The organism is Actinacidiphila sp. bgisy144 (genome assembly GCF_057708105.1).
Genome location: NZ_JBYIRM010000010.1, coordinates 1 through 114,736 on the forward strand (window position 1 = coordinate 1; position 114,736 = coordinate 114,736).

Genomic DNA, 114,736 nt, shown 5'->3' on the forward strand with positions numbered 1-114,736 from the left:
GTGCGTTGGGTGGGGACCCCCCCCCCCCCCGGGACGAGACCTGGCCGGCGCCGCCGCGGACGCGGACTTCCCGGCCGGTCATCAAGCCGCCGCGGCCGCAGGCGTGCACCGCGTCTACGACGCCGGTCTCCGCGTCGCCGTAGCGGCGGTGCACGCCCCTGTCCGCGGAGGGGTGCCGGCTACAGGCGCTCGCCGCCGGTGGCGTCGATGATCTGGCCCGTGATCCACCGGGCGTCGTGGGAGGCGAGAAGGACGACGACATCGCCGACGTCGGTGGGATCGCCCATGCGGCGGAGGGCGCGGGCCGCGACGCGGCCGGCGATGGCCTCGGAGTTCCCGCGCAACCAGTGGGCGTTCATGTCGGTGTCGGTGGTGCCGGGGCGGATGGCGTTGACGGTGATGCCGCGCGGGCCGAGGTGCTGGGCGAGCGGGCCCGTGAGAGCTTCGAGGGCTCCCTTGGACATGGTGTATCCGACGATGCCGGGCATGGGGAGGCGGGCGGCGCCTGAGGAGACGTTCACCACGCGTCCGCCGTCGGCCAGGCGCGGCAGTGCTTCCTTGATGATCAGAAATGGCGCGGTGGCGTTGATCTGCAGCAGGCGGTTGACGTCCTCGGCGGAGGTCTCCTCGATGACGCCGTCGACGACGATCCCGGCGTTGTTCACCAGTATCCGCACGGGCGCGTCGCGCAACTCGCCCGCGGCCGCGTCGTAGGCGGCCCAGAAGGCGGTGCCGGAGTCGGGTTCGGCCAGGTCGGCGGCGAAGGAGAACGCCGCGCCACCGGCCGCGACGATCTTCCCCACGACGTCGGCCGCGGCGGCCTCGTCCTGGCGGTAGTGGACTGCGACGGTGTACCCCTCGGCGCCGAGACGGCCGGCGATGGCGGCTCCGATGCCGCGGCTGCCGCCGGTGACGACAGCGATGCCGTCGGGCTTACGGGCGTCGAGCGCTTCGATGTCGCGCAGGTCGGTGTCAGACATGGTGCCTCTCTGTCGCCCGCGATCGGGCGGGACTGGGTGCTGATGACGTGGACGCTCCCCCGCTCTGCTCGCTCGCGGCGGCGTCCACGGAGGGGGAACCTCGACCCCCCGACTTCTATTCCGACCGGAATAGAAGTCGGGGGGCCGGCGATGCGGGTGTGCCGCACGCGACCGCGGGCGACCCGCGACGGCGCCTTCCGCGAAGCCCGTGACGACCGCCGTCGCGGGTGGGAACCGAGGGCATGCAAGGGCATACGTCTTCTAGTCCGATCGGTATACATTTCAGCCCAGATCGCCGCTCGTAGTGGAGTAGCCTGCACACATGGCTGGTTCGCGGAACGTCGTCATGGGTCGGCCTCGGGAATTCGACATCGACGAGGCGCTTGAGCGCGCCATGCAGTTGTTCTGGGAGCGGGGATACGAAGGGGTCAGCCTCACCGATCTGACCAAGGCCATGGGCATCACGAAGCCGAGCCTGTACGCGGCCTTCGGCGACAAGAAGGAACTGTTCCGCAAAGCCCTGGAGCGCTACAGCGAGGGCCCGGCCGACTACGGCACGCGCGCCCTCGAGGAGCCGACCGCACGAGGCGTGGCCGAGGCGATCCTCCATGGAGCGGTCCGGACCACGACACGCCCGGGCTGCCCTGCGGGATGCCTGGGCGTGCAGGGCGCGTTGGCGTCGAGCGAAGCGGGGCGTCCCGCGCACGACATGCTGGTCGAGTGGCGGAACACCGGCGCTCTGCGCCTTGAGGAGCGTTTCCGGCGGGCCGTCGACGAGAGCGATCTGCCGCGCGACGCCGACCCCCGACGGCTCGCCCGACACGTGATGACGGTGGCGTTCGGCATCGCCGTCCAGGCCGCCAGCGGCCTCAGCCGCGACGAACTCCAGGACGTCGCGGACATGGCACTGGAGTGCTGGCTGCCATAGGGGGCGTGCGGCGGACAGGCGCGGGACGTTTCCGGCCAGTGCTGACCGGTCTGGAAGCGCGGCGACAGCGGCCCTCGCCTACCCGCCCGCCCGAGATCATCGGTCTTCCGGTCGCGGCCGGGTCGCCGCTTCCAGGTTGCGGACAAGCTCCGCGCCCGGGGCATCGACACCCTCGTCCTCAGCGGCGTCACCACCAGCGGCGTCGTCCTGTCCACCCTGCTCGACGCCGCCGACCGCGACTACGTGCTGTCCGACGGTGTCGCCGACTACGACCCCGAGGCGCACTCCACCCTGATCACCAAGGTCTTCCCCTCCCGCGCCCACCTCATCACCACGGACGAGCTGCGGACCCTCGTACGCAAGGGGTGAACCGTACGCTCCGCAGCGGGCGTTCCTGACGCGGAGCGGCGCCTTCGCCCTGAGGGGGCGGGGCGCCGCTCCGCGCCGCGGATGCCCGCCAGTGGTGCCGGCGGCATCCCTGGTGGCGCGTTCGTCAGGACGCGGCCGCGGCCTCGATCGTCATGGGGTGCGTGGCAAGGAGCGTGATGTCGATGTCGGCGTACGGGCGTACGGGCAGGCTCTCCAGCGCCTCTTCCAGGGCGTCGGCGTCAGGGGCGGTCCAGATGCCGACGTTGGCGCGCTGACCGGGCAGGCGCCAGAAGTGGCGCAGCACGCCCTGGCTCATGAGCTCGCGTCCGCGGGCGCGCTCCCGCTTGATGAGGTCCTCGCGTTCACCGGGGGGCAGTTCGGATGCGCGAGAGGTGTTGATGCGTACGAGGAAGTCCATCGCCTCGTGTTCCCTTCCTTCGGGTGGCAGGTCCGCATCCGGCGGACGTGGGTCCGCGACAGAGCCCGCGACAGCGTCCGCGGCGGATGCGGATCGACCATACATCGATATTCGTCGAACATCGATGTATGTAGGCTGTCCCTATGCCACGTCAGCTGCGTCACCCCGATCCGCAGGGGATTCCGCTCGCCCAGGTCCTGTCCGCCCTCGGCGACCCGGCTCGGCTGCGGATCATGACGGTGCTGTCCGATCACCGGGAGCACGTGCGGGAGGACTTCCAGCTGGGAGTAGGGCCCTCGACCGTCAGCCATCACATGAGGACGCTCCGGGAAGCGGGCCTTACCTGGCACCGCATGGAGGGGACGCGGTGTTTCGTGTCCCTGCGCGACGAGGCGCTCCAGCGGTTTCCGGATGTCGTGGAGAACGTACTGCGCGTGCACGCGGCGCACGAGGCGGAGGCCGAGGGAGCGGCGAGGTAGGGCGCCGCTCCCCGAAGCAAGACGGTGGTCGCGATGCCGGTCAGTCGGACGCCCGCGGTGCGGCCGCCGCCGCGGTGCGGTGCGGGCCGGAGGGGAGGGGCACCGCGCCGTCTGCGTACACTTCCACGTTCTCGCGGGTGAGCCAGCCGGTGCGGGCGCAGGTCGCCAGGCCGTACCAGCGCACGGCGCGCAGGACCGTGAGGCTCCACAGGGTCATCAGGGGGGCGCAGGCGAAGACGAGCAGTCGGGTGCGGAATCGTTCGTTGTCGGGGCGGATGGCCAGGTAGCGCAGGCTGTGGAGGTAGCCGAGCGCGATGGGCATGAGGAGAAGGATCGCCAGCGGGGCTGTCCTGCTGATCGGTTGCAGGATGATGAACCAGGTGAAGACCGCGGCGGTGGCCAGGGTGATGAACCAGTTGAGTGCCTGGTTCCAGAAGGCGTAGCCCTTGAGCGGGAGGTACCTCACGCGCCAGAAGGACCGGATCGCGGAGCCGCGCATCCAGCGGATCTGCTGGCGGAGGTGGTGGCTGAGGTTCTGCGGCATGGTGGCGCGGGCGAACGCGGTCGGCTGCTGGACCGTCTTGCCGCGGAGCTTGGCCAGGAGCGTCAGCAGGGAGTCGTCGGAGAAGGTGACGGGCCGCCCCATGAACGTCTCGTTGAGGTAGGCGTCGGCGTTGTCCCGCAGCACCTGCGCCCGGTAGGAGGCGCAGCACCCGGTGTTGACCACGACGGAGCCCAGGACCGACTGCGCGGAGCGCTCGTTGAGCTGCCAGCTGACCGCGTACAGGTCGAACAGGCGGGTCAGCCAGTTGGTGTGGGCGTTGGTCGACAGGACCACGGCGGCCACCGACTGCACCTCGGCGTCCGTGAAGGGCTGGTGCAGTTCGTCGAGCGCGAGCCGGTCGAGTTCGGCGTCGGAGTCGATGGTCACGAAGTAGTCCGCGTCCGGGCTCGCTCCGGCGGCGGTGAGCTGGGCGTGCCGCTTGCCGCGGTTGTCGGTGCGCTGCCAGACGACCCGGACGCCCGCATCGGCCGCGGCCGGTTCGAACCACTCCCGCACGGCCTCGTAGCCGACGCTGCTTCCGTCGTCGGTGACGTTCACCGAGTCCGGAAGCCGCGTCTGGTCCAGCAGGGACTGCAACGAGCGCCGCAGCAGCAGCGGGTCCTCGTTGTAGACGGGGACCAGGACGCAGACGTGGGCGGCGTCCAGGACGGCCTGCTGCTCCGGGGACGCCCGGTACGGGCGTTCGGCGTAGGCCAGCAGCGTCTGCCACAGCAGCCACAGGCAGGTCAGGGAGTACAGGAGGACGAAGGGAGGCCGGCCCCCGCCGCCGAGGGAGGTGAAGGCGTCCACCCGGCGCAGGACGAGATAGCCGAGCGCCGGCGCGGTGACGGTGGCCGCGGCCAGCAGGCGGCGGCCGCGCGCGGAGACGGGTCTGACGCGGTTCGTGCCGAACTGCCTGGGGACGCGTCGCCGGCCGGTGCCGCTGCCGCGCCGTTCGTTCCCGCTCATGATCCGGCGGGGCGGTTGCGCCGCCATGTCAGCCGCAGCATCACGACGCCGGTCACGACGATCGCGGCGGCCACGGCGAGCAGCCACATCTCACCGACGGCGAACCCCAGTACGGTGACGGTGCCCAGCCCTGCGCCGGTTTTCGCCAACTGCCCCTCAGACATGCGTCTTCCCCTTCGTCGCGGGAGGCGCGCGGTATGGACGGCTCGGGCGATACCGATCGAGCCCAGTCGGCCGCGCCTTGCTCCGGAGGAGTTCCCCGGCGGGTCGCCCCGGGTGCCGTGCGGGTCGATCGTTCGTTCCCATGGCCTAGAACTTCGGGGGCGTCGTGTGGGTCGCGGTGTTCCGTACGAGGCGCGGGTCGTGCCTGGAGGTCGCCTAGACTGCGAGCCGGCAGAACGGCGGCGACGGGTCGCCGCGCCGTCACCGAACGCCCGCAGGAGGCAGGCTCCGTGCTCCAGTTCCGCCTGATCGTCCCCGCGGACCGTACCGGCGCGGCCACCGAGCTGATCACCGCGACCGTGGGCGCGACCCACCTGACCGTGCTCAAGGGCGCCGCCCTGGACCCGCCCGGTGACGTGGTGACCTGTGACGTCGCCCGCGAGGCGGCGGACCCGCTGCTCACCGGGCTGCGCCGGCTCGGTCTGGAGGAGGACGGGCTGATCGCGGTGGACTCCGTCGACATGACGCTGTCCCGCAGATCGGACGCGGCGGAACGGGCCGCCCCCGGAGAGGGCGCGGACGCGGTGCTGTGGGACTCGATGGCGCACCTGACCGAGGAGGAGTCCACCCTCACCGTCACGTATCTCGCGTTCCTCTCCGTGGCGACGATGCTCGCCGCCTACGGGGTCATGCTGGACAGTTCCATCCTGATCGTGGGTGCGATGGTGGTGGGTCCGGAGTTCGGTCCGCTGGCCGGGATCTGCACCGGGCTGATACTCCGCAGGGCCAGGCTCGTCCGGCAGTCGGCCAAGGCCCTGGTCATCGGGTTCCTGACGGCGATGCTGGTCACCGGCGCGTTCGGCGCGCTCCTCGACCTGCTCGGGCTGTTCAGCCGCTCGCAGTTCGACCGGCCGCACCCCGCCACCCAGTTCATCTGGCAGCCGACCGCCGACTCCTTCGTGGTGGCCCTGCTGGCCGGCATCGCCGGGATGCTCTCCCTGACCTCGGCGAAGTCCGGCGCGCTGGTCGGCGTCGCGATCTCCGTGACGACGGTCCCGGCCGCCGCGAACGCCGCGCTCGCCCTGTCCTACACCTCCTGGCACGAAGTGCTCGGCTCCGCATGGCAGTTGGCCCTCAACCTCGCGGGCATCATCGTGGCCGGCCTGCTCACGATGCTGATCCAGAAACAGGTCTGGCACCAGCAGCGCAAGCGCACCGCGGCAGCCGCCAAACGCTGACAGCCCCCGGGACACCCGGGCCCGCGGCATCCGGCCGGGCCGCCCGGACAGGGGCGGCCCGGCCGGGGGCCGTCACCTCATCGCGGCGAGCGCGGTGTCGACGCCGGCCAGCGGAGATCCGAGGCCGGTCACGGTGTCGTACCCGGGGCCCGCGGTGCACTCGGCGCCGCACAGGCCGTTGGAACCCGAGGTGACGTCATCGAGCCGGGAGCCCAGGGCGTACACATCGGTGTGGGCGGTGTCCCCCTGCGGTCCGGCCGCTGCCAGCGGCGCCTTGCCCGCCTGGGCCCGGAGTTGGTCGGCCGCGCTGATCACGGCGGCCCAGGACGGCGCGGACAGGCTGGTGCCGCCGACCTCCATCCACACCGGGCTTCCGCCGGCACTCGTGTAGACGGCCACGCCGGTGTTCGGGTCCGCGACGAAGCTGACGTCCGGGGTGGCGCGGTACTGCGCGCCCTGCACGCCCTTCTGGTAGGCCGGGCGCTTCTCGAAGTAGCTGAGGCCGCCGCCGGTCGAGGACCAGGCGGTCTCACCGAGGGTGGTGCCGTCGGCGTCCAACTGGAGGCTGGTGCCGCCGATGGCCAGGGCGTAGGGGTTGGTGCTGGAGTAGCCGGCCGGGTAGCCGGCGTCCCCGGTGGACTGGGTGCACACGGAGTCGCTGAGCGCGCAGTGGCCGTCGTAGAAGGACTCCTCGGAGAACTCCGGCATGCCCCAGCTGTCGCTGACGGCGGCCGGGTGCAGCGAGGCGGCCTTGTCGACGGCCTGGTAGAGCCCCGCGGCGGAGGCGTCGGCCGCTTCCACCAGGACGATCTCGGCGTGCGGCGCCACGGAGTGCGCCCACTCGATGTCGAGGGCCTCCTCTTCCTCCCAGTTGGCGTCGGCGGCCGGCCGGGTGCCGTCGGCGTACACCTGCTGGAAGTCGAAGCAGTCGGTGCCGGCCGGGACGCTGTCGCAGGTCTGCGGCAGGCCGAAGTGGCCGGCGAAGTGGTTCAGGTCGTCCTTCGCGGTCGGGTAGTCGTAGGCGTCGACGATGGCGATCTTCTGTCCGGTGCCGTTGCCGGTCAGTCCCAGCCGGGCCTGGATCTGCTGCGGGGTGTAGCCCCTGGTGGGTTCGTCGGTGTCGTCCGCCCGGGCCGCGACGGTCGACTTGACCTCCAGCGACGGGGTGGCGGTACCCGTGGTGGGCAGGGTCGCGCCTGCGAACGGGGTGGCGGCCGTCGCGCTGTCGCCCTGGCCGCCCTTCTGCTTGGCGGCCAGGTCCCTGGGTGCCTTGCCGCTTCGCGGCTGGACGGAGCGGGTGGCGGCGCCGGCCGGCTGCGGGGTGTCGGTGACCTGCTGGACCGTCACGCCGTGCGGGTAGTTGTCCACCGCGATCATGTCGGCGCCGAACCCGCCGGTGCTCAGGGTGAGGTCGTAGGCGGCGTTGTCCAGCGGGAGGCCGACGATGTCGGTGGCCTGGCCGCCGGTCAGGTCCACGGCGGTGGCGGTGCCCGCGTAGAGCGAGAAGTCCTCGCTGGTGCTGGAGAGGTAGTCGTCGGACTTCGGGAACGGCTGGTCGTACTGCTCAAGGCCGCCGACGGCCCCGACGAACGTCTCCTTCCCGCCCGTGGTGGTGGCGAAGAGGCCCTGCTGGTTGTTCGGGAGCGTCCCGACGTCGTAGGGCGTGCTTCCGTCGGCGGGGTAGACCGTCATCTGGAAGGAGTGCAGTTCGACCAGGCCGTACTTCGCCGAGGCGGCGAAGCCCTGGAAGGTGTTGGCTCCGGTGGAGTCGTGCTCGGAGACGACCTTGCCGGTGGCCGCGTCCACGATCTGCACCCGGTGCTTGCCGGTGGCGGGCTTGTCACCGCCGAAGGCGAACGCCACCCCCGCGCCGCCGGTGCCGGGGATCGCCGTGCCGGCGAAGGCCCCGGCCTGCTGCTGTATCCAGGTGGCCGAGGCGGTATCGGTGTTTGCGGGCTGCTCGCTCCACAGTTGCGTGCCGGTGCCCGCGTCCAGGGCCACGGCGGTCGGCGCGGGGTCGCTCGGGCCGGTGCCGAAGGCCGACCGGGCGCCCCCGTACTCCAGGAAGAGCCGTCCCCGGCCGTCGGTGGCGGGGGTGGAGTAGACGACCTGCTTGCTGCCGACGCCGGCCGGGCGGTACTGCCACGTCCGGGAGCCGTCGGCGGTGTAGGCGGCGACGCTGCTCGCACCGGTCGCGACGATCTCGCCCCTGGTGACGGCCAGGCCGTACTGGAAGGAGCCCGTGGTGATGTCGGCGCCGACCTTGCCGGTGGCCGGGTCGAGCACCGCGAAGCCGTGGGACGTGGCGGCCACGACGTGCGGCGCGGTCCTGCCGTGCCGGTCGGCGACGTTCGCCACCTGGATCTGGTGGACGGCCGCGCTGACGGCGGTGTGCCACAGGACGGTCGGCGTGGCGTTCTTCAGGGAGCGGCCGTCCAGGGCGAAGACACCGTGGCTCTGGCCGCCGACTATCAGGTCCTTGACGCCGTCGCCGTTGGCGTCGACGGACGCCGCGCCGTAGTTCTCGCTGAACAGCGGCAGGTCGACCGCCTTGCCGTCGGCCTTGTCCAGCGTCCAGGCGTTGAGGTCCAGCCCGACGCTGAGCAGACCGCCCCGGTACGCGGTCACCTGGTCGCCGGTCACGTCGCCGTCACGGCGCCACTCGAGGGAGCCGTTCCGGGCGTCCACGGCGAGCAGTTGGGTGTGGTAGACGCCCTCCGGCTCCGACGCGCTGTCCGCGACGTTGTCGGCTACGGCGGCGTAGACCTGGCCGTGGCCTGACGCGTCGTAGGCCAGCGACAGGGTGGGCGCGTCGGGGTTGCCGACGGTGCTGGCGGTCTGCCGGGTCCACACGGTGTCGCCGCCTGCGTCCCAACCGGAGATCGTGCTCTGCCCGTCGCTCAGGTCGGCGTTGATGCCGAGTTCCGCGACGGCGTAGCGGGCCTGCTTGCCGTGGGCCTGGCCGTTGACGACGAAGTCCTCGGGGATGGTGTTGTCACGCGAGGCCAGTACGGTCCGCGCGCCGGTGCGCGCGTCCACCGCCGTCAGGTCCCACCGCACCGCGTCGTAGGGGTCGTTCTGCTCGGCGACCAGCACCCGGTCCGAGCCGGGGTCCTGCTGGAGGATGCGCGGGTAGCCCGGGGTCCTGGTGTCGACCAGGGCCTTGCCGCCGGCCGTGCTCACGACCAGGACGTGGCCGGCCGCCGGCCTCGGGTTGCCCAGGCCGAAGGGCGTGTCCGTCCAACCGACCGTGATCCGGCCGTCGTTCAGGGGCTCGATGTCCGTCCAGTCGGCCCAGGGCGCGCCGGTGCTGTACGTCCAGGCCTTCTCGGCGGCGAGGTCGCCGCTCTTGCGCGCGGTGAAGGAGTAGGCGAGCAGGGAGCTGCGGCTGTCCCCCTGGGTGGCCACCGGGTCGTCGCCCCAGTCCGGTCCTGTGGTGTCGGCGACGATCAGCTTGCCGTCCTGTGCCAGGAGCGAGCCGACGTATCCCGGCAGGAGCTGGTGCCACAGCATGCGGCCGGTGCGGCCGTCGAGCACGTTGACGAACGTGCCCGACGGCAGGTCGGAGCCGGGCGAGGTGAAGGGCCGGGCCGGGTACTGGCCCACCGAGTAGGCGACCGCGACGTCCGCGACGCCGTCAGCGTTGAAGTCGGCCTGGGCGAAGGGGTGCCGGCCGGACGACGACGGCTCGTAGGGGTTGTAGCCCTCGGACATCACCGGGGTGAACGCCTGGGGCTGGTAGGAGTTGGCCGGCGCCACCTTCCAGTCGTCGTAGAGCGAGCCGCTGGTGCGCTGCCACACCGGGTCGCCGTGGGCGTCGTAGCGGGTGACGGAGCCGCCGGCGGACAGGGCCACCCAGTCCCCGGTGCCCTTCAGGGCCAGGGTGGAGACGGAGCCGCGCGCGCTCTCCCAGGTCGTGGACTGGTCGATGGCGGTCGTCGCCGGGGCCGCCGACGTGCCGGACACGGCGGTCGACGAGGGGGCGGCCGTCGAGGAGGCGGCCGTCGACGACGTGGACGCGGCGTCTCCCGACGCCGCCGCGGCGACGAACCCGGAGGTGCCGTCGGCGCTGCGGGTGTACTTCGCGCTCAGTTCCGCCAACTTGGCAGCGTTCAGACGCACGGGTCCGTGCGCGGCCGGGGCGGCGTGCGCCGCCGGTGCGGACAGCAGCGCCGTCGCTACCGCCAGGGCAGCGGCCAGTGCGCCGCCGCGTAGGGCTTGGCCTGCGGATCTCATCCGAACCGTCACTCCTTTGTCACCGCGAGAGGGGGTGGCTGTACCTTTCCAGCCAGCCGCCGGTGATGGGGACGAACCCGGTGGCCTGTTCCGGCCGTTGTCCGCAGCAGGCCACCTGTCCGGCGGTCATTTCCGGGCAATGGGACGCAAGGAGCCGCGATGCTGGAGCCGGTCGGACTCGACGAGGTGGCCGAGCGGGCCTACGGGGTGATGCTCCGTGAGGAGCAGCTGACCGTGGGCCATCTGGCCGGCCTGCTCGATCTGGCGCCCGCGCGCGCCCGCCAGGCCCTGGACGGCCTCGTGACGGCAGGGCTCGCACAGTGCCACCCGGGGCGGCCCGCACGCTACGAACCCGTCGATCCCCGCACCGGGCTGACCGGGTTGATCCGTGCACGCCAGCGCGAACTGGAGCGGGTCGCCGCTTCGGTGGAGACGTACGCGGCCGACTACCACGAGCGCAAACTGCGGGCCGATCCCCGTCTGCTCGTGGAGGTCATCGAGGGGCCCAACGAGATAACCCGGCGGGTCGGGTCGCTCGTCAACAGCGCGGAGGACGAGATCCTCGCCTTCGACGCGCCGCCCTACGTCTCGCCGGGCGACACCACGTCCCCGTCCGAACGGGCCGCCCTGGCACGCGGCGTGAGCGTGCGCGCCGCGTACGCCACCGAGGTGCTGGCGCTGCCGGAACGGGCCCGGGTCCTGCGCGAGATGATCGCTCTGGGCGAGCAGGCCCGGGTGCTCCCGCGTGTGCCGACCAAGCTGATCGTCGTGGACCGGCGCGAGGCGATCCTCCCCCTCACCGGCTCCGACGCGGGGCAGCGCACCACCGCCGCGTACGTCCGGCGCTCCGGGCTCAGTGACGCCCTGGTGGAACTCTTCGAAGCGCACTGGGCCGTGGCCACGCCCGTCTTCGCCGCCGCCGACGCGGCCGAACCGGTCGATCCCGAGATCTCCCCCGAGGACCGTGCGCTGCTCCAACTCCTGAACGCCGGGATGAAGGACGAGGCCATCGCCCGCCAGCTCGATCTCAGCCAGCGCACCTTCCGCCGCCGTATCGCGCACCTGCTGAACCGGCTCGGCGCGACCAGCCGCTTCCAGGCCGGCACCCAGGCGATGCGCCGCGGCTGGCTGTGAACGGGGGGCGCGCCAGGGCGTGACGGCGGCGAGGCCGGGGCGGGGGCGGGGCGCGCTGCGCCCGCAGGCCGGGCCCGGCGCGGCACGCGTGGGGGTTTGCGTTTGAGCGCGCTCACACCCCTACGGTCCGGGGTATGGAACACGACGAAGCACTGCGGCAGGCCCTGCGCCTGGCGGTGGACCCGCCCGGCGGGGTCTCCGCGGAGGCGCTGCGCGAGCTCGCACGGGACGACGACGCGGCCGAGTGGGACATCGCCACCACCGCGGAGCACCTCGGGGTCAACCCCCACACGTTGCGGTACTACGAACGGATCGGGCTGGTCCGCGTGCCGCGGGACTCGGCCGGGCACCGGCGCTACGACGCGGCGGCGGTCCGCCGGCTGGTGTTCCTGACCCGGATGCGCACCTCGGGCATGCCCATCAGCGACCTGCGCCACTACGTGGAGCTGGTCGACCTCGGCCAGGACACCGTCCCCGAGCGCATGGACATGCTGCTGGAGCACCGCGACACGCTGCGCTCCCAGATCGCCCAGCTGCAACTCGCCCTCGCCGCCACCGAGTACAAGATCGCCACCTACCAGGAAGGCCCCCGGCCATGACCGCCGCCACCGCCCAGTCCACCGCCCAGGCCGCCGCCGAGCCCACCGCCCAGCACGACATCGACAGCCCCGAGAGCCTCGCCCGGCGCCGCCACGGGCAGTCCGTGCTCTCCCGCATCGACGGGCACGCGGGCGAGGCGGTCATCGACTCCCTCGCCGACATCAGCCCGGCCCTCGGCCACCACGTCGCCGCCTTCGCCTTCGGCGACATCTACGACCGGCCCGGCCTCGACCCGCGCAGCCGCCAACTCGTCACCCTCGGGGCGCTCACCGCCCTCGGCGGCTGCGAGCCCCAGCTCAAGGTGCACATCGGCGCCGCCCTCAACGTCGGCATCAGCCGCGAGGAGATCACCGAAGCGCTCCTCCACGCCGCCGTCTACTGCGGTTTCCCCCGTGCCCTGAACGCGACTACCGCCGCCCGCGAGGTCTTCGCCGACCGCGACCGCGACGACGACAGCAACGACAGCGACGACACCCGCTGACCCCCCGGCGGGACCAGGCGGCGCTGGAGACCAGGGCGGTCTGGTCGCGCAGCTCGTCGAGGGACGTCACCAGCAGGGGGTTGCCGCACTCGGCGTACAGGGCGCGGTGGAAGGCGCGGTTGGCGAGCGAGCGGTCGGCGGCGTCCTCGGCACGGTCGGCGGCGTCCAGCGCGGCGGCGGCCTCCTCCAGCGCGTGCCGGGAGTGGGTAGCGCGGCCAGCGGCCACCGGGGCGCAGTTGACGGTGCATCACCCATCCAGCCGGCGACGGTACGACGGAATACAGGCGTCCGCTCCCCGCCGCTGACCGCGCCGTTTCATATACGAGACAGTGCCGTTCGGGGTCGGCGGAAGGGACGTCGGAGACGGCTGCGTTTCCCTCACGTTCACTCTTTCGCCATCTGCAAGCCTCCTCGAATCCACCCGGTTTTCTCATCTGCTCCTCATGCACCACTGGTTGCGTGTGCACGGCCGGTCGGTCCGTCACGTACGAGCAGGGAGTCGCATGGTGGTGCGTTCGAGAGCAGTCGGTGCCCAGCCGGCGGGCAGTGCCGAACCGGCGGGCGGCCAGGAGCCGTTGCACGTCGCCAGCCGGCTGCACGCGTTCAACCGGTTCGAGCTGAAGTACCTGGTGCCGGTCGAGCAGGCCGCCGAGATCCGCGACGAGCTGGCCGAGCGGATGGACCAGGACCCGCACAGCCCCGTCGGCGGGTACGGCGTGTGGAGCCTGTACTACGACACGCCCCGGCTGCGGTTCTACTGGGAGAAGATCGACGGCCTGAAGTTCCGCCGCAAGCTGCGCATCCGGCACTACGGCGACCTCGCCGCCGTCACCGACGACACCCCGGTCTGCGTGGAGATCAAGCAGCGCGTCAACCGGGTCACGCAGAAGCGCCGCATCACCCTGCCCTACGGCACGGCGCGACGGCTGTGCGACGGGCGGGAACTGGTCGAGCACTCCGCGCAGGAGAGCGCCTTCGTGCAGGAGGTGCTCGACCTGGGCGTCCGGCTGGACCTGCGGCCCACCGTGCTCACCGGCTACCAGCGCGAGGCCCTGGTCGGGCGGCACTCCGACACCGGCCTGCGGGTGACCTTCGACCGCCGGGTCCGCGGCCGGGACCGGGACTTCCACTTCGGCACACCCACGCCGGAGAACCGCTTCACGATGCCACCGCACCTGAGCGTCATGGAGATCAAGGTCAACGAGCGCACCCCGCACTGGATCACCGACCTGGCCGCCCGCCGCAACCTCAACCTCATCCGGGTCTCGAAGTACGTCCAGGCCGTCGAGGCGTTCGGCCTGGCCCCGCGGTCGGCCTTCCACGTCCACGAGGCGGACTACCCGCCGCCCACCCCCACCGAAGAACAGCCGCCCGAGCAGCGGCCGGCGCACCCCGACGCGCCGTCGAAAGCAGGAGCACAGTGAACTTCGATCTCCAGGAACTCAGCGGCACGTTCAGCGTGGCCGACGTCGCGGCGGCCATGGTGCTGTCGTTCGTGCTGTCCACGATGATCGGCTACGTGTACCGGTACACGCACCGCAACGTCTCCTACAGCCAGTCCTACGTGCAGACGCTGGTCATCGTCGGCATGATCGTCGCCCTGATCATGCTGGTGGTCGGCTCCAACCTGGCCCGCGCGTTCTCGCTGGTCGGCGCGTTGTCCGTGGTGCGGTTCCGCAACGCGGTCAAGGAGACCAGGGACGTCGGCTTCATCTTCCTGGCCATGTCGATCGGCATGGCGTGCGGTGCCCGGTTCTACACGCTGGCCGCGGTCGGCGCCGTGGTGATCTGCGTCGTGGTCGTCGTGATGTTCCAGTTCAACTGGTTCGCGCTCAACGTGCAGCGGCAGGTCGTCAAGGTCCAGGTGCCGGCCGGTGACGACTACACCCCGCAGATCCGCGACGTGCTGATCAAGTACACCACCGAGTTCGAGCTGGTGAGCACCGAGACGATCCGCGGCGGCGCGCTCAGCGAGGTGTTCTACACGGTGCGGCTGAAGCAGGGGGCCGAACCGGGCGACCTGGTCAGCGCGTTGCAGGCCAGGACGTCCGGCCAGCGGGTGACCGTGCTGACCGGTTACGACACCACGGACCTGTGATGGGCGGTCCTGGGGCCGGCGGGCCCGGACCGGACACGCCCGCGACCGTACGGCGCCGGCGGCGGCTACGGGACCGGCTGCCGGTCCGGCTGCGCCACCACTGGAAGCCGGCCGCGGCGCTGGGCGTCGGGCTCGCGGCGATGGTCGCCCTGCTCGGCAACACCCGGGTCACCCCGTACGTCACCTCCTCCTCGCGCGCCGAGGCCGACCCGATCACCGACAACGTCCGCGGCAGCACACCGCTGTACAGCGCCTCGGTGCCGCACTCGATCGAACTCACCTACCAGCAGACCGACTTCGACAAGATGATGAAGGGGTTCACGAAGGACGGGACCAAGGACTACATCGAGGCCGACCTCACCATCGACGGGGTGTACCTCAACGACGTCGGAATACGTCTGAAGGGGAACTCCACCTTGTCGTCCCTGCGCGGCACGAGCGGCGGCCTGCCCGGCGGCATGCCCGGCGGCCGGGCGGTGCCCCAGGGCGCGCAGGGCGCCTCCGCCGGTGCTCCCGGGGACACCGGCGGAGGAGGGGGCCAAGGCGGCCCCCAGGCCGCCCAGGGCGGGGGCCAAGGCGCCCAGGGCGGGGGCGGGTTCGGCGGGATGGTGCAGTACGACCTGTCCGCGCAGAAGCCCGAGGAGCTGCCCTGGCTCGTCAAGATCGACGAGTACGTCAAGGGCCGCGCCTACCAGGGCGAGCGGGAGATCTCGCTGCGCCCGGGCAGCAACAGCCAGGTGCCGCTCAACGAGGCGCTCGCGCTGTCCCTGACCACGGACGGCGGCCAGAAGGCCGAGCGGTACGCCTTCACCGAGCTGAAGGTCAACGACCGGCCCGTCGCCACCCGCCTGATGGTCGAGTCGCCCGACACCGACTACGCGGAGAGCGTCGCCGACGGCAACGGCGTGCTGTACAAGGCAAGGGCGGGCGGCAGCTTCGACTACCGCGGGGACGACCCGAGCGCGTACGAGTCCTCGTTCAAGCAGCTCAACATGACCGGCAGCCAGGACCTGGCGCCGGTGATGAAACTCATCAAGTGGGCCAACAAGGCGTCGGACAAGGAGTTCGCCCGGGATCTGCACCGCTACGTCGACGTCGACTCGCTGGCCGCCTACGTCGCGTCGCAGAACCTGCTGCTGAACTCCGACGACATGTCCGGCCCCGGCAAGAACTACCTGCTCTGGTACGACCTGGACACCAAGAAGTTCTCCGTCCTGGGCTGGGACTACAACCTGACCTTCGGCAGCAACGCGACCGCCGGGCCGAAGGACTCTATCGGCATCGGCGGTGGCCTGCCCGCCGCGGGCGGGAACACCGGAGCCGGGGCGGACACGGGAGCCGGTACGGGCACGGCCGGAGCCGGTCCGGGTGCGGCCGGAGCAGGGGCGAGTACGGCCGGGGCAGCGCCTTCCGCGCTGCCCTCGGCACTGCCCTCGGGCCTGCCGGACGGCGGCGGATTCGGCGGAGGCGGCGGCCAGGGCGGCGACGCCGGCAAGGGCGGCCAGGGCGGCCAGGGCGGGTTCTCCATGGCCCAGCAGATCCTGAAGACCCGGTTCCTGGCCTCCGACGCCTTCGACGGCGTCTACATGAAGGCGTACCGCAGCCTCTACCGGACCTTCTACGGCTCCGGCACGGCCCTGAAGGACCTGAAGTCCATCGCGGCACAAGCCAGTTCCGCCGAGGCGGACCCCAAGTCGCTGGACACCGCGGTGTCCGCGCTGCGGAAGACCGTCACCGAGCGGGCCACCGCACTCGCCAAGGACAAGGAGGTCACCGGCTGACGTACCGGCAGGCGCGGGCCCGCCGACCGCACCGCCCGACCTACCGACCGCAGGAAGAGAAGGGGAGCCGCACACGGCGGCTCCCCTCCACCCGTGTCCCACCCGCAGTCCCGCCCGTACCCGACCGCACCTCGAGGTATCCGCACGTGACCGATCCGAACGCCCTCGCGCGCCCACCCGCCGCCCGGCACACCGTCCTGGTCGTGGAGGACGACGCCAGCATCCGTACGCTGCTCGCCTCCGCGCTGACCGCGGCGGGCTACGCCGTGGTGCGCGCGGGCGGCGGCCAGGAGGCGATGTTCGCGGTCGGCAGCCGCCGGCCGGACCTGATCGTGCTCGACATCATGCTGCCCGACACCGACGGCTTCCAGTTCACCCGCGACCTGCGCGCACAGGGCGTGTACACGCCGGTGCTGTTCCTCACCGCCCGCACCGGCGTCGAGGACCGCATCATCGGCCTCAGCTCCGGCGGCGACGACTACGTCACCAAGCCGTTCCACGTCCAGGAGGTGCTGCTGCGGGTCCGGGCGATCCTGCGGCGCAGCGGCGCGACCGCGGGTACGGCCGGGGCCCGCCCGCCGCTGCGCTATGCCGACCTCACGCTCGACGAGAGCAGCCACGAAGTGATGCGCGCCGGGCGGCCGGTGAAGCTGTCGCCGACCGAGTTCCGGCTGCTGGCCTGCTTGCTGGCCCACCCGGAGCGGGTGCTGAAGAAGCCGGAGATCCTCCAGCAGGTGTGGCGGTACGACTTCTCCGGCGACACGCGGATCGTCGACACGTACGTCAAGAACCTGCGCCGCAAGCTCGACCGGGACGCGCCACCCCTGATCCACACCGTGCGCGGGGTCGGCTACTGCCTGCGGCTGCCGCCCGACGCGACGGACCCGGCGCCCCGGTGAGGCGCCCGCCCCGCCCGCGGCTGCCCCGCATGCCGCGACTGCCCCGGCCGCGTTCGCTGCGCGGCCGCCTCATCCTGATCGCCGGCCTGCTCGCCACCAGCGCCGTGCTGCTCTGCCAGCTCGCCGGTCTGGCGGTGCTGCGCGGCTGGCTCACCGACCAGGTCGACGACCGCCTCACCCACTTCCGCCCGCCCGAGGGCGTCTACCAGGACCTGGCCGCCGGGCGGATTCCGCGCACGCCCAGCCCCGACAGCGCGCTGCCCTCGGACTACCGCGTCTTCTTCTACGACGGCGGCGGCCGCCTGCTGCACACCTCCATGGGCGACGGCGACGGCCCCGGGCCCCGGCTCCCGCAGCGGGCGGCGGACCTGCACCTGGCCGCCGGGCGGCCGAGCACCGTCCCGGCCGAGGGCGGCAGCGGCGGGGCCGGATGGCGGGTGGTCAGCTACGCCGGGCCGGACGCCATGCGGACTGTCGTGGCGCTGCCGCTGGACACCGTGGCCGGCGCCACCGCCAAGCTGCTGTGGCTCAGCCTCGGCCTGGGCGCCGCCGTGGCCGCGGGGGTCGTCGTCCTCGGCAACGGCGCGGTGCGGCTCGGCCTGCGCCCGCTCACCCGCGTCGAGCGCACCGCGCAGCTCATCACGGCCGGGGCGCTGGAACTCAACGTCCCGGTGGCCGACCCCGACACCGAGGTCGGCCGGCTCGGCCTGGCCCTGAACACCATGCTCGACCGGCTGCGGACGGCGCTGCGCCGTACGGAGACCTCCGAGCAGCGGCTGCGCCGATTCCTCGCCGACGCCGGCCACGAACTGCGCACCCCGCTCACCGCGGTGCAGGGCTTCGCCGAACTCCTCCTCGACGAGCCCGGCATGGCCGACCGCAGGCGCCGCGAGGCGCACGCGCTGATCGCGCACAACGCCGACCGGATGAGCCGGCTCGTCGACGACCTGTTCCTCCTCGCCAAGCTGGGCGACACCCCGGCCGCGCACCGCGAGCAGGTCGACCTCCTCTCGCTGGCGGCCGACACCATCGCGACCACCGCGATCCGCCACCCCCAGCACGCCATCTCGCTGGGGCCGCTGGCGGCGCACCCCGCCGGGCCCGAGCGCGACCTCGACATCGTCGAGGCGCCCGGCGACCCGCACCAACTCGCCCAGGTGCTGGGCAACCTGCTGTCCAACGCGTGTACCCACACCCCCGCCGGGACCCGTGTCCAGGTGCGGATCGGTGCCGCGCGCGCCGGGGTGCGCGGCGCCTTGGGCACCGGGGCCGCCCTGCCGCCGGGCACGCCGGTATGCGCGGTGGAGGTCGCCGACGACGGGCCCGGCATCGACCCGGCCGAGGCGCCCCATGTGTTCGAGCGCTTCCACCGGGCGGTGCCGTCCGCCAACGGTGCCGGGTCGGGCGCCGAGCCCGGGTCCGGCCTCGGGCTCGCCATCGCGGGCGCGATCGCGGCGGCGCACGGCGGCCGGATCGAGCTGGACAACCGCCCCGGTGCGGGCTGTGCCTTCCGCCTGCTGCTGCCCGGGGCGGGCACCGCGACGGAGGGTGCCGGCGGCACCGTGTAGTGTGATCATTCACCTGCACGACGGCCGCAGTTCATGAGTTGGCCGCTCGGTGTTCATCGTCTACATTCGCGTAGACATACCTGCCGCCACGGCGACGACCGGCCGGGAACGGGCCGTTTGAGCCGGCTTCGAAAGACGATGCTGATGATCACAGGCGCCGCGACGCTGGCCTTCGACGGGTCGCACATCGACGGACCGCTGTTCACCGCCGTCACGGACCTGGCCCGCGACACCCGCTGGCTCAACGGCTTCGTCGCATGGTGGACCAACGCCCAACTCGGAGTCTTCGCGGTCCTCATGGTCGTGGGCTGGTGGCGGGCCCGACGGCGGGACGGCGCCGCGATGGCGCTGGCGCTCGCCGTGCCGGTCAGCGTCGGGGTGGCCTTCGCCTGCGCCGAGGTGGTCAAGAAGATCGTCGCCGAGCAGCGGCCGTGCCGCTCCATGCCGCACGCCTTCATCGTCGAGACCTGCCCGGTGCCGAGCGACTACGCCTTCCCCAGCGGCCACACCACGGCGGCGGCCGCGTCCGTGGCCGCGCTCTTCCTGCTCGACCGCCGGCTCAGCGCGATCGCCGCGCTCTTCGCGGTGCTCGAAGCCTTCACGCGGGTCTACGTCGGCGCGCACTACCCGCACGACGTCGTCGGCTCCGCGCTGCTCGCCCTGCCGGTCGCCTACGCCAGCAGCCTGCTGATCGGCCGCCTCGCGGCCCCGACGATCACGCGGCTGCGGGTCCGCCGTCCGAACCCGTTCCTGGCCGACACCCGCTACGCCCCGCCCGCGCCCCGCGGCGCCGCGGACTCCGCCCCGAACAGCCGGAGTCAGGGCCAGGGCCAGAGCCACGGCCAGGGCCGCCACGCCCGACGCTGAGCGGCGCCGCCCCTCACCGCGGGTCGGGCCCCCACCGGGCGGGCCCGAGACCGCTCACGGGCGGCGGGCGAGGAAGACGAACTCCAGCCCCGGGCGGTCGGGGGCGTCCCGCACGCCGGCCACCTCGAAGCCGGCGGCGGCGAGGTCGGCCTCGACCTCCGCGCGGGTCCGGAAGCGCAGCGTCGAGTCCGAGGTCAGCGTCACGCCGTCGGCGGCGAAGACGTAGGTCGCCCGGAAGGTGACCAACGGCAGCGCCACGCTGGTCAGTTCGTGCCAGCTCTCGATCACGCCTGCGCCCGGGACCTCGGCCACCTGGTGGGAATTGGCACGCGTCCACCCCTCCCAGGCGCGCCGGTCCGGGTCCCGGGTCTCGAACACCAGGTGCCCGCCGGGCCGCAGGGCGTCGTACGCGCCGCGCAGCGTCGCCCGCCACACGTCCTGGTCGGTGACGGCCTGGGCGGCGTTCCCCGTCATCGTGGCAAGGTCGACCCGCAGCGGGGGCAGGGCGGTGGCGTCGCCGTGCAGCCAGCGCACGCGGTCGGCGCCCGGTTTGGCGCGGGCCACCTCGACGGACGCGAGCGCCGGGTCGACGCCCACGACGTCCAGGCCGCGGTCGGCCAGGAGCAGGGCGAGGACGCCCGTGCCGCAGCCGATGTCCAGGACGCTGCGCGCCCCCACCTCGTCGGCGAGCGCGAGATACGCCGCCAGGTCCCCGCGGTCCGGGTCGAGCGGGTCGTACAGCGCGGCCAGCCGCGCATGCCCGTAGCACTCGTCAGCCATGGGGCGACGGTACGGGGGCGGGGGCGCCCCGGCCACCGGTTTTCGCTGCGCCGCGCTCCATGCCGCTCACCTGCGGTGAGGGGCCGGCCGCTCATTCGTCACCGCCTTGACAGGTGACGCACCCGATGCCAGAGTGAAGCCGTGCCCGAGCCGGGAGCGACACGGCGAGGCGGCACCGACCGAGTGGAGGTTGGCCATGGAGAGCATCAAGATCACGGACAGCGCGGCCGCGGCGGCACGACGGGCACGGTTCGGCAGACTCCCGGAGCGGGTCCGCTTCGAGGACATGGTCGAGGTGGCTCCGGTGGAGGGGAAGGACCTCACGGACACCTACGCCGCGGACAAGTCCTTCATCTCCTACTCCTGCCTCGCCCTCGATCTGGGGCTCTGAGCCCCGGCCCCGCCGAAGGGGCGGCCGGCTGCGGGGCGGCGGGTTGGGGGGCGGTCAGATCGTCGGGCCGGCCGCGAGATCCGCGTCCTCGGCGGCGGGATCGGCGCCGGCGTCCGCGTCGGCGTCGCTGAGTCCGAGGCGCAGGTGCTCGGTGTGGTAGACGGCCTGGTCGAGGAGTTCGGCGACGTGGTTGTCGTACAGCGCGTAGACCACCGAGCGGCCCTGCCGGGTGCCGACGACCAGGCCGAGGTTGCGCAGCAGCCGTAGCTGGTGGGAGCAGGCGGACTGCTCCAGGCCGGCGGCGTGGGCCAGTTCGGTGGCCGCGCAGGGCCCTTCGCGCAGGCGGGCGAGGATCAGCAGCCGGGACGGGGTGGCCAGGGCCTGAAGCGTGGTCGCCACCCGCGCGGCGTTGTCCGCGTCCAGGCGCACGCGCGGGACGGCGTTCTTCGCGGGAGCGGCTCCATGACCCATGCGTCAATACTACAGACGACGCATGAAGGACTGTTCATTTGATCCTGTATCGTGGGCCGGGTCGTCCCTCCTGCCGATGGCCTGCCCGAAGGGTCCTGCCTGCCATGTCCTCCACCCTGACCGAGCGCCCCGCCCCCGGGCTGGCCGCTGCGTCCGCCGGAGACGCGCCGCGGCGGCGCACGTGGATCTTCGCGCTGCCCGAGGCCCGGTGGGCGCTCGCCGCGACGCTGCTGTTCCTGGTCGCGCTGCCCCTGCAACTGGCCGGCGCACCGGCGTGGGCATGGGGCCCGCCGTATGCGGTCGCCTACGCCGCCGGCGGCTGGGAACCGGCCTGGGCGGGGCTCCAGGCGCTCAGGGAGAAGACGCTCGACGTCGACCTGCTGATGATCGTCGCCGCGCTGGGTGCCGCCGCGGTGGGCCAGGTGATGGATGGCGCCCTGCTGATCGTCATCTTCGCCACCTCCGGCGCGCTGGAGGCCCTCGCCACCGCCCGCACCGCCGACTCCGTACGCGGCCTGCTCGACCTCGCCCCGGCCACCGCGACCCGGCTGCTGGACGACGGCACCGAGGAGACCGTCCCGACCGATCGGCTGGCCGTCGGCGACACCGTCCTGGTGCGCCCCGGCGAGCGGATCGGCGCCGACGCCAGGGTCCTGGACGGCGCGAGCGAGGTCGACCAGGCCACCATCACCGGCGAACCGCTGCCGGCCGTCAAGCACCCGGGCGACGAGGTGTTCGCCGGCACCCTCAACGGCACCGGCGCGCTGCGCGTCGCCGTCGAGCGGGACGCCTCCGACTCGGTGATCGCCCGGATCGTGCAGATGGTCGAGGAAGCCTCCGAGACCAAGGCCCCCACCCAGTTGTTCATCGAGAAGGTCGAGCAGCGGTACTCGATCGGCATGGTCGCCGCCACCCTGGCGGTGTTCGCGGTCCCGCTGGCGTTCGGCGCGGTGTTCACCGGCGCGCTGCTGCGGGCGATGACCTTCATGATCGTCGCCTCGCCGTGCGCGGTGGTACTGGCGACCATGCCGCCGCTGCTGTCCGCGATCGCCAACGCCGGCCGCCACGGCGTGCTGGTGAAGTCCGCCGTGGTGATGGAGCGGCTCGGCCGGGTGGACGCCGTCGCCCTGGACAAGACCGGCACCCTCACCGAAGGCACGCCCCGCGTCACCGACATCCGCCCGCTGCCCGGCTCCGGGCTGACCGAGGAGGAGTTGCTCGCGCTGGCCGCCGCGGCCGAGCACCCCAGCGAGCACCCGCTCGCCCGCGCGATCGTGGCCGCCGCCCGCGGCCGGGGCCTCGTGCCGGCCCCGGCCGAGGACTTCAGCTCCGTTCCCGGCGTCGGGGTGAGCGCCCACGTCGCCGGCCGCGCGGTCGCGGTCGGCGCCCCGGCCCGGCGCCTGCACGACCGCGCGGATGACGGCTCGGCCCACGCCGCCGCGGTCGCCGGCGCGCTGGAGGACGACGGCCGCACCGCCGTGCTGGTCGAGGCCGACGGCATCCCGGTCGGGGTGCTCGGGATCGCCGACCGGCTGCGCCCGGACGCCGCCGCCACCGTCGCCGCCTGCACGTCCCTGACCGGCACGGCGCCGATCCTGCTCACCGGCGACAACCCGCGCGCGGCCGCCCGCCTGGCCGCCGAGGCCGGCATCACCGACGTCCGCGCGGGGCTGCTGCCGCAGGACAAGGTCGCCGCGGTCAGGGAACGGGAGCAGGCCGGGCACAAGGTCATGGTGGTCGGCGACGGCGTCAACGACGCCCCCGCCCTGGCCGCCGCCCACACCGGCGTCGCGATGGGCCGGGCCGGCTCCGACCTCGCCCTGGAGACCGCGGACGCCGTCATCGTGCGCGACGAACTCGCCACGGTGCCCGCCGTGGTGGCGCTCTCCCGGCAGGCCCGCCGGCTCGTGGTGCAGAACCTGGTCGTCGCCTCGGTGTTCATCACCGGCCTGGTGGTCTGGGACCTGGCCGCCACCCTGCCGCTGCCGCTCGGCGTCCTCGGCCACGAGGGCTCCACGGTCATCGTCGGGCTCAACGGCCTGCGCCTGCTGCGCGAGTCGGCCTGGACCCGGGCCCGCGCCGAAGTCCTCCGGTGAGCCCTCGCCACCCCGACGGGCCCGCGGGCCGCGCCCGGCCCGCCCCCCTCGGCCGGCACGACCTCGGCGCCCGCCACCCGGACGTGCCCGCCGCCCGACGGCGCGAACGCGCCCGCGTCCGCGGCGAGGAGGACGTGCGGGCAGGCGCGGATGGCCGCAGCGGTGGACGTCCGGGCAGACGCCGGCCCTGCCACCGGTAACCGGTGGGGCTCGCCGGCCACCGCCGGCACCGTGGCGGCATGAAGCCGGCCGAATCGCGCCGGCGGCGACCGGTGAACGGTCGGTTGCCGCGACCCGGCGGACCGGCCCGGCCGGAGCACTACCGGAGCACTAGGGGTGCTGGAGGTAGTGGTCGGTGAGGTGGGCGGCGATGGCCAGGCAGGAGGTCGCGGCGGGGGAAGGGGCGTTGCGCAGGGCGATGACGGGGCCGAGGGCGGTGAGGGTGAAGTCGTCGACGAGGGCGCCGTGGGAGTCGAGGGCCTGGGCGCGGACGCCGGCGGGGGCGGGCAGGAGGTCGGCTGCGGTGAGGGCGGGGACGTAGCGGGCGGCCTGGGCGGCGAAGGCCCGCTTGGACAGGGAGCCGTGGAGTTCGTGCAGGCCGGCCCGCCAGTGGCGGCGGACGAGGCGGCGGGTGCCGGGCCAGGCGAGCGCGCGGCCGAGGTCGCGCAGGTCGACGTCGCGCCGCCGGTAGCCCTCGCGGGCGAGCGCGAGCACCGCGTTGGGGCCGATGTCCACGTGGCCGTCGACGCGGGGGGTGAGGTGGACCCCGAGGAAGGGGTAGGCCGGGTCGGGCACGGGGTAGACCAGCCCGCGCACCAGCCCGGCCCGCTCCGGGCGGAGCCGGTAGTACTCGCCGCGGAAGGCGAGGATCGCCGGGGAGGGCGCGTCGCCGGCCAGCCGCGCCACCGTGTCGGAGTACAGGCCCGCGCAGATCACCGCGCGGCGCAGCTCGTACGGCCGCCCGCCGCTGGTGACGGTGACGCCGTGCGGGCCGGGCCGGATCGCGGTCACCTCGGCGCCGAGCACCAGCCGCCCGCCGGCCGCGGTGACCTCCCCGGCCAGCGCCCGCGCCACCGCGCGGAAGTCGACGATGGCGGTGGTCGGCGAGTGCAGCGCGGCCAGTCCCCTGACCTCGGGCTCGACTTCGCGCAGCGCGGCCGGGTCGAGCCGCCGCACCCGGGGTACGCCGTTGGCGCGGGCCCGCTCCTGGAGGACGTCCAGCCGCGCCACCTCCTCGGGCGAGTGCGCGACGACGACCTTGCCGATCTCCCGGTAGGGCAGCGCGTGTTCGGCGCAGAACTCCTTGAGCAGCCCGACCCCGCGGCGGCACAGCACGGCCTTGAGCGAGCCGGGCGGGTAGTACAGGCCGGAGTGGACGACGCCGGAGTTGTGCCCGGACTGGTGGACGGCGACCTCCGGCTCCTTGTCGAAGACCACCACCTCGGCGCCGCGCTGGGCGAGCCGGCGGGCGACGGCCAGGCCGACCAGGCCGGCGCCCACCACGCCGACCGGCCGGCCCGAACCGCCGCCGCCGAACCCGGGTACTGCGTCCGCTGCCGGCATCGCGGCCCCGCCTTCTTCCGCTCGTCCCTGCCTGACGGCCTGACGGCCTGGCGCCGTGGCGTCATGGCGGGCCATGGCGGGCCATGGCGGGCCATGACGTCATGCCGTGCCCCCGAGCATAGAAGCAGCTTCAGCCGGGCAGCCCGGCCAGCCACGTCGTGAGGTGCGCGTTCACCTCGGCGGCGCGCTCCTGCTGGAGGAAGTGCCCGGCGCCCTCCAGGACATGGCAGCCGGCCAGCCCCGGCAGCGTTGCCGGATAGGCCGCGATGGCGTCCGCGAGCCAGGTCGTGGAGGCGTCCAGCGACCCGCCGAGGAAGAGGGAGGGCTGCCGGACCGGGGCGCCGTCGTAGGCGGCCAGGTCCTCCCAGTCGCGGTCCATGTTGCGGTAGCGGTTCAGCGCGCCGGTCAGTCCGGTACGTTCGAACTCCCCTGCGTAGAAGTCGAGTTCGGCCGAGCTGAGCCATGCGGGCAGCCCGGCGGCGGAGCCCTCGCCGCCGCCCGCGGCCCGGCCGCCGCCCGCCGCGGCCGGGAAGCGGTCCCTCAACTGCCCGCCGCGGGTGACGAAGTGGGGGTCCGGCGCCCCGGGCGGCGGCATGGTGCCCGCGGACAGCGCCGCGTAGAAACCGGCAAGCCAGCCCCGCACGTCCGGCTCGATCTCGGCCTCGGCGCGGCCGGGCTGCTGGAAGTAGGAGACGTAGAACTCCTCGTCGCCGCCCATCGCGGCGAAGACCTCGCTGGGCCGCGGGCCGCCGCGCGGCGTGTACGGCACGCTCAGCAGGCCCACCGCGCGGAAGACGTCCGGCCGGACCAGCGCGCTGTTCGCCGCGATCGCCGCACCCCAGTCGTGGCCGACCACCACCGCCGTCCGCTCGCCGAGCGCCTCCACCACCGCGGCGGTGTCCGCCACCAGCTCCAGCATGCGGTACGCCGCCGGGTCCGCGGGCTTGGACGAGCGGCCGTAGCCGCGTACGTCGAGGGCGACCGCGCGGTAGCCGGCGGCGGCCAGCGCGGGCAGTTGGCGGCGCCAGGAGTACCAGGACTCGGGGAAGCCGTGCACGAGCAGCACCAGCGGCCCGCTGCCCGACTCCACCACATGGGTGCGCCCCGCGGGTGTCGCGAGCAGTCGGTGGGTGCCGGCTGCGTCGCCGGTGTGCTGGGTCATCTGGGCCTCCCTGGTCCGTACGGCCTGGTCAACGGGGCGCGGCGTCCTGCCGCCGGGCCCTGACCCGATCATCCGGGCGGCGGCCGCCCGTGGCCGACCCGCCTTGCCGGTCCGGCAAAAGGACCGCCCGTTCCGACGCAACCGGGGCCGCCACGGCATCCCCTCAGCGCACCCGCGGGCCGCCCATGGCAAGCCCTCGACCCGCCCCCGGCGCGCCCTCAGCTCCGCCAGCGCACCGCCAGCGTCGGCGGCTTGCGGAAGACCAGGCCGCGCGGCGCGCTCGGCCGCTGCGGGTCGAGCCGCAGCTCCGGCAGCCGTTCGAGGCAGGCGCGCAGCGCGACCTTCGCCTCCAGCCGGGCCAGGTGGGCGCCGACGCAGTAGTGCGGGCCGTGGGCGAAGGCCAGTTGGAGCCGGGTGTTGGGGCGGCGCACGTCGAAGCGGTCGGGGTCGGCGAAGACCTCCGGGTCGCGGTTGGCGCCGGCCAGCGAGACGGTGACGAGATCGCCGGCGCGGACCCGTACGCCGGCGAGGTCCGCGTCGCCGGTGGCGTAGCGGTCGACCACCGCGGCACCGGGCTCCAGCCGCAGTGACTCCTCGACGGCGTTGTCCAACAGGGCGTCGTCGGCGAGGAGTTCGGGTACCACGGCGGGCTCGGTGAGGATGTGCAGCAGCGCGTTGGCGATCATCGCCTCGGTGGTCTCGATGCCGCCGAAGAGCAACACGGCCGCGTTGGAGGCCAGTTCGGCCGGGCCGAGCCGGCCGTCGGCGGCCGCCCGCACCAGCAGGGAGTCCGCGGCGCCGGCGTCCAGGGTGCCGGCGACCGCCGTGCGCAGCGCCGTGTAGGCGGCCGGGCCCTCCGCTCCGGCGTCCTCGCCGTGGGTGAGCCGGTCCACCGCCCGCACGATCGCGTCGTACCACGCCAGGATCGCGGGTACGGGCACGCCGGTCAGCCCCAGCACCTCGGCCATCACCACCGCGGCGAGCGGACCGGCGAAGTCGCGGCGCAACTCGGCGGCGCCCTGCGGCGCGAGGGCGTCGAGCAGCCGGCCGGCCTCGCGCGCCACGGCCGGTGCGAAGGCGGCGTGCACCGCCCGCGGCCGGAAGGGGGCCACGAACGGGTCGCGGTGGCGGGCGTGTTCGGGTCCGTCCAGCGAGAGCATGCTCGGGCCGACGACCTGCGCGGTGGTGAAGCGCGGGTCGTCCACGGTGTAGGTGGCGGCGTCCCGCATGACCTCCACGGCCAGGGCCCGCCCGGTCACCATCCACCCGCCGAGCGCGGGCAGCCACACCACGGGGGCGCTCGCGCGCAGCTCGGCCAGGTGCGGGTGGGGATCTTCGGCGAGCTCGGCGAGGGTGACCACGCGACGAACCCTAACCCGGCCTCCCGGGCCCCTCCGGCCCGCCCCCGCCGCAGCCCCGGCCCGGGCGGCGGGCGGACGCGGCGCGGGGCCCGCGGGCGGGTCAGTAGCCGCGGCGGAGGGTGGCGGCGTGGGCGTCGTCGAGGCGGCTGGCGCGGCGCCGGCGCTCGGCGGAGAGTTCGGCGACGGCGTCGGCTAGGGCGGCGAGGATCGCCTCGACGGCGGGGTCGTCGATGCGGGCGGGCAGGTCGGGTGGGCCGGCGGGGGCGGGCGCGGGCAGGCCGAGCGCGGGGTCGGGCGGCGGGGGCGGCGGGGCGCCGACGGTCGCGGCCAGCGCGAGCAGCACCGGTTCGTCGGCCGCCCAGCGGTGCGCGGCGCGGCGCCGGTCCGCGGTGTCCAGCAGCACCGTGCGGCTGCCGCCGAAGGCCAGCCAGCGCCGCTTGCGCTGCCGGGCGACGGTGCCCTCGTCGGTGAGGACGGCCAGGTACGCGGCAGCCAGCCCGCGGCCGCGGCGCCACAGCCACTCGTCCACCGTCTCGAAGGGCAGCGTGCGGGACAGCGCGGCGGCGGCCTCGCCCAGCAGCCGGTCGTCGTGCGGCAGCCGCTCGCCCGGTACGACCCGGCCGCCGGTGAGCGTGGCCGCGCCGGACCGCAGCAGGTCCACCAGTTCCGCCGCGGCCAGCCCCAGCGAGAGGTCGCCGGGCGCCACCTCGCGGCCGGACGGCAGGTCCAACGTGGTGATCAGGAAATCACGCGCTGTGGTCATGGCTGCTTCCCGTTCCGGATGACGGCGGCGGTGGCGACGGCGGCCGTCGTACGGTCGCGCCGCCCTCGGCCCACGCCTCGATTATCCCTCCCCGCGATCTCCGTGCCGGAGCCGCCCCGCCTCCGCGGCCACGGCCCGTGCTCCCGGGTCCGCGCCAGGACCCGCGCCGGCTCCCGCGTCAGGACCCGCCCCGGGGCCCGCGTCAAGACACCGTCAAGGCCGCAGGTGAGCGCGTCAGGAAGGCGCTAACGGACGGCTCCGGGCGGCCCCGGACGGGCTTCAGTGGGAGCGCCCGCCGACCGGTCCACGGCCCGCGGGCGGTCCCGTCCCCTTCCGAACCACTGCACCGGGGTGCTCACGCATGCCAGACCTGTTGTTCCTTCTCCTCACCGTCGTGGTGTTCGCCGTCATCGGCCTGGTCGCCAAGGGGGTGGAACGGCTGTGAGCGCCGAGAACATCGTCGGCCTCGTCGTCGCCGTGGCCCTGGTCGGCTACCTGGTGGTGGCCCTGATCCGCCCGGAGAAGTTCTCGTGAACGACACCCTCGCCGGCTGGTTGCAGATCCTCGCGCTGCTGGCCGTGCTCGCCCTGTCCTACCGGCCGCTGGGCGACTACCTGGCCCATGTGCTGACCTCCCCCCGCCACCTGCGGGTGGAGCGGCTGCTCTACCGCGTCGGCGGCGTCGACGGCGACGCCGACCAGCGCTGGCCGGTCTACCTGCGCAGCGTGCTGGCGTTCTCCGCGGTCTCCGTGCTGTTCCTGTACGGGCTGCAACGGCTCCAGAACCACCTGCTGCTGGCCATCGGCATGAAGGCGGTGGCGCCGGGCGTGGCCTTCAACACCGCGGCGTCGTTCGTCACCAACACCAACTGGCAGTCGTACTCGGGTGAGACCACCATGGGCCACCTGGTGCAGATGGCCGGGCTGGCGGTGCAGAACTTCGTGTCGGCCGCGGTCGGCATCGCGGTGGTCGCCGCCCTGATCCGCGGCTTCACCCGCAAGCGCACCGACCGGGTCGGCAACTTCTGGGTGGACCTGACCCGGATCGTGCTGCGGGTGCTGCTGCCGATCGCCTTCGTCTTCGCGATCGTGCTGGTCGCGGGCGGCGCGGTGCAGAACTTCCACGGCGTGCAGTCGCTCACCACCATCGCCGGCGACCACCAGAGCCTGACCGGCGGACCGGTCGCCTCGCAGGAGGTCATCAAGGAGCTGGGCACCAACGGCGGCGGCTTCTACAACGCCAACTCCGCCCACCCCTTCGAGAACCCCAACGCCTTCACCAACCTGGTGGAGATCTACCTGCTGCTGGTCATCGCGGTCAGCCTGCCGCGCACCTTCGGGAAGATGGTCGGCGACCGGCGCCAGGGCTACGCGATCCTCGCGGTGATGGCGCTGATCTGGGCCGCTTCGGTGGCGGTGATCACCGTCAACGAGCTGCACAGCGTGCACAGCGCGGCCGGGCACGCGGCCGGCGGCATGCTGGAGGGCAAGGAGCAGCGGATCGGCGTGTGGGGCTCGGCGCTGTTCGCCACGTCCACCACGCTCACCTCGACCGGCGCGGTCGACTCCTTCCACGACTCGTACTCGCCGCTCGGCGGCGGCATGACGATCTTCAACATGATGCTGGGCGAGATCGCGCCCGGCGGCACCGGCTCGGGCCTGTACGGGATGCTGATCCTCGCGGTGATCGCGGTGTTCGTGGCCGGGCTGATGGTCGGGCGCACCCCGGAGTACCTGGGCAAGAAGCTCGGCGGCCGGGAGATCAAGTTCGCCTCGCTGTACATCCTCACCACCCCCGCGATCGTGCTGGTCGGCGCGGGCCTGGCGATGGCGCTGCCCGGCGAGCGGGCCGGGATGCTCAACTCCGGCGCGCACGGCTTCTCCGAGGTGCTGTACGCCTTCACGTCGGCGGCGAACAACAACGGCTCGGCGTTCGCGGGGCTGTCGGTCAACACCAACTGGTACAACACCGCGCTCGGCCTGGCGATGCTCGCCGGCCGGTTCCTGCCGATGGTGTTCGTGCTCGCGCTGGCCGGCTCGCTCGGCCGCCAGCAGCCGGTGCCCGCGACCGCGGGCACCCTGCCCACCCACCGGCCGCAGTTCGTCGGCCTGCTCACCGCGGTGATCGTCATCGTGGTCGGGCTCACCTACTTCCCGGCGCTCGCGCTGGGACCGCTCGCGGAAGGTCTGCACTGATGTCGTCTCTGACCACTTCGAAACCCCCCGCGGCGCCGGGTGCGGCGCCGCAGCCCGCCGCGGGCGGCCGGGTCGGCGGCGGCATGCTCGACCCGAAACAGCTGCTGGCGTCGCTGCCGGACGCGTGCCGCAAGCTCGACCCCCGGGTGATGGTGCGGAACCCGGTGATGTTCGTGGTCGAGGTCGGCTCGGTGCTCACCACGCTGGAGGCAGTGAAGGACCCGAGCGTCTTCGCCTGGGTGATCACCGTGTGGCTGTGGCTGACCGTGGTCTTCGCCAACCTCTCCGAGGCGGTGGCCGAGGGGCGCGGCAAGGCGCAGGCCGAGTCGCTGCGCCGGACCCGGACCGCCACCACCGCGCGGCGGCTGGCCGGCTGGCAGCCGGGCGGCTCCTCCTCGGAACCGGCCGGCACCGAGGAGGAGGTGCCGGCGTCCTCGCTGTGCGTGGGCGACCACGTCGTGGTGGCGGCCGGGCAGACCATCCCCGGCGACGGCGATGTCGTCGAAGGCGTCGCGTCCGTCGACGAGTCGGCGATCACCGGCGAGTCCGCGCCGGTGATCCGCGAGTCCGGCGGCGACCGCTGCGCGGTGACCGGCGGCACCTCGGTGCTGTCGGACCGGATCGTCGTGAGGATCACCTCCAAGCCCGGGGAGACCTTCATCGACCGGATGATCGCGCTGGTGGAGGGCGCGGCGCGGCAGCGCACGCCGAACGAGATCGCGCTGAACATCCTGCTGGCGTCGCTGACCATCGTCTTCCTGCTGGCCGTGGTCACCCTCCAGCCGTTCGCGGTCTACGCGGGCGCCGAGCAGTCCCTGGTGATCCTGGTGTCGCTGGTGGTGGCGCTCATCCCGACCACGATCGGGGCGCTGCTGTCGGCGATCGGCATCGCGGGCATGGACCGGCTGGTGCAGCGCAACGTACTGGCGATGTCCGGGCGGGCGGTCGAGGCGGCGGGCGACGTGACCACGCTGCTGCTGGACAAGACCGGCACCATCACGCTGGGCAACCGGCAGGCCGCCGACTTCCTGCCCGCGCCGGGGGTCAGCGCGCAGCAGCTGGCGGACGCCGCGCAGTTGGCGTCGCTGGCCGACGAGACACCCGAGGGCCGCTCGGTGGTGGTGCTCGCCAAGGAGCGGTACGGGCTGCGCGGCCGCGGCGAGGGCGAGTTGGCGGGGGCGGAGTTCGTGCCGTTCACCGCGCAGACCCGGATGAGCGGGGTGGACCTCGGCGAGGAGGGCGCCGAACGCGCGCTGCGCAAGGGCGCGGCGGCCGCGGTGACGCAGTGGATACGCGACAACGGCGGCTCTCCCGCCGAGGAGGTCGGCCCGATGGTCGACGCGATCGCCGGCAGCGGCGGCACCCCGCTGGTCGTCGGCGAGGTGGTGCGGCGGCGCGACGGCGCGGCCACCGCCTCGGTCCTCGGGGTCATCCACCTCAAGGACGTGGTCAAGGAGGGCATGCGGGAGCGGTTCGACGAGCTGCGCCGGATGGGCATCCGCACGGTGATGATCACCGGCGACAACCCGCTGACGGCCAAGGCCATCGCCGACGAGGCGGGGGTCGACGACTTCCTCGCCGAGGCCACGCCCGAGGACAAGCTCGCGCTGATCAAACGGGAGCAGGCCGGCGGCAAGCTCGTCGCCATGACCGGCGACGGCACCAACGACGCCCCCGCCCTCGCCCAGGCCGACGTCGGCGTCGCCATGAACACCGGCACCTCCGCCGCCAAGGAGGCGGGGAACATGGTGGACCTGGACTCCAATCCGACCAAGCTCATCGAGATCGTCGAGATCGGCAAGCAGCTCCTGATCACCCGCGGCGCGCTGACCACCTTCTCCATCGCCAACGACGTCGCCAAGTACTTCGCGATCATCCCCGCGATGTTCGCCGGGGTCTACCCGGGGCTGCGCCACCTGAACGTGATGGGCCTGCACAGCCCGAGCTCCGCGATCACCTCGGCGATCGTCTTCAACGCGCTGATCATCGTGGCCCTGATCCCGCTGGCCCTGCGCGGGGTGCGCTACAAGCCGTCCTCGGCCGCGGCGCTGCTCAGCCGCAACATCTGGGTCTACGGCCTGGGCGGCCTGGTGCTGCCCTTCGCCGGGATCAAACTCATCGACCTCGTCGTGCAGTTCATCCCCGGGCTGCGCTGAGCGCGCCCGGCTGCGAAGAGTAAGGAAGCCCCCATGCGTATCGTGCGCAACCACCTGGCGGCCCTGCGGATGCTGCTGGTCTTCACCGTGCTGTGCGGGTTGGCGTATCCGCTGCTGGTCACCGGCGTCGCCCAGGCGGCGTTCCCGGCGAAGGCCAACGGCTCGCGGGTGGAGCTGGACGGCAAGGCCGTCGGCTCCAGCCTGATCGGGCAGAACTTCGACCTGCCCAAGAAGAACCCGAACGACCCCGACGAGGTGGCCAAGCCCGACCCGAAGTACTTCCAGCCGCGCCCCTCGGCCGGGTCGTACGACCCGCTGGCGTCCGGCGCGTCCAACCTCGGCCCGAACGACCCGGACCTGGTGAAGACGATCAAGGAGCGCCGCGCCGCGGTCGCCGCGTTCGACGGGGTGGACCCGGCGGACGTGCCGGCCGACGCGGTCACCGCGTCGGGCTCCGGGCTGGACGCCGACATCTCCCCGGCGTACGCGGCCGAGCAGGTCGACCGGGTCGCGAAGGCCCGCCACCTGAGCACCGCCGTGGTGCGGCAGCTGGTGGCGGAGCACACCCACGGCCGGCCGCTGGGCTTCCTGGGCGCGCCGTACGTCGACGTGGTCACCCTCGACCTGGCGCTCGCGAAGCTGGGTTGAGCGTGACGCGCATCCTCGTCGTGGACGACGAGCCGCAGATCGTCCGGGCCCTGGTGATCAACCTGCGGGCGCGCCGCTACGAGGTGGACGCCGCCCACGACGGCGCGACCGCGCTGCGGATGGCCGCGGACCGGCACCCGGACGTGGTGCTGCTCGACCTCGGGCTGCCCGACATGGACGGCACCGACGTCATCGCCGGGATCAGGGGCTGGAGCCGGGTGCCGATCATCGTGCTGTCGGCCCGGCACAGCTCCGACGAGAAGGTGGAGGCGCTGGACGCGGGCGCGGACGACTACGTCACCAAGCCGTTCGCGATGGACGAGCTGCTCGCCCGGCTGCGGGCGGCCGAGCGGCGCCGCTCCGGCCGGGAGCCGGAGCCGGCCGCCGCCCGGCTGGAGACCGCCGCCTTCACCGTGGACCTCGCGGCGAAGAAGGCGACCCGGCACGGTGCGGACGTCCGGCTGACCCCCACCGAGTGGCACCTGCTGGAGGCGCTGGTCCGCACCCCGGGCCGGCTGGTCAGCCAGCAGCAGCTGCTGCGCGACGTGTGGGGGCCGTCGTACCGGACGGAGACGAACTACCTGCGGGTGTACATGGCGCAGTTGCGGCGGAAGCTGGAGGACGATCCGACCCGGCCGCGGCACTTCGTCACCGAGCCGGGGATGGGGTACCGGTTCGAGCCGTGAGCGCCGGTCGAGCCGCGGGCCGATGCCGATCCGAGCCGGGGGCCGGTTGCCGTTGGCCGTTACGGCCGCCTGTCTCCGGCGGCGCCCGGTGCGGTGGTCGTCTGATCGCACAAGCGAGGGCAGGTCCGGTGATCGTTTGGATTATGCGATGCTACGGCGGACTTTCCCCTGGCAGCTGCGGAACTATCATCGTGCCCATGACCGCGACCGGCGGCTCGGCGGAGAGGGAGAGTTTCCTGTGACCACCCCACGTATGCGGTTCGCCCGGACCACCCGTCGCGCGCGCTCGCGCGGCCTGTGCGCGGCGGCCGGCGGCGCCGCGCTGCTGCTGGCCCTGGGCGCCTGCTCGTCGTCCTCCTCGAAGTCCTCGGACTCCTCGAAGCCGTCGGGCTCGTCGTCCGCGTCGGCGTCCGGGCCGCAGCAGGTCTCGGGCACCGTGGTGGTCTTCGCGGCCGCGTCGCTGAAGGAGTCCTTCACCGCGCTCGGCAAGGACTTCCAGCAGGCGTACCCCGGCACGAAGGTGGTCTTCAGCTTCGGCGGCAGCGACCAGCTCGCCGCGAGCATCACCGGCGGCGCCCCCGCCGACGTCTTCGCCGCGGCCAGCCCGGCCACCATGAAGACCGTCACCGACAAGGGCGACGCGTCCGCCACCCCCACCGACTTCGTGCGCAACCAGCTGGAGATCGCCACCCTCCCGGGCAACCCGAAGAAGATCGCCAGCCTCAAGGACCTGACCGGGTCGGGCCTTTCGGTGGTGCTGTGCGCCAAGACGGTGCCGTGCGGCGCCGCCGCGCAGAAGGCGCTGACCGCCAGCGGCCTCAAGCTCACCCCCAAGTCGTACGAGCAGGACGTGAAGTCCGCGCTGACGAAGGTGGAGCTGAAGGAGGCGGACGCGGCGGTGGTCTACCAGACCGACGTCAAGAGCGCGGGCGGCAAGGTGCAGGGGGTGACCTTCCCCGAGTCGGCCAAGGCGATCAACGAGTACCCGATCGCGCCGCTGAAGGCCGCGCCGAACCCGAGCGGCGCGGCGGCGTTCATCGCCCTGGTGAAGTCCGCCGAGGGCCGCAAGGTGCTGGGCGAGGCGGGCTTCCTCAACCCGTGAGGCCCGCACCGAAGAACGCCGGGGCGGGGGCGGCGCAGCCGCCGGTACGGCCGCGGCGGCAGCGGGGCGGGGGCGCCGTCCCGCTGCCGCTGCTGCTGCCCGCCGTGGTCGGCCTGGCGTTCCTGCTGGTGCCGCTGCTGGCCCTGCTGGTGCGGGCGCCCTGGCGCAACATGCCCGGCCTGCTGACCGGTTCCGCGGTGTGGCAGGCGCTGCGGCTGTCGCTGGAGACGGCGACGTCGGCGACCGCGGTGGCCATGGCGCTCGGGGTGCCGCTGGCCTGGCTGCTGGCCCGCACCCGCTTCCCCGGCCGCCGGCTCGTACGGGCCCTGGTGACGCTGCCCCTGGTGCTGCCGCCGGTGGTCGGCGGGGTGGCGCTGCTGCTGGCGCTGGGCCGCAACGGCATCGTCGGGAAGTGGCTGGACACGTGGTTCGGCGTCACCCTGCCCTTCACCACGGCCGGGGTGGTGGTCGCCGAGGCGTTCGTGGCGATGCCGTTCCTCGTGATCAGCGTGGAGGGCACCCTGCGGGCCGCCGACAGCCGGTACGAGGAGGCCGCCGCGACGCTGGGCGCCTCCCGCTTCACCGCCTTCCGCCGGGTGACGCTGCCGATGATCGCGCCCGGGGTGGCGGCCGGCGCGGTGCTCGCCTGGGCGCGTGCGCTCGGCGAGTTCGGGGCCACGATCACCTTCGCGGGCAGCTTCCCCGGCCGCACCCAGACGATGCCGCTGTCGGTGTACCTCGCGCTCCAGGACGACCCGGACGCGGCCGTCGCGCTGAGCCTGGTGCTGCTCGCGGTGTCCGTCGCGGTGCTGGCCGGGCTGCGCGACCGCTGGACGGGGGCGGGCACCGGATGAGCGCCCGCGGGCTCGACGCCCATCTGGTGGTGGACCGCGGCGATTTCCGGCTCGACGTGCGCCTGGCCGCGGAACCCGGCGAGGTGGTGGCGCTGCTCGGGCCGAACGGCGCGGGCAAGACCACCTCGCTGCGCGCGCTGGCCGGGCTGACCGCGCTGACCGGCGGCCATCTGCGGCTGGACGGGCGGGAGTTGGAGCGCCCGGTGGAGCGGGTGCGGATCGCGCCGGAGCACCGCCCGGTCGGCGTGGTCTTCCAGGACTACCTGCTCTTCCCGCACCTGAGCGCCCTGGACAACGTGGCGTTCGGGCCGCGCTGCCACGGCGCCTCCCGCGCCGAGGCCCGGGGGCTGGCCGCCGGCCTGCTGGACCGGATGGGCCTGGCCGGGCACGCGCACGCCAAGCCGCGCCGGCTGTCCGGCGGCCAGGCGCAGCGGGTCGCGCTCGCCCGGGCGCTGGCCACCGCGCCCCGGCTGCTGCTGCTCGACGAGCCGCTGGCGGCCCTCGACGCCGGTGCCCGGCTGGACGTACGCGCCGAACTGCGCCGCCATCTGGCCGCGTTCGAGGCGGTGGCAGTGCTGGTCACGCACGACCCGCTGGACGCGATGGTGCTCGCCGACCGGCTGGCGGTGGTCGAGCACGGCGGCATCGTGCAGGAGGGCGCCCCCGCGGAGATCGCCCGCCACCCGCGCACCGACTACATCGCCCGCCTGGTCGGGCTCAACCTCTTCCGGGGCGAGGCCGACGGCGCCCGCGTCCGGATCAGCCCGCACCTGGCGCTCACCGGCACCGCCGCACTGACCGGCCCGGCGTTCGCGGCGTTCCCGCCCGGCGCCGTCACCCTCCACCGCGAACGCCCCGACCCGGCCACCCCCAACGCCTGGCCCGTCCGCGTCACCGGCATGGAGTCCCACGGCGCCCGGTTCCGCATCACCCTTACCACCACCCCGGACGACCTCCCCCTCACCGCCGACCTCCCCCCACCCGCGGTCGCCGACCTCTCCCCCGGCGAGGGCACCGCCCTGTGGGCCACCATCCCCCCGCCCGACACCCACACCTACCCCTCCTGACCCCGCACGCCACCGCGCCGTCCCCCGCACAGGGCGGCCCCGCCCGCCAGGTAGATGTGTCCGACCCGGTGGGCGATGCCCTCGGAAGGAGGCAATTCGGGTGCGGGTTCAGGTCATTGACCTTTGTTCAGCCCCTTGACTGGGGCGGTGGAGGGCGCGATCCTCGCGTACCACGGAAAGGAAAGTTTCCTTACACTGCCCGGCCGCACCTCACCTCCCGCCCCACCGCGGAGCAAGGAGCCCCCACCATGCGCAGATTCCCCCACCGCACCCACGACGCCCGGAGCACCCGGAGCACCGGCAGCCCCCGGCGGAAACGCTTCCGCCGGGCCACCGGGCTGGCCGCCGCGGCCGCCGCCCTCGGCACCGCGCTCACCGCACTGCCCGGGACCGCCACCGCCACTGCCGCCCCGGCCCCACACGCCGCCCCCGCCGTGGCCGCCGCGCCCACCACCTTCACGCACCCGGGCGTCCTGGTCAGCCTGCCCCAACTCGCCTACGTCAAGGAGCAGGTGCAGGCGAACGCGGAGCCGTGGAAGGACGCGTACAACCAGATGATCGGCAGTTCGTACGCCTCCCTGTCCCGCACCCCCAAACCGCGCGCCGACGTGGAGTGCGGGTCGTACTCCAACCCCGACAACGGCTGCACGGACGAGCGGCAGGACGCGATCGCCGCGTACACCGACGCGCTGGCCTGGTACATCACCGGCAACAGCGCCTACGCGCAGAAGTCGATCGAGCTGATGAACGCCTGGTCGTCGACGATCACCGAGCACACCAACAGCAACGCGCCCCTCCAGACCGGCTGGGCCGGCTCGGTGTGGCCGCGCGCCGCGGAGATCATCCGCTACACGTACGACGGCTGGTCGCCGGCGGACATCACGCGGTTCTCGGACATGCTGCGCGACGTCTACCTGCCCGAGGTGATCAACGGCTCCAACAGCAACGGCAACTGGGAGCTGGTGATGATGGAGGCCGCGGTCGGCATTTCCGTCTTCCTCGACGACTCCGCGGACTACGACAAGGCGATCACCCGCTACCTCAACCGCGTCGCCGCCTACGTCTACCTGTCCACAGACGGCTCGCTGCCCAAGACGGTGCCCGGCAGCGGGCTGGACACCTCCGCGAAGATCATCAGCTACTGGCAGGGGCAGTCCACGTTCGTCACCGGGCTGACCCAGGAGACCTGCCGCGACTTCACCCACACCGGGTACGGCATCGCGTCGATCTCCGACGTCGCCGAGACCGCCGCGATCCAGGGTCAGGACCTCTACCCGCAGGTCGGTGAGCGGCTGCGGCAGGCGCTCGGCTTCCAGTCGAAGTACGAGCTGGGGACGGCCCCGCCGTCCTGGCTGTGCGGCGGGCAGCTCAACCTCGGGCTCGGGCCGGTGACGGAGGTCGGGTTCAACGCGCTGCACAACCGGATGGGCATCGCGATGACCAACACCCAGGCGCTGACGGAGTCGCAGCGCCCGGCGGGCACCAACGCGCTGTTCGTGGCATGGGAGACGCTCACCAACGCGGACAACCCGGATGTGATCCCCACGAGCTGACGGCCTCCCCGCCGTCACATGACGCCCGGCCCGCCCCGCCACCCGCGGGGCGGGCCGCGGCGCGCCCTAACCGTGCGAGCGGTCGTCCGGGAAGTGCGGGGCGCGCGGGGGCAGGGGCGGCATCGGGGGCGGCATCCGCGGCGGCGGGGGCATCGGGGGCGCCTGGCCCGGGTAGTCCGGCAGGTCGGGCGCCGGGGGGCGGCGGCGCGGGGAGCTGCCCGGGCGGGCGGACCGCAGCCGCGCCCTGATGTCGAGGTGCGGGTGGAAGTCGGCCCAGCGCTCCGGGTACTCCGCCGGCGGCAACTGCGCCTCCCGCTCCTCCTCTTCCCCGGTGCTGGGCGCCGCGTGCCGGGCCCGGCGGGCGGCGACCGCGCGGGCCACCACCGCGGCCGCGGCCGCCTCCCGCAGCCGGTCGTTCTCCTCGCGGGCCAGGGACGTGGCGACCGACGGCCACACCCGGTCCACGGCGGCGTTGACGGCCGCGCCCACCAGCACGGCGAACGCGGACACCCCTATCCACAGCAGCACCGCGACCGGCGCGGCCAGCGACCCGTAGATCGTGTGCCCCTCGACGGCGTGGGTGAGGTAGATCCGCAGCACGAAGCTGCCGACCACCCACATCAGCAGCGCCACCAGCGCCCCGGGCACGTCCTCGTACCAGGGCGAGCGGACCGGCACCGAGACGTGGTACAGCGTGGTGAGGAAGGCGATCACGGCGAACAGCGCGGCCGGCCAGTACAGGATGTGCTCGGTGGCGCTGCCGCCGGGCAGGTAGCGGGTGAGCGTGCCGGGGCCGACCACCACCAGCGGCAGCACCGCGGCGCCGACCAGCAGCGCGGCCACGTACAGCAGCAGCGACATCAGGCGGGTGCGGACGATGCCGCGGCGGCCCTCCAGGCCGTACATGATGGTGATGGTGTCGACGAAGACGTTGACCGCGCGGGAGCCGGACCACAGGGCGATCAGGAAGCCGATGGAGATCAGGTCCGGGCGGCGGCCGTGGAAGACGTCGTCCACCAGCGGCTTGACCAGTTGGTTGACGCCCTTGTCGGACAGCACCGTGGCGGACGCCTTGAGGATGTTGTGCCGGATGTGGTCGATGGTGTCCAGGCCGACCACGGTGTCCACGTAACCGAGCGCGCCGACCAGCCCGAGCAGCAGCGGCGGCAGCGACAGCAGCACGAAGAAGGCCGCCTCGGCGGCCAGCCCGGTGACGCGGTACTCCATGCAGGAGTCCACCGTGTCCTTGAGCAGCAGCCAGGCCATCCGGCGTTTGGAGACATTCCGGTACAGCGCGCGGGCCCTGCGCCACCGGCCCGGTCTCCGGTGGCTTCTTTCGTCTGCTGCTTGCACGCCCTTACGTTAGCTGGCATGACTGCCCCCACTCACACGGTCACGAACCAGGCGCCGCCCCTGGTCGGCCATGACGTGTACAGAACGGACCGCGCGCTCGCCGAAGGCGTGGCGCGGCACGCGGCCCCGGAGCGGCTGGCGGAGATCGACGGCGAGCTCAGCGACCTCGGCCGGGCCGCGGGCTCGGCGCAGGCGCAGCGCTGGGGCGAGGAGGCGAACACCTACTCCCCCGTGCTGCGCACCCACGACCGGTACGGCAACCGGATCGACGAGGTCGACTTCCACCCGTCCTGGCACCGGCTGCTGGGCCACGCGGTCACCTCGGGCCTGACCGACGCCTGGTCGCGGCCGGACGGGCACCTGCGGCGCGCGGCGGGCTTCATGGTGTGGACGCAGGCCGAGGCCGGGCACGGCTGCCCGGTGTCGATGACCCATGCCGCGGTGCCCGCGCTGCGCGCCGACCCGCGGCTGGCCGCCGAGTGGGAGCCGCGGCTGGGCGCGCACGTCTACGACCCGCGGCTGGTCGCGCCGGGGCAGAAGCCGGGCGCGCTGTTCGGGATGGGCATGACCGAGAAGCAGGGCGGCTCGGACGTCCGCGCGAACACCACCATCGCGCGGCCGCTGGCGGAGGACGGCACCTATGCGCTCACCGGCCACAAGTGGTTCTGCTCGGCGCCGATGTCGGACGGCTTCCTGGTGCTGGCGCAGGTGCCGGCCGACGGCGGGCAGCGGCTGACCTGCTTCCTGGTGCCGCGGGTGCTCGCCGACGGCAGCCGCAATGCCTTCGCGATCCAGCGGCTGAAGGACAAGCTCGGCAACCGCTCCAACGCCTCCTCGGAGGTGGAGTTCGCCGGCACCTGGGCGCGCCGGGTCGGCGAGGAGGGCCGCGGGGTCGCCACGATCATCGAGATGGTGGCCGCCACCCGGCTGGACTGCGCGCTGGGTTCGGCCGCGCTGATGCGGCAGGCGGTCGCGCAGGCCGTGCACCACGCCGCGTACCGCAGCGCGTTCGGCGGGCCGCTGATCGACAAGCCGCTGATGCGCAACGTCCTGGCCGACCTGGCGCTGGAGTCGGAGGCTGCGACCACCGCGGTGCTGCGGCTGGCGGCGGCCTACGACGCGGACACCCCGCGCGAGCGCGCCCTGCGGCGGCTGGCGGTCGCGGTGACGAAGTTCTGGGTGACCAAGCGGTGCCCGGCGGTGGCGGTGGAGGCGCTGGAGTGCCTGGGCGGGAACGGCTACGTGGAGGAGTCCGGCATGCCGCGGATCTTCCGGGAGTCGCCGCTGAACTCGGTGTGGGAGGGCTCCGGCAACGTGCAGGCGCTCGACGTGCTGCGGGTGCTGGGCCGCGAACCGCAGGCGGTGGACGCCTTCCTCGCCGAGGTCGGCCTCGCGCACGGCGCGGACCCCCGGCTGGACGCGGCGGTGAAGGACCTGCTCACCGACCTCGCGGACCTGGAGGGCGTCGAGACGCGCGCGCGGCGGGTGGTGGAGCGGATGGCGCTGGTCTTCCAGGGCTCGCTGCTGGTGCGGTTCGCGCCCGCGCCGGTCGCCGACGCGTTCTGCGCGTCGCGGCTGGGCCGGGACTGGGGCGCCACCTTCGGCACGCTGTCCGCTTCGGCGGACCTGGCCGCGCTGGTGGAGCGGGCCCGGCCGGTCGCGGTCTGAGCCGGCCGCCGTACAAGGGGGGGCGGAGGTGGCGCCGCGCCGACTCGGCACCACCTCCGGTAACGCGACCCGTACGCGACGGGCCGCCACCGACCGCGAGTTGCAGATGTGCGAGGTCGGTGACGTGCCGTCACTGTCCGTCAAAGTCGCGTACGCTCGCAAGGGTTGCAGCACGTTGCACGTGGTCCGGCCGGTCCGGCGGGCGCGAGGGCGTGGGCACACCGACCACCGATACTGGGCAACGGGGCTGAGCGGAGGCGAGATGGCACACCTTCGGATCGGTCCGGTGCGGCCGGTGGGCACCGGCGGCCGGCCTGCGGCACACCTGCCGGCGCCGGTCCGGGACGCCCCCTGGTCCGGCCGGGCGCCGCGTCCGGCCACCGGGCCGCGTACGGTGATCAGCGAGTCGTGGACGCGCGCGCAGCAGTTGGGCGTCGATCCGGACATGGGCGCGGCGCACCGCATCCTGAGCACCGACGAGGTCGAGCAGCGCCGGCACGCCACCCCGCTCGCGGAGATCATGCCGAGCCTGCGGGACGGCCTGGTCGCGGTCGCGGACGCGACCTGGCACATCATGGTCGTCACCGACGCCGAGGGCCGGGTGCTGTGGCGCGACGGCAGCCACGCGATCCGCCGCCGGGCGGACCGGGTGGGCTTCGCCGAGGGCGCCTCCTGGGCCGAGAACGCCGTGGGCACCAATGCGATCGGCACCGCGCTGGTGACCCGTACCCCGCTCCAGGTGCACTCGGCCGAGCACTTCGTCCGCACCCTGCACAGCTGGACGTGCGCCGCCGCGCCGCTGCACGACCCGCGGGACGGCCGGCTGCTGGGCGTGGTCGACGTCAGCGGCCCCGCGACCAGCCTGAACCCGGCGACGCTGGCGCTGGTGTCGGCGGTGGCCCGGGTCGCGGAGGGCGAGCTGCGGGCCCGGCACTGGGAGGCGGTGGGGCGGCTGCGGTCGGTGGCGGCGCCGCTGCTGACCCGGCTGTCCGGGCAGGCGCTGGTGGTCGACCGCAACGGCTGGGTCGCCGCGGTGACCGGGATGGCCTGCGCCGACCGGGTCGCGCTGCCCGCGCGGGTACGGGCCGGGCAGGTGTGGCTGCCGACGCTGGGCCTGTGCGAACTGGACCCGCTGCCGGGCGGCTGGCTGGTGCGGGTCGGCGAGCGGGAGCGGCCGGCGGCGGCGCACCGCGTGGTGCTGGACCTGAGCGGGGCGCAGGGTGCCGAGGTGACGGTGCACGGCCCGGCCGGGCCGTGGTCGCAGCGGCTGAGCCCGCGCCACGCGGAGCTGCTGTTCGTGCTGGCGCTGTACCCGGGCGGGCGCAGCGCGACGCAGCTGGCGGCGGACCTGTTCGGCGACCCGAGCCGGGCGGTGACCGTACGGGCGGAGATGTCGCGGCTGCGGCGGACCCTGGCGGGGGTGCTGGCGCACCGGCCGTATCGTTTCGCCGACGGGGTCGGCGTGGAGGTGCTGCGGCCCGGGCGGCCGGCCGACCTGCTCCCGCATTCGCTCGCGCCGGCGGTTCTGGCGGAGCGGGGGTGACGGGACCCCCCGGGGCGGATGGTGCTGTCGGTTCCGGGACCACCTGCCCGGTCGTGGCTGATCGCGCAGTTCCCCGCGCCCCCTTGGGCACCCCGCTTCCGTCGGCGCGACCATTATTCGAGATGAAGTGGTCCACATGGTGGATAATGGTGGACTGTCCGAACATCTGCGTGCCACGCTTTCGACATGTCACGCACTGGAATCACCTTGGTAGGTCGGCCGCACGTCGACTTCTGCCGTGTGTCCAGCGCCATCTGTCCGGCGGGCTGAGCACCTGACGGCGCGCTGAGCGCCGACCCCCGCCGTCCCCGCCGTCGTGGATGCGTGAGAGCCGCCTGCCGTCTTCGGCGAGCCGTGATGCCCTGCGCCCGCGCAGGCACCCCCGGGTCGCTCCCGGCCGCATGCAGCCGCCTCGCGCCGTACCGACCCGTATACGCCTGCCCGAAGGACGCATCGCCATGGCCTCCAGCCCTGAGTCCCCCCAGCCCCCGGCCGGGAGCCCCGCTCCGAAGGCCGCGGCCGCCCGCCGCAGGACCGGGCGGCACCGCGGCGAAGGCCAGTGGGCGCTGGGCCACTTCACTCCGCTGAACGCCAACGAGCAGTCCAAGAAGGACGACGACGGCCTCAACGTGCGCACCCGGATCGAGACGATCTACGCGCACCGCGGCTTCGACTCGATCGACGGCGCCGACCTGCGCGGCCGGATGCGCTGGTGGGGGCTGTACACCCAGCGGCGGCCCGGGATCGACGGCGGCCGCACCGGCGCGCTGGAACCGGAGGAGCTGGAGGACAGCTACTTCATGATGCGGGTGCGGATCGACGGCGGCCGTCTGACCGTGGCCCAGCTGCGGGTGATCGGCGAGATCTCCCAGGAGTTCGCCCGCGGCACCGCCGACCTCACCGACCGGCAGAACATCCAGTACCACTGGATCAGGATCGAGGACGTGCCGGAGATCTGGCGGCGGCTGGAGGAGGTGGGCCTGTCCACCACCGAGGCGTGCGGCGACGTGCCCCGGGTGATCCTCGGCTCCCCCGTCGCGGGCATCGCCGAGGACGAGATCGTCGACGGCACCCCGGCGATCGAGGAGATCCACGCCCGCTACATCGGCAGCAAGGAGTTCTCCAACCTGCCGCGCAAGTTCAAGACCGCGATCTCCGGCTCCCCGCTGCTGGACGTGGTGCACGAGATCAACGACATCGCGTTCGTCGGGGTCGACCACCCCGAGCACGGCCCCGGCTTCGACCTGTGGGTCGGCGGCGGCCTGTCCACCAACCCCAAGCTGGGCGTGCGGCTGGGCGCGTGGGTGCCGCTGGGCGAGGTGCCCGAGGTGTGGGCCGGCGTGGTCGGCATCTTCCGCGACTACGGCTACCGGCGGCTGCGCTCGCGCGCCCGGCTGAAGTTCCTGCTCGCCGACTGGGGCGCGGAGAAGTTCCGCCAGGTGCTCCAGGACGAGTACCTGCGGCGCCCGCTGCTCGACGGGCCCGCGCCCGAGCAGCCGGCGCAGGTGTGGCGCGACCACATCGGCGTGCACCGGCAGAAGGACGGCCGCTACTACATCGGCTTCGCGCCGCGGGTCGGCCGGGTCGACGGCGCCGTCCTGACGAAGGTCGCCGAACTCGCCGCCGCGCACGGCTCGGACCGGCTGCGCACCACCGCCGACCAGAAGCTGATCGTGCTGGACGTCGAGGAGGACCGGGTCGCGTCGCTGTCCGCCGGGCTGGAGGCGCTCGACCTCCAGGTGCGGCCCTCGCCCTTCCGGCGCGGCACCATGGCCTGCACCGGCATCGAGTTCTGCAAGCTGGCGATCGTGGAGACCAAGGCCCGCGGCGCCTCGCTCATCGACGAACTGGAGCGGCGGCTGCCGGAGTTCGACGAGCCGATCGCCATCAACATCAACGGCTGCCCCAACTCCTGCGCCCGCATCCAGACCGCGGACATCGGCCTGAAGGGCCAGCTGATCACCGACTCCGACGGCAACCAGGTCGAGGGCTACCAGGTGCACCTGGGCGGCGGCCTCGGCCTCGACCCGGGCTTCGGCCGCAAGGTCCGCGGCCTGAAGGTCTCCGCCGACGACCTGCCCGACTACGTCGAGCGGGTGCTCGGCCGCTTCCAGGCCGGACGCGGCGACGGCGAGCGCTTCGCCCAGTGGGCGGCCAGAGCCACCGAGGAGGAACTGTCGTGACGGAGCGCGCCGCGCCCTTCTACTGCCCCTACTGCGGCGACGAGGACCTGCGTCCCTCGGAGCAGGGGCACGGCGCCTGGGAATGCCGCGCCTGCAACCGCGCATTCCAGCTGAAGTTCCTCGGCCTGCTCGCCGAGGGGTTCAAGGCTCCCTCACCGCACGGCTCTTCCGACGGAGGCGCACCGTGACCACCGCTCCGCACCGTACCGCGCAGGACCTCCAGCGGCTGGCCGAACAGGCCGGCCGCGACCTGGAGGAGGCGCCCGCACTCGACGTGCTGCGCTGGGCCGCCGACACGTTCGGCAGCCGCTTCTGCGTCACCTCCTCGATGGAGGACGCCGTCGTCGCGCACCTGGCCTCGCGGGCCATGCCCGGCGTGGACGTCGTCTTCCTCGACACCGGCTACCACTTCCCGGAGACCATCGGCACCCGGGACGCGGTGGACGCCGTGATGGACGTGAACGTGATCACGCTCACCCCGGCGCAGACCGTCGCCGAGCAGGACGCGCAGTACGGCGCGAAGCTGCACGACCGCGACCCTGACCTGTGCTGCGCGCTGCGCAAGGTCGCCCCGCTGGAGGCCGGGCTGCGCGACTACGACGCCTGGGCCACCGGGCTGCGCCGCGACGAGTCCCCGACCCGGGCCGGCACGCCCGTCGTCGGCTTCGACGCCAGGCGCGGCAAGGTGAAGATCGCTCCCATCGCCCGGTGGACACAGGAAGACGTGGAAACATACGTCGCCGAGCACGGGGTTCTCACGAATCCGCTGCTGATGGACGGCTATGCCTCGGTCGGCTGCGCCCCCTGCACCCGCCGGGTGCTCGAGGGCGAGGACGCCAGGTCGGGCCGGTGGGCCGGCCTCGGCAAGACCGAGTGCGGGATTCACCTGTGAGTCCGGCCGTCGAACCTGTGAATACACCCCGGAGTGCGGCTGCCCGCAGCGGCACGCAACCGACGACGAACCGACCGGCGGCGCACCCGCCGGGGAACCAGGAGGACCGGATGAGCGGCGGAGCCACCGTATGGCTCACCGGCCTGCCCAGCGCCGGCAAGACCACCATCGCCACCGCGCTGGCCGGCCGGCTGCGCGCGGAGGGCCGGCGGGTCGAGGTGCTGGACGGCGACGAGATCCGCGAGTTCCTCTCGGCCGGCCTCGGCTTCACCCGTGAGGACCGGCACACCAACGTGCAGCGGATCGGCTTCGTCGCCGAACTGCTGGCCGCGCACGGGGTGCTGGTGCTGGTCCCGGTGATCGCGCCGTACGCCGACAGCCGCGAGGCGGTCCGCAAGCGCCACGAGGCGCGCGGCACCGCCTACGTCGAGGTCCATGTCGCGACCCCGGTGGACGTCTGCTCGGTCCGGGACGTCAAGGGGCTGTACGCCAAGCAGGCCGCGGGGCAGCTGACCGGCCTGACCGGGGTGGACGACCCGTACGAGGTGCCGCTCCGCCCGGACCTGCGGATCGAGACCGAGGGCAGCACCGTCGAGCAGTCGGCGGCGGCGGTGTACGCGTACCTCGGGGACAGTGGCCGCATCGCGAGCGAGAAGAGGTAGGGGCATGACGACGACCGTCGCGCAGAGCGGGGCCAGTGCCAGTCCGTACGCGCTCACGCACCTGGACGCGCTGGAGTCCGAGGCGGTGCACATCTTCCGCGAGGTCGCGGGCGAGTTCGAGCGGCCGGTGATCCTCTTCTCCGGCGGCAAGGACTCGATCGTGATGCTGCACCTGGCGCTCAAGGCGTTCGCGCCCGCCGCGGTGCCGTTCTCCCTGCTGCACGTCGACACCGGCCACAACTTCCCCGAGGTGCTCGCCCTGCGGGACCGCACGGTGGCCGAGCACTCGCTGCGGCTGCACGTGGCGAAGGTGCAGGACTACATCGACGACGGGCGGCTGCGGGAGCGCCCGGACCGCCTGCGCAACCCGCTCCAGACGGTGCCGCTGACCGACGCCATCCGCGAGCAGCGCTTCGACGCGGTCTTCGGCGGCGGGCGGCGCGACGAGGAGAAGGCCCGCGCGAAGGAGCGGGTCTTCTCGCTGCGCGACGAGTTCTCCCAGTGGGACCCGCGCCGCCAGCGCCCCGAGCTGTGGTCGCTGTACAACGGCCGGCACGCCCCGGGCGAGCACGTGCGGGTCTTCCCGCTGTCGAACTGGACCGAGCTGGACGTGTGGCAGTACATCGCCCGGGAGCACATCGCGCTGCCGGAGATCTACTTCGCGCACCGCCGGGAGGTCTTCCAGCGCTCGGGGATGTGGCTGACCGCCGGCGAGTGGGGCGGCTCGAAGGACGACGAGCCGGTGCAGACCCGGCTGGTGCGCTACCGCACCGTCGGCGACATGTCCTGCACCGGCGCGGTCGACTCCGACGCCACCACGCTCGAAGCGGTGATCACCGAGATCGCCGCCTCCCGGCTCACCGAGCGGGGCGCCACCCGGGCCGACGACAAGATGTCCGAGGCCGCGATGGAAGACCGCAAGCGCGAGGGGTACTTCTAGCCATGACCGGCACCACGAGCCCGATCACCGCCGAGCAGCTGTCGGCCACCACCCTGCTGCGCTTCGCCACCGCCGGCTCCGTCGACGACGGCAAGTCCACCCTGGTCGGCCGCCTGCTCCACGACTCCAAGTCGGTCCTCACCGACCAACTCGAAGCCGTCGAGCGCGTCTCCCAGGACCGCGGCCAGCAGGCCCCCGACCTCGCCCTGCTCACCGACGGCCTGCGCGCCGAACGCGAACAGGGCATCACCATCGACGTCGCCTACCGCTACTTCGCCACCGCCCGCCGCCGCTTCATCCTCGCCGACACCCCCGGCCACGTGCAGTACACCCGCAACATGGTCACCGGCGCCTCCACCGCAGAACTCGCCGTCGTCCTGGTCGACGCCCGCAACGGCGTCGTCGAACAGACCCGCCGCCACGCCGCCGTCGCCGCACTGCTGCGCGTGCCGCACGTCGTCCTCGCCGTCAACAAGATGGACCTCGTCGACCACGCCGAACCCGTGTTCGCCGCCATCGCCGAGGAGTTCACCGCCTACGCCGACTCCCTCGGCATCCCGGACGTCACCGCCATCCCGATCTCCGCCCTCGCCGGGGACAACGTGGTCGAGCCGTCGGCGAACATGGACTGGTACGGCGGCCCGACCGTCCTGGAGCACCTGGAGACGGTGAAGGTCGGCCACGACCTGACGTCCTGCCCGCCGCGCTTCCCGGTGCAGTACGTGATCCGGCCGCAGACCGCCGAGCACCCCGACTACCGCGGCTACGCCGGGCAGATCGCCTCCGGGCTGCTGCGGGTGGGCGACCCGGTGACGGTGCTGCCCTCCGGCCGCACCACCACGATCGCCGGCATCGACGCGCTCGGCTCGGCCGTGGACACCGCGTGGGCGCCCCAGTCGGTGACGCTGCTGCTCACCGACGACGTGGACGTCTCCCGCGGCGACCTGATCGCGCCGACCGCCCACGCCCCGGCCACCACCCAGGACATCACCGCCACCGCCTGCCACCTGCACGAGCGGCCGCTGCGGGTCGGCGAGCGGGTGCTGCTCAAGCACGCCACCCGCACCGTCAAGGCGATCGTGAAGGCGCTGCCGTACCGGATCGACCTGTCGGACGGCCTCGCCCACGAGGAGCACCCGGCGGCGCTGGAGGTCAACGACATCGGCGCGGTGGTGCTGCGCACCGCCGAGCCGCTGCCGGTCGACGCCTACGCCGAGTCGCGGCTGACCGGATCGTTCCTGCTGATCGACCCCGCCGACGGCGCCACCCTCACCGCGGGCATGGCCGGCGAGCCGTTCGCCGCCCGCCCGCAGGCACCGGCCGCCGACGACGACGGATGGGACTTCTGACGGTGCAGCCCACCAAGGAAGCCTTCTCGGGCTTCGCGAAGGAAGGCGGGCGGGTCGGCAGCGGCACGCTCGGCGCCGGAACGGGCGGGGTCCCGCGATGTGCGGGCTGACCTGCCCGGCCGCGGCCCGCACCACCGCCGCGACCACCGTGTGCCGCGCACCGCGCACCCCCGGCGTCCCGCCGGGCTGCCCGGCCACCCGGCCCAGACCGCCCCACCGGGCCCGGCGCACCGCGCCGCGGCCCCGCTTTCGAAGACCTGACGCCACTCCGGCCGCGCCCTAGCCTCCACCGGGCGCGACACGCCGGGCCTTACGAAGGGACACACCCGTGTCTGCCCTGCCCCGCACCTCGGCGCCGCACCGCTCGTCGCGCCGCCGCAGACTCCTCGCCGCGGCCGCCGCGCTGCCGATCCTCTTCGGCGCGCTGACCGCCTGCGGCTACGGCTCCGACAAGTCCGACGACTCCGCGACCACCGCGCCGGCCGCCAGCGGCAGCGCGAGCACCAAGAAGCTCTCCACCGACGAGGTGAAGATCGGGTACTTCCCGAACCTCACCCACGCCACCGCGCTGGTCGGGCTGAAGGAAGGCTTCTTCCAGCAGGAGCTGGGCAGCACCAAGATCAAGCAGGCCACCTTCAACGCGGGCCCGGCGGAGATCGAGGCGCTCAACGCCGGTTCGATCGACATCGGCTGGATCGGCCCCTCGCCGTCCATCAACGGCTACACCCAGTCCAACGGCTCCGACCTGAAGATCATCTCGGGTTCGGCCTCGGGCGGCGTGAAGCTGGTGGTCAACCCGAAGAAGATCAAGACGGTCGCGGACCTCAAGGGCAAGAAGATCGCCACCCCGCAGCTGGGCAACACCCAGGACGTGGCGCTGCTGAACTTCATCAAGTCCAAGGGCTGGAAGGTCGACGCGCAGAGCGGCAAGGGCGACGTGTCGGTGGTGCGCACCGAGAACTCGCTGACCCCGCAGGCGTACGCCAACGGCTCCATCGACGGCGCGTGGGTGCCGGAGCCCACCGCGTCGAAGCTGGTGGACGAGGGCGCGAAGGTACTGGTCGACGAGAGCACGCTGTGGCCGAACAAGCAGTTCGTGATCACCAACGTGATCGTGTCGCAGAAGTTCCTCACCGCGCACCCGGACGTCGTGGAGGCGGTGCTGCGCGGCTCGGTGAAGACCAACGCGTGGATCAACGCCAACTCCGACAAGGCGAAGGCCGACGCCAACGCCCAGCTCAAGGCGCTGACCCAGAAGGCGCTGCCGGCCAGCCAGCTCGACCCGGCGTGGAAGTCCATCAGCGTGGTCGACGACCCGCTGGCGAGCACCGCGAAGGCCGAGGCGGAGCACGCGGTGGCGGCGGGCCTGCTCAAGTCGCCGAAGCTGGACGGGATCTACGACCTGACGCTGCTCAACAAGGTCCTCAAGGAGCAGGGCAAGCCGACGGTCAGTGCCGCCGGGCTCGGCACCCAGTAATCCCCGCTCCCATCCACCGCATCCCATGTGCAACCGAGGACCCCAGGAGGTGACCACCATGGCCGACACCCTCACCGGCCCCGCGGCACCGTCGGCGGGACCCGCCGGGTACGCCGCGCGCATCGACCATGTTTCGAAGGCGTTCGGCCGGCCCGGCGCCGGGCAGCTCGTGCTGGACGACATCACGCTGGACGTGGCACCGGGCGAGTTCGTCTGCCTCCTGGGGGCTTCGGGGTGCGGCAAGTCCACCCTGCTGAACCTGGTGGCCGGGCTGGACAAGCCGTCGGCCGGCGCCATCGAGACGCCCGGCGGGCGGCCGGCGCTGATGTTCCAGGAGCACGCGCTGTTCCCATGGCTGACCGCCGGCAAGAACATCGAACTGGCGCTGCGGCTGCGCGGGGTGCCGCGCGAGGAGCGCCGGACCGAGGCCGAGCGGCTGCTGTCGCTGGTGCGGCTCGGCGGCGCCTACGGCAAGCGGGTGCACGAGCTGTCCGGCGGCATGCGGCAGCGCGTCGCGCTGGCCCGGGCGCTCGCCCAGGACAGCCAACTGCTGCTGATGGACGAGCCGTTCGCGGCGCTCGACGCGATCACCCGGGACGTGCTGCACGACGAGCTGACCCGGGTGTGGTCCGAGACGGACCTGTCGGTGCTGTTCGTGACGCACAACGTGCGCGAGGCGGTCCGGCTCGCGCAGCGGGTCGTGCTGCTGTCCTCGCGGCCCGGCCGGATCAACCGGGAGTGGGCCATCGACATCCCGCAGCCGCGCCGCATCGAGGACGCGGGCGTGGCCGACCTGTCCGTCGAGATCACCGAAGAACTCCGTGGGGAGATCCGCCGCCATGGCCAGCACTGAGACCGGAGCGAAGGGCACCGAGCCGCTCGGCGGCGACCAGCGGGCGCGGCAGGAGCAGGACGCCCGGCAGGAGCAGGACCTGTCCGGCCTGGAGGCCGGCCTGGACGCGCTGGAGACCGTCGCGGCCGGCCGCACCCCGGTCGGCCAGGTGCTGCTGAAGAAGGTGCTGCCGCCGCTGAGCGCGGCCGTGCTGGTGCTGGTGGTCTGGCAGCTGTGCGCGTGGGGCAAGGTCGCCGACCCGACGAAGCTGCCCAGCCCGCACGCGGTGTGGCAGGAGCTGGTGGACCGGTGGAACGCCGGCGACCTGTTCTCGATCATCTGGACCAGCGTGGAGCGCGGCCTGCTCGGCTTCCTGGCCGCGCTGGTGATCGGCACCCCGCTGGGCCTGCTGGTCGCCCGGGTGCCGTTCGTGCGGGCGGCGATCGGGCCGATCCTGTCCGGGCTCCAGTCGCTGCCGTCGGTGGCGTGGGTGCCGGCCGCGGTGATCTGGCTGGGGCTGAGCGACTCGGCGATGTACGCGGTGATCCTGCTCGGCGCGGTCCCGTCGATCGCCAACGGCCTGGTGGCCGGCATCGACCAGGTGCCGCCGCTGTACCTGCGGGCCGGCCGCACCATCGGCGCGACCGGGCTGCGCGGCGCCTGGTTCATCCTGCTGCCCGCCGCCCTGCCCGGCTACGTCGCGGGGCTGAAGCAGGGCTGGGCGTTCTCCTGGCGCTCCCTGATGGCCGCCGAGCTGATCGCGTCCTCCCCGGACCTCGGGGTGGGGCTGGGCCGCTACCTGGAGAACATGCGGGAGGCGTCCGACATGGCCGGGGTCTTCCTCGGCATCCTGCTGATCCTCGTGGTGGGCATCGCGATCGACCTGATCGTCTTCAGCCCGCTGGAGCGGTGGGTGCTGCGCAGCCGCGGCCTGACCGCGCGGGCCCAGTAGCCGTGCGCCGCGCCCGTACGGACCCGCCCGCGCTGCTGGTGATCGCGCACGGCTCGCGCGACCCGCGGCACGCCGCGACCGTACGGGCGCTCACCGCGCGGGCGGCGGCGGCCCGCCCGGGGCTGCGGGTGGACACCGCGTTCCTCGACTTCTGCACCCCGTCGGTGCCCGACGCGCTGCGGGAGCTGGCCGGCGGCGGGGTGCGCGAGGTGGTGGCGCTGCCGCTGCTGCTGACCCGGGCCTTCCACGCCAAGGCCGACATCCCGGCGGTGCTGGCGGACGCCGCCGCGCGCCTGCCGGGGCTGCGGCTGCGGACCGCGGGTGTGCTCGGCCCCTCGCCGCTGCTGGTCGCCGCTCTGGAGCGGCGGCTGCGGGCGGCCGGGGTACGGCGCCGCGACCGGGCCGGCACCGGCGTCGTCCTGGCGTCGGCCGGCTCCACCGACCCGGAGGCGGGCGCGGTGCTCGCTGATATCGCGCGGGAGTGGCGGCGTACCGGTTGGTGCGCCGTGCGGCCCGCGTTCGCCTCCGCCTGCCTGCCCCGCACCGAGGACGCGGTGCGCGCGCTGCGCGCGGAGGGCGTACGGCGGATCGCCGTGGCGCCGTATGTGCTCGCGCCCGGCTTCCTGCCGGACCGGATCGCGCGGGGCGCGCGGGAGGCGGGCGCGGACGTGCTCGCCGACGTGCTGGGCCCGGCGCCCGAGGTGGCCGAACTGCTGCTGCGCCGCTACGACGAGGCGCTGCCCGGCCCGGTCCTGCGGCCCGCGCTGGCCGGCGCCGGGTCCGGCGCGACCGCCGCCTGAACCGGCCCGCGCCGCCCGCCGCCCGCTGCGTGTAGGGGGCAGCCGCCGCCGCGGTCAGGGCCCGCCCCCGACGCCGGGGTGGGGACAGCCCCACCCTCAGGAGGGAGAACACCTCACCGGAAGTCACCTGTTGGCCGGATGGGTGCGCGTCCCCCGGGCCCATAGCGTCATGGGTGACAGAGCGGCAGGTCGACAAGCCGCCACCCACGACGATCCTTCAAGGGGGACACCGTGAGTCGCGCTCGCGCACACGGCAGCAGAACGGGCATCGCGGCGGCCATGGGAGGCTGGAGCGCCCGGCACCGCTGGGCGGCGGTCGGCGGCTGGCTGCTCTTCGTCATCGCCGTCATGGTGATCGGCCAGTCGGTCGGCCGCACCGACCTGGACCAGTCCCGTTCCATGGCCGGCGAGGTCAACCAGGCGGCGACGATCATCGACGACGCCGGGCTTCAGGACAAGGCCGGCGAGATGGTGCTGGTGCAGACCCCGCACGGCACCGTCACCGACCCGGCGGTCCGCACCGCGGTCGCCGACGTGGTGGGCGCGGTGCGCGCCACCGGCCTGACGACCGCGATCACCTCGCCGTACGACACCCAGGCCATATCCGAGGACCACCGCTCGGCGCTGGTCCGGTTCGACATGCGCGGGTCGGCCGACGACGCCCCCGACCATGTGCAGCCGGTGCTCGACGCGGTGGCGAAGACCCAGCGGGCCCACCCGGACCTGCGGATCGAGGAGTTCGGCGACGCCAGCGGCAACCACGCGGTCAACAACGCCTTCGGCAGCGACTTCAAGACCGCCGAGTACTCCGCGGTGCCGGTCGCGCTGGCCATCCTGCTGATCGCGTTCGGCGCGCTGGTCGCCGCGCTGCTGCCGGTGGCACTGGCGATCACCGCGTTCCTCGGCGCCGGCGGGGTGGTGGCGCTGGTCAGCCACGCCATCCCGATGAGCGACACCGCGAACTCCGTGATGCTGCTGGTGGGTCTGGCCGTCGGCGTCGACTACTGCCTGTTCTACCTGCGCCGGGAGCGCGAGGAGCGCGCCGCCGGCCACGACGCGGCCACCGCGCTGCGGATCGCCGCGGCCACCTCCGGCCGGGCGGTGCTGATCTCCGGGTTCACCGTGATCGTGGCGATGGCCGGGATGCTCTTCACCGGCATCGGCGACTTCAAGGCGATGGGCATGGCCACGATGATCGTGGTGGCGATCGCGATGTTCGGCTCCGTGACGGTGCTGCCCGCGCTGCTGTCGATCCTCGGCGAGCGCGTCGAGAAGGGCCGGGTGCCGCTGATCGGCCGCAGGTCCCGCGGCGCCGGGGCCCGCGCCCAGGCCGCGCACGGCGGCAGCCGCTTCTGGCGGACCGTGCTGCGGCCGGTGCTGCGCCACCCCAAGGTCTCCACGCTGGTCGCCGGCGGCGCCCTGATCGCACTCGCGGTGCCCGCCTTCTCGATGCACACCGCGAACCTGACCACCCAGCAGGAGCTGGGCGACGGCCTGCCGATCATCAAGACCTACGAGCACATCAACGCCGCCTTCCCCGGCGGTCCCGACCCGGCGCGCGTGGTGGTCAAGGCCGACGCGATCAACGCGCCGCAGGTGAAGAAGGCCATCGCCGACTTCCGCGCGGAGGCGGTCCGTTCGGGCGCCAGCACCGGCCCGGTCACCGTCACCGTGCACAGCGAGCAGAACGTCGCCCAGATCGACGTCCCCCTGGCCGGCGGCAGCGACCGCGCCAAGGCCGAGGCCGACGTGCGCCTGCTGCGCGACCAGGTACGGCCCGACACGCTCGGGAAGGTCGGCGGGGTGCGGGCGCCGGTCACCGGTGAGACCGCGTCCTCGATGGACTTCACCCACAAGATCACCAGCAGCGTGCCGCCGGTGTTCGCGTTCGTGATCGTCTTCGCCTTCCTGCTGATGCTGCTGTCCTTCCGGTCGCTGACCGTCGCACTGACCTCGATCGCGCTGAACCTGCTGTCGGTGGGCGCCGCCTACGGGGTGCTGACCCTGGTCTTCCAGCACGGCGTGGGCGCCTCGCTGGTCGGCGCGCACAGCAGCGGCGCGGTGGTGGCCTGGCTGCCGCTGTTCCTGTTCGTGATCCTCTTCGGGCTGAGCATGGACTACCACGTGTTCGTGGTCTCCCGTATCCGCGAGGCCCGCAGCCGCGGCCTGACCACCAAGGGCGCCATCGAGCACGGCATCACCACCACCGCGGGCGTGGTCACCAGCGCCGCCGTCATCATGGTCGCGGTCTTCGCGATCTTCGGGACGCTGTCGATGCAGAGCATGAAGCAGATGGGGGTCGGCCTGGCCTGCGCGGTGCTGGTGGACGCCACCGTGATCCGCGGGGTGCTGCTGCCGGCGGTGATGACGCTGCTCGGCGAGCGCAACTGGTACCTGCCGCGGTGGCTGCGCTGGCTGCCGGACATGACGCACGACGAGTCGGCCGCCTCGGAGCCGCCGGCCGCCGGCGACCGGCCGCGCCACGCGGTCCCCGACCGGGTCTGATCCCCCGCGACCTGCACGGATCAACGACAGTGCCCCCGCGCCGCCTCGGTTCGGGGGCACTGTCGGTGCCCGCCGGTACGGTGGCCGTCATGAGCGTAGGGCAGAGCACGCGGGCCGCGGTGGCGGCCGGACCGGCCGGACCCGGCGGCGGGATCGAGGAGCGGCTGGAGGCGCACCGGGCGGAGTTGACCGGGTACTGCTACCGCATGCTCGGCTCCGCCTTCGAGGCCGAGGACGCGGTGCAGGAGACGATGGTGCGCGCCTGGCGCGGCGCCGGCGGCTTCGAGGGCCGGGCGAGCCTGCGCTCGTGGCTGTACCGCATCGCGACGAACGTCTGCCTGGACAGCCTGAAGGCCGGCCGGCGGCGGGCCCGGCCGATGGACCTGTCCCCGGCCGGCCGGGCCGACGCGATGCTGCCCGACCGCACCCCGGCTGCGGAGTGGGTGGAGCCGGTGCCGGACGTGCGGGCCCTGCCGTCGTCGGGCGACCCGGCGGACGTGGTGGTCTCCCGCGAGAGCATCCGGCTCGCCTTCGTGGCCGCGCTCCAGCACCTGCCGCCCCGGCAGCGCGCGGTGCTGATCCTGCGGGAGGTGCTGGCCTGGAAGGCGAGCGAGACCGCCGAACTGCTGGGCACCACCGTGGCGTCGGTGAACAGCGCCCTGCAACGCGCCCGCGCCACCCTGGCCGGCGCCGGGGTCTCCTCCTCCCACGAGGCCGGGCAAACCCCCTCCGGCGCCCCCACGTCCGGCCCGGCGGCGGCTCCCGCGGCCATGGACCGGGAGCAGCAGCTGCTGCTGGAGCGCTATGTCGACGCCTTCGAGCGGTACGACCTGGACGCCCTGACCGAACTCCTCCACCAGGACGCCACCTTGTCCATGCCGCCGTACCCGATGTGGCTGCGCGGCCATGAGCAGATACGGGCCTGGCTGACCGGCACCGGCCGGGAGTGCGAGGGCTCACGGCTGCTGCCGGTCGCCGCCAACGGCACGCTCGGTTTCGGCCAGTACCGCCGGGACCCCGCCGGGCGCGGCCACCGCGCGTGGGCCCTGCAAGTGCTGGAGGTCTCCGCCGGCCGTGTCAGCGGGCTCAACTCCTTCCTCGACGTGCAGCGGCTCTTCCCGCTCTTCGGGCTGCCACTCGAACTGCCCGCCGAGCCCAGCGAGTTCGAGCAGGCCACGTAACGCGGGCGAGGCGCCGCGCAGCCGCACCCGGCGACCGGAGCGGCGCGCGGCCAGGGCCACCCGGGCGAGCGCGGCCAGCGTGCCCCGGTCGGCGGCGAGGCCGCCCGCGTCCAGGGACACCACCCTCGCCACTGCGCCACCTCGCGTCCCGTCTCACGTTTTCGGTCCGGCTCGCTGGCCCGTTTCGGCCACCTGCGAGGGCCGTCCCGTGATACGACCAGTGCCGGGGTCGTAACTCATCGGTACGGCGGGTACGTATTCGCGGCAACTCCCAGCGGACTTCCCGGAAACCACGAGGGAATCCACAGGGCGCGGGTGCGAGACTTGCCGTGGCGCCGCCGCATGCCGATACCTCTGGCATATGCGGTCGGACGGTTGCGGGTGGGCCGCAGGGCGAAGAAGCGAGAGGCTGGGCATGGCGGACGCGGTGTTCACGCAGGACCGGGCGCGGGCGGTGCTGGACGCGGCCGGGCACCGGGAGGCGGACCTGCTCTCCTTCGGGGAGAACGCGGTGTTCGCCGCCGGGCGGCTGGTGATCAAAGTGGGGCGCGGCTCCGACCTGCTGGACCGGGCCAAGCGCGAGGTGCGCACCGCGGACTGGCTCGCCAAGCACGACGTGCCAGCGGTGCGCTCGGCCGAGTCCGAGGTGCGGCTCGTGGAAGGGCACCCGATCACCTACTGGCAGCGGCTGCCGGAGTCGCTGCGGCCGGCCGAGACGGTCGACGTGGCGCCGCTGCTGCGGCTCGTCCACGCCCTGCCGGAACCGGACTTCGGGCTGCCGCCGCGGGACCTGCTGGCCGGGGTGGAGCGGTGGCTGCGCGCCGCCGGCGACTTCGTGGACCCCGCCGACGTGGCCTACCTGCGCCGCCGCAGAGACGAGTTCGCCCAGGCCGCGGCCCACCTCGTACCGCGCCTGCCGCGCGGCCCGATCCACGGCGACGCCCTGCCCCGCAACGTGCACATCGGGCCCGACGGGCCGGTCCTGCTGGACCTGGAGACCTTCTCCTCCGACCTGCGCGAGCACGACCTCGTCGTCCAAGCGCTCAGCCGCGACCGCTACGGGGTGCCCGCCTGCGACTACGACGCCTTCACCGCCGCCTACGGCTGGGACGTCACCACCTGGGACGGCTACGAGGCGCTGCGCGGCGCCCGCGAGACCGCCGGGTGCGCCTGGGTCGCCCAGCACGCCCCCGCAAACCCCGCGGCCCGCACCGAGTTCCGCCGGAGGGTTGCCTCCCTGAGAGCCGAGGACCCGTCCGTCCGCTGGTACTCCTTCTGACCCGCACCGCCCACAGGGTGCCCCTTGGCCCCACGCGCCCCTGGTGATGCTCGGCTCTTTTCGCGGAAGAAGCCGCAGTTGCTCAGGGGCGCGGGGAACTGCGCGACCAGCCACAGCGGACCGTCAGATCCGGCACCCCCAGGACGGGGCACCCCGGGGGCACCCGGCTTACCCGCGGAGCGGCCAGTTCGGGTCCACCACAGCGGCAGCGTCCTTGCGGCGCAGCCACCCCTGGAAGTCCTCCGCCCACGCCGCGTACCAGGCCCGCTGCTTGTCCTGGAGCTCCCACAGATCGGCCTCCCCCGCTTCGGCGTACCGCAGCGCCACCGCCCGGGCCACCCGGACCGCCGCGAGGGCGTCGGCGCCCGCCTCGTGGGCGCCGTCGAGCACCACTCCGTAGACCCCGCAGGCGGCTTCGAGCGTCCGCTTGCCGCGGCGGTAGCGGTCCAGCGCCCGGTCGATGACGAGCGGGTCGATCACCGGTCCGGCGGTGCCGCCCTGCGCGGTGAGCCGGGGCAGTGCGTACCGCGCCAACTCCTCGTCCAGCAGGGTGAGGTCGAAGGGCGCGTTGTAGACGACGACCGGCACCCGCGCCGCCCAGTAGCCCCGCAGCGCGTCCGCGACCTCGGCGACGACCTCGGCGGCGGGCCGCCCCTCCGCGGTGGCCCGCTCGGTGCTGACGCCGTGTATGGCGGTGGTCTCCGCCGGGATGGGCACGCCCGGGTCGGCGAGCCACCCGCGGTGCCGAACCGGCTCCCCCGCCTTGACCTCCGTGACCGCCGCGGTCACGATGCGGGCCTGCCGCGGATCGGTCCCCGTGGTCTCCAGGTCGAAGCCGACCAGCAGATCCTCGTGCCATGCCATGGCGTGTCCTTCCAGCCGTTCTCCCCCGTGTGCCCAGCCATCATCGCCTGAAGCACTGACACTCCGGCCCCGGGGCCGGGCCGTTGACGCACCGGGCGCGTGGTAGGGAGCGGGGGCGGGTCAGGACACCGGGCGGGAGTCGGCCCAGATGCCCTCGAACTCCTCGCGGTAGACGTCGAACAGGCCGCCCTCGGCCGGTGTGTCGCCGCCCACCACCCGCCGGTTGCCGCCGCGCAGCAGCATCACCGGCACCTCCATGCCGCGGGCCCGGCGCAGATAGGTCTGCACGACCGCGAGGCCGTCGGTGCTGTCCCCGTCCACCAGGTACGCGGTGCAGCGCGGTGTCTCGTCGAACACCTGGATCTCGAAGGCGCCCTGGTCGCGCACCCGGGCCCGGACCCGCCGCATGTGCAGGATGTTCATCTCCACCGCGCGGCCCAGCTCGCCGCGGCCGAGGCCGAGTTCGCGCTCGCGGCGGCGCACCGCGCTGCTGGCGGGGTTGAGGAAGAGCAGCCGCACCCGGCAGCCGGACTCCGCGAGGCGGACCAGCCGCCGCCCGGAGTAGTTCTGCACCAGCAGGTTCAGGCCGATGCCGACCGCGTCCAGCCGCCGGGCCCCGGCGAACAGGTCCTCGACCGGCAGTTGGCGCTGGAGGCGCACCCGGTCGGGGTAGACGCCGATCACGTCGGAGTAGCGGTCGGCGACCAGTTCCTCCACGGCGTCCACCGGCAGCCGCTGCGCGGCCGTACGCGCCGGGCCCGAGCCCAGCGTCTCCAGCAGCCGTGCGCAGGCCCGCTCGGCCTGGTCCAGCACCGTGCGGGACAGCGCCCGGTTGCGGGAGACCACGTGCCGGGCCACTTCGAGTTCGTCCAGGGCGAGTTCGAGGTCGCGCCGGTCGTCGAAGTAGGGTTCGAAGCAGGGCCAGTGCTGCACCAGCAGCTCGCGCAGCTGCGGCAGCGTCAGGAAGCTGAGGACGTTGTCGTCGGCGGGGTCGAGCAGGAAGCCCTTGCGGCGGCTGACCTCGCGCACCGCGACGGCCCGCTGCACCCACTCGTGGCCGGCCGGACCGGCCGCGGCGACCACCCACTCCTCGCCGTGCACCGGCTCGTAGATGGGCCGCAGCACCGCGTTGACCACCGCGCGCAGCCGCTGCTCGACCAGGTTCAGCCAGACGTAGGCGCGGCCGGCCCGGCGGGCACGGGTGCGCACCTCGGCCCAGTCCTCGGCGCCCCAGTCCAGTTCGGTGCCGATCTCCACCGGCGCGGCGACGGAGACCACGCCCGGCAGCGTGGCGGCCTCGCCGTCCGGGGCCTCCCCCGGGGCGTGCCGGTCACCCTGCTCGCCGCCACCCGGGAGCATCAGACCTCCGGACGTCTCCACGTCACCGCCTCCCACCCCCGTCCACGATCAAGGAAGGGTACTGCGGTGCGGGGGGCGTCGCAGCCGGAACGACCTTACTTGACTACTAGCAGACAACCCCATCACCCCTTCCGTCGCAGGCTGTTGCGACGATGTCACTCTCGGGAGAGGTGGGATGGGAAGATGCTGTCGCAACGTCACTCCCGGCGGGCGGTCACCCTCCGCGCGGCCGGTTCCCCGGAGCGGAAGAGTCCTCACATGCAAGTCTGGCCGGGTCATTCCTACCCGCTCGGCGCCACCTACGACGGCGCGGGCACCAACTTCGCCGTCTTCTCCGAGGTGGCGACGCGGATCGAACTGTGCCTCCTGCACGACGACGGCACCGAGACCGCGGTGGAGCTGCGCGAGGCGGACGCCTTCGTCCGGCACGCCTACCTGCCCGGGGTGATGCCCGGCCAGCGCTACGGCTTCCGGGTGCACGGCCCGTACGACCCGGCGCGCGGCCACCGCTGCAACGCCGCGAAGCTGCTGCTGGACCCGTACGCGAAGGCGATGAGCGGCGGCATCGACTGGGACGAGTCGGTCTACGGCTACCGGTTCGGCCAACCCGACTCCCGCAACGACCTGGACTCCGCCGCGCACACGATGTCCTCGGTGGTCGTCAATCCGTACTTCGACTGGGCCGACGACCGCCCGCCGCGCATTGAGTACCACAAGACGATCATCTACGAGGCCCACGTCAAGGGCCTGACGATGACGCACCCGGGGCTGCCGGAGGAGATCCGCGGCACCTACGCGGCGCTCGCGCACCCGTCGGTCATCAGCCACCTGGTCGAACTCGGCGTCACCACGCTGGAACTGATGCCGGTGCACCAGTTCGTCCAGGACCACCGGCTGGCCGACGCCGGGCTCGCCAACTACTGGGGCTACAACACCATCGGGTTCTTCGCCCCGCACAACGGCTACTCCTCGCTGGGCGACCGCGGCCAGCAGGTGCTGGAGTTCAAGACGGCGGTGCGCGCGCTGCACCGCGCGGGCATCGAGGTGATCCTCGACGTGGTCTACAACCACACCGCCGAGGGCAGCCACCTGGGCCCCACGCTGTCGCTGCGCGGCCTGGACAACGCGTCGTACTACCGGCTCGGCGGCGACAAGCGCTACTACACGGACACCACCGGCACCGGCAACAGCCTGCTGATGCGCAGCCCGCACGTGCTCCAGCTGATCATGGACAGCCTGCGCTACTGGGTGACGGAGATGCACGTCGACGGCTTCCGCTTCGACCTGGCGGCCACGCTGGCCCGGCAGTTCCACGAGGTGGACCGGCTGTCGTCCTTCTTCGACCTGGTGCAGCAGGACCCGGTGGTCTCCCAGGTGAAGCTGATCGCCGAGCCGTGGGACGTCGGCGAGGGCGGCTACCAGGTCGGCAACTTCCCGCCGCTGTGGACGGAGTGGAACGGCAAGTTCCGCGACACCGTGCGCGACCTGTGGCGCGGCGAGAGCGCCACCCTGGCGGAGTTCGGCTCCCGGCTGACCGGCTCCTCCGACCTCTACCAGGACGACGGCCGCCGCCCGCTCGCCTCGATCAACTTCGTCACCTGCCACGACGGCTTCACCCTGCGCGACCTGGTCTCCTACGACGAGAAGCACAACGAGGGCAACGGCGAGGGCAACCGGGACGGCGAGAGCCACAACCGGTCCTGGAACTGCGGCGCCGAGGGGCCGACCGAGGACCGGGCGGTGCAGGCGCTGCGGCTGCGCCAGATGCGGAACTTCGTGGCCACCCTGATGCTCTCCCAGGGCGTGCCGATGCTCAGCCACGGCGACGAGTTCGGGCGCACCCAGCGCGGCAACAACAACGTGTACTGCCAGGACAACGAACTGGCGTGGATCGCCTGGCCCGGCAAGCCCGGCGGCGGCCAGGCGGACGACGACGCGCTGAAGCTGCACGAGTTCGTGAAGACGATGGTGTGGCTGCGCCGCGACCACCCGGTCTTCCGGCGCCGCCGCTTCTTCCACGGCCGCCCGGTGCAGGGCACCCATGACGAGCTGTCGGACATCGCCTGGTTCACCCCGGACGGGCGGGAGATGACGCAGCTGGACTGGCAGGCGGCGCACGCCAGGTCGCTGGTGGTCTTCCTCAACGGCAACGCGATCTCCGAGCCGGGCCCGCGCGGGGAGCCGATCACCGACGACTCGTTCCTGCTGCTGTTCAACGCCGCCCCGCGCGCCCTGGAGTTCGTGCTGCCGGTCAACCACGGCAAGGAGTGGCAGCTCGTGGTCGACACCGAGCGGCCGGACGGGGTGCCGCCGGGCGCCGGCGAGCGGGTCGCGGCCGGGGACCGGCTGCTGCTGGCCGACCGCAGCATCGTGGTGCTCCAGCGGCCGGCGGACTGACCCGGACGGGTGGTGCGGGCACGCCGGGTCCGGGGCGCGGCTCGGCGCGCCGGGGCGGGGTGTCCCGGGCAGATCCGGTCAGATCCGGGGTAAAGAAGACCATATGACGGCTTCCCCGGCTCCTTCAGCGGCTCCCGCCCCGCCCGGCGCGGACCCGGCGGTCCCCGCCTCGACCTACCGGCTCCAGCTGCAACCGGGCTTCACCTTCGCCGACGCGGCGGCCCGGGTCCCGTACCTGGCCGCGCTCGGGGTCACCCATCTGCACCTGTCACCGGTGCTGGAGGCGGTACCCGGCTCGACGCACGGCTACGACGTGGTGGACCACACGCGGGTACGGGCCGAGCTGGGCGGCGAGCAGGGGCTGCGGGAGCTGTCCGCGCGGGCCCGGGCGCACGGCCTGGGGCTGGTGCTGGACGTGGTGCCCAACCACATGGCCGTCCCGGCGCCGGAGCACCTCAACGGCCCGCTGTGGGAGGTGCTGCGGGACGGGCCCGGCTCTCGGTACGCGGACTGGTTCGACATCGACTGGGCCGCGCGGGGCGGGCGGGTGCTGCTGCCGGTGCTGGGCGAGCCGCTGCCGGACGTGCTGGGCGCGCTCGCGGTGGTGGCCGACAAGCGCGCCGAACGGTCGGACCCGGGGTCCGGGTCCGGCGGCGGCCGGGTGCTGGCGTACTACGAGCACCGGTTCCCGCTGCGGCCCGGCACCGAGGACCTGCCGCTGCCCGAGCTGGTGGCCGCCCAGCACTACGAGCTCGCGTACTGGCGCACGGCCCGCACCGACCTCAACTACCGCCGCTTCTTCACCATCTCCGACCTGATCGCGGTCCGCGTGGAGCGGCCGGAGGTGTTCGAGGCGACCCACGCGACGGTGCTGCGGCTGCTGCGGGAGGGCGTCGCCGACGGCCTGCGGATCGACCACCCGGACGGGCTGGCCGACCCGGCGGGCTACCTGCGGCAGTTGGCGGCCGCGAGCGGGGGCCGCTGGACGGTGGTGGAGAAGATCCTCCAGCGCGGCGAGGAGCTGCCGCGGGGATGGGCGTGCGCGGGCACCACCGGGTACGACGCGCTCGACCGGATCGACGGGCTGTTCACCGACCCGGACGGGGCCGCGCAGCTGGCGGACTTCTACCGGGAGTTCACCGGGGTGCCCGACGACGAGGGCGGCCGGTGGGAGGCGACGGTGCGGCGGGCCGCCCACCGGGTGGTGGGCCGGGACCTGGCCGCGGAGGTCGCCCGGCTGGCGCGGAGCGCGGACCGCGCCCGCCGCGCCGGGCAGCCGGTAAGCCCTGCGCACCAGGAAGACGCCCCTTACGCACGCTCCGGCGTGCGCGGGGACGCAGGCTCCGCGGTAAGCCCTGCGCGCCGGGAGGACACCCCTTACCCGTCACCGTACGCGCCCGAGGTGCTCGCGGAGGCGCTGCGCGAACTGCTGGTGCGCGTCCCGGTCTACCGCACGTACGTCCGGCCCGGCGCCGAACCCGCGGGCACGGACGTCGCGCTGCTCACCGCCGCCGCGCGGCAGGCGGCGGAGGAGGCCGGCCCGCGGCTGGCCCCCGCGCTCGCCCTGCTCCGCGACCTCGCGCTGGGGCGGCCCGCCGCCGCCGGCTGTGCGCCCGGCCCGGACGCCGACGACGTCGCGGTCCGCTTCCCGCAGGTCGCCTCCGCGCTGCACGCCAAGTCCGTGGAGGACGCCGCGTTCTACCGCTACGGGCCGCTGCTGCCGCTGTGCGAGGTCGGCCGCGACCCCGGGGCGCCGGCCGTCTCCCCCGCCGAGTTCCACGCCTCCTGCCGGCAGCGGCAGCGCACCTGGCCGGCCACCGGCACCGTGCTGTCCACGCACGACACCAAGCGCAGCGCCGACCTGCGGCTGCGGCTCGCCGTGCTGTCCGAGCGGCCCGGCGCCTGGCGGGAGTGGCTGACCGCCGGGGCGGGCCCCGCCGCGCCGGACCGGCACACCGAGTACACCCTGTACCAGACCGCGGTCGGGCTCGGCGCCTCCTGCACCCCCGAGCGGCTGGTGCCCGCCGCCCTGAAGGCCGTACGCGAGGCGGGCCTGCGCACCACCTGGACCGAGCAGGACGCGGACTACGAGGCGGCGGTCGCCGACTTCGCCCGGCAGGGCCCCTGCGGCGCGCGGCAGCCGGACGTGGCCGCCTTCGCCGCCGACCTGGCACCGTACGCGGAGGCGAACACGCTGGGCGCGGCCCTACTGCACCTCACGATGCCCGGCGTGCCCGACCTCTACCAGGGCACCGAGTTCCCGGTGTTCACCCTTGTCGACCCCGACAACCGCGAGCCCCTGGCCGCACCCGCGCCCGGCGCGTCCGAGGGGGCCAAGCCGCGGCTGACCGCCGTCGCCCTGCGGCTGCGCCGCGACCACCCCGAGTGGTACGGCCCGCACGCCGCCTACGCCCCCCTGTACGCCGAGGGCCCCGCCGCCGAGCACTGCGTCGCCTTCCTCCGCGGCGGCGGCGCGCTGACCGTGGTGACCCGCCTGTCCGCGCGGCTGGCCGAGTCCGGCGGCTGGCGCGGCACCGCTCTCCCCCTCCCCCCGGGCCGCTGGCGCGACCGCCTCGGCGGCGCCGTCCACGAAGGCGCGGTCCCCCTCACCGCCCTCCTCGCCACCGCCCCGGCAGCCCTCCTCACCCGCGACGCATGACCCGCCCACCCGCGTGCCTCCTGGCGGACGCGCACCCGGAGCGTTCAGACGGTCTGCCAGGGGTTCGTCCCGTAGCAGTCCACGAGCAGGTTCGTCACCTCGGGATCGACGGTCAACGCCGCCTCGTCGATGCCCGCGACCGGGACGGCCGGCGAGATCGAGTTCGTGAGGAAGGCCGCGAGGGCGGGGGTGCCGGACGCCCAGGCTCCCAGCTCGCGACGGTGGATCTCCCGCCGGCCGGACGGGATGCCCTTGGCCGCCAGCCCGCGCTGGAGCAGTTGCATCGTGATGCCCGGCAGTACGGCGGCCTCGGGCCAGACGACCCGCTCGCCGTCGAAGAAGCCGATGTTCGAGATCGACGCTTCGCTGACGCGGCCGTGGCGATCGGTGAACAGCGCGTCGTCGTACCCGGCGCGCACCGCCTGGCGCCGGTGGCGGACGAGCCCGAACGTCCCGGCGTGCTTGACGTGGGGCAGGTCCCGCTCGTACGCCACCGTCCGCAGCCGCACCGGTGAGGTCCGCGCCGCAAGAGGCGCGCTCATCGCCACGGCCACGTCCGGCTCCACGTCCTCGCCGCGCACCACGGCCTCGTGGTGGCGGCTGAAGACGGTCACCCGGACCGTCGCCCCGTCCGGGCGGTCACGGAGCGCGTGCCGCACGCAGGAGCGCACCCGGTCGGCGTCCAGTCCCGTTCCGAACAGCTCCCGCGTACTGCCGTCCAACCGCTTCAGGTGCAGATCCAGTCCGCGGACCGCCCGGTCCCGCGCCTGCATCGAGGAGAAGTGCGCGTAGGTGGCCCGCGCGAGCACCCTCAGATCCTCCGCGTCCGCTTCGGCACCGTTTACTTCCACCCGGTCGATGACGCACCCCTCCCTCGCCCGGCCCCGCGGCCGTTCCCCGACCACCTTAGGTACCGCCCCGACGTCAAGGAACCGGGCCATGTGTGACAGATGGCGTCGCCCCGCCCGAGCAGCGGGGCCGGCGGGGTCCCTCCCAGGCGAAGCTCTGGGGGGAACAGGCTGCGCCCCCGACCGGCAACGCTGGGGGCGCCCCCGCCGGAGGCAAGGGGAGGGCATGCGCGCCGGCCCCGGCCCCGCGGCCGTTCCCCGACCACCCTAGGTACCGCCAGGGCGTCAAGGAACCGGGCCGTGTCGGACAAACGACGCCTTCCCGCCCGAGCAGCGGGGCCGGCGGGGCCTGGTACTCCCCCGAGGCCCCCGACCGCGAGGCGCAGGGCGGGGGTCCCTCCCAGGCGAAGCTCAGGGGGAAACAGGCTGCGCCCCCGACCGGCAACGCTGGGGGGAGGGCATGCGCGCCGGACGCGGCCGGGCGGGATGCGTCGGAGACGGCCTAAGGCAGGGCCGCGGTGATCGCGGTCAGGTAGGCGCGGACGGGGCCGGCGGTGAACATGCCGGTGGCCGCGCCCGCGAGTTCCGAGGCGGCCGGGAGGAGGCGGGCGCGGGCCTGGCGCAGGGCGGGCGGGTCGCGGAGTTCGGCGGCGAGGGCGGCCTGGAGGCAGCACAGGGCCTCGTACGTGAGGTCGGCCGGTGGTTCGGGCAGCGCGGCCAGCGCCTGGCGGGCGGCGGGGCGGTCCCCGGCGCGCAGCAGGAGGAAGGGTTCGGCCCAGGGTCGGTACGGGCCCCAGTCCGCGCCGGGGTCCGCCCCTTCCGCGGCGGCCGCGACCGCCCCGGCGCCGAGCCCGCTGCCGTCCCCGCCCGACAGGCGCAGGCACAGCAGCGCCAGCGGCAGCAGGCCGCGCCGCACCCCCGGCATGCCCGCGCCTTCCAGGCGGGCGTCGGCGGCCCGGTAGGCGGCCTCGGCCGGTCCGGAGCGTCCGGCGGCGGCGAGCCGCAGCGCCGCGTACCACCCGGTGAAGACCCCGACGAGCGGCAGTTCGTGCCGCTCGGCCAGGCGGTCGGCCGCGGCGGCGTGCGCGTCGGCGGCGGCGAGGTCGGCGAGCGCCGCGCGGGCCTGCATCCGGATCAGGTGCCCGAGCACCTCGAAGGTGGGCAGGTCGTGCCGGGCGGCGAGCGCCACCAGTTCCGCACCGACCTCGTCCCGGCGCGGCGCGCGGCCGGCCCGGGTGCAGGACTGCATGAAGACGCCGTTGAGCGCGTACGCGAGCAGCGCGGGGTCGTCCAGCCGTCGGGCGATCTCCTCGGCCGCGCGCGCCGCCTGGGGGCCGCGCGGGGAGCGGGTGCCGCGCGTCTCCACCGCGACGGTCGCGAGCAGCCGGCAGCGCGCGGCGTCGTACGCGGCGGCCGGCGGCAGCGCGGCGAGGGTCCGTTCGGCCGCGGCGACGATCCGCGCGGCGGCCTGCGGGTCGTCGCCGCGCGGCCAGACCGCGGGGACGTCGTAGCCGCCGATGACGCGGGTGGTCAGCTCGGGGTCGCCGAGTTCCTCCGCGGCGCTGATCGCCGCGAGCCGGTGCCGCCGGGCGGCCTCCAGGCCGCCGCCCCCGGTCACCGCGAGGTTGCGGATCAGGCCGACGGCCGACTCCAGCCGGGCCCGGGCGCCGCCGCCCACCGTGCGGTCGTAGGCCGCGGCCGCCTCCCGCCACAGCAGGTCGGCGGCGGTGGCGGGCGCATCCGTCGGCCCGGCATTCGTCAGCCCGGCGTCCGTCGGCAGGTCCAGGTGCGGGTCCTGCGCCAGGATGTCCGCCTCCAGGCGGCGCAGCCGCGCCCCGGGGTCCAGGCCCAGCCGCCCGGCCAGGGTCTCCCGGGCCCGGCGGAGCACCGCCAGCGCGTCGGCCTGGCGGCCGGAGCGGTACAGCGCCAGCGCCAGCAGCCGCCACGCCTCCTCCCGCCAGGGGTGGTCGGCGAGGTGCGCGTCCAGGTCGGGTACGGCCTGTTCGGCGCGGCCCAGCGCGAGCCGGGCCGCGGCCCTGCGCTCCTCGCCCTGGAGCCGCAGTTCGGCCAGCCGGGCGCGTTCGGTGTCCGCCCAGCGGGCACCGGCGAACTCCGCGTACGCCGGGCCGCGCCACAGGCCGAGCGCCTCCTCCAGGCGTTCCAGCGCCGGGCCGGGCGGCAGTTCGGCGGCGGCCGTCAGCGCCGCCTCGAACCGCCAGGCGTCCACCGCGTCCGGCCGCGCCCGCAGCGCGTACCCGGGTCCTTCCGTGACCAGCAGCCGCGCCGGGGCCCGCGGCGGCCGCTCGGGCTCCAGCGCCTTGCGCAGCGCGGCCACGAACGTCTGCACGGCCCCGACCGCCCCCTGCGGCGGCTCCTCCTCCCACAGGTCCGCGACCAGCTGACGCACCGGCACCACCCGCCGCCGCGCCACCAGCAGCCGCGCGACCACCGCCGTGTGCCGCGGCCCCCGCAGCCCTACCCGCGCCCCGCCCCGCTCCGCCACGACGGCCCCGAGCACCCCGAACTCCACCTCCGCCATCCCCCCACGCTACGTCCCCGCCCCGCCTTCTCCCGCCGCGAACCCCCGCCCCGCCGCATAGCGGCCCGGCGCCACCCCGGTGGTGCGGCGGAAGGCGTTGCTGAAGGCGCTCGCCGACCCGTAGCCGACGCCGTGGGCGATCGCGTCGAGCGTCTGCCCGCCGCGGCCCAGCGCGTCCTTGGCCAGCGCGATGCGCCAGGCGAGCAGGTACTCCATCGGGGTGGTGCCGACCCGGGCGGCGAACCGCTCGGCGAACACCGAGCGCGACATGCGGGCCACCGCCGCCAGCGCGGCCACCGTCCACGGCCGGCGGACGTCGGCGTGCAGCGCGTGCAGCGCGGCGGCGACCGGTGGGTCGGCGAGCCCGCCGAGCAGGCCCGGCGGCACGTCCCGGGGGCGGCCGCCGGGGTCCGCGGCGCCGTGGCCGCGCAGCGCCTCCACGAGCATGATCTCGACCAGGCGCGGCAGGACGTAGCCCGCGCCGGGCCGGTCGGCGGCCGCCTCGTCGCCGATCAGGTCGAGGAGTTGCGCGATCCGGCGGGTGCCGGGCTCCGCGCCCCGCAGGTGGACGCGGCCGGGCATCAGGGCGCGCAGCAGGTGGGCGTTGGCCGGGTCGGTCAGGAAGTGGCCGCCGGTCAGCCGGCAGGGCTCGCCCGTACCGTCGCCGACGGTCACCGCGTGGTCGGGGGAACGCTCCAGCAGCGCGTCGCCGTCCGCGGCCGGGGTGTCGGGGTCGGCGGCGAAGGTGAAGCCGTCCGGCGGCGCGCAGATCAGCAGGAAGTCGCCCTCGGCGAGCGCGAGTCGGGGTCCGGCGCCGAGGAGCAGGCAGCTGCCGCGGGTCACCGTGCCGAAGGTGATGTCGTCGCCCGCGGGGAAGCGGACCGCCCAGCGGCCGGTGCCCTCGATCCGCTTGCGCAGCACGGCGTGCGGCCGGATGAGGCGGATCAGGTCGGTCAGCGGATCAGCCATCCCGGACGCCCACTCCTCTCGGACGATCGCTCATCATTGGCGGACTATTGATGATAGACAGTCCGCCGTCTGCTTTCCATCCTGGAGACATGACTGATCGACATCACCCCAGGACGGTTCTGGTGACCGGCGGCGCGTCCGGTCTCGGCAAGGCGACGGTGGCGGCGTTCCTGGCCCGCGGCTGGAACGTGGCCGCCACGGCACGGCGCCCCGGCGCCGCGGACCGCCCGGACCCGGCCGGCAACCTGCTGCTCCTGCCCATGGACGTACGCGACGAGGAATCGGTGGGCGCCGCCGTCGAACGGGCCGCCGAGCGGTTCGGCCGCATCGACTGCCTGGTCAACAACGCGGGCGCCGGGCTGCTCTCGGTCTTCGAGGCCACCCCGATGACCGCCGTGCGGGACCTGTTCGAGACGAACGTCTTCGGCGTGATGCGGGTGACCCGGGCGGTGCTGCCGCACTTCGCGGCGCAGGGCGGCGGCCGGGTGGTCAACGTGTCCTCCGGCGCCGGCATCGCGCCCGAACCGCTCATGTCGCTGTACTCCGCGACCAAGTTCGCCGTCGAGGGCTTCACCGAGTCCCTGCGCCACGAGCTGGCCGTGCGCGGCGTCACCGTCAAGCTCGTCGAACCCGGCCTGGTGCCGGGCACCGGTTTCGTCCGGAACACCGAGGAGGCGTCCCGCACCGTGCCCGTGCCGCCCGCGTACGCCGGCTATGTGCGGCAGGCCGTGGCGCGCTACCAGGAGGGCGTCCCCGCCGGCGTGGCGACACCGGAGGCGGTGGCCGAGGCGGTCGCCGCCGCGGCCGAGGAGCCCGCGGACCGGCTGCGGCACCTGGTCGGCGAGGACGTGGAGGAGGCAGCCCGGATGCGGCGGGAGACGTCCGAGTGGGAGTACGAGGAGTGGGCGCTCGCGCGGGCCGCCGCCGGGTGACGGCGGCGCGGAGGCCGGGCGGGACGGGGACGGGCGGGGCGGGAGCGAGCGGGAGCGGGCGGGGCGGATTGCCGCCGGACCGGTTGCTGATCGGCTGCTGATCGGGGCGCGGGAGGCTCGAGGTGTCACACCCGCAGAACGCACTGAGAGCAGGGCACCATGGCACCGAGCATCCCGGACTTCGAGCAGCGGCGCGTGAAGGTCGCCGACGGGGTCACCCTGAACGTCGCGGTCGGGGGCGCCGGCCGTCCCGTCGTGCTGCTGCACGGCTTCCCGCAGACCCACCTGATGTGGCGGCACGTCGCCGCCGACCTCGCCGCGGACCACACCGTCATCTGCCCGGACCTGCGCGGCTACGGCGCCAGCGACAAGCCCGCCGACCCCGACGGGACCGCGTACGCCAAGCGCGCCATGGCCGCCGACACCGTGGCGCTCGCCCGGGCGCTGGGCCACGAGCGGTTCGCGCTGGCCGGGCACGACCGGGGCGCCCTGGTCGCGTTCCGGGCCGGGCTGGACCACCCGGACGCGGTCACCCATCTGGCGTGCCTGGACGTCCTGCCGACGCTGGACATGTGGGCCGCGATGCACGGCACCTCGGCGGCGGTCGGCTTCCACCTGTACCTGATGGCGCAGCCGCCTGGCCTGCCCGAGCAGTTGATCGGGGGCGCGCCAAACGCGTTCTTCGGGCACTTCCTGGACGCCTGGGCCGCCGACCCCGCCGCGATCCCGGCCGAGGTGCGCGCCGCGTACCTGGCCGCCTGCCGCGCCGCGGTCCCGTCGATCGTCGCGGACTACCGCGCCTCGGCCGGCATCGACGTCACCCACGACCAGGCCGACCGCGACGCGGGCAACCGGCTGCGGATGCCGGTCGCCGTCCTCCAGCAGGACTGGGGCGCCGCGCTCGGCTACGACGCCCGGGCACTGTGGCGCGCGTGGGCGGACGACCTGGTGCACGCCACCGTCGGCTGGGGGCACTTCATGGCGGAGCAGGCCCCCGCGGAGGTGGCCGCCGCCCTGCGCGAGCTGATGGCCCGCTGATCCCCCACCCGCCGATCCGCCGGCCCCGGGACACCGCCCGGGGCCGCGGGTCACGGGACCTCGCGCGGCCCCGGGCCGGCCGGCCCGGCCCGGCCGGGAAAAGCGATGGCGGCCGCGGGCGCGGGCGGGCTACGCTTCGCGGACACGTCCGGCCAGGACCAGGAAGAGGAGGCGAGAGCGATGTCGAGGACCACCAACCCGCGCTCCCGCCCGTCCGCCGGACGTCCGTGACCTCTTCGGGAGCGCACCGCTGACTCCCGAAGGACGCACATGTCTGATCTGGTACTCCGCCCGCTCACCGCGGGCGAGTCCGCCCTGTTCACCTCACTCCCCGTCGCGGACCGGCTCGGCCGCGCCCTGCTCGGGGAGGACTTCGCCCTGCTGGACGCGGGCGGCCCGTACCGCCCGGAGTGGTCGTGGGTCGCGCTGCGCGACGGCACCCCGGTGGCCCGTGCCGCGTGGTGGGCGCAGCCCGACGACACCGCGCCGGTGGCGCTCGACTGGTTCGACGTCGCCGACGGCGAGCAGGAGGCCGCGGTCGCCCTGCTGCGGGCCGCACGGCTGAGGGCCGAGCACAGCCTGCTGCTGCCGCCCGGCTGGCGCGAGCACCCCGCGCTGCGGGCCGCGTACGACGCCCGCGCCGAGGCGCTGGAGGCCGCCGGGATGCACCGTCTCGTGGAACGCTACCGCTACACCTGGACCGCCGCCGACCGGCCGCTGCCCGCCCGCACCGGCCGGCTGGTGTACCGGCCCGAACCGGACGACGCCGCCTTCCGCGCGGTGATGGCCCGGACCATGTCCGGCACGCTCGACGCCCACGACCGGCACAAGCTCGACGCGGAGGGCCTGGACGCCGCGCTCGACGAGACGCTCGGCATCCTGTCCTGGATGCCCTCCCCCGACGACTGGCGGCGGGTCGCCTTCACCCCCGAGGGCGACCTCGTCGGCCTGCACGTCCCGGCGCGCAACACCAGGACGCACTGCGTCGGCTTCGTCGCGGTCGTCCCCGAGCAGCGCGGCCACGGCTACGCCTACGACCTGCTGGCGGAGTGCGGCCGGGACCTGGTGGACCTCGGCGCGACCGAGATCGCCGCGGCCACCGACCAGCCGAACTTCCCGATGGCCCGCGCCTTCGCCCGCGCCGGCTACCCGATCACCCAGGAACGGGTGGATTTCGTCTAGACGCCACCGCCGGCGGGCATGCATGTGCCCGGAAGACCGCCGGACGGGCAGAGCCGGGCGGACGACGACGCGGGGCCGGGACGACCGGGCCGGACGGGAGCCGTTGCGTGCTGTTCGAGGTGTGGGCGCCGAACGCCCGCCAGGTGGAGGCGCTGGTCGACGGGCAGCCGTACGGGATGGGGCCCGACCCCGCGCGCGCCGGCTGGTGGCGGGTGGACGCCCCGGCCGGGCCCGGCACCCGCTACGCCTACCGGCTCGACGGCGGGCCGCCGCTGCCCGACCCGCGCGCCCGCCGCCAGCCCGACGGGCCGGACGGCCCCAGCGCGGTGGTCGACCACGGCGCCTTCCGATGGAGTTCGCCGTGGCCGGGCCGCGGCCTGCCGGGCGCGGTGCTCTACGAGCTGCACGTCGGCACCTTCACCCCCGAGGGCACCTTCGACGCCGCGGCCGAGCGGCTGCCCCACCTGGCCAGGCTCGGCATCACCCATGTCGAGCTGATGCCGGTCTGCCCGTTCCCCGGCACCAACGGCTGGGGCTACGAGGGCGTCTCGCTGTGGGCGGTGCACGAGCCGTACGGCGGCCCCGAGGCGATGAAGCGCTTTGTCGACGCGGCCCACTGCCACGGCCTGGGCGTCGTCCTGGACGTGGTGCACAACCACCTCGGTCCGTCGGGCAACCACCTGCCCCCGTACGGGCCGTACTTCACCGACCGGCACCACACGCCCTGGGGCGACGCGGTCAACCTCGACGCGCCCGGCTCGGACGAGGTGCGGGACTTCCTGATCGGCAGCGCGCTGGCCTGGCTGCGCGACTACCGGCTGGACGGCCTGCGGCTGGACGCGGTGCACGCGCTGGTCGACACCCGCGCGCTGCACTTCCTGGAGGAGCTGTCCACCGCCGTGGACGGGCTGTCGGCGGCGCTGGGCCGCCCGCTGTTCCTGATCGCCGAGTCCGACCTCAACGACCCGCGCACCACCGCGCCGCGCGAGGCCGGCGGCCTGGGGCTGCACGCGCAGTGGAACGACGACTTCCACCACGCCCTGCACACCGCGGTCACCGGCGAGGCCCAGGGCTACTACGCCGACTTCGCCGCCGCCGGCCCCGCCGCGCTCGCCAAGGTCCTCACCCACGGCTTCTTCCACGACGGCACCTGGTCGTCCTTCCGCGGCCGCCACCACGGCCGCCCGCTGGACCCGGCGACGGCGCCCGCGCACCGCCTGCTCGGCTACACCCAGACCCACGACCAGGTCGGCAACCGCGCCACCGGCGACCGGCTCACCCCCGAGCAGCTCGGCACCGCCGCCGCGCTGGTGCTCACCTCGCCGTTCACCCCGATGCTGTTCATGGGCGAGGAGTGGGGCGCCACCACGCCCTGGCAGTTCTTCACCGACCACGGCGACCCGGAGCTGGCCGCGGCCATCACCCGGGGGCGGCGGCGGGAGTTCGCCGCGCACGGCTGGGCCGAGGAGGACGTGCCCGACCCGCAGGACCCGGCCACCCGCGACCGCTCCTGCCTGGACTGGGCCGAGGCCGGCCAGCCCGGGCACCGCGAACTGCTGGAGTGGTACCGGGCCCTGATCGCCCTGCGGCGGGCCGAACCCGAGCTGGCCTCGCCCCGACTGGACACGGTGACGGCCACCGCGGGCGGGCGCACCCTGCGGATCGCCCGCGGCCCCTTCCGGGTGCTGGTGAACTTCTCCGACGCCCCCGCGCGCATCCCCCTCAACACGCCCTGCGAGGTGCTGCTGGCCCGCCCCGCCTGCCGCACCCTGCCCGGCCCTGCCGTCCAGCTCCCCCCGCGCGGGGCGGCCGTCCTGCGCGCCCACGACACCGGACCCGCGCAGGCTACGGTGGAGCCGTGAGCGATTCCCCGCAGGTCCCCGCAGAGACGGCCGAGGCAGCCGCCGAACCGGCCGCCGAGCCCCGTGCCGACTGCGTGCTGTGCGGGGAGCCCACCGAGTACCCCAACAGCACCAAGGGCGCGACCCTCTGCCCGGTCTGCGCCTGGCAGGAGGCCCAGCGCACCGCCTGCTCCGGCTGAGGCGGCTCAGCCGGTTCCGGCAGATGCGGGGACGGCTCAGGTGGCGAGCAGCAGCCTGCGGTACTTCGCCACGTCGAGATCCGGCTGCGGGTAGGCCGGGCGGAGCTGCTCCAGGTGCTCCAGCAGCAGTCGGCTGACCGCCCAGTTCCGGTACCACTTGCGGTCCGCCGGCACCACGTACCAGGGCGCGGCCTCGGTCGAGCACCGCGCGAGCACCGCCTCGTACGCCTCCCGGTACGCCGGCCAGCGCTCCCGCTCAAAGACGTCGTCCGGGCTGAACTTCCAGTGCTTGTCCGGGCGTTCGAGCCGCGCCAGCAGCCGTGCGCGCTGCTCCTCGGGGCTGATGTGCAAGAACACCTTCAGCAGGCTCACCCCGCTCTCCGCGAGGGACTGCTCGAACCGGTTGATGGCCGCGTAGCGGCGGCTCCACACCGAGCGGGGCACCAGGTCGTGGACCCGGACGATCAGCACGTCCTCGTAGTGCGACCGGTCGAAGACCCCGATCTCCCCCGCCTGCGGCAGCGCCCGCCGCACCCGCCACAGGAAGTCGTGCCGCCGCTCCTGTGCGGTCGGCGCCTTGAACGCCCGCACCCGAAGGCCCGCCGGGTTCAGCCCGGACACCACGTGCTTGACGGTGCCGCCCTTGCCCGAGGTGTCCATCCCCTGGAGGACCACCAGCACCCGGCGCGGGTCCCCGCCCACCGCGCTCTGCGCGAACAGCCGCTCCTGGAGTTCCGCGAGCCTCGGGCGCATCTCCTGGATCCCGGCCAGCCCCGCCGCCTTGCCCTTCGGCCCGCCCGGCGTCCCCCGCGGGTCGTACGCCGCCAGGTCCACCGCGCCGCCGCGCGCCTCGACCCGCAGCCTCGCACTCAGCTTCTCCGCCATCCCCCGATCCTCCCCTGTTCTCCCCGGGTCCGCCCGTGCCCGGGCCGCGGGGGACCAGGCGGGGCGGGGGATCAGGCGGGGCGGGATCAGGCCAGGCGGGAGGAGTCGCGGGCCAGGGAGGTGAGGCGGGACACCGCGCGGAAGTACTTCTTGCGGTAGCCGCCGCTGAGCATCTCCGGGGAGAAGAGCTGGTCGAAGGGCACCCCGGAGGCCATGACGGGCACCTCGCGGTCGTAGAGCCGGTCGGCGAGGACGACCAGGCGCAGCGCGGCCGCCTGGTCGGTGACCTGCCGCACCCCGCGCAGGAAGACCGCGTCGACCCCGTCGACGAGGGCGCCGTACCTGCTGGGATGCACCTGCGCGAGGTGCGCGGCGAGCGGCTCGAAGTCGTCGAGCGCGGCGCCGGGGGTGCGGACGGCTGCCGCGGTGACCTGCTCGTCGCCGTAGGGCTGCGGCGCCTGCGGCAGCCCGCGGTGCCGGTAGTCCTCCCCGTCGATCCGCAGGGACGTGAACTGCGCGGACAGGCCCTGGATCTCCCGCATGAAGTCGGCGGCGGCGAAACGTCCCTCCCCGAGCCTGCCGGGCAGCGTGTTGGACGTGGCCGCCAGGCGCACCCCGGCGGCGGCGAGCCGGGACAGCAGGGTGGAGACCAGCACCGTGTCCCCGGGGTCGTCCAGCTCGAACTCGTCGATGCAGACCAGCCGGTGGGAGCTGAGCGCGTCGACCGCCGTGCGGAAGCCGAGCGCGCCCACGAGGTTGGTCAGCTCCACGAAGGTGCCGAACGCTTTCTGCGCGGGCGGTGCGTCGGTGGCGTGCCACAGCGAGGCGAGCAGGTGGGTCTTGCCGACGCCGTAGCCGCCGTCGAGGTAGACGCCGGTGGGCGCCGGGGGCTGCTCGGGCGCCTTGCCGCGGAACCACCTGCGGCGGCCGGTGCCGACCGCGGGCGTGCCGAGCCCGGCGGCGAACTGCTCCAGGGCGCGCACGGCGCGGGCCTGGCTGGGCTGGTCCCGGTCCGGGACGTAGCTGGAGAAGCGCACCGCGTCGAACCGCGGCGGCGGCACCAACTCGGCGAGCAGCCGCTGGGTGTCGACGCGCGGGTCACGCTCCGCGAGCACGACCGGTGCGGTTATTCCTGCGGCGACATCTGCTTGCACGGCATCCCACCTTACTCTCCGCCGGGCGCACCCCCCGCGGGTGGGTGGGGCGTACCACGGGGGTGCCGCGGGGGTGCCGCGGGGCACTGCGGGGGGGGGTCGGTGGCAGGGCGCCCAAGGGGCAGGGGGCGCCCTGCCCGGCCTGGTGGGAGACTGCGGAAATGCAGCAACTGTTCCCCCCGCCCCCCCTGCCGGGGCCGGCCGCCGCGCCCGCGGTGGACCTGGCCGACGCCTACGCGTACCCGCCGCGGGAGGCGGGCCCCTACCTCCGGGCGAACATGGTCGCCTCGCTCGACGGCGCCGCGACCCACGACGGCGCCTCGGCGCCGCTGTCCTCCACCGCCGACATGCGGATCTTCGGCACCCTGCGGGCGCTGGCCGACGTGGTCGTGGTCGGCGCCGAGACCGTCCGGCAGGAGGGGTACCGCCCGGGCAAGGCCCGCCCCTCGTTCGCCGAGCGCCGCGCGGCCGACGGCCAGACCCCCGCCCCGGCCATCGCCGTGCTCAGCCGCCGGCTGGACCTGGACTTCTCGGCGCCGCTGTTCACCGCCGCGCTCACCCCGACGCTGTTGCTCACCGGCACCGGCGCCGACCCGAAGGCGCTGGCGGCCGCGCAGGCGGCGGGGGCGCGGGTGGTGACCGCGGGCGAGGGCGCCGGGGTGGACCCGGTGCGCGCGGTGCGGGAGCTGGCCGCGCTGGGCCTGACCCGGCTGCTGCACGAGGGCGGCCCGCGGGTGCTGGCGCAGTTCACGGCGGCCGGGGTGGTGGACGAGCTGTGCCTGACGCTGGCGCCGCTGACCGTCGGCGGCGGCGCGCCGCGGATCATGGACGGGCCCGGCCAGGGCACCCCGACCCGCTTCGCGCCGGTGTCGGTCCTGGAGGAGGACGGCTTCCTGTTCACCCGGTACGTCGAACGGCGCCGGCTCGAACAACTCGGCGTCAAGCCGGCGGAGGCGCAGGTCACGGCATAAGGCACTCTCCCGGGGGACCTGCGGCCGAAAAAAGCGGATTCGATCGTTCCGCTTCGCGTGGCGTGGGGACAATGGAACCGGTGCCCGGCGAAGATCGGGGCCTCGCTCGCGAGAGAGAAGGACGCGTCCCGTGTTCACGACCGTACTCATGATCGAGAAGCCGCTCGCCTCGGCCGATGTGGAGCTGGTCACCACGCTCCACGGCGACGAGCAGGTCTCCTTCGTCGTGCTCATGCAGCCGCGCGGCGACCAGGACCGCCTGCTGCGTGCCGTGGACGACGTGGCGCTCGGCTACCTCGACGACGCCGCCCGGGAGAACGAGATCCCGGAGGGCCAGGCCGCCTACCAGCCCGCCGAACTCGCCCTCGCGCACTCCCTGGAGGCGCTGCGGGCCACCGGCGCCCCGGCCGAGGGCGAGGTGGTGCAGAGCCACCCGCTGGACAAGCTCAAGGCCGTGGTGGAGCAGTCCGGGGCCGACGAGGTGGTGGTGCTGACCGCGCCGCACTTCGTGGAGGAGTTCTTCCACCGCGACTGGACCTCCCGGGCCCGGCACAAGGTGGGCGTGCCCGTGCTGAAGCTCTTCGCGCAGCACGACTGAGCCGGCCGGTGCGCCCGTCGAGAAAACCGCGTCGCACATGTGCCACGATCGGGGCTCCGGCACACCCACGATCCACCCTGGAGACCCGCGCATGAGCCCGTCCGGCCCGCCCGTACCCCCCGACCTGGACCGACCGCACTTCATCGGCATCGGCGGCGCCGGGATGTCGGGGATCGCGAAGATCCTCGCCCAGCGCGGGGCGCGGGTGGCCGGCAGCGACGCGAAGGACTCCGAGACCGCGCAGGCGCTGCGCGCGCTCGGCGCCACCGTGCACCTCGGCCACGACGCGGCGCACCTGGCGCCGGACGCGTCGGCGGTCGTGGTCTCCAGCGCGATCCGGGCGCAGAACCCGGAGCTGGCCGCGGCCCGGGAACGAGGGCTGCCGGTGGTGCACCGCAGCGACGCGCTGGCCGCGCTGATGGCCGGCACCACCCCGATCGCGGTGGCGGGCACCCACGGCAAGACCACCACCACCTCGATGCTCGCGGTGGCGCTGACCGCGCTGGGCCTGGACCCGTCCTACGCGATCGGCGGCGACCTGGACGCGCCGGGGTCCAACGCGCACCACGGCGGCGGGGAGATCTTCGTCGCCGAGGCCGACGAGTCCGACCGCAGCTTCCACCGCTACGCCCCGCAGGTCGCGGTGGTGCTCAACGTGGAACTGGACCACCACGCCAACTACGCCTCCCTGGAGGAGGTCTACGAGTCCTTCGAGGAGTTCGTCGGCAGGGTGCGGCCCGGCGGCACCCTGGTGGTCTCCGCCGACCAGCCCGGCGCGGTCGAGCTCACCAGCCGGGTCCGGGACCTCGGCGGCCTGAACATCGTCACCGTCGGCGAGGCCGAGGGCGCCGACGTGCAGATCACCCGGATCAACCCGCGCGGCCTGACCAGCGAGGTCAGCGTGCTGCTCGACGGCCGCATGCTCACCTTCACGGTGTCGGTGCCCGGCAGTCACTACGCGCACAACGCGGTCGCGGCCCTCGCCGCGGGCATCGCCGCCGGCGCCCCGGCCCGCAACCTGGCCTCCGCGCTGGCGAAGTACACCGGCGTCAAGCGCCGGCTCCAGCTCAAGGGCGAGGCGGCCGGCGTCCAGGTGATCGACTCCTACGCCCACCACCCGACGGAGATGGCCGCCGACCTGACCGCGATCCGCCAGGCCACCGACGGCGGCCGGGTGCTGGTGGTCTTCCAGCCGCACCTGTTCAGCCGGACCAGGGAGCTGGGCACCGAGATGGGCGGCGCGCTCGCGCTGGCGGACGCCTCGCTGGTGCTGGACATCTACCCCGCCCGCGAGGACCCGCTGCCCGGGATCACCAGCGAGCTGATCGTGTCGGCGGCCGAGGCCGCCGGCGCCGACGTCACCGCGGTGCACGGCGCGGACGCGGCGGTGGAGCGGGTGGCGGGAATGGCGAAGCCCGGTGACCTCGTTCTCACCATGGGGGCGGGTGACGTGACGGAGCTCGGCCCCCTGATCCTCGCCCGGCTCGCCGACTGAGCCCGGTCGAAGGCCCGTCTGAGGAGGTTCGCATGTCGCAGGACGCACGCAACTACCCGGTCGACAAGACCGAGGAGCAGTGGCGCGCCGAGCTGTCCCCACAGGAGTACGCGGTGCTGCGCCAGGCCGGCACCGAGCGCCCGTTCACCGGTGAGTACACCGACACCAAGACCGAGGGCGTCTACTCCTGCCGGGCCTGCGGCGCGGAGCTGTTCCGGTCGGACACGAAGTTCGAGTCGCACTGCGGCTGGCCGTCCTTCTACGACCCGGCCGCCACCGACGCGGTCGAGCTGATCGAGGACCGGTCGCTGGGCATGGTGCGGGTGGAGGTGCGCTGCGCCACCTGCGGCTCGCACCTCGGCCACGTCTTCGAGGGCGAGGGGTACCCCACACCCACCGACCAGCGGTACTGCATCAACTCGGTCTCGCTGCGGCTGGCCCCCGCGAGCAGCTGACCGCGTCCCGTCAGGCCCCCGGTAAGGTGATCGCCCACACACCGAACCGGGGGGATGGGCCGTGGCGGAGCGCAGCGGAGCCGGCAGCAGCCGGGCGGACGCCGACGAGCGGTACGAGGTGCTGGTGGTCGGCGGCTGCGGCGTCGACACCATCGTCCGGGTCGACGAACTGAAGATCCCCGGCAGCGACTCGGTGTCGGTGCCGCCGGTCCGCGACTATGTCGCCCACACCGGCAACGGCGTTGCCCTGGGCTTCCACGCCCTGGGCCGCCGCACCAAGTTCGTCGACTTCCTCGGCGACGACGTGCCCGGCCGGCTGATCCTCGACCGGTACGCCTCGGTGGGCCTGGACTTCGACCACCTGCCCGCGCCCGAGGGCACCCCGCGCAGCGTCAACCTCGTCGACCGGGAGGGCCGCAGGTTCTCCTTCTTCGACGGCCGCCACCCCGCCGACCTGCTGATGCCGCTCGCCTTCTGCGGCCCCCACCTGGACCGCGCCGACCACGTCCACCTCTCCCGCTCCCACGTCAACCGCGAGCTGTTCGAGGTGTGCCGGCAGCGCGGGGTGCCGGTCTCGACCGACATCCACGTCTGGGACGGCGCCGACCCGTCGGCCCACCCGTGGGCGTACGGCGCCGACTACGTCTTCATGAGCGCCGCGACCGTCAAGGAGCGGGCCCCCGACGTGCTGCGGGACATCGTCGCCCGCGGCCGGGCCCGGCTCGCGGTGGCCACCGACGGCGCCGACGGGTCGTACGTCCTCCAGCGGGAACGGCCCGACCTGGTACGGCACTTCCCCGCAGTGCGGCCCGAGCGGCCGGTGGTGGACAGCAACGGCGCGGGCGACGCCTATGTCACCGCCTTCCTGCACACCCTGTTCGACGGCGGCGACCTCGACCAGTGCGCGCGGGCCGGCGCCGTCTCGGGCGCGTTCGCCTGCGGGCACCATGGCACCCACGAGGTGCAGATCACCGCCGCCGAACTGGCCGCGGCCCTGCGAGCCGGTGGCAGACTGGCGAAGTGAGCAGCCCTTTCCCGCACGAGGCCGACGACCGTGACGCCGCGCCCCAGTACGTCCTGCCCCTGGTGGTCCGGATCGAGCGCGACGCGCCCCCGGCCCGCACCGACGCCCTCCAGACCGCGGCCCGCGCCGTGCTGACGCTGCTGTCCGACGAGCGGGCGACGGCCGAGGACGGCGTGTGGACGCAGGCGGTCACCGCCTGGCAGGACGCGCGCATCCGCAAGGTCGTACGGCGCGCCCGCCGCGCCGAGTGGCACCGGGCGGAGGCACTGCCGGGCATCACCGTCACCGGCGAGCACGCCGAGGTCCGGGTCTTCCCGCCGATCCCGCTCGACGGCTGGCCGAAGGACCTCGCCCGGCTCCAGGTCTCCGGCACCGAGCTCGACGACCCCGAGCCGCCCGCGCCCGCGGACCCGGCCGAACCGGTGCTGTGGATGGCACCGGACCTCACGATGTCCGCGGGCAAGGCGATGGCCCAGGCCGGCCACGGCGCCCAACTCGCCTGGTGGGCCCTGTCCGCCGAGGAGCGCCGCGCGTGGCGGCAGGCGGGGTTCCCGCTCGCCGTCCGCATGGCCGCCCCGGCGCAGTGGAAGACCCTCGCCGACTCCGGGCTGCCCCTGGTCCGCGACGCCGGCTTCACCGAGGTCGCCCCCGACTCCGCCACGGTCATCGCGGATCATCCCTTCCTTCGACGCCAGCGGGCGTAATCGCGGCTCGCCGTGTGCTTGCCGCGGGGAGACCCGAGCGGAAAACAGGGGCGCGGGGAACTGCGCGACAAGCCACCACGGACCGCAAGGTCCCGCAACTGCGGCACGAGGCACCCCGGAGGGTCCTGTCAGGCGAGCCCGGCGATGAGTTCGGCGACGGGGCGGCGGCGGCCGGTGTAGAAGGGAACCTCTTCCCGGACGTGCAGCCGCGCCTCGGAACCGCGCAGGTGCCGCATGAGGTCCACGATCCGGTGCAGCTCGTCCGCCTCGAACGCGAGAATCCACTCGTAGTCGCCGAGCGAGAAGGACGCCACGGTGTTGGCCCGCACGTCCGGGTAGCCGCGCGCCATCTTGCCGTGGTCGGCGAGCATCCTGCGGCGGTCCTCGTCGGGCAGCAGGTACCAGTCGTAGGAGCGGACGAAGGGGTACACGCTGATGTACGCGCGGGCCTCCTCGTCGGCGAGGAACGCCGGGACGTGCGACTTGTTGAACTCGGCGGGCCGGTGCAGCGCCATGTTGGACCACACCGGGGCGAGCGTGCGCCCGAACCTCGTACGGCGGAAGAGGTTGTAGGCGTCCTGGAGCGCCTCCGCGGTCTCCGCGTGCCACCAGATCATCAGATCGGCGTCGGCGCGCAGGCCGGACAGGTCGTACGTGCCGCGCACGGTGACGTCCTTCGCGGCGAGCTGCGCGAACAGCTCCTCCACCTCGTCCGCGTACCCGGTGCGGTCGGCCGGCAGCACGTCCTTGAGCCGGAAGACCGACCAGAGCGTGTAGCGGATGACCTCGTTGAGGTCCTTGGCCTTCTTGCCCGCGTTGGCGGGCCGGGCGTGCGCGGAGTCGGCGGAGTCGGCGGCAGCGGCGGAGTCGAGGGGGGCGCGGTCGGCGGTCGAGTCGGTCATACGGCTATTCTCCCGCGCCGCCCGCGCCGTTCGGCACCAGGGTGGCCAGGATCGCGGCGGCGGCCCGGCGGCCGCCGGCGACGCAGGCGGGGATGCCGACGCCGTCGTACACCGCGCCGCACAGCGCCAGGCCCGGCAGCTTCGCGGTGTCCTCCCGCACCCGCCGCATCCGGTCCAGGTGCCCGACGGCGTACTGCGGCAGCCCGCCGTCCCAGCGGGTGACCCGGGCGGCGACCGGCGCGGCCCGCAGGCCGACCGCCTCCCCCAGGTCGTCCCGGGACAGCCGCACCAGGTCGGTGTCGTCCCAGGCCAGGTCCGCGGTCTCGCCGTGCCGCCCGACGGAGGTGCGCAGCACGAACACGTCGTCGCCGGCCTTGTCGAGCCAGCCCCACTTGCGGCTGGAGAAGGTGGCCGCCTTGATCGTCCGGCCGTCCACCGGCGGCACCAGGAAGCCGCTGCTGAGCGGGAGTTGGAGCGCGTCCCGGCGGCGGAAGGCCATGGTGACCAGCGCCATGCTCGCGTACTCCACCGCGGACAGCTCGGCGGCGGCCACCGGCGCCTCCGCCGCCAGCAGCGCGGCGGCGGCCGGCGCGGGCGCCGCGACGACCACCGCGTCGGCGGTCAGCTCACGGCCGGCGAGGCCGACCCGCCAGCCGTGCGGGCCGGTGCGCCGCAGCTCCCGTACGGCGGTGCCGGTCTCGATCCGCACCCCGGCGGCGCGGCAGGCGTCCGCCACCGCGAGCGGCAGCCGGCCGATCCCGCCGCGGATGCCGTTGAAGACCGGGCCGCCGCCGCTGCCCGCGGCGGCCTTGCGCTGGATGCCGCGGGCCGCCTCGATCAGCGAGCGGTGGTCGCGGGCGGCGGCGAAGAGCTGCGGCACCGCGGCGCGCAGCGAGATCTGGTACGAGTCGCCCGCGTAGACACCGCCGAGCAGCGGCTCCACCAGCCGGTCCACCACCTCGTGGCCCAGCCGCGCCGCCACGAAGGTGCCCACCGCCGTGTCCTCGCCGATCTCCGTGCGGGGCAGCACATGGTCCAGCGGGAGGCGGGCCAGTCCCGCCGTCGACAGCACCCCGGAGGCGGCCAGCGGCGCCAGGTCGCCGGGCACGCCCATCACATGGCCCTTGGGCAGCGCCCGCAGCCGGCCGCGCGTCCACAGCGCCGCGCCGCCCACGGCGGGCGGCTGGAGGTCGTCCCCGAGCCCCACCTCACGCGCCAGCTCGACCGCCTCCGGCCGCCTGGCCAGGAGCGACTCCGCCCCCAGGTCCACCGGCGCACCCGCGATCTCGTCCGCGTGCAGCTTCCCGCCGAGGCGCTGCGCGGCTTCCAGCAGGGTGACCCGCGCCCCGCCCTTCGCCAGCTCCAGCGCCGCGGTCAGCCCGGAGATCCCGCCGCCGACCACCACCACCTGCTTGTCCCGCGTCCCGCTCATCCCCCCACTCTCCCAGGTGCCAGGGGTGCCCTGTCCCGCCGGGGTGGGTGGTGGCGCCGGTCGCGGGCGGCGGTCAGTGCGCGGTGGCGGTGTGGACGTACTCCACGAGGCGGGTGAGCGCGTCGGGGTCGGTGGCCGGCAGCACGCCGTGGCCGAGGTTGAAGACGTGGCCGGTGCCGGCGGCGTGTGCGGCGGCGAGGACCTCCGCGGCCTTCTCCTCGACCGCGGAGGTCGGCGCGAACAGGACGGAGGGGTCCAGGTTGCCCTGGAGTGCCTTGCCGGGCCCGACCCGGCGGGCCGCCTCGTCCAGGGGCACCCGCCAGTCGACGCCGACGACGTCCGCCCCGGCCTCGCCGAAGAGCCCGAGCAGTTCGCCGGTGCCGACCCCGAAGTGGATGCGGGGCACGCCGTACCCGGCGACGGCGTCGAAGACCTTGGTGGAGGCGGGCATGACGTAGCGCCGGTAGTCGGCGGGGGCGAGGGCGCCGACCCAGGAGTCGAAGAGCTGCACCGCGCTGGCGCCGGCCTCGATCTGGACCTTGAGGAAGGAGATGGTGATGTCGGCGAGCCGGTCGAGCAGGTCGCGCCACAGCTCGGGCTCGCCGTACATCATCGCCTTGGTGCGCTCGTGGTTGCGGGAGGGCCCGCCCTCCACGAGGTAGCTGGCGAGGGTGAAGGGCGCCCCGGCGAAGCCGATCAGCGGGGTGGCGCCGAGTTCCGCGGTGAGCAGGCCGACCGCCTCGGTGACGTAGGAGACGTCGTCGGGCTCCAGGTCGCGCAGCACGCCGAGGTCGGCGCGGGTGCGGACCGGGGTGCCGACCACCGGGCCGACCCCGGGCTTGATGTCCAGGTCGACGCCGATCGCCTTGAGCGGCACCACGATGTCGCTGTAGTAGACCGCCGCGTCCACGCGGTGCCGCCGCACCGGCTGGAGGGTGATCTCGGCGACCAGCTCGGGCCGGGTGCAGGACTCCAGCATCGGGATGCCCTCGCGCGCCTTCAGGTACTCGGGCAGCGACCGCCCGGCCTGGCGCATGAACCACACGGGGGTGTGCGGCACCGGCTCGTGCCGGCAGGCGCGGATGAACGGGGAAGCAGCGGTCAGATGGTGCGCACTCACCCCCGAATCCTCCCACGCCCGGGGCGCCGCCTGGCCATGGTGCCCCGGGCCCCGCGGCCGCCCCCGGCACCGGGCGAAAGTGCGCCCGGGCGACAGCACGCCGTGACACAAGGGGTGTTGATGCGGGCGTGCGGGTGGGCGGCGGCCTAGTCTTCCGGGCATGGCTGCGGTTCACGGGCACTCGCCGGACGAGGCTCCCTTCTCCTTCCGGCGCGCGGTGGACGGTCTGCGGACCGCCCGGCTCCGCTCCGAGGTGCGGATCGAGGAGGTGCCGGCGCCGCGCCGGCTCGCCTCGTACGCGTTCGCGCTGGAGGCGACGGTGCTCGCCGACGGGGAGGAGCTGGCCGACGGCCGGCTGGTGCTGCTGCACGAGCCGGACGGCCACGACGCCTGGCACGGCGAGTTCCGGGTGGTCACCCTGGCGCGGGCCGAGCTGGAGCCGGAGATGGCCGGCGACCCGCTGCTGCCGGAGGTGAGCTGGTCGTGGCTGACCGGCGCGCTGGCCACCCGCGGCGCGGGCTACCACGAGCCGAGCGGCACCGTGTCGCGGGCGTCCTCGCACTACTTCGGCGCTCTGGCCGACCGCCGGGACGACACGCAGATCGAGATCCGCGCGTCCTGGACGCCGTACGAGCGGCCGGAGGCGGGGCCGGACACGGCGGCGCACCTGGTGGCCTGGTGCGACCTGCTGTGCGCGTGTGCGGGCCTGCCGCCGTCCGACGGCCCGGACCTGCCCGGACGGCCGGTCAGCGGCGTGGTGCCGCTGCCGAAGCGCCGCACCTGACGGTCCGCCGGACCCGCCCCGCGCCCCGGCGCGGCCCTCGTCGGGCCCGTCGTCGGCACGCCTTCGCCCGGTCATCCGATTCGCCCGGAATTGTTCTCCAACAAATCGTGATCTTTCCCTAAAGCCGGGAGCAATTGCTGCCGAAGGAGACTGTGACCGTTTCAGTCCCCTTTGCACAGGAGGCCCGGTGTCCGTTCTTCTCGAGCAGCCCACGAGCCTGGTCGCCTACCGTCCCAGCAAGCCGACGGCCATGGTCGTCGTGGCCGACCCCCGGGTTCGCTCCACTGTCACCCGACACCTGTGGGCACTCGGAGTCCGGGACGTGATCGAGGCTTCCTCCATCGCCGAAGCCCGCCCCCGGGTCGGCAACCCGCGCGACATCTGCGTCGCCGAGGTCCACCTGCCCGACGGCTCCGGCCTGACCCTGCTCGCCGAGACCCGCGCGGCCGGCTGGCCGAACGGCCTGGCGCTGTCGGCCGCCGACGACATCGGCGCGGTGCGCAACGCCCTGGCCGGCGGCGTGAAGGGCTATGTCGTCACCGGCACCCGCAACACCGCCGGCGCGCTGGCCGGCCGCCCCGGCCTGGCTCCGCTGGGCGCCACCGCGGCCCGGATGCAGCGCCGCCCGCCGGGCGTGCCCGGCCACCCGGGCGGCTACCGCGAGCTGTCCGGCCGCGAGGTCGAGGTGCTGCGACTGGTCGCGGAGGGCCAGTCCAACAAGGCGATCGGCGTGTCCATGGGCCTGTCGGCGCTCACCGTGAAGAGCCACCTGGCCCGGATCGCCCGCAAGCTGGGCACCGGCGACCGGGCCGGCATGGTCGCGGTGGCGCTGCGCACCGGCATCATCCACTGAGCCGGCGCCGGTCGGCGGCCCCGGGCGGAACGTTCCGCCGCGGCGCCGCCGACCGCCGCGGGACCGGGTCCGCGCGCCGCCGCGGCACCGCCCGGCACCCCGTCCGCGGCCATGACAGGCACCGATCGGCAGCCGGGCCGCGACGTAGATCCACCACCGCGGCCCACCCCGGCTACCCTTGACAGGTGACCGACGCCAAAGAGACCGCAATCCAGGAACCATCGGCGCCGGTCCCGCTGCTGGACCCGCGCGAGGGAATCCCGCCGGTGACCGCCAGCCCGGAGGCCCTCGCGGAAGTCGTCGCGGCCTTCGCCGCGGGCACCGGTCCGGTCGCCATCGACGCCGAGCGCGCCTCCGGCTACCGCTACGGGCAGCGGGCCTACCTGGTCCAGCTGCGCCGCACCGGGGCAGGGACCGCGCTGATCGACCCGGTCGGGTGTCCCGACCTGTCCGCCTTGGGCGAGGTGCTGGCCGGCACCGAGTGGGTGCTGCACGCCGCCACCCAGGACCTGCCCTGCCTGTACGAGCTGGGCATGCGGCCGACCACGCTCTTCGACACCGAACTGGCCGGACGGCTGGCCGGGTTCGCCCGGGTCGGCCTGGGCGCCATGGTGGAGAACGTGCTGGGCTTCACCCTGGAGAAGGGCCACTCCGCCGTCGACTGGTCCACCCGGCCGCTGCCGGAGCCCTGGCTGCGGTACGCGGCGCTCGACGTGGAGCTGCTGGTCGACCTGCGCGACGCGCTGGAGGAGGAGCTGCGCGGCCAGGGCAAGCTGGACTGGGCGCTCCAGGAGTTCGCCGCGATCGCCGCCGCCCCGCCGCCGGCGCCCCGGGTGGACCCCTGGCGCCGTACCTCGGGCATGCACAAGGTGCGCCGCCGGCGGCAGATCGGCATCGTCCGCGAGCTGTGGGAGGCCCGCGACCGCACGGCCCGGGAGCGGGACGTCTCGCCGGGCCGGGTGCTCACCGACGCGGCCATCGTCGCCGCCGCCCTGGAGGTGCCGCCGAACGTCCACGCGCTCGCCGCGCTGCCCGGCTTCGGCCACCGCATGGGCCGGCGGCAGCTGGAGCAGTGGCAGGCGGCCGTCGACCGGGCCCGGGCCCTGCCGGAGCGCGAACTCCCGCAGCCCACGGCCGCCTACACCGGGCCGCCCCCGCCGCGCGCCTGGGCGGACAAGGACCCGGTCGCCGCCGCCCGGCTGTCCGCGGCCCGCGCGGCCGTCTCGGCGCTGGCCGAGGAGCTCAACCTCCCGCAGGAGAACCTCGTCACCCCCGACACCGTCCGCCGGGTCTGCTGGACCCCGCCGGCCGAGATCACCCCGGAGAACGTCGCGGCCGCCCTGACCGCGCTCGGCGCCCGCCCCTGGCAGGTCGCCCTCAACACTCCCCTGCTGACCAAGGCCCTCACCACCCAGCCCCCGGCCGCCCCGGTCACGCCGCCGAGCACCCCTCCGACCACCCCTCCGACCACGGAGTAACCCCAAGTAACGTCAAAGGGCCGTCCTCCCCCGGGCGGCCCTTCGGTGTGACCTACGCCGCAGCCCGGGGTAAGAGTATGCACACCGGTTACCGATGAGTAGCATGGACGGTGTCAGACGCGTCCACTCCTCGGAGTGCGCCCACCCGCACGGTCACCATTCGCCCGGGCTCGCCGGTGAGCGAGCCAAAGGGCGCGCCGGTGTCGAAAGTGGAGGAGCGACAAGCGAGGAACGAGCGCGGGAGCGACGACCGTCGACACCGGGTCGAAGCGCCCGGCGGCGAGCCGAACACAAAGAAAAAAAAGAAAGGTCGCATCGTGCCTCGTACCGCGAGGGAGGTCGTCTTCGTCGACGGCGTCCGCACCCCGTTCGGCAAGGCGGGCCCGAAGGGCATCTACCACGAGACCCGCGCCGACGACCTGGTGATCAAGTCCATCCGCGAGCTGCTGCGCCGCAACCCCTCGCTCGACCCGGCCAAGGTCGACGAGGTCGCCGTCGCGGCCACCACGCAGATCGGCGACCAGGGCCTGACCCTGGGCCGCACCGCGGGCATCCTCGCCGGACTGCCCACCACCGTGCCCGGCTTCTCCATCGACCGCATGTGCGCGGGCGCGATGACCGCGGTGACCACCACCGCCGGCGGCATCGCCTTCGGCGCGTACGACGTGGTGGTGGCCGGCGGCGTGGAGCACATGGGCCGGCACCCGATGGGCGAGGGTGTGGACCCCAACCCGCGGTTCGTCTCCGAAAAGCTGGTCGACGAGTCCGCGATGTTCATGGGCATGACCGCCGAGAACCTGCACGACCGCTTCCCGCGGCTGACCCGGCAGCGCGCGGACGAGTACGCGCTGCGCAGCCAGGAGAAGGCCGCGAAGGCGTACGCGAACGGGAAGATCCAGCAGGACCTGGTGCCGATCGCGATCCGCCGCACCGACCCGGAGGTCGGCGAGACCGGCTGGGGCCTGGCCACCGCCGACGAGCCGATGCGCCCGGACACCACGCTGGAGCGGCTGGCCGGGCTGAAGACGCCCTTCCGGCCGCACGGCCGGGTCACCGCGGGCAACGCCGCGGGGCTCAACGACGGCGCCACCGCCTCGCTGCTCGCCGCCGAGGACGTGGCCCGCGAGCTGGACCTGCCGGTGAAGATGCGCCTGGTGTCGTACGCCTTCGCCGGCGTGGAGCCCGAGGTGATGGGCATCGGCCCGATCCCGGCCACCGAGAAGGCGCTCGCCAAGGCGGGCCTGGGCATCGGGGACATCGGCCTGTTCGAGGTGAACGAGGCGTTCGCCGTGCAGGTGCTGTCCCTGCTGGACCACTACGGCATCGCCGACGACGACCCGCGGGTCAACCAGTACGGCGGCGCCATCGCCTTCGGCCACCCGCTGGCCTCCTCCGGGGTGCGGCTGATGAACCAGCTCGCCCGGCAGTTCGAGGAGCAGCCGCACGTGCGGTACGGCATCACCACCATGTGCGTCGGCTTCGGCATGGGCGGCACGGTCATCTGGGAGAACCCGAACTTCGACGGGAGCGGCAAGTGAGTTCCACCGCAGAGCTGCTGAAGGGTGCGGCCGAGCTGTTCCCCGGCGAGGTCGTCACGCAGGCGCAGGTACGGCACCTGGACCTGCCCGGCGCCGGCCGGTTCGCGCTGATCACCCTCGACAACGGCTTCGACCACACCAAGCCGACCACGCTCGGCCCGCAGTCGCTGGCGAACATCGACGCGGCCCTGGACCAGGTCGAGAAGGAGGCCGCGGCCGGCGAGATCGTCGGCGTCGGGGTCACCGGAAAACCGTTCATCTTCGCGGTCGGCGCGGACCTCAAGGGCGTGGAGCTGCTGACCCGGCACGAGGACGCGCTCGCCATCGGGCGCGGCGGCCACGACGTGCTCAAGCGGTTCCAGTCGCTGGCGGTACCGACGTTCGCGTACTACAACGGCGCCGCGATGGGCGGCGGCGTCGAGATCGGCCTGCACTGCTCCTACCGCACGGTCTCCGCGTCGGTGCCGGCGTTCTCGCTGCCCGAGGTCTTCCTCGGCCTGGTGCCCGGCTGGGGCGGCTGCACGCTGCTGCCGAACCTGATCGGCGCCGACCGCGCGGTGACCGTCATCATCGAGAACTCGCTCAACCAGAACCGCCAGCTGGGGGGCGCCCAGGTGTACGAACTGGGCATCGCCGACGCGCTGTTCGAGGCGGCGGACTTCCTGGAGCAGTCGCTGGCCTGGACCGCTGCCGTGCTCAAGGGCGAGATCGAGGTGACCCGCGCCGAGGTGGACCGCGGCGAGGCCTGGGACCAGGCGGTGGCGCGGGGCCGGTTCGTCGCGGACGGCAAGGTGCACGGCGCCGCCCCGGCCGCCTACCGGGCGCTGGACATCATCGCGGCCGCCAGGACCGGTGACCTGCGCAAGGGCTTCGAGGCGGAGGACGCCGCGCTCGCCGACCTGATCATGGGCGGCGAACTGCGGTCGGGCATCTACGCGTTCAACCTGGTGCAGAAGCGCGGCAAGCGCCCGGTCGGCGCCCCCGACAAGTCGCTGGCCCGCCCGGTGAACAAGGTCGGCGTGGTCGGCGCGGGCCTGATGGCCTCCCAGCTGGCACTGCTCTTCGCGCGCCGCCTCCAGGTGCCGGTGGTGCTGACCGACATCGACCAGGCGCGGATCGACAAGGGCGTGGGCTACGTCCACGGCGAGGTCGACAAGCTGCTGGGCAAGGGGCGGATCGGCCAGGACCAGGCGAACCGGCTCAAGGGCCTGGTCACCGGCCACCTGGACAAGGCGGCGGCGTTCGGCGACGCGGACTTCGTGATCGAGGCCGTCTTCGAGGAGATGGGCGTCAAGCAGCAGGTCTTCGCCGAACTGGAGGCGGTGGTCCGGCCGGACGCGATCCTGGCGACCAACACCTCCTCGCTGTCGGTCTCGGAGATGGCCGCGAAGCTGGCGCACCCCGAGCGGGTGGTCGGCTTCCACTTCTTCAACCCGGTCGCGGTGCTGCCGCTGCTGGAGATCGTCCGCGCCGAGGCCACCGACGACCCGTCGCTGGCGACCGCGTTCGCGGTGGCGAAGCAGCTGAAGAAGACCGCGGTGCTGGTCAAGGACGCGCCCGCGTTCGTGGTCAACCGCATCCTGACCCGCTTCATGGGCGAGATCCAGAACGTCATCGACGAGGGCACGCCGATCGACGTCGCCGAGAAGGCGGTCGAGCCGCTCGGGCTGCCGATGTCGCCGCTGGTGCTGCTGGAGCTGGTCGGCCCGGCGATCGGCCTGCACGTCTCCGAGACGCTGCACGGCGCCTTCCCGGACCGCTTCACCGTCTCGCCGAACCTGGCGGCCGTGGTGAAGGCCGGCAAGCGCGGCTTCTACGTCTACGACTCCGGTGCGCCGGAGCTGGACCCGGAGGTCGCGGCGCTGCTCCAGCAGGGCGACACCGTCCTGACCGAGGAGCAGGTGCGCGCCCGGGTGCTGGACGCGGTGGCGCAGGAGATCGGCCTGATGCTCGCCGACGGTGTGGTGGCCGAGGCGCAGGACATCGACCTGTGCCTGATCACCGGGGCCGGCTGGCCCTTCCACCTCGGCGGGATCACCCCCTACCTGGACCGCGAGGGCGTCTCGGAGCGGGTGAACGGCTCGCCGTTCCTGGCGCCGGGCGTGGCGAGCGTCCCGGCCTGACAGACCCCCATGACGACCGTGCCCGGTCGCCACCCGTCCAGGGTGGCGACCGGGCACGGTCGTGTCGTACGGGGAGCCGGTGTCAGCTGAGGGCGGGCGAGGCGGTCGGGGTGGCCTGGAGCGCGATCACGCGCTTGGCCTCCTTGTTGACCATGGTGCGCAGCTTGGCCGGGGTGAGCGAGGTGCGGACGTCCTTGACCGGCTTGTCGTTGATCTCCAGCGCGGGCACCTGGCCGAGGCCGGAGTGGGCGAAGTCGGCCTGGGACTTGATCACCCAGCCCTTGTGGTCGCCCTGCTCGATGCACGGCTCGAAGTTGGCCATCTTGATCTTCTTGGCCTTGTGCGCCAGCGACTTGATGAGCTTCTCGCTGCCGAGGCCGGCGCTGTGCGGGTCGGGCTGGTGGTCCCAGACCTCCTGCACGAACTGGGTGAACCGGCCCTGGTCCTGCGCGCAGGCGGCCGCGTTGGCGGCGTACTGCGAGCTGCTGCCGCCGTAGGTGCGGTCCGAGGCGGTGACGAGCTGGTAGTGGATCTGCACCTGGCCGGTGGTCAGCAGTTGGCGCAGCACGTCCTGGTACTCCTGCGCGAACGCCTTGGAGTCGGGGCTGCGCAGGTCCTCGTAGACGGTGATGGTGACCGGGACCGACGGGCGCACCGCCACCTGGAGGTTGGGGCCGCTGCTCGCGGTGGGGGTGGGGCTCGCGGTGCTGCTCAGGTCCACCGGTCCGGTCGGCACCACCGCGGGGCCGACCGCGCCGGACGGGGCCGACACCTTGTCGTCCTTGGAGGCGCGCACGTGCGCGCCGATCAGCGCGGAGCCGCCGAAGACCACGACGACCGCCATGATGCCGACCGCGTACGGCCGTATCTTGGCGAGCGGGCCCTTCCGCTTCTTCTTCGCCGGCGCCGCCGCGCCGCCGCTCTTGCCGGGTCCCTTGGACTCCGTCATGCCTACGCCACCTCGATCGTCCCGCACTGCTCTCGCGCATTTCTACCACCGCCGCGGCCCGGCCCGGAAAACGGGTGGCCCGGGCCCCGGCGGCGGCCCCCGGCGGGCCGGGGCGGGCGGCCGCGGCGGGTCAGTCGCGGCGCGCGAGGCGGCTGTGGCCGCGGCCGTAGCCGAAGTAGATCGCGAAGCCCAGCGCCATCCATCCGGCGAACCGCAGCCACGTCTCCACGCTGAGGTTGATCATCAGCCACAGCGACGCGCACACCGACAGCACCGGCAGCACCGGCACCCACGGCGCCCGGAAGGCCCGCGGCAGGTCGGGGCGGGTGCGGCGCAGCACCACCACGCCGACGGCGACGACGACGAACGCGAAGAGCGTGCCGATGTTCACCATCTCCTCCAACTGCCCGACGGTGAAGAACCCGGCGATCAGGGCGACGACCACCCCGAGCAGCACGGTGGTGCGGTAGGGCGTGCCGAAGCGCGGGTGGACCCGGGAGAAGGCGCGCGGCAGCAGTCCGTCGCGGCTCATCGCGAAGAACACCCGGGTCTGGCCGAGCAGCAGGATCATCACCACCGACGTCAGGCCGACCGCGGCGCCGAAGCTGATCAGGCCGGACCAGAAGGGCGCGCCGACCGCCTTGAACGCGCTGGCCAGGGGGGCGCTGGTGTCCAGCTCCGAGTACTTCTGCATCCCGGTGACCACCAGCGACACCGCGACGTACAGCACGGTGCACACCACCAGCGAGCCGAAGATGCCGCGCGGCATGTCCCGCTGCGGGTGGCGGGTCTCCTCCGCGGCGGTGGCCACGATGTCGAAGCCGATGAAGGCGAAGAAGACCACCGCGGCGCCGGAGAAGATCCCCATCACGCCGAACGACGACGGGGTGAAGCCGAACGCCGCCTGCACCAGCGGCGCGTGCAGGGTCGATCCGGCGCCGGTGTTGCTCTGGGAGGGCGGCAGGAACGGCGAGTAGTTGCTGCCGGTGACGTAGAAGAGCCCGGCGAAGATCACCAGCAGCACCACGGTGACCTTCACCGCGACGACCAGGCCGGTGACCCGCGCCGACAGCTTCATGCCGGCCATCACGATGCCGGTGAGCACCAGCACCAGGGCGGCGGCGAGGACGTCGAAGCCGTAGTGGCCGCTTTTGTGGCTGAGCTGGTCGGGAATGGTGATGCCCACGTTGTTCAGCAGGTTGGTGACGTAGCCGGACCAGCCGCCGGCCACCACGCCCGCGCCGAGCGCCAGTTCCAGCACCAGGTCCCAGCCGATGATCCAGGCCGGCAGCTCGCCGATGGAGGCGTAGCTGAAGGTGTAGGCCGAGCCGGCGACCGGCACGGTGGAGGCGAACTCCGCGTAGCACAGGGCCGCCAGCCCGCAGACGACGGCCGAGGCGATGAAGGACAGCGCGATGGCCGGGCCCGCGTACTGCTTGGCGACCGCGCCGGTCACCACGAAGATGCCGGTGCCGACGATGACGCCGACGCCGTAGACGATCAGGTCGAGCGCCGACAGTTCCTTGCGCAGGCCGTGCTCGGGGTCCTCGGTGTCCGCGATGGACTGCTCGATGGTCTTGGTACGGAACACCCCTTGCCGTGGCGTCGTCGACGTCGCCTCGCGCGTGCCCAGATCCACAGGCGCACCTCCATCGGATCGCTGCGCCGCCCAGGCCGGTCCCGGTGCGGTGCTGGTTACTCCACTGCGGTGGATCACCTCACCCGTCAAGGCGCGCCTACACATCCCTCGACGGCGCAGGGGGTCCACCCGTGCGGGTGAACCCCCTGGTACGCGCCGGCGGGCGCCTGCGGCGCCGTACAGGGCCGCGGTGGCGGCGTGCGGCGGTCAGCGCGCCGTCAGTCCCGGCTGACCTCGCCGGCGGCGTCCACGGTGCCCGCGGTGCCGACGGTGCCTGCCTCGTCGGCGAACCGGCCGTCGATGGTGGCGACCACCCCGGTCACCTGGCGGGCGATGTCCGGCGCGGTGAGGCCGATGGCGGCCAGCACGTCCTTGCGCGAGCCGTGCGCGAGGAACTGCGGCGGGATGCCGAAGTCCCGCAGCGGGACGTCCACTTCGGCGTCGCGCAGTGCCTGCGCGATCGCGGAGCCGACGCCGCCGACCCGGCCGTTGTCCTCGACGGTGACGACCACCCGGTGCCGGGCGGCGAGCTTCGGCAGCTCGGCGTCGACCGGCTTGACCCAGCGCGGGTCCACCACGGTGGAGGTGATGCCCTGGGCGTCGAGCAGCGCGGCTACCTCCAGGCACATCGGGGCGAGCGCGCCGACGGAGACCAGCAGCACGTCGGGGCGGTCGGTGCCGTCCGCGGGGGCGCGCAGCAGATCCATGCCGCCGATCCGGCCGACCGCGGCGACCGCCGGGCCGACCGCGCCCTTGGAGTAGCGCACCACGGTCGGGGCGTCGTCGACCTCGACGGCCTCGCGCAGCTGCGCGCGGACCTGGTCGGCGTCGCGCGGGGCGGCGATCCGCAGGCCCGGCACCACCTGGAGGATCGACATGTCCCACATGCCGTTGTGGGAGGCGCCGTCGCTGCCGGTCACCCCGGCCCGGTCCAGGACGAAGGTCACCCCGCACTTGTGCAGGGCGACGTCCATCAGCACCTGGTCGAAGGCGCGGTTGAGGAAGGTGGCGTAGACGGCGAAGACCGGGTGCAGGCCGCCGGTGGCCAGGCCCGCCGCGGAGGTCGCGGCGTGCTGCTCGGCGATGCCGACGTCGTAGACGCGGTCGGGGAACGCCTTGGCGAACTTCGTCAGCCCCACCGGGTGCAGCATGGCCGCGGTGATGGCGACGATGTCCGCGCGCTCCTTGCCGAGTTCGAGCATCTCGTCGCCGAAGACGGAGGTCCAGTCGGCGCCGCCGGCCGCGACCGGCAGCCCGGTGTCGGGGTGGATCGGGCCGATGCCGTGGAAGCGGTCGGTCTCGTCGCGCTCGGCGGGGGTGTAGCCGCGGCCCTTCTCGGTGATGCAGTGCACGATGACCGGGCCGCGGAAGCGCTTGGCGCGCTGGAGCGCGGACTCCACCGCCTCGATGTCGTGGCCGTCGATCGGGCCGAGGTACTTCAGCCCCAGGTCCTCGAACATGCCCTGCGGGGTGACGAAGTCCTTCAGGCCCTTCTTGGCGCCGTGCAGCGTCTCGTAGAGCGGCTTGCCGATCAGCGGGGTGCGCTCCAGCACCTCCTTGGTGCGGGCGAGGAACTGCTCGTAGCCGTCGGTGGTGCGCAGGGTGGCGAGGTGGTTGGCCAGGCCGCCGATGGTCGGCGAGTAGGACCACTCGTTGTCGTTGACCACGATGACCAGCGGGCGGTGCTTGGCGGCGGCGATGTTGTTCAGCGCCTCCCAGGCCATGCCGCCGGTCAGGGCGCCGTCGCCGATCACGGCGACCACCTGGTCGTCGCGGCCGAGCAGTTCGTTCGCCTTGGCCAGGCCGTCGGCCCAGCCGAGCACGGTGGAGGCGTGGCTGTTCTCGATGACGTCGTGCTCGGACTCCGCGCGCGAGGGGTAGCCGGACAGGCCGCCGGTGCTCTTGAGCTTCGCGAAGTCCTGCCGGCCGGTGAGCAGCTTGTGCACGTACGCCTGGTGGCCGGTGTCGAACAGCACCCGGTCGGCCGGCGAGTGGAAGACCCGGTGCAGCGCGATGGTCAGCTCGACGACGCCGAGGTTGGGGCCGAGGTGGCCGCCGGTCTTCGAGACCGCGTCGACGAGGAAGTCCCTGATCTCCTCGGCCAGTTCGACCAGCTGCTGCGGGTTGAGCCGGTCGAGGTCGCGGGGTCCGTTGATACGGGTCAGCAGTGCCACCCGTGCCTCCTCTTCCTAGCGCGCACTTGTCCGTCGCGGCGGGCCGATCTGGCCGTTCCGCGAGTCTAATGTTCCGCATACCGGAGCGTCGGCCGACCCGTGCGAGATATGTCACGGGCTGTGGTCCGGTCGTACCACGAAGGCGCCGGGTGCCTCGTTACGGGTACGGCCGGGGCGTCAGGCGCGCCCGGACGTCCGCTGGGTCCTGCGGGACACCGAGTCCACGACCACGGCCGCCAGCAGCACGCCACCGGTGATCATGTACTGGATGGAGGTGTTCATGTTCAGCAGGTCCAGGCCGGTGGTGATGGACTGGATGACCAGGCCACCGAGCAGGGCCGACCAGACCCGGCCGCGCCCGCCGAAGAGGCTGGTGCCGCCGATGACGGCCGCGGCGATGGCGAGCATGAGGGTGTTGCCGCTGCCCGCCTGGAGCGTCGCGGTCTGGGTCTGGGCGGCCAGGAACAGACCGCCGAGGGCCGCGAAGCCGCCGGCGATGGCGAAGACCGAGATCCGGACCAGGTCCACGTTGATACCGGCACGCCGGGAGGCCTCGATGCTGCCGCCGAGCGCGAAGACCTTGCGGCCGAAGGTGGTCCGCCGCAGCACGAAGTCGCAGATGATCAGCGCGACCAGGAAGACCACGAGGGCGTTGGGCACACCGGCGGTCTTGTTGAGCACGAACGCCACGACGTAGGCGACGATCGCCAGCAGCACCGCGCGGGCGACGATCTCGCTGGTCGGGCGGAACGGCACGCCGGCCTTGCGGCGGCGGCCCTGCTCGACGAACGAGCCGAGCAGCAGCGCGGCGACCCCGACGGTGGCCAGGATGTAGGCGCCGGCGATGTCCTGGTCCATGAAGAAGGACGTCTGGCCGAGCAGGTGCATCGGGCCCTTGTCGGCGATCGAGAGGCTGCCGGTGTCGCCCAGCACCCACAGCATCAGGCCGTTCCAGCCGAGGAAGCCGGCCAGGGTGACGACGAAGGCGGGCACGCCGACCTTCGCGAAGAAGATGCCGTGCACGGCGCCGATACCGATGCCGATGAGCACCGCCAGCAGGAACGCCAACCACATGTTCATGCCGTGTGTGGTGGTGAACACCGCGAACAGCGCGGAGATCAGGCCGCTGACCGAGGCGACCGACAGGTCGATCTCACCGAGCAGCAGCACGAACACCAGCCCGATGGCGAGCATGCCGGTGCCCGCCACGAAGTAGCTGATGTTGACCATGTTGGTCGAGCTGAGGAACAGGCTGTCCTTGCTCTGGAAGATCGCCCAGATGACGATCAGCGCCACGATGACCGGCAGCGAGCCCAGCTCGCCGCCCTTGAGGCGGCGCTGGAACTCGGTGACGTAGCCCTTCAGGCCCTGCTCGCGCACCAGCAGGCGCGGGTCGACCGCCGCCACCGCGGGCGGCGGTACTTCCTCGACGGACGGCTTGTCGCCGTCCTTCGACGTGTCGATGGTCGTCTCGTCGCTCACTTGGCCGCCTCCGCGTTGCGCGACTGCCGACGGGTCACGGCGTTGTCCGTGGCTCCGGTGATCGCGGCGATGATCTGCTCGTTCGTGGTGCTCTTCACCGGGAAGGAACCGTTGTTCCGGCCCAGCCGCAGCACGTGGACGGTGTCGGCGACCGCCATCACGTCAGCCATGTTGTGGCTGATCAGGATGACGCCGAGACCGCGCTCGCGCAGCCGCTCGACGAGGTCGAGGACCTGCGCGGTCTGCTCGACGCCCAGCGCGGCGGTCGGTTCGTCGAGGATGACGACCTTGGGCTCACCGATGAGCGCACGCGCGATGGCGACCACCTGGCGCTGGCCGCCGGAAAGGCTCGCGATCGGGATGCGGACGCTGGGGATGCGGATGGAGAGGGTGTTGAGCAGCTCGCGGGAGCGCTTCTCCATCGTGACCTCGTCGAGGCTGCCGAACCGCAGCAGCTCCCGGCCGAGGAAGAGGTTGCCGACCACATCGAGGTTGTCGCACAGCGCCAGGTCCTGGTAGACGGTGGCGACACCGAGCTGCTGGGCGTCCTGCGGGCGCCCGATGTTGACGCCGCGGCCCTCCCACTCGATGACGCCTTCGTCGATCGGGTGGACGCCTGCGATCGTCTTGACCAAAGTTGACTTGCCGGCACCGTTGTCGCCCACGAGGGCGACCACTTCTCCGGCGTGGACCTCCAGCTCGACGTCGGTGAGGGCTTGCACCGCACCGAATCGCTTGGAGACTCCGCGCAACGCCAACACGGGCGTAGCGGACACGTGAACCATCTCCTTCGCCGCCTGACCGGCGGGGATGCCGCGGACCGGGTTACCGCCCGCGGAGGAAGTGCTGGGGAGCACAGGATTGCAAGGCCTGACGGGAACGGGCGTTGGCCCGTTCCCCCACTGGTCCCGTCGTGTTTCCGTCCGGCGCCCCGCCCCGGCAGCGGGGTGTTTTGGTGGGTGCGGGGCACCGGACAGGCTTCACCGGGAGGCGGTGGCTCTACTCGATGCCGGCCGCCTTGCAGGCTGCCGCGAACTGGGTGGTGCAGATCTGGGAGGTCGGGTACAGACCGTCCTTGACCACCGTGTCCTTGAGGTTGGCCTTGGTCACCGCGGTGGCGCCGATCAGCAGCGACGGCACGGTCTGGCCGGACGCGCTCTTGGACGTCGTGGTGGCGATGCTGGTGATGCTCTTGCCCTCGAGGAGGTTCACCGCGATCTCGGCGGTGGCGTCGGCCTCAGGCTTGTACGGCTTGTAGATCGTGGCGCTCTGGGTGCCGGCGAGGATGCGCTGCACACCGGGGAGCTCCGCGTCCTGGCCGGTGAGCGGCGGGTTGATGCCCGCGCCCTTCAGGGCGGTGGCGATACCGCCGGCCATGCCGTCGTTGGCGGAGTAGACGCCCTTGATGTTCTTCGCGCCGAGCTGGGTGATCGCCGCAGTCATCTTCTGGTTGGCCGTGGTGTCCTTCCACAGACCGGACTGCTCGTAGGCGATGTTCACCTTGCCGTCGAGGATCTTGTGCGCGCCGGCCTTGAACATGGCGGCGTTCGGGTCGGCCGGGTCACCGTCGATCATGACGATCTTCGAGGTCGGCTTGGCGTCGGCGCCCATCGCGTCGAGCAGGGCCTGGCCCTGCTCCTCACCGATCTTCTCGTTGTCGTACGAGACGTAGGCCGAGACCGGGCCCTCGGCGAGGCGGTCGTAGGCGACGACCTTGATGCCCTTGTTGACCGCGGCCTGGATCGAGGACTTGATGCCGACCGAGTCCTCCGGGTCCACGATGAGGACCTTGACACCCTTGGTGATCATCGTGTTGACCTGCTGGGCCTGCTTCTGCGGGTCTCCGGCAGCGTTGTCATAGCTGATGGTGCAGTCCGAGCACAGCTCCTTGATCTTCTTCTCGATCAGGGGCTTGTCGAACTGCTCGTACCGGGTGGTGGCGTTCTCCGGCAGGAGCAGGCCGATCGACTTGTCCTTGCTCTTGTCCGAGCTGCTGCTGCCGCCCGCCTTGCCGCAAGCGGCCATGGTGAGCGCCATCGACACAGCCGCCGTGCCGATGACGATTCGACGCGTCATTGCGTTCATCTGAGGTGCCTCCCTGACAGGGCCGCAACACTGCGGCCGAGGTGCAGGTGAGTCAACTCTCGCTGACACGTGTCGTCAAGAAGTAAACACTTAACGAGATGGCAACGGCGCGTTTCGTTAGCAGTGTGAACGCTGCGTTATGCCGAGAACGCGGGGGAATCCACCGCTGCGTTCCCGTCCAGGAGCGTGGAGTCACCCATCTCGCTCAGCACCAGGGCCAGCGCCCCCAGCACCTCCGCCCGTGCGCCGAGCGCCCCCGGCATCACCGACAGCCGCTGCGCGGCGCTGGGGATGGCGTAGCGCGACACCGACTCCCGGATCGGGCCGAGCACCAGCTCCCCCGCCTCGGCCAGGTCCCCGCCCAGCACGACCCTACTCGGGTTGAGCAGGTTGCACAGGCTGGCCACCCCCATGCCTATGTGCCGCCCGACGTCGCCGATCACCCGCCGGCACCCCGGGTCCCCCTCCCGCCCCAGCTGCACCATCTTCGGGATGGTCAGGTGCTCGCCGTGGCTGCCGCGCAGCAGCTCCAGCACGTAGCGGGCCGCGGTGAAGGTCTCCAGGCAGCCGCGGTTGCCGCAGCGGCACACCGGGCCCGACTCGTCCAGCGTGATGTGCCCGATCTCCCCCGCGGTGCCGCCCGGGCCCCGGTAGATCCGGCCATCCACCACCAGCCCGGCGCCGACGCCGCTGGCGACCTTGATGTACGCCAGGTCCCGCACCCCGCGGCCGCTGCCCCACACCAGCTCGCCCAGCGCGCCGAGGTTGGCGTCGTTGTCCACCTGCACCGGGACGCCGAGCCGGTCGATCAGCTCCTGCCGCGGGTTGATCCCGCTCCAGCCCGGCAGGATCGCGGTGGAGCCGAGCAGGCCGGTCTCCATGTCGATCGGGCCGGGCACGCCCAGCCCCACCCCGAGCACCTTGTCGCGGTCGATCCCGGTGGACTCCACCAGCCGTCCGACCAGCTGTTCGGCCCGGTCGAAGCCCTCGGACGCCGAGGCGTCCACGTCGATCGGCTCGGACTGCTCGGCGAGCACCTGGTGGGCGAGGTTGCCGACCGCGACCCGCAGGTGGGAGTGGCCGAAATCGACCCCCACCACGATGCCCGCGTCGCCCGACAGCGCCACGCTGCGCGCCCGCCGACCGCCCGAGGAGGTCGGCGTGACCTGCACCGTCCCGCTGTCCTTCAGCTCGCGGACGATGTTGGACACCGTGGCCGCCGACAGGCCGGTCGTACGCGCGATCTCCGCCTGGGTGAGCGAACCGGCGAGCCGGACGGCCCGCACCACGCGCTCCAGGTTGGCCCGGTGCAGCGACGACTGCGATCCCGGAGTATCCACGACATCCACTCCTGCCCGGCGGCCGGAGCGCCTCCGGCTGCCCGCACGGGACGGGGCCCGGGTACCGGCGCCAGAGCTGCCACACCAGTGAGACCCCGTCGTCTACAACATGTGAACTCTAAGTTGAGGGTTAGGGGTGATGTCCCGTCAAGGGGGAGAACCACACCGTTACGCGATCCACCCCGGACGCCGACCAGCGGCTCCGCATGCTCGCGGAGCCGCTGGGGACAGCGTACGGGGCCTTCGCGGCCGGGTGGCGGGCCTATTTCACCGCGCCCGCGGTGAGCCCGGCCTGCACCTGCCGCTGGAAGACGACGTAGACCGCCAGCACCGGCAGCATCGCGATCGACAGCCCCGCGAACAGACCCGACCAGTCGCCCTTGTATCCCTGCTGCACCGCCAGGTCGGCGAGCCCCTGGGTCAGCACCCACTTGTCGGTGTTGCCCTGGTTGAGCACCAGCGGCAGCAGGTACTGGTTCCACTGCCCGAGCACGTTGAAGATCCCGATGCTGATGATGCCCGGCTTGGCCATCGGCACCATGATCTGGAAGAACGTGCGGGTGTGGCTCGCCCCGTCGACGAGCGCGGCCTCGGCCACGGACGTCGGCAGCGTCCGGAAGAAGGACGTCATGAAGAAGACGGTGAACGGCAGCGAGTAGGCGATGTACACCAGGATCAGGCCGGGCAGCGTGTTGAGGATGCCCAGGTTCTTCGTGACGAAGAACAGCGGCACCAGCACCATGACGACCGGGAAGGCCATGCCGCCGACGAACAGGAAGTAGATGAAGCGGTTGCCGAAGAACTCGAACCGGGCCAGCACGTAGGCGGCCATCGAGCCGAAGAGCATCGTGCCGACGGTCGAGAAGCCCACCACGATCACCGTGTTGATGAAGTAGCGGCCCATGTGCGCCTTGGTCCAGGCGCGCGTCCAGCTGCCGCCGTGCAGGGGCCACGGCAGCGACCAGGGGTGCGACAGGATGTCGCCGGAGGTCTTGAAGGAGCTCCACACCGCCCACAGCAGCGGTACCGCCACCATCAGCGCCCAGACGATGAGGAAGCCGTGGCTGAAGACGTTCAGCACCACGCCCTCGCCGCGCCAGCGGTGTCGGGCGGCCGCGTCCGGCGCGGGCTCGGGGAGCGCCTGGGGAGCCTTGTCCGCCGGTCCGGGCGCGTCTTCGTAGGTCTCAGTGGTCATCGCGGCACCCCTAGAACTCGATGCGCTCGCGGCGCGAGAGCCGCAGCGTCAGAACGGCGAACAGCAGCGTCACGATCAGCATCGCGACACCGATCGCGGCTGCCATGCCGTACTGGCTGTTGTCGCGGAAGGCCGTCTTGTACAGCAGCAGCGGCACCACGTCCGTGCTCTCGTTCGGCCCGCCGTTGTTGACCGACATCAGCTGCACCAGGGCGAAACCGTCCATGGCGATGATGCCCATGTACACCCAGCCGGTGGCCACCGTGTCCCGCAGCAGCGGCAGGGTGACCCGGAAGAAGGTGGTGATCCGGTTGGCGCCGTCCAGCAGCGCCGCCTCGTAGATCTCCGCGGGGATCGAGGCCATGCCGGCGGAGAAGAGCACCACGTAGAAGCCGACGTTGGACCAGACCATCACCGCCATGATGCAGGCGAGCGCGATGCTCGGGTTACCCAGCCAGGACTGCTGGAGCGAGTCGAGGTGGACGTGGTGCAGCAGCGCGTTGAGCAGGCCGCTGTCCGGGTCGGGGTTGTAGATCTGCTCCCACAGCACCGCGACCACGGTGACCGACAGCACCTGCGGGAAGAAGTAGACGATCTTGTAGAAACCCGCGCCCCGAACGCCGGCGACCGACGCGCTGCCCTTGCGCCGGCCGCCGACATTGAGCATGAAGGCGAAGAACAGTCCCAGTCCCAGCGTCACGATCGGCACGATCAGCAGCATCAGGACGTTGTGCCACAGTGCCTTCCAGAAGAGGTTGTTGTGGATGATCTTCTGGTAGTTGTCCAGCCCGATGTAGTGCTTCTCGGGGGTCAACCCGCTCCAGTCCGTCAAGGAGATCTGGAAGTCCTGGATGAAGGGCGAGATCACGAGGACCGCGTACAACGCCACAGGTACTGCCAGAAACCCGATGATGAACCGGTACTTGCCGTGTCGCATGGTGCCGGTCGCTCTCGTCTCAGCCGTCAGGGAAGGTTCGGGTCACACGTGCTTGAACTTGGGCACGGACGAGTCCGCCTTGGTCGCGTCGGCGGCCTTCTGCGCGCCCTCGATCCACTTCTTGGCGTCGATCTTTCCGGTCAGGAGCTGGAGGGTCAGGTTGCCCAGGGTCTCCTGGTTGAGCTTGACGTACCAGTCCTGGAGCCGCGAGTTCAGCACATTGGTGCCCGCCGCCGTCAGCGCCTTGGACGCCGAGGCCAGGCCGGGGGTGAGGGTCAGGCCCTCCGCGGCACCGCTGATGCAGGTCAGCGACTTGGTGGTGTTGGTGAAGTTGTCCGTCTCCTTCTTGCTGATCATGATGCGCAGCAGCTCCATGCCGCCGATCGGGTTCTTGCCGTCGGCCGCGACGATGTACGGCTCGCCGGCCGCGGCGTAGACGGTGCCGAAGGGCAGCTTGTCGGAGGAGCCGGCGCCGACCAGCGGGCCGACCGCCAGGTCGAAGTCCTTGGGCATGGTCGGGGCGGCCTCGTTCTCCACCCACGAGCCGTCCGCCACGATGGCGGCCTTGCCCTTGGTCCAGGCGGTCTGCATCTGGATGTGGGTCATGCCCTCGGAGCCGGGCATGAAGTACTTCTTCGCGGCCACTTCCTCGTAGTAGCCGATGACCTGCTTGACCGCGTCCACCTGCCAGGCGCCGTCCTCGAGGTCGTCGATGGCGTTGAGGACGTCCTTGCCGCCGATCTTGCCGATCTGGGCGAGCAGGTCGAAGTGGACGTAGTAGGGGTACTTGCCCGGGTAGGTGAAGAGGGAGATGTTCTCCTTCTTCGCCTTGGCGCCCAGGGCGAGCGCCTGGTCGAAGGTCTGCGGGTACTCCCAGCCCTTGTCCTGGAAGAGCTTGTTGGAGTACCAGCCGCCGTAGACGGTGAAGGCGTAGTTGAACGCGTACATCGCCTGGGTGCCGAACTGGCCCTGCTCGACGGTGCCGGCGATCAGGACGTCGCGGACCTTCTTGCTCGGGTCGTCGACGGTCGGCGCGTCGAGCAGCGCGGTCAGGTCCTGGAGCTTGTTCTCCTTGGCCAGGGCCGCGGTGTCGAGGTTGTCGGCGCCGGAGTTGTCCATGACGTCCGGCGGCGTGTCGCTGGCGAAGCGCGGCTGGAGCTTGGGGCCGAGGCCCTGGGTGCCGGTGTGCTTGACCGTGATGCCGTACTCGGAGTTGTAGACCGCCTCGGCGGCCTTCACGTACGAGTCGCCGAAGCCGCCCTTGAAGATGAACGCCTCCAGCGGGGCACCCTTCTTCACCCCGAGCGGGTTGTTCGCCGTCTTGGCACCGGTGGGTTCGGACTTCGGCTTGTCGCTGCCGCCGCCGCTGGAGGCGCAGGCCGACAGCAGCGAGGCGGACGGGACGGCCACCACGCCGATGGCCATGGCCCGCTTGATGGCATCACGGCGGTTGATCTCGGAGCCCATGCTCAAGTCCTCAGCCTTCTTCCAGGACTCATGCGGTGCAGCGGAAGCCGCCGACGACCGCGAACAGTTGAAGCGTGAGTGATGCGGTGCATCCAGTGAGGCGAGGAACGATAGCCGACGGCTGCCTTGGCCGCCCTGTCGGCGCCCCCGCGCGGTCCCGCGCTCAGCGGGTTCCCGGACGCCGACAGGTATAGTCCACTCGGCTCGGACAGGGCAAGATCGAAAGAAAGTTTGGCCGCCAAGCTTTCCCGAGTTGAGACCTGTCCGAAACGTGGGACGTTCGTCCGCCCGAAAGCTCCGGTCGGCTTTGTATTCAGTCGTAACGCCCCTCCTGGTCCGGTGTGTTCAAGTAGTGAACCGGCCGGAGGGCACCGGGGCGGGGAGACCTGCCGCAGCAACACGTACGGGCCGCACCCCCGGGTGACAGGGGTGCGGCCCGTACGGCCGACAGCGGTGCTTCGGCGGGGTTACGCCGAGGTCACCGGGGCTACTTGCGCAGCAGCGAGCGCAGCACGTACTGCATGATGCCGCCGTTGCGGTAGTAGTCGGCCTCTCCGGGGGTGTCGATCCGCACCACCGCGTCGAACTCGACGCCGGTGTCGGTGCTGACCTTCACGGTGCGCGGCGTGCTGCCGTCGTTGAGCGCGGTGACCCCGCTGATGCTGAAGGTCTCCTCGCCGGTCAGGCCCAGGCTCAGCGCGGTCTCGCCCTCGGGGTACTGCAGCGGCAGCACGCCCATGCCGATCAGGTTGGAGCGGTGGATGCGCTCGTAGGACTCGGCGACGACGGCCTTGACGCCCAGCAGCGCGGTGCCCTTGGCGGCCCAGTCGCGGGAGGAGCCGGAGCCGTACTCCTTGCCGGCCAGCACCACCAGCGGGGTGCCCTGCGCGATGTAGTTGCGCGAGGCGTCGTAGATGAAGGCGACCGGGCCGCCCTCCTGGGTGAAGTCGCGGGTGAAGCCGCCCTCGGTGCCCGGCGCGATCTGGTTGCGCAGGCGGATGTTGGCGAAGGTGCCGCGGATCATGACCTCGTGGTTGCCGCGGCGCGAGCCGTAGCTGTTGAAGTCGCGGCGCTGCACGCCGTGCTCGGTGAGGTACTGGCCGGCCGGGGTGTCGGCCTTGATGGCACCGGCCGGCGAGATGTGGTCGGTGGTGACGGAGTCGCCGAGCTTGGCGAGCACCCGGGCGCCGGAGATGTCGGTGACCGGCTCCGGGTCGGTGCCCATGCCCTCGAAGTACGGGGGCTTGCGCACGTAGGTGGACTGCGGGTCCCACTCGAAGGTGTTGCCGGTGGGGATCGGCAGCGCCTGCCACTGCGCGTCGCCGGCGAAGACGTCCTGGTAGGACTCGGTGAACATGTCCTGGCCGATCGCGGAGGCGACCACGTCGTTGACCTCGGCCTCGGTCGGCCAGATGTCCGCGAGGTGGACCGGCTTGCCCTCGGTGTCGGTGCCGAGCGCGTCCTTGGTGATGTCCACCTTCATCGAGCCGGCGATGGCGTACGCGACGACCAGCGGCGGCGAGGCGAGGTAGTTCATCTTGACGTCGGGGTTGATCCGGCCCTCGAAGTTGCGGTTGCCGGAGAGCACCGCGGCCACCGCGAGGTCGGCCTCGTTGACCGCCTTGGAGACCTCCTCCGGCAGCGGGCCGGAGTTGCCGATGCAGGTGGTGCAGCCGTAGCCGACCAGGTTGAAGCCGAGCTTGTCCAGGTACGGGGTCAGGTGCGCCTTGTCGAAGTAGTCGGTGACGACCTTCGAGCCCGGGGCGAGGGTGGTCTTCACCCACGGCTTGCGGGTCAGGCCCTTCTCGACGGCCTTCTTCGCCACCAGGGCGGCGGCCACCATCACGTAGGGGTTGGAGGTGTTGGTGCAGGAGGTGATCGCGGCGACGGTGACGGCGCCGTGGTCGATCTCGTAGGTGCCGCCGTCGGGGGTGGTCACCAGGGTCGGCTTGCTGGGCACCCCGTTGTGGGTGGCCGGGGAGTCCGAGGCCGGGAAGGACTCCTTGCCCGCCTCCTCGTCGTCGGTGACGTAGTTGCGCACGTCGCGGGCGAACTGCTGCGCGGCCTGGGCGAGCACGATGCGGTCCTGCGGGCGCTTGGGCCCGGCGATGGACGGCACCACCGTGGACAGGTCCAGCTCCAGCTTCTCGGAGTAGTCCGGCTCGGCGGCCGGGTCCAGCCACAGGCCCTGCTCCTTGGCGTACGCCTCGACCAGCGCGACCTGCTGGGCCGAGCGGCCGGTGAGCCCCAGGTAGCTGAGCGTCTCGGCGTCGATCGGGAAGATCGCCGCGGTGGAGCCGAACTCCGGGGACATGTTGCCGATGGTGGCGCGGTTGGCCAGCGAGGTGGCGCCGACGCCCTCGCCGTAGAACTCGACGAACTTGCCGACGACGCCGTGCTTGCGCAGCATCTCGGTGATGGTCAGCACCAGGTCGGTGGCGGTGGTGCCGGCCGGCAGCTCGCCGGTGAGCTTGAAGCCGACCACCCGCGGGATCAGCATGGAGACCGGCTGGCCGAGCATCGCGGCCTCGGCCTCGATGCCGCCGACGCCCCAGCCGAGCACGCCCAGGCCGTTGACCATGGTGGTGTGGGAGTCGGTGCCGACGAGGGTGTCGGGGTAGGCCTGGCCGCCGCGGACCATGACGGTGCGGGCCAGGTGCTCGATGTTCACCTGGTGCACGATGCCGGTGCCGGGCGGGACCACCTTGAACTCGTCGAAGGCGGTCTGGCCCCAGCGCAGGAACTGGTAGCGCTCCTTGTTGCGGCCGTACTCCAGCTCGACGTTCTGCGTGAAGGACTCCGGCGTGCCGAAGCGGTCGGCGATCACCGAGTGGTCGATGACCAGTTCGGCCGGGGCGAGCGGGTTGATCTTCGCCGGGTCGCCGCCCAGCTCCTTGACCGCCTCGCGCATGGTCGCCAGGTCCACCACGCACGGCACGCCGGTGAAGTCCTGCATGATCACACGGGCCGGGGTGAACTGGATCTCCTGGCTGGGCTGGGCCTGCGAGTCCCAGCCGCCGACCGCCCGGATGTGGTCGGCGGTGATGTTCGCGCCGTCCTCGGTACGCAGCAGGTTCTCCAGCAGGACCTTCAGGCTGTACGGCAGCCGGGCCGAACCCTCGACCTTGTCCAGCCGGAAGATCTCATACGATTCGTCGCCCACCTGCAGGGTGCTGCGGGCGTCGAAGCTGTTCGCCGACACGACAGTCTCCTTCATGCATGTTCTCGCGCGTACCACCGCATTGCTGGCGTCCTGACGGCACGCCTCGGCAGATATCTCGATGTCGAGATAACTCTAGTACACCTGCCGCAATCGGGTACCCCCGGCCCGCCGGGTGATGCGCGGGCACCCGGGGAACCAGGACCGGACGGGCGCCGTCTGTGCGGGTGGACGCCCCCGGCCGCCGGGCGGCGGCCCAGGTCCGCGCGGGTGAGCGTCCACCGCCTGGCCGCGCCCCGGATGGCAGGCGGCCCCTGCGGCGTTACGGTGAAGACGGCGACCCGCCCACGGACGGCCCAACCGATGCGACGCTATCTCACATATGAGATAAGGTCGTTGATATGACCGACGACTACCTGGCACGCATCGGCCGGCTCATCCGAGACGCCCGGCAACATCGCGGCTGGACACAGGCGCAACTCGCGGAGGCGCTGGGCACCAGCCAGAGCGCCGTCAACCGGATCGAACGCGGCAACCAGAACATCAGCCTTGAGATGATCGCCAGAATCGGCGAGGCGCTGGACAGCGAGATCGTGGCACTGGGCTACGCCGGGCCGATGCACCTGAGAGTGGTCGGGGGGCGGCGGCTGTCCGGCGCCATAGACGTCAAGACGAGCAAGAACGCGTGCGTCGCGCTGCTGTGCGCCACACTGCTGAACGCGGGCCGCACCACGCTGCGCCGGGTGGCACGGATCGAGGAGGTCTACCGCATCCTGGAGGTGCTGGGCAGCATCGGGGTGCGCACCCGCTGGATCAACGACGGCAACGACCTGGAGGTCGTACCGCCGGCCGAGCTGGACCTGGCCTCGATGGACACCGACGCCGCCCGCCGCACCCGCAGCGTCATCATGTTCCTCGGCCCGCTGCTGCACCGCACCGACCGCTTCCGCATCCCGTACGCGGGCGGCTGCGACCTGGGCACCCGCACCGTGCAGCCGCACATGAACGCGCTGCGCCACTTCGGCCTGGACATCACCGCCACCGACGGCTTCTACCACGCGGAGGTGGAGCGCGGCATCGCCCCGAAGCGGGCGATCGTGCTGACCGAGCGCGGTGACACCGTGACCGAGAACGCGCTGCTGGCCGCCGCCCGTTACGATGGCGCGACCGTCATCCGCAACGCCAGCTCCAACTACATGGTCCAGGACCTGTGCTTCTTCCTGGAGGAACTCGGCGTGAAGGTGGAGGGCATCGGCACCACCACCCTCACCGTGCACGGCGTCGCCGAGATCGACCGCGACGTGGACTACGCCCCCTCGGAGGACCCGGTCGAGGCGATGAGCCTGCTGGCCGCCGCGGTGGTGACCGAGTCCGAACTGACCATCCGCCGGGTGCCGATCGAGTTCATGGAGATCGAGCTCGCCGTCCTGGACGAGATGGGGCTCGACCACGAACTCACCCCCGAGTACCGCGCGGACAACGGCCGCACCCGGCTGGTGGACCTCACCGTCCGCCCGTCGAAGCTGAGTTCGCCGATCGACAAGATCCACCCGATGCCCTTCCCCGGGCTCAACATCGACAACGTGCCCTTCTTCGCGGCCATCGCGGCGACCGCCCAGGGCTCCACGCTCATCCACGACTGGGTCTACGACAACCGCGCGATCTACCTCACCGAGCTGACCCGGCTGGGCGCCCAGGTCAAACTGCTCGACCCGCACCGGGTGCTGGTCGAGGGCCCGACCCGGTGGCGCGCCGCGGAGATGATGTGCCCGCCCGCGCTGCGCCCCGCGGTGGTGGTGCTGCTGGCGATGATGGCCGCCGAGGGCACGTCGGTGCTGCGCAACGTCTATGTCATCAACCGGGGTTACGAGGACCTGGCGGAACGGCTCAACACGATCGGCGCGCAGATCGAGATCTTCCGGGACATCTGATCCCCTTCGCCGAGGGCTCCACCGCACCCTGCCTGCCCCCTCCTCCTACGGCCGGCCGGCGAGAAGGCGGTCGAGGAAGGAGTGGCGGGCCTGGCGGGCCGCGACGCTGATCCGGGCGTCGGGGACGATCACCTCGAAGACGTGGAAGCCTCCCGACCACACGTGCAGTTCGGCTTCACCGCCGGCCCGCCAGATGCGGTGGGCGTAGTCGACGGCTTCGTCGCGGAGGGACTCGGCGGAGCCCACTTCGATGTGGGCGGGAGGCAGCCCCGACAGGTCGGTGGCGCGCGCGGGAGCGGCGTAGGCCGGCACGTCCGGGCCGCCCCGGGCGGAGCCGAGCAGGGCGCTCCAGCCGAATCCGTTCCAGCCGCGGTCCCAGAAGTCGTGGCCGTCCATCTGCCGCATCGAGGCGCTCTCGCCGCGGTCGTCGAGCATCGGGCACATCAGCAGCTGCCCCAGCGGCCGGGGGCCGCCCTTGTCGCGTACGGTCAGCGCGAGCGCGGCGGTGAGGCCGCCGCCGGCACTCGCGCCGGCGATGACGATCCGTGCCGGGTCGAGGCCGAGTTCGACCGCGTGAGCGGCGGTCCACAACAGCCCCGCGTAGACGCCGTCGATCGGAGCGGGGTGCGGATGCTCGGGGGCGAGGCGGTAACCGACCGAGACGAGCACGGCGCCGAACTGCTCGGCCATGTCGAGCATCGGGTCGAGGCCGAGGCGGTGGTCGCCGCTGAACATTCCGCCGCCGTGCGTGTAGTAGATCACCGGCCGCGGTCCGGCCGCGCCGGCGGGCTCGCAGATGAGCAGCGCGACCTCGGGGTTGCCGGCCAGCCCCGGGACCGAGCGCTCGCCGACGGCGAACCGGCCGCCGCGCCGCAACTCGTCGAGGTCCGGGACCTCGGCGGCGTCCTCCGCGCGGACGTCCGCGAGGCGGTCGAGGCTCATCACCCCCATCTCGTCCCTGAGGGCGGTGGAGAGGGTGCGCAGTTCGCTGTCGAACGGTACGGGCATGGTCATCCTCGCTGTGCATCGCCCGAGGGCGCGGTGGCCGGAAGGAGCGGTGGGCGCGGACCCCGAGGGGCAGAGGGCCACCGTACGGGGTGGGCCGTCGTCAGGTCCGGATGGGTGGTGTCCACCGGGCCGGTGTCCGCTCCGTCCAGGCGGGCCTCGTGTCGGGCAGCGGGTCTGCGGCGGTGGGGTTGACCGCTTCGCCCAGTCCCTCGATCGCGGTGACAAGCCGCCGGCCGGGTTCGAGGGTGGCGCCGGCCGCGGTCGTCCTTCCCGGTGTGCCGGTCAGGACGACGTCCCCGGGTTCGAGGGTGAGGAAGGTGCTGCAGTAGGAGAGGAGTTCGGCGGGGGTGAACAGCAGGTCACCGGTGTATCCGCGCTGCCACTCGACGCCGTCGACGGTGAAGGTGACACCGAGGTCGCGGGCGTCGTCGACCTCGTCGGGGGTGGCCAGCAGCGGCCCGAGGGGCGTAGAGCGGTCGAAGACCTTGCCCTGGAGCGCCTCGGTCGTGCGGTGCTGCCAGTCGCGCATCGACATGTCGTTGGCGACGGCGTAGCCGGCGATGCCGTCTGCCGCCTCCCGCACGTCGGCGCGGGAGAGCCGGCGTCCGACAACCACCGCCAGTTCGGCCTCGCCGTCGACCTGGTCGCTGACGCGGGGCAGGGTGACGGTGTCCCGCGGGCCGGTCAGGGTGGAGGCGAACTTGGCGAAGAACGTCGGGTACTCGGGCATCGGACGTCCCAGTTCCTCGATGTGGGCGCGGTAGTTGAGCCCGATGCACAGGATGTGCGCCGGAGCGGGCGAGACGCAGTCGTAGGGGGCGGTCCGGGCGTCCGTCTCGCCGATGTCCCGCAGGCGGTCTCGGCGCAGGTAGGCGTCGACGGCGTCGGTGGCGTCGACCAGCACGGCGCGGTCGCCCTCGATCCGGGCGGCGGTGCGGGTGTCGCCGGTGCGGATGGTCGCGAAGCGCATGGCGCTCCTTCTTCGGGAGTCGGGAAGGGTTCTCAGAGCGGGAAGGGTGCTCAGAGCTGGAGGGCTGTGCCGGGGGCGGGACGCCGGAGGGCGATGCCGGTCAGTCCGTTCTCACCCAGCAGGTTGGCGACGGAGTGCTGCCCGAGGTCGCTGAGCATCAGTTCGTGGATCTGGACGATCTGCTCGGGCTTGACCGCGCGGACGTAGTCGGCGGCCTCGCCGAGCTTGGTCCACGGTCCGCTGGTCGGGAGCAGCAGGGTCCCCACGGGGGCGTCGGGCACGAAGTCCCCGAGGAGCGCGCCACGCTCTCAGCCGCGCTCCCCCTGCTGGCTCGGCTGACGCAACGCCTGCGGAACCGGTAGCGGGACGCCACCGGCCCCATCGCGCCCACGGGCCGGCTACATCGAGCAGCCGGAGCTCTTGGCGGCCCCCGCGCCGGGGCCGAGGGACAGGTGCAGCACCAGGCCCCGCGTGCCTGCCGACGCGGAGGTGAGCACCGCGCCGGCTGCAAGCCGGTCCAGCTTGACCGTGCGCGGCTTCAGCTTGTCCGCCAGGCCGGCGGCCATCGGCGCGCTGCCCAACTGGCCCACCGGAATGTCGCGGCCCAGGACCCCCACGCTCGTCGGGGTGATGGTGAGACTGTTCGCGGCGGTGGTGAGCGAGGTCTCCACCGTGACGGGGAGACCCAGTTGGCCCGCGCTCCCGGTGAGGGTGAGCGCGGAGCCGTCCGAACCGACCGTCATTCCGCCCAGTCCCGCGCTCCCGGCGCCGCTTCCGGAGGCGAGGCGCTTCTGCAACTCGCTGTAGGGCACGGTGACGGCGGCGCTTCCCCCGCCCGTGCCGCCTTGCCTGGTGACGTCCTTCAGAACCGCCCGCACGTCCACCGAGGCGCCCTGGCGCTTGACGCCGTCGGCATCCACCCGGACGGTCCCGAGATCGCCGGTCAGCGCGTGGAAGCCGGCGAAGGAGCCCTCCAGGTCGGCGCTCACCGAACCCGTGGGCTTCAGCTTGCAGGTCGCGGCTTTGACGACGCGCTGCTCGGCGACGTGTTCGACGACGAGGTCGGTCGCACCGGCGGCGCCGGCGATCACAGCGGCGGAGACGGCGGAGACAAGGGCGATCCCACGATTGTTCACAGTGATGGAGTTCCGATCCGGGGTCGGGTGCCGGTGGCGTGCCCACCACCTTCAGCCAGAATGTCACTTGTGTCAATTGTCAGATGTGACATTTTCTGGCTAGGGTGCGGAGCGTACGAGAGACCCTTCCTGGAGGTGCCGTGTCATCCACCGAGTCGGAAACCCCGACATCCGAGGTGACGTCGACCGCGACGAAACCGCCCGCTCCCCTGCCACTGCTGGGACGGCTCGGGGCGTTCTGTGCCCGGCACCCCGTGTGGGTCGTCGCTTCGTGGCTCGTCGTGCTGCTGGCCGGCCTGGCCGGGCGAAACGTGGTCGGGGCCGTGTACAGCGACCAGGTGAGCCTTCCCGGCACCCAGTCGGCCCGCGGGGCCGATCTGCTCAAGGCGTCCGACCCGACGGCCGGCGATCCCAGCGGCCGGGTGGTCTTCCATGTCGGCTCCGGCACCGTCTCCGGCCATGGCAGCGGCATGGCGGACTCCGTCAGCCGCCTGGCGAAGATGCCCCATGTCACCGCCGCCTCGTCACCCGTGACCAGCAGTGACGGACGCACGGCATACACCACGGTCTCCTTCGACCAGCAGATCAAGGACCTCGGGCACGGCTACAAGGGCACGCTCGACGAAGCCACCGCGCCCGCCGAGGCCGACGGCGTCCAGGTCGCCTACGGCGGCGACCTCGACAGCATCGTGCGCACCCCGCAG

General features: G+C 73.2%; 97 protein-coding genes and 2 pseudogenes (1 of these 99 cut by a window edge). 60 read left to right on the forward strand and 39 right to left on the reverse strand.

All coding sequences use genetic code 11. From position 1 onward, the window contains the following. Nucleotides 1-179: 179 nt before the first annotated feature. Nucleotides 180-980: an SDR family NAD(P)-dependent oxidoreductase gene (locus AC3EVP_RS13815; RefSeq protein WP_435129821.1), complete on the reverse strand. Its 801-nt coding sequence runs from the start codon at nt 978-980 to the stop codon at nt 180-182. A 322-nt stretch (nt 981-1,302) separates the two neighbouring features. Here AC3EVP_RS13815 and AC3EVP_RS13820 point away from each other — a divergent pair, with 322 nt between their 5' ends. Together AC3EVP_RS13820 and AC3EVP_RS13825 are read left to right on the forward strand one after the other, a co-directional pair. After that, nucleotides 1,303-1,908: a TetR/AcrR family transcriptional regulator gene (locus tag AC3EVP_RS13820; RefSeq protein WP_435129824.1), complete on the forward strand. Its 606-nt coding sequence runs from the start codon at nt 1,303-1,305 to the stop codon at nt 1,906-1,908. Between the two features lie 150 nt (nt 1,909-2,058). Next, nucleotides 2,059-2,277: pseudogene (locus AC3EVP_RS13825) on the forward strand (isochorismatase family protein); the annotation flags it as partial. A 124-nt stretch (nt 2,278-2,401) separates the two neighbouring features. Here AC3EVP_RS13825 and AC3EVP_RS13830 read toward each other — a convergent pair. Continuing rightward, complete coding sequence (locus tag AC3EVP_RS13830; protein ID WP_435129827.1) at nt 2,402-2,695, reverse strand: muconolactone Delta-isomerase family protein; 294 nt, start codon at nt 2,693-2,695, stop codon at nt 2,402-2,404. A gap of 143 nt (nt 2,696-2,838) precedes the next feature. Here AC3EVP_RS13830 and AC3EVP_RS13835 point away from each other — a divergent pair, with 143 nt between their 5' ends. After that, nucleotides 2,839-3,174 carry an ArsR/SmtB family transcription factor gene (locus AC3EVP_RS13835; RefSeq protein WP_335979791.1) on the forward strand — a complete coding sequence of 112 codons (336 nt, stop codon included), beginning with the start codon at nt 2,839-2,841 and terminating at the stop codon, nt 3,172-3,174. A 40-nt stretch (nt 3,175-3,214) separates the two neighbouring features. Here the strand turns inward: AC3EVP_RS13835 and AC3EVP_RS13840 are convergent, their stop codons facing one another. Together AC3EVP_RS13840 and AC3EVP_RS13845 are read right to left on the reverse strand one after the other, a co-directional pair. Next, complete coding sequence (locus AC3EVP_RS13840) at nt 3,215-4,687, reverse strand: glycosyltransferase (protein ID WP_435129831.1); 1,473 nt, start codon at nt 4,685-4,687, stop codon at nt 3,215-3,217. After that, the gene (locus AC3EVP_RS13845) at nt 4,684-4,851 is read right to left on the reverse strand and encodes a hypothetical protein (RefSeq protein ID WP_335979796.1); all 168 of its coding nucleotides are present in this window, start codon (nt 4,849-4,851) and stop codon (nt 4,684-4,686) included. Before AC3EVP_RS13845 ends, AC3EVP_RS13840 begins: the two co-directional genes overlap by 4 nt. Before the next feature lie 288 nt (nt 4,852-5,139). On the opposite strand from AC3EVP_RS13845, the gene AC3EVP_RS13850 reads away from it, so the two are divergent. After that, on the forward strand, nt 5,140-6,087 hold the full coding sequence (locus tag AC3EVP_RS13850; protein WP_435129834.1) for a DUF389 domain-containing protein: 948 nt from the start codon (nt 5,140-5,142) through the stop codon (nt 6,085-6,087). Nucleotides 6,088-6,159: 72 nt separating this feature from the next. Here AC3EVP_RS13850 and AC3EVP_RS13855 read toward each other — a convergent pair whose 3' ends face one another. Next, nucleotides 6,160-10,323, reverse strand: a complete 4,164-nt coding sequence (locus AC3EVP_RS13855) for a S53 family peptidase (protein WP_435129837.1) — start codon at nt 10,321-10,323, stop codon at nt 6,160-6,162. A 159-nt stretch (nt 10,324-10,482) separates the two neighbouring features. Between AC3EVP_RS13855 and AC3EVP_RS13860 the strand changes: the two genes are divergently transcribed. From AC3EVP_RS13860 to AC3EVP_RS13870, 3 genes are all read left to right on the forward strand, one after another. After that, nucleotides 10,483-11,457 carry a helix-turn-helix domain-containing protein gene (locus tag AC3EVP_RS13860; RefSeq protein WP_435129840.1) on the forward strand — a complete coding sequence of 325 codons (975 nt, stop codon included), beginning with the start codon at nt 10,483-10,485 and terminating at the stop codon, nt 11,455-11,457. Between the two features lie 134 nt (nt 11,458-11,591). Continuing rightward, nucleotides 11,592-12,056 carry a MerR family transcriptional regulator gene (locus AC3EVP_RS13865; RefSeq protein WP_335979804.1) on the forward strand — a complete coding sequence of 155 codons (465 nt, stop codon included), beginning with the start codon at nt 11,592-11,594 and terminating at the stop codon, nt 12,054-12,056. Beyond that, nucleotides 12,053-12,538, forward strand: a complete 486-nt coding sequence (locus AC3EVP_RS13870; RefSeq protein WP_435129843.1) for a carboxymuconolactone decarboxylase family protein — start codon at nt 12,053-12,055, stop codon at nt 12,536-12,538. Before AC3EVP_RS13865 ends, AC3EVP_RS13870 begins: the two co-directional genes overlap by 4 nt. On the opposite strand, the gene AC3EVP_RS13875 is transcribed toward AC3EVP_RS13870, so the two are convergent. Continuing rightward, on the reverse strand, nt 12,465-12,764 hold the full coding sequence (locus tag AC3EVP_RS13875; RefSeq protein WP_435129846.1) for an FCD domain-containing protein: 300 nt from the start codon (nt 12,762-12,764) through the stop codon (nt 12,465-12,467). The two genes, AC3EVP_RS13870 and AC3EVP_RS13875, sit on opposite strands and share 74 nt — an antisense overlap. A 277-nt stretch (nt 12,765-13,041) precedes the next feature. Between AC3EVP_RS13875 and AC3EVP_RS13880 the strand changes: the two genes are divergently transcribed. The 6 genes from AC3EVP_RS13880 (at nt 13,042) to AC3EVP_RS13905 (ending at nt 19,751) form a co-directional block, all read left to right on the forward strand. Continuing rightward, nucleotides 13,042-13,962, forward strand: a complete 921-nt coding sequence (locus AC3EVP_RS13880) for a polyphosphate polymerase domain-containing protein (RefSeq protein WP_435129849.1) — start codon at nt 13,042-13,044, stop codon at nt 13,960-13,962. Further along, nucleotides 13,959-14,636 (forward strand): DUF4956 domain-containing protein, encoded by a 678-nt coding sequence (locus tag AC3EVP_RS13885; RefSeq protein ID WP_335979808.1) that lies wholly within the window; start codon nt 13,959-13,961, stop codon nt 14,634-14,636. The genes AC3EVP_RS13880 and AC3EVP_RS13885 overlap by 4 nt, the downstream gene beginning before the upstream one ends. Beyond that, the gene (locus tag AC3EVP_RS13890; RefSeq protein WP_435129852.1) at nt 14,636-16,417 is read left to right on the forward strand and encodes a CotH kinase family protein; all 1,782 of its coding nucleotides are present in this window, start codon (nt 14,636-14,638) and stop codon (nt 16,415-16,417) included. The genes AC3EVP_RS13885 and AC3EVP_RS13890 overlap by 1 nt, the downstream gene beginning before the upstream one ends. A gap of 146 nt (nt 16,418-16,563) precedes the next feature. Continuing rightward, on the forward strand, nt 16,564-17,316 hold the full coding sequence (locus AC3EVP_RS13895) for a response regulator transcription factor (RefSeq protein ID WP_435129855.1): 753 nt from the start codon (nt 16,564-16,566) through the stop codon (nt 17,314-17,316). A 29-nt stretch (nt 17,317-17,345) separates the two neighbouring features. Next, nucleotides 17,346-18,884 carry a sensor histidine kinase gene (locus AC3EVP_RS13900; RefSeq protein WP_435129858.1) on the forward strand — a complete coding sequence of 513 codons (1,539 nt, stop codon included), beginning with the start codon at nt 17,346-17,348 and terminating at the stop codon, nt 18,882-18,884. A gap of 144 nt (nt 18,885-19,028) precedes the next feature. Beyond that, nucleotides 19,029-19,751 carry a phosphatase PAP2 family protein gene (locus AC3EVP_RS13905; RefSeq protein WP_435129861.1) on the forward strand — a complete coding sequence of 241 codons (723 nt, stop codon included), beginning with the start codon at nt 19,029-19,031 and terminating at the stop codon, nt 19,749-19,751. A gap of 54 nt (nt 19,752-19,805) precedes the next feature. Here AC3EVP_RS13905 and AC3EVP_RS13910 read toward each other — a convergent pair whose 3' ends face one another. Beyond that, nucleotides 19,806-20,531: a class I SAM-dependent methyltransferase gene (locus tag AC3EVP_RS13910; protein WP_435129864.1), complete on the reverse strand. Its 726-nt coding sequence runs from the start codon at nt 20,529-20,531 to the stop codon at nt 19,806-19,808. Between the two features lie 196 nt (nt 20,532-20,727). Between AC3EVP_RS13910 and AC3EVP_RS13915 the strand changes: the two genes are divergently transcribed. Next, complete coding sequence (locus AC3EVP_RS13915; RefSeq protein ID WP_435129867.1) at nt 20,728-20,922, forward strand: hypothetical protein; 195 nt, start codon at nt 20,728-20,730, stop codon at nt 20,920-20,922. 54 nt (nt 20,923-20,976) lie between these two features. Here the strand turns inward: AC3EVP_RS13915 and AC3EVP_RS13920 are convergent, their stop codons facing one another. Beyond that, nucleotides 20,977-21,393, reverse strand: coding sequence for an ArsR/SmtB family transcription factor (locus tag AC3EVP_RS13920; protein WP_335979820.1), 417 nt, complete (start codon nt 21,391-21,393; stop codon nt 20,977-20,979). 104 nt (nt 21,394-21,497) lie between these two features. Between AC3EVP_RS13920 and AC3EVP_RS13925 the strand changes: the two genes are divergently transcribed. Beyond that, on the forward strand, nt 21,498-23,489 hold the full coding sequence (locus AC3EVP_RS13925; RefSeq protein ID WP_435129870.1) for a heavy metal translocating P-type ATPase: 1,992 nt from the start codon (nt 21,498-21,500) through the stop codon (nt 23,487-23,489). A gap of 330 nt (nt 23,490-23,819) precedes the next feature. Here AC3EVP_RS13925 and lhgO read toward each other — a convergent pair whose 3' ends face one another. From lhgO to AC3EVP_RS13945, 4 genes are all read right to left on the reverse strand, one after another. After that, nucleotides 23,820-25,052 (reverse strand): L-2-hydroxyglutarate oxidase, encoded by a 1,233-nt coding sequence (gene lhgO / locus AC3EVP_RS13930; protein ID WP_435129873.1) that lies wholly within the window; start codon nt 25,050-25,052, stop codon nt 23,820-23,822. 130 nt (nt 25,053-25,182) lie between these two features. Then, on the reverse strand, nt 25,183-26,214 hold the full coding sequence (locus tag AC3EVP_RS13935; RefSeq protein ID WP_435129876.1) for an alpha/beta hydrolase: 1,032 nt from the start codon (nt 26,212-26,214) through the stop codon (nt 25,183-25,185). A 218-nt stretch (nt 26,215-26,432) separates the two neighbouring features. Then, nucleotides 26,433-27,575, reverse strand: coding sequence for a cytochrome P450 (locus AC3EVP_RS13940; protein ID WP_435129879.1), 1,143 nt, complete (start codon nt 27,573-27,575; stop codon nt 26,433-26,435). A 100-nt stretch (nt 27,576-27,675) separates the two neighbouring features. Beyond that, complete coding sequence (locus AC3EVP_RS13945) at nt 27,676-28,338, reverse strand: GPP34 family phosphoprotein (protein WP_335979831.1); 663 nt, start codon at nt 28,336-28,338, stop codon at nt 27,676-27,678. Between the two features lie 441 nt (nt 28,339-28,779). On the opposite strand from AC3EVP_RS13945, the gene kdpF reads away from it, so the two are divergent. From kdpF to AC3EVP_RS13990, 9 genes are all read left to right on the forward strand, one after another. Beyond that, the gene (gene kdpF, locus AC3EVP_RS13950) at nt 28,780-28,872 is read left to right on the forward strand and encodes a K(+)-transporting ATPase subunit F (RefSeq protein ID WP_335979832.1); all 93 of its coding nucleotides are present in this window, start codon (nt 28,780-28,782) and stop codon (nt 28,870-28,872) included. Further along, nucleotides 28,869-30,533 (forward strand): potassium-transporting ATPase subunit KdpA, encoded by a 1,665-nt coding sequence (gene kdpA, locus AC3EVP_RS13955; RefSeq protein ID WP_335979835.1) that lies wholly within the window; start codon nt 28,869-28,871, stop codon nt 30,531-30,533. The genes kdpF and kdpA overlap by 4 nt, the downstream gene beginning before the upstream one ends. Then, nucleotides 30,533-32,689: a potassium-transporting ATPase subunit KdpB gene (gene kdpB, locus AC3EVP_RS13960; protein ID WP_435129884.1), complete on the forward strand. Its 2,157-nt coding sequence runs from the start codon at nt 30,533-30,535 to the stop codon at nt 32,687-32,689. Before kdpA ends, kdpB begins: the two co-directional genes overlap by 1 nt. A 33-nt stretch (nt 32,690-32,722) precedes the next feature. Beyond that, nucleotides 32,723-33,337 carry a potassium-transporting ATPase subunit KdpC gene (gene kdpC, locus AC3EVP_RS13965; RefSeq protein ID WP_335979837.1) on the forward strand — a complete coding sequence of 205 codons (615 nt, stop codon included), beginning with the start codon at nt 32,723-32,725 and terminating at the stop codon, nt 33,335-33,337. Between the two features lie 2 nt (nt 33,338-33,339). Continuing rightward, nucleotides 33,340-34,023 carry a response regulator gene (locus AC3EVP_RS13970; RefSeq protein ID WP_335979838.1) on the forward strand — a complete coding sequence of 228 codons (684 nt, stop codon included), beginning with the start codon at nt 33,340-33,342 and terminating at the stop codon, nt 34,021-34,023. 253 nt (nt 34,024-34,276) lie between these two features. Then, nucleotides 34,277-35,125 carry a molybdate ABC transporter substrate-binding protein gene (gene modA, locus AC3EVP_RS13975; protein ID WP_335979869.1) on the forward strand — a complete coding sequence of 283 codons (849 nt, stop codon included), beginning with the start codon at nt 34,277-34,279 and terminating at the stop codon, nt 35,123-35,125. Continuing rightward, complete coding sequence (locus tag AC3EVP_RS13980) at nt 35,122-35,979, forward strand: ABC transporter permease (RefSeq protein WP_435129889.1); 858 nt, start codon at nt 35,122-35,124, stop codon at nt 35,977-35,979. The genes modA and AC3EVP_RS13980 overlap by 4 nt, the downstream gene beginning before the upstream one ends. Continuing rightward, nucleotides 35,976-37,046: an ABC transporter ATP-binding protein gene (locus tag AC3EVP_RS13985; protein ID WP_435129892.1), complete on the forward strand. Its 1,071-nt coding sequence runs from the start codon at nt 35,976-35,978 to the stop codon at nt 37,044-37,046. The genes AC3EVP_RS13980 and AC3EVP_RS13985 overlap by 4 nt, the downstream gene beginning before the upstream one ends. Before the next feature lie 248 nt (nt 37,047-37,294). Continuing rightward, entirely contained in the window at nt 37,295-38,599 is a 1,305-nt protein-coding gene (locus tag AC3EVP_RS13990) for an alginate lyase family protein (RefSeq protein ID WP_435129895.1), read from the forward strand. Nucleotides 38,600-38,665: 66 nt separating this feature from the next. Here the strand turns inward: AC3EVP_RS13990 and AC3EVP_RS13995 are convergent, their stop codons facing one another. Then, on the reverse strand, nt 38,666-39,952 hold the full coding sequence (locus AC3EVP_RS13995; RefSeq protein ID WP_435129898.1) for a YihY/virulence factor BrkB family protein: 1,287 nt from the start codon (nt 39,950-39,952) through the stop codon (nt 38,666-38,668). An 18-nt stretch (nt 39,953-39,970) separates the two neighbouring features. Between AC3EVP_RS13995 and AC3EVP_RS14000 the strand changes: the two genes are divergently transcribed. From AC3EVP_RS14000 to AC3EVP_RS14070, 15 genes are all read left to right on the forward strand, one after another. Continuing rightward, entirely contained in the window at nt 39,971-41,620 is a 1,650-nt protein-coding gene (locus AC3EVP_RS14000) for an acyl-CoA dehydrogenase family protein (protein WP_435129901.1), read from the forward strand. A 262-nt stretch (nt 41,621-41,882) separates the two neighbouring features. Continuing rightward, entirely contained in the window at nt 41,883-43,163 is a 1,281-nt protein-coding gene (locus AC3EVP_RS14005) for a GAF domain-containing protein (RefSeq protein WP_435129904.1), read from the forward strand. Between the two features lie 186 nt (nt 43,164-43,349). Beyond that, entirely contained in the window at nt 43,350-43,433 is an 84-nt protein-coding gene (locus AC3EVP_RS14010; RefSeq protein ID WP_328917755.1) for a putative leader peptide, read from the forward strand. A 188-nt stretch (nt 43,434-43,621) separates the two neighbouring features. After that, entirely contained in the window at nt 43,622-45,346 is a 1,725-nt protein-coding gene (locus AC3EVP_RS14015; protein WP_435129907.1) for a nitrite/sulfite reductase, read from the forward strand. After that, nucleotides 45,343-45,534 (forward strand): hypothetical protein, encoded by a 192-nt coding sequence (locus tag AC3EVP_RS14020; protein ID WP_335979849.1) that lies wholly within the window; start codon nt 45,343-45,345, stop codon nt 45,532-45,534. Before AC3EVP_RS14015 ends, AC3EVP_RS14020 begins: the two co-directional genes overlap by 4 nt. Then, nucleotides 45,531-46,238 (forward strand): phosphoadenylyl-sulfate reductase, encoded by a 708-nt coding sequence (locus tag AC3EVP_RS14025; RefSeq protein ID WP_435129910.1) that lies wholly within the window; start codon nt 45,531-45,533, stop codon nt 46,236-46,238. The genes AC3EVP_RS14020 and AC3EVP_RS14025 overlap by 4 nt, the downstream gene beginning before the upstream one ends. A 110-nt stretch (nt 46,239-46,348) precedes the next feature. Beyond that, nucleotides 46,349-46,900, forward strand: a complete 552-nt coding sequence (cysC, locus tag AC3EVP_RS14030; RefSeq protein WP_335979853.1) for an adenylyl-sulfate kinase — start codon at nt 46,349-46,351, stop codon at nt 46,898-46,900. Between the two features lie 4 nt (nt 46,901-46,904). Then, nucleotides 46,905-47,840 carry a sulfate adenylyltransferase subunit CysD gene (cysD, locus tag AC3EVP_RS14035; RefSeq protein ID WP_435129914.1) on the forward strand — a complete coding sequence of 312 codons (936 nt, stop codon included), beginning with the start codon at nt 46,905-46,907 and terminating at the stop codon, nt 47,838-47,840. 2 nt (nt 47,841-47,842) lie between these two features. Further along, entirely contained in the window at nt 47,843-49,189 is a 1,347-nt protein-coding gene (locus tag AC3EVP_RS14040; RefSeq protein ID WP_435129917.1) for a sulfate adenylyltransferase subunit 1, read from the forward strand. A 328-nt stretch (nt 49,190-49,517) separates the two neighbouring features. Continuing rightward, a complete protein-coding gene (locus tag AC3EVP_RS14045) occupies nt 49,518-50,666 on the forward strand; it encodes an aliphatic sulfonate ABC transporter substrate-binding protein (RefSeq protein ID WP_435129920.1) in 1,149 nt (382 codons plus the stop codon). A 49-nt stretch (nt 50,667-50,715) separates the two neighbouring features. Further along, a complete protein-coding gene (locus tag AC3EVP_RS14050) occupies nt 50,716-51,519 on the forward strand; it encodes an ABC transporter ATP-binding protein (protein ID WP_435129923.1) in 804 nt (267 codons plus the stop codon). After that, nucleotides 51,506-52,450, forward strand: coding sequence for an ABC transporter permease (locus AC3EVP_RS14055; protein ID WP_435129926.1), 945 nt, complete (start codon nt 51,506-51,508; stop codon nt 52,448-52,450). Before AC3EVP_RS14050 ends, AC3EVP_RS14055 begins: the two co-directional genes overlap by 14 nt. Before the next feature lie 2 nt (nt 52,451-52,452). Continuing rightward, on the forward strand, nt 52,453-53,250 hold the full coding sequence (locus tag AC3EVP_RS14060) for a sirohydrochlorin chelatase (protein WP_435129928.1): 798 nt from the start codon (nt 52,453-52,455) through the stop codon (nt 53,248-53,250). Between the two features lie 279 nt (nt 53,251-53,529). Continuing rightward, nucleotides 53,530-55,755, forward strand: a complete 2,226-nt coding sequence (locus AC3EVP_RS14065; protein ID WP_435130236.1) for an MMPL family transporter — start codon at nt 53,530-53,532, stop codon at nt 55,753-55,755. An 89-nt stretch (nt 55,756-55,844) separates the two neighbouring features. Continuing rightward, nucleotides 55,845-56,936 (forward strand): sigma-70 family RNA polymerase sigma factor, encoded by a 1,092-nt coding sequence (locus AC3EVP_RS14070; protein ID WP_435129931.1) that lies wholly within the window; start codon nt 55,845-55,847, stop codon nt 56,934-56,936. A gap of 24 nt (nt 56,937-56,960) precedes the next feature. On the opposite strand, the pseudogene AC3EVP_RS14075 reads toward AC3EVP_RS14070, so the two are convergent. After that, a pseudogene (locus AC3EVP_RS14075) lies at nt 56,961-57,068 on the reverse strand (hypothetical protein); the annotation flags it as partial. A gap of 283 nt (nt 57,069-57,351) precedes the next feature. Here AC3EVP_RS14075 and AC3EVP_RS14080 point away from each other — a divergent pair. After that, nucleotides 57,352-58,215, forward strand: a complete 864-nt coding sequence (locus tag AC3EVP_RS14080; protein ID WP_435129934.1) for an aminoglycoside phosphotransferase family protein — start codon at nt 57,352-57,354, stop codon at nt 58,213-58,215. Nucleotides 58,216-58,383: 168 nt separating this feature from the next. Here AC3EVP_RS14080 and AC3EVP_RS14085 read toward each other — a convergent pair whose 3' ends face one another. Together AC3EVP_RS14085 and AC3EVP_RS14090 are read right to left on the reverse strand one after the other, a co-directional pair. Then, nucleotides 58,384-59,079, reverse strand: coding sequence for an exonuclease domain-containing protein (locus AC3EVP_RS14085; protein WP_335984346.1), 696 nt, complete (start codon nt 59,077-59,079; stop codon nt 58,384-58,386). Nucleotides 59,080-59,199: 120 nt separating this feature from the next. Then, nucleotides 59,200-60,438, reverse strand: coding sequence for an SAV2148 family HEPN domain-containing protein (locus AC3EVP_RS14090; RefSeq protein WP_335984352.1), 1,239 nt, complete (start codon nt 60,436-60,438; stop codon nt 59,200-59,202). A gap of 258 nt (nt 60,439-60,696) precedes the next feature. On the opposite strand from AC3EVP_RS14090, the gene glgX reads away from it, so the two are divergent. Both glgX and AC3EVP_RS14100 read left to right on the forward strand, forming a co-directional pair. Continuing rightward, the gene (gene glgX, locus AC3EVP_RS14095; protein WP_435129937.1) at nt 60,697-62,835 is read left to right on the forward strand and encodes a glycogen debranching protein GlgX; all 2,139 of its coding nucleotides are present in this window, start codon (nt 60,697-60,699) and stop codon (nt 62,833-62,835) included. Nucleotides 62,836-62,938: 103 nt separating this feature from the next. Further along, entirely contained in the window at nt 62,939-65,494 is a 2,556-nt protein-coding gene (locus AC3EVP_RS14100; protein ID WP_435129940.1) for an alpha-amylase family glycosyl hydrolase, read from the forward strand. A 44-nt stretch (nt 65,495-65,538) separates the two neighbouring features. Here AC3EVP_RS14100 and AC3EVP_RS14105 read toward each other — a convergent pair whose 3' ends face one another. The 3 genes from AC3EVP_RS14105 to AC3EVP_RS14115 form a co-directional block, all read right to left on the reverse strand. Further along, nucleotides 65,539-66,345, reverse strand: coding sequence for an aminotransferase class IV family protein (locus tag AC3EVP_RS14105; RefSeq protein ID WP_435129943.1), 807 nt, complete (start codon nt 66,343-66,345; stop codon nt 65,539-65,541). A 499-nt stretch (nt 66,346-66,844) separates the two neighbouring features. Beyond that, entirely contained in the window at nt 66,845-68,881 is a 2,037-nt protein-coding gene (locus tag AC3EVP_RS14110) for an AfsR/SARP family transcriptional regulator (protein ID WP_435129946.1), read from the reverse strand. A gap of 9 nt (nt 68,882-68,890) precedes the next feature. Continuing rightward, nucleotides 68,891-69,850 carry an AraC family transcriptional regulator gene (locus AC3EVP_RS14115; protein WP_435129949.1) on the reverse strand — a complete coding sequence of 320 codons (960 nt, stop codon included), beginning with the start codon at nt 69,848-69,850 and terminating at the stop codon, nt 68,891-68,893. A gap of 89 nt (nt 69,851-69,939) precedes the next feature. Between AC3EVP_RS14115 and AC3EVP_RS14120 the strand changes: the two genes are divergently transcribed. The 5 genes from AC3EVP_RS14120 (at nt 69,940) to AC3EVP_RS14140 (ending at nt 75,043) form a co-directional block, all read left to right on the forward strand. Beyond that, nucleotides 69,940-70,782: an SDR family oxidoreductase gene (locus tag AC3EVP_RS14120; protein ID WP_435129952.1), complete on the forward strand. Its 843-nt coding sequence runs from the start codon at nt 69,940-69,942 to the stop codon at nt 70,780-70,782. A gap of 159 nt (nt 70,783-70,941) precedes the next feature. After that, nucleotides 70,942-71,820: an alpha/beta fold hydrolase gene (locus AC3EVP_RS14125; RefSeq protein ID WP_435129955.1), complete on the forward strand. Its 879-nt coding sequence runs from the start codon at nt 70,942-70,944 to the stop codon at nt 71,818-71,820. Nucleotides 71,821-72,090: 270 nt separating this feature from the next. Beyond that, nucleotides 72,091-73,002 (forward strand): GNAT family N-acetyltransferase, encoded by a 912-nt coding sequence (locus tag AC3EVP_RS14130; protein ID WP_435129958.1) that lies wholly within the window; start codon nt 72,091-72,093, stop codon nt 73,000-73,002. Nucleotides 73,003-73,109: 107 nt separating this feature from the next. Next, on the forward strand, nt 73,110-74,864 hold the full coding sequence (gene treZ, locus AC3EVP_RS14135) for a malto-oligosyltrehalose trehalohydrolase (RefSeq protein ID WP_435129961.1): 1,755 nt from the start codon (nt 73,110-73,112) through the stop codon (nt 74,862-74,864). Then, nucleotides 74,861-75,043 carry a hypothetical protein gene (locus tag AC3EVP_RS14140; protein WP_435129964.1) on the forward strand — a complete coding sequence of 61 codons (183 nt, stop codon included), beginning with the start codon at nt 74,861-74,863 and terminating at the stop codon, nt 75,041-75,043. The genes treZ and AC3EVP_RS14140 overlap by 4 nt, the downstream gene beginning before the upstream one ends. A 36-nt stretch (nt 75,044-75,079) precedes the next feature. On the opposite strand, the gene AC3EVP_RS14145 is transcribed toward AC3EVP_RS14140, so the two are convergent. After that, the gene (locus AC3EVP_RS14145; RefSeq protein WP_335983496.1) at nt 75,080-75,928 is read right to left on the reverse strand and encodes a polyphosphate kinase 2 family protein; all 849 of its coding nucleotides are present in this window, start codon (nt 75,926-75,928) and stop codon (nt 75,080-75,082) included. An 86-nt stretch (nt 75,929-76,014) separates the two neighbouring features. Continuing rightward, entirely contained in the window at nt 76,015-77,082 is a 1,068-nt protein-coding gene (gene zapE, locus AC3EVP_RS14150; protein ID WP_435129967.1) for a cell division protein ZapE, read from the reverse strand. Between the two features lie 161 nt (nt 77,083-77,243). Here zapE and AC3EVP_RS14155 point away from each other — a divergent pair, with 161 nt between their 5' ends. The 6 genes from AC3EVP_RS14155 (at nt 77,244) to AC3EVP_RS14180 (ending at nt 82,329) form a co-directional block, all read left to right on the forward strand. Continuing rightward, nucleotides 77,244-78,053 (forward strand): pyrimidine reductase family protein, encoded by an 810-nt coding sequence (locus AC3EVP_RS14155; RefSeq protein WP_435129970.1) that lies wholly within the window; start codon nt 77,244-77,246, stop codon nt 78,051-78,053. A gap of 130 nt (nt 78,054-78,183) precedes the next feature. Continuing rightward, nucleotides 78,184-78,651, forward strand: coding sequence for an indole-3-glycerol phosphate synthase (locus tag AC3EVP_RS14160; protein WP_335983489.1), 468 nt, complete (start codon nt 78,184-78,186; stop codon nt 78,649-78,651). Nucleotides 78,652-78,742: 91 nt separating this feature from the next. After that, nucleotides 78,743-80,146, forward strand: a complete 1,404-nt coding sequence (gene murC, locus AC3EVP_RS14165; protein WP_435129973.1) for a UDP-N-acetylmuramate--L-alanine ligase — start codon at nt 78,743-78,745, stop codon at nt 80,144-80,146. A gap of 32 nt (nt 80,147-80,178) precedes the next feature. Then, the gene (msrB, locus tag AC3EVP_RS14170) at nt 80,179-80,601 is read left to right on the forward strand and encodes a peptide-methionine (R)-S-oxide reductase MsrB (protein WP_335983485.1); all 423 of its coding nucleotides are present in this window, start codon (nt 80,179-80,181) and stop codon (nt 80,599-80,601) included. 61 nt (nt 80,602-80,662) lie between these two features. After that, nucleotides 80,663-81,625: a carbohydrate kinase family protein gene (locus AC3EVP_RS14175; protein ID WP_435129977.1), complete on the forward strand. Its 963-nt coding sequence runs from the start codon at nt 80,663-80,665 to the stop codon at nt 81,623-81,625. Then, complete coding sequence (locus AC3EVP_RS14180) at nt 81,622-82,329, forward strand: peptidyl-tRNA hydrolase (protein WP_435129980.1); 708 nt, start codon at nt 81,622-81,624, stop codon at nt 82,327-82,329. Before AC3EVP_RS14175 ends, AC3EVP_RS14180 begins: the two co-directional genes overlap by 4 nt. Nucleotides 82,330-82,457: 128 nt before the next feature. Here AC3EVP_RS14180 and hemQ read toward each other — a convergent pair whose 3' ends face one another. The 3 genes from hemQ to hemE all read right to left on the reverse strand — a co-directional run bounded on the left by hemQ (nt 82,458) and on the right by hemE (nt 85,783). Beyond that, nucleotides 82,458-83,231: a hydrogen peroxide-dependent heme synthase gene (gene hemQ, locus AC3EVP_RS14185; protein ID WP_335983480.1), complete on the reverse strand. Its 774-nt coding sequence runs from the start codon at nt 83,229-83,231 to the stop codon at nt 82,458-82,460. A gap of 4 nt (nt 83,232-83,235) precedes the next feature. Beyond that, nucleotides 83,236-84,663 (reverse strand): protoporphyrinogen oxidase, encoded by a 1,428-nt coding sequence (gene hemG / locus AC3EVP_RS14190; protein WP_435129983.1) that lies wholly within the window; start codon nt 84,661-84,663, stop codon nt 83,236-83,238. Between the two features lie 73 nt (nt 84,664-84,736). After that, nucleotides 84,737-85,783, reverse strand: coding sequence for a uroporphyrinogen decarboxylase (hemE, locus tag AC3EVP_RS14195; protein WP_435129986.1), 1,047 nt, complete (start codon nt 85,781-85,783; stop codon nt 84,737-84,739). Nucleotides 85,784-85,943: 160 nt separating this feature from the next. Between hemE and AC3EVP_RS14200 the strand changes: the two genes are divergently transcribed. The 5 genes from AC3EVP_RS14200 (at nt 85,944) to AC3EVP_RS14220 (ending at nt 92,559) form a co-directional block, all read left to right on the forward strand. After that, nucleotides 85,944-86,567, forward strand: a complete 624-nt coding sequence (locus tag AC3EVP_RS14200) for a DUF3000 domain-containing protein (RefSeq protein ID WP_335983474.1) — start codon at nt 85,944-85,946, stop codon at nt 86,565-86,567. A gap of 187 nt (nt 86,568-86,754) precedes the next feature. Further along, nucleotides 86,755-87,420 carry a response regulator transcription factor gene (locus AC3EVP_RS14205; protein ID WP_202236784.1) on the forward strand — a complete coding sequence of 222 codons (666 nt, stop codon included), beginning with the start codon at nt 86,755-86,757 and terminating at the stop codon, nt 87,418-87,420. Between the two features lie 185 nt (nt 87,421-87,605). Then, complete coding sequence (locus tag AC3EVP_RS14210; RefSeq protein WP_435129991.1) at nt 87,606-88,898, forward strand: HRDC domain-containing protein; 1,293 nt, start codon at nt 87,606-87,608, stop codon at nt 88,896-88,898. Nucleotides 88,899-89,215: 317 nt separating this feature from the next. Beyond that, a complete protein-coding gene (locus tag AC3EVP_RS14215) occupies nt 89,216-90,436 on the forward strand; it encodes a thiolase family protein (RefSeq protein ID WP_435129994.1) in 1,221 nt (406 codons plus the stop codon). Beyond that, the gene (locus tag AC3EVP_RS14220; protein ID WP_435129996.1) at nt 90,433-92,559 is read left to right on the forward strand and encodes a 3-hydroxyacyl-CoA dehydrogenase NAD-binding domain-containing protein; all 2,127 of its coding nucleotides are present in this window, start codon (nt 90,433-90,435) and stop codon (nt 92,557-92,559) included. Before AC3EVP_RS14215 ends, AC3EVP_RS14220 begins: the two co-directional genes overlap by 4 nt. Nucleotides 92,560-92,641: 82 nt before the next feature. Here the strand turns inward: AC3EVP_RS14220 and AC3EVP_RS14225 are convergent, their stop codons facing one another. The 11 genes from AC3EVP_RS14225 to acnA form a co-directional block, all read right to left on the reverse strand. Continuing rightward, the gene (locus tag AC3EVP_RS14225) at nt 92,642-93,508 is read right to left on the reverse strand and encodes a DsbA family protein (RefSeq protein WP_435129999.1); all 867 of its coding nucleotides are present in this window, start codon (nt 93,506-93,508) and stop codon (nt 92,642-92,644) included. A 130-nt stretch (nt 93,509-93,638) separates the two neighbouring features. Beyond that, nucleotides 93,639-95,252, reverse strand: a complete 1,614-nt coding sequence (locus tag AC3EVP_RS14230; RefSeq protein WP_435130002.1) for an amino acid permease — start codon at nt 95,250-95,252, stop codon at nt 93,639-93,641. A 113-nt stretch (nt 95,253-95,365) separates the two neighbouring features. Next, nucleotides 95,366-97,321, reverse strand: coding sequence for a 1-deoxy-D-xylulose-5-phosphate synthase (gene dxs, locus AC3EVP_RS14235; RefSeq protein ID WP_335983460.1), 1,956 nt, complete (start codon nt 97,319-97,321; stop codon nt 95,366-95,368). A gap of 177 nt (nt 97,322-97,498) precedes the next feature. Next, a complete protein-coding gene (locus tag AC3EVP_RS14240) occupies nt 97,499-98,803 on the reverse strand; it encodes a sugar ABC transporter permease (RefSeq protein ID WP_435130006.1) in 1,305 nt (434 codons plus the stop codon). Beyond that, nucleotides 98,800-99,588 carry an ATP-binding cassette domain-containing protein gene (locus AC3EVP_RS14245; protein WP_335983458.1) on the reverse strand — a complete coding sequence of 263 codons (789 nt, stop codon included), beginning with the start codon at nt 99,586-99,588 and terminating at the stop codon, nt 98,800-98,802. The genes AC3EVP_RS14240 and AC3EVP_RS14245 overlap by 4 nt, the downstream gene beginning before the upstream one ends. Nucleotides 99,589-99,802: 214 nt before the next feature. Beyond that, nucleotides 99,803-100,888: a sugar ABC transporter substrate-binding protein gene (locus tag AC3EVP_RS14250; protein ID WP_335983456.1), complete on the reverse strand. Its 1,086-nt coding sequence runs from the start codon at nt 100,886-100,888 to the stop codon at nt 99,803-99,805. A 137-nt stretch (nt 100,889-101,025) separates the two neighbouring features. Further along, nucleotides 101,026-102,228: an ROK family transcriptional regulator gene (locus AC3EVP_RS14255; RefSeq protein ID WP_335983454.1), complete on the reverse strand. Its 1,203-nt coding sequence runs from the start codon at nt 102,226-102,228 to the stop codon at nt 101,026-101,028. Between the two features lie 262 nt (nt 102,229-102,490). Beyond that, nucleotides 102,491-103,423, reverse strand: a complete 933-nt coding sequence (locus tag AC3EVP_RS14260) for a carbohydrate ABC transporter permease (RefSeq protein WP_435130012.1) — start codon at nt 103,421-103,423, stop codon at nt 102,491-102,493. A 10-nt stretch (nt 103,424-103,433) separates the two neighbouring features. After that, nucleotides 103,434-104,360, reverse strand: a complete 927-nt coding sequence (locus tag AC3EVP_RS14265; RefSeq protein ID WP_435130015.1) for a carbohydrate ABC transporter permease — start codon at nt 104,358-104,360, stop codon at nt 103,434-103,436. 42 nt (nt 104,361-104,402) lie between these two features. Further along, complete coding sequence (ngcE, locus tag AC3EVP_RS14270) at nt 104,403-105,827, reverse strand: N-acetylglucosamine/diacetylchitobiose ABC transporter substrate-binding protein (RefSeq protein ID WP_335983520.1); 1,425 nt, start codon at nt 105,825-105,827, stop codon at nt 104,403-104,405. 487 nt (nt 105,828-106,314) lie between these two features. Next, the gene (gene acnA / locus AC3EVP_RS14275) at nt 106,315-109,029 is read right to left on the reverse strand and encodes an aconitate hydratase AcnA (protein WP_335983448.1); all 2,715 of its coding nucleotides are present in this window, start codon (nt 109,027-109,029) and stop codon (nt 106,315-106,317) included. Nucleotides 109,030-109,388: 359 nt separating this feature from the next. Between acnA and AC3EVP_RS14280 the strand changes: the two genes are divergently transcribed. Beyond that, the gene (locus AC3EVP_RS14280; RefSeq protein WP_335983446.1) at nt 109,389-110,918 is read left to right on the forward strand and encodes a UDP-N-acetylglucosamine 1-carboxyvinyltransferase; all 1,530 of its coding nucleotides are present in this window, start codon (nt 109,389-109,391) and stop codon (nt 110,916-110,918) included. Between the two features lie 45 nt (nt 110,919-110,963). Here the strand turns inward: AC3EVP_RS14280 and AC3EVP_RS14285 are convergent, their stop codons facing one another. The 4 genes from AC3EVP_RS14285 to AC3EVP_RS14300 all read right to left on the reverse strand — a co-directional run bounded on the left by AC3EVP_RS14285 (nt 110,964) and on the right by AC3EVP_RS14300 (nt 114,032). After that, on the reverse strand, nt 110,964-111,926 hold the full coding sequence (locus AC3EVP_RS14285; RefSeq protein WP_435130019.1) for an alpha/beta hydrolase: 963 nt from the start codon (nt 111,924-111,926) through the stop codon (nt 110,964-110,966). Between the two features lie 100 nt (nt 111,927-112,026). Then, nucleotides 112,027-112,896: a fumarylacetoacetate hydrolase family protein gene (locus AC3EVP_RS14290; RefSeq protein ID WP_335983441.1), complete on the reverse strand. Its 870-nt coding sequence runs from the start codon at nt 112,894-112,896 to the stop codon at nt 112,027-112,029. A gap of 50 nt (nt 112,897-112,946) precedes the next feature. Beyond that, nucleotides 112,947-113,177, reverse strand: a complete 231-nt coding sequence (locus tag AC3EVP_RS14295) for a hypothetical protein (protein ID WP_435130022.1) — start codon at nt 113,175-113,177, stop codon at nt 112,947-112,949. Nucleotides 113,178-113,294: 117 nt separating this feature from the next. Then, complete coding sequence (locus AC3EVP_RS14300; protein ID WP_435130025.1) at nt 113,295-114,032, reverse strand: LmeA family phospholipid-binding protein; 738 nt, start codon at nt 114,030-114,032, stop codon at nt 113,295-113,297. Between the two features lie 140 nt (nt 114,033-114,172). Between AC3EVP_RS14300 and AC3EVP_RS14305 the strand changes: the two genes are divergently transcribed. Further along, nucleotides 114,173-114,736 carry the beginning of an MMPL family transporter gene (locus AC3EVP_RS14305; RefSeq protein ID WP_435130028.1) on the forward strand. 1,629 nt of this gene lie beyond the right edge of the window, so 564 of the gene's 2,193 nt are visible here — the first part of the coding sequence; it begins with the start codon at nt 114,173-114,175; its stop codon lies beyond the right edge, outside the window.

Excerpts from the sequence above, each read along its gene's own strand:
- AC3EVP_RS13815 (WP_435129821.1), bottom strand. The coding sequence starts at position 980 with ATGTCTGACACCGACCTGCGCGACATCGAAGCGCTCGACGCCCGTAAG.
- AC3EVP_RS13820 (WP_435129824.1), top strand. The coding sequence starts at position 1,303 with ATGGCTGGTTCGCGGAACGTCGTCATGGGTCGGCCTCGGGAATTCGAC.
- AC3EVP_RS13830 (WP_435129827.1), bottom strand. The coding sequence starts at position 2,695 with ATGGACTTCCTCGTACGCATCAACACCTCTCGCGCATCCGAACTGCCC.
- AC3EVP_RS13835 (WP_335979791.1), top strand. The coding sequence starts at position 2,839 with ATGCCACGTCAGCTGCGTCACCCCGATCCGCAGGGGATTCCGCTCGCC.
- AC3EVP_RS13840 (WP_435129831.1), bottom strand. The coding sequence starts at position 4,687 with ATGAGCGGGAACGAACGGCGCGGCAGCGGCACCGGCCGGCGACGCGTC.
- AC3EVP_RS13845 (WP_335979796.1), bottom strand. The coding sequence starts at position 4,851 with ATGTCTGAGGGGCAGTTGGCGAAAACCGGCGCAGGGCTGGGCACCGTC.
- AC3EVP_RS13855 (WP_435129837.1), bottom strand. The coding sequence starts at position 10,323 with ATGAGATCCGCAGGCCAAGCCCTACGCGGCGGCGCACTGGCCGCTGCC.
- AC3EVP_RS13860 (WP_435129840.1), top strand. The coding sequence starts at position 10,483 with ATGCTGGAGCCGGTCGGACTCGACGAGGTGGCCGAGCGGGCCTACGGG.
- AC3EVP_RS13865 (WP_335979804.1), top strand. The coding sequence starts at position 11,592 with ATGGAACACGACGAAGCACTGCGGCAGGCCCTGCGCCTGGCGGTGGAC.
- AC3EVP_RS13870 (WP_435129843.1), top strand. The coding sequence starts at position 12,053 with ATGACCGCCGCCACCGCCCAGTCCACCGCCCAGGCCGCCGCCGAGCCC.
- AC3EVP_RS13880 (WP_435129849.1), top strand. The coding sequence starts at position 13,042 with ATGGTGGTGCGTTCGAGAGCAGTCGGTGCCCAGCCGGCGGGCAGTGCC.
- AC3EVP_RS13890 (WP_435129852.1), top strand. The coding sequence starts at position 14,636 with ATGGGCGGTCCTGGGGCCGGCGGGCCCGGACCGGACACGCCCGCGACC.
- AC3EVP_RS13900 (WP_435129858.1), top strand. The coding sequence starts at position 17,346 with ATGCCGCGACTGCCCCGGCCGCGTTCGCTGCGCGGCCGCCTCATCCTG.
- AC3EVP_RS13905 (WP_435129861.1), top strand. The coding sequence starts at position 19,029 with ATGATCACAGGCGCCGCGACGCTGGCCTTCGACGGGTCGCACATCGAC.
- AC3EVP_RS13910 (WP_435129864.1), bottom strand. The coding sequence starts at position 20,531 with ATGGCTGACGAGTGCTACGGGCATGCGCGGCTGGCCGCGCTGTACGAC.
- AC3EVP_RS13915 (WP_435129867.1), top strand. The coding sequence starts at position 20,728 with ATGGAGAGCATCAAGATCACGGACAGCGCGGCCGCGGCGGCACGACGG.
- AC3EVP_RS13920 (WP_335979820.1), bottom strand. The coding sequence starts at position 21,393 with ATGGGTCATGGAGCCGCTCCCGCGAAGAACGCCGTCCCGCGCGTGCGC.
- AC3EVP_RS13925 (WP_435129870.1), top strand. The coding sequence starts at position 21,498 with ATGTCCTCCACCCTGACCGAGCGCCCCGCCCCCGGGCTGGCCGCTGCG.
- lhgO (WP_435129873.1), bottom strand. The coding sequence starts at position 25,052 with ATGCCGGCAGCGGACGCAGTACCCGGGTTCGGCGGCGGCGGTTCGGGC.
- AC3EVP_RS13935 (WP_435129876.1), bottom strand. The coding sequence starts at position 26,214 with ATGACCCAGCACACCGGCGACGCAGCCGGCACCCACCGACTGCTCGCG.
- AC3EVP_RS13945 (WP_335979831.1), bottom strand. The coding sequence starts at position 28,338 with ATGACCACAGCGCGTGATTTCCTGATCACCACGTTGGACCTGCCGTCC.
- kdpB (WP_435129884.1), top strand. The coding sequence starts at position 30,533 with ATGTCGTCTCTGACCACTTCGAAACCCCCCGCGGCGCCGGGTGCGGCG.
- kdpC (WP_335979837.1), top strand. The coding sequence starts at position 32,723 with ATGCGTATCGTGCGCAACCACCTGGCGGCCCTGCGGATGCTGCTGGTC.
- modA (WP_335979869.1), top strand. The coding sequence starts at position 34,277 with ATGCGGTTCGCCCGGACCACCCGTCGCGCGCGCTCGCGCGGCCTGTGC.
- AC3EVP_RS13985 (WP_435129892.1), top strand. The coding sequence starts at position 35,976 with ATGAGCGCCCGCGGGCTCGACGCCCATCTGGTGGTGGACCGCGGCGAT.
- AC3EVP_RS13990 (WP_435129895.1), top strand. The coding sequence starts at position 37,295 with ATGCGCAGATTCCCCCACCGCACCCACGACGCCCGGAGCACCCGGAGC.
- AC3EVP_RS14000 (WP_435129901.1), top strand. The coding sequence starts at position 39,971 with ATGACTGCCCCCACTCACACGGTCACGAACCAGGCGCCGCCCCTGGTC.
- AC3EVP_RS14005 (WP_435129904.1), top strand. The coding sequence starts at position 41,883 with ATGGCACACCTTCGGATCGGTCCGGTGCGGCCGGTGGGCACCGGCGGC.
- AC3EVP_RS14010 (WP_328917755.1), top strand. The coding sequence starts at position 43,350 with ATGTCACGCACTGGAATCACCTTGGTAGGTCGGCCGCACGTCGACTTC.
- AC3EVP_RS14015 (WP_435129907.1), top strand. The coding sequence starts at position 43,622 with ATGGCCTCCAGCCCTGAGTCCCCCCAGCCCCCGGCCGGGAGCCCCGCT.
- cysC (WP_335979853.1), top strand. The coding sequence starts at position 46,349 with ATGAGCGGCGGAGCCACCGTATGGCTCACCGGCCTGCCCAGCGCCGGC.
- cysD (WP_435129914.1), top strand. The coding sequence starts at position 46,905 with ATGACGACGACCGTCGCGCAGAGCGGGGCCAGTGCCAGTCCGTACGCG.
- AC3EVP_RS14040 (WP_435129917.1), top strand. The coding sequence starts at position 47,843 with ATGACCGGCACCACGAGCCCGATCACCGCCGAGCAGCTGTCGGCCACC.
- AC3EVP_RS14055 (WP_435129926.1), top strand. The coding sequence starts at position 51,506 with ATGGCCAGCACTGAGACCGGAGCGAAGGGCACCGAGCCGCTCGGCGGC.
- AC3EVP_RS14065 (WP_435130236.1), top strand. The coding sequence starts at position 53,530 with ATGGGAGGCTGGAGCGCCCGGCACCGCTGGGCGGCGGTCGGCGGCTGG.
- AC3EVP_RS14070 (WP_435129931.1), top strand. The coding sequence starts at position 55,845 with ATGAGCGTAGGGCAGAGCACGCGGGCCGCGGTGGCGGCCGGACCGGCC.
- AC3EVP_RS14080 (WP_435129934.1), top strand. The coding sequence starts at position 57,352 with ATGGCGGACGCGGTGTTCACGCAGGACCGGGCGCGGGCGGTGCTGGAC.
- AC3EVP_RS14085 (WP_335984346.1), bottom strand. The coding sequence starts at position 59,079 with ATGGCATGGCACGAGGATCTGCTGGTCGGCTTCGACCTGGAGACCACG.
- AC3EVP_RS14090 (WP_335984352.1), bottom strand. The coding sequence starts at position 60,438 with ATGCTCCCGGGTGGCGGCGAGCAGGGTGACCGGCACGCCCCGGGGGAG.
- glgX (WP_435129937.1), top strand. The coding sequence starts at position 60,697 with ATGCAAGTCTGGCCGGGTCATTCCTACCCGCTCGGCGCCACCTACGAC.
- AC3EVP_RS14100 (WP_435129940.1), top strand. The coding sequence starts at position 62,939 with ATGACGGCTTCCCCGGCTCCTTCAGCGGCTCCCGCCCCGCCCGGCGCG.
- AC3EVP_RS14110 (WP_435129946.1), bottom strand. The coding sequence starts at position 68,881 with ATGGCGGAGGTGGAGTTCGGGGTGCTCGGGGCCGTCGTGGCGGAGCGG.
- AC3EVP_RS14115 (WP_435129949.1), bottom strand. The coding sequence starts at position 69,850 with ATGGCTGATCCGCTGACCGACCTGATCCGCCTCATCCGGCCGCACGCC.
- AC3EVP_RS14120 (WP_435129952.1), top strand. The coding sequence starts at position 69,940 with ATGACTGATCGACATCACCCCAGGACGGTTCTGGTGACCGGCGGCGCG.
- AC3EVP_RS14125 (WP_435129955.1), top strand. The coding sequence starts at position 70,942 with ATGGCACCGAGCATCCCGGACTTCGAGCAGCGGCGCGTGAAGGTCGCC.
- AC3EVP_RS14130 (WP_435129958.1), top strand. The coding sequence starts at position 72,091 with ATGTCTGATCTGGTACTCCGCCCGCTCACCGCGGGCGAGTCCGCCCTG.
- AC3EVP_RS14145 (WP_335983496.1), bottom strand. The coding sequence starts at position 75,928 with ATGGCGGAGAAGCTGAGTGCGAGGCTGCGGGTCGAGGCGCGCGGCGGC.
- AC3EVP_RS14155 (WP_435129970.1), top strand. The coding sequence starts at position 77,244 with ATGCAGCAACTGTTCCCCCCGCCCCCCCTGCCGGGGCCGGCCGCCGCG.
- murC (WP_435129973.1), top strand. The coding sequence starts at position 78,743 with ATGAGCCCGTCCGGCCCGCCCGTACCCCCCGACCTGGACCGACCGCAC.
- msrB (WP_335983485.1), top strand. The coding sequence starts at position 80,179 with ATGTCGCAGGACGCACGCAACTACCCGGTCGACAAGACCGAGGAGCAG.
- hemQ (WP_335983480.1), bottom strand. The coding sequence starts at position 83,231 with ATGACCGACTCGACCGCCGACCGCGCCCCCCTCGACTCCGCCGCTGCC.
- hemG (WP_435129983.1), bottom strand. The coding sequence starts at position 84,663 with ATGAGCGGGACGCGGGACAAGCAGGTGGTGGTGGTCGGCGGCGGGATC.
- AC3EVP_RS14200 (WP_335983474.1), top strand. The coding sequence starts at position 85,944 with ATGGCTGCGGTTCACGGGCACTCGCCGGACGAGGCTCCCTTCTCCTTC.
- AC3EVP_RS14225 (WP_435129999.1), bottom strand. The coding sequence starts at position 93,508 with ATGACGGAGTCCAAGGGACCCGGCAAGAGCGGCGGCGCGGCGGCGCCG.
- AC3EVP_RS14230 (WP_435130002.1), bottom strand. The coding sequence starts at position 95,252 with ATGTGTAGGCGCGCCTTGACGGGTGAGGTGATCCACCGCAGTGGAGTA.
- AC3EVP_RS14245 (WP_335983458.1), bottom strand. The coding sequence starts at position 99,588 with ATGGTTCACGTGTCCGCTACGCCCGTGTTGGCGTTGCGCGGAGTCTCC.
- AC3EVP_RS14250 (WP_335983456.1), bottom strand. The coding sequence starts at position 100,888 with ATGAACGCAATGACGCGTCGAATCGTCATCGGCACGGCGGCTGTGTCG.
- AC3EVP_RS14260 (WP_435130012.1), bottom strand. The coding sequence starts at position 103,423 with ATGACCACTGAGACCTACGAAGACGCGCCCGGACCGGCGGACAAGGCT.
- AC3EVP_RS14265 (WP_435130015.1), bottom strand. The coding sequence starts at position 104,360 with ATGCGACACGGCAAGTACCGGTTCATCATCGGGTTTCTGGCAGTACCT.
- ngcE (WP_335983520.1), bottom strand. The coding sequence starts at position 105,827 with ATGGGCTCCGAGATCAACCGCCGTGATGCCATCAAGCGGGCCATGGCC.
- AC3EVP_RS14280 (WP_335983446.1), top strand. The coding sequence starts at position 109,389 with ATGACCGACGACTACCTGGCACGCATCGGCCGGCTCATCCGAGACGCC.
- AC3EVP_RS14285 (WP_435130019.1), bottom strand. The coding sequence starts at position 111,926 with ATGCCCGTACCGTTCGACAGCGAACTGCGCACCCTCTCCACCGCCCTC.
- AC3EVP_RS14290 (WP_335983441.1), bottom strand. The coding sequence starts at position 112,896 with ATGCGCTTCGCGACCATCCGCACCGGCGACACCCGCACCGCCGCCCGG.